The 85,071-nt window shown below is 34.8% G+C and carries 88 protein-coding genes, 3 pseudogenes, 1 riboswitch and 1 other annotated feature; of the genes and pseudogenes, 77 read left to right on the top strand and 14 right to left on the bottom strand.

The genetic code is table 11. The features are described from left to right. The first annotated feature begins 114 nt into the window (after nucleotides 1–114). On the top strand, nucleotides 115–1,224 hold the full coding sequence (locus FFM61_RS05645) for an SLC13 family permease (protein ID WP_074427658.1): 1,110 nt from the start codon (nucleotides 115–117) through the stop codon (nucleotides 1,222–1,224). A 52-nt stretch (nucleotides 1,225–1,276) separates the two neighbouring features. Here the strand turns inward: FFM61_RS05645 and FFM61_RS05640 are convergent. Next, nucleotides 1,277–1,933 (bottom strand): annotated as a pseudogene (locus tag FFM61_RS05640) (NAD(P)H-binding protein). 197 nt (nucleotides 1,934–2,130) lie between these two features. On the opposite strand from FFM61_RS05640, the gene FFM61_RS05635 reads away from it, so the two are divergent. The 9 genes from FFM61_RS05635 to FFM61_RS05595 all read left to right on the top strand — a co-directional run bounded on the left by FFM61_RS05635 (nucleotide 2,131) and on the right by FFM61_RS05595 (nucleotide 11,151). Beyond that, entirely contained in the window at nucleotides 2,131–2,946 is an 816-nt protein-coding gene (locus FFM61_RS05635; protein WP_074427657.1) for an AraC family transcriptional regulator, read from the top strand. A 143-nt stretch (nucleotides 2,947–3,089) separates the two neighbouring features. Further along, nucleotides 3,090–4,511, top strand: a complete 1,422-nt coding sequence (locus FFM61_RS05630) for a glycoside-pentoside-hexuronide (GPH):cation symporter (RefSeq protein ID WP_074427656.1) — start codon at nucleotides 3,090–3,092, stop codon at nucleotides 4,509–4,511. Between the two features lie 26 nt (nucleotides 4,512–4,537). Further along, a complete protein-coding gene (locus FFM61_RS05625) occupies nucleotides 4,538–5,704 on the top strand; it encodes a galactokinase (protein ID WP_074427655.1) in 1,167 nt (388 codons plus the stop codon). 15 nt (nucleotides 5,705–5,719) lie between these two features. Next, entirely contained in the window at nucleotides 5,720–7,225 is a 1,506-nt protein-coding gene (locus FFM61_RS05620) for a UDP-glucose--hexose-1-phosphate uridylyltransferase (RefSeq protein WP_074427654.1), read from the top strand. A gap of 137 nt (nucleotides 7,226–7,362) precedes the next feature. Beyond that, complete coding sequence (locus FFM61_RS05615; protein ID WP_074427653.1) at nucleotides 7,363–7,626, top strand: hypothetical protein; 264 nt, start codon at nucleotides 7,363–7,365, stop codon at nucleotides 7,624–7,626. 62 nt (nucleotides 7,627–7,688) lie between these two features. After that, complete coding sequence (locus FFM61_RS05610; protein WP_074427652.1) at nucleotides 7,689–8,261, top strand: TetR/AcrR family transcriptional regulator; 573 nt, start codon at nucleotides 7,689–7,691, stop codon at nucleotides 8,259–8,261. A gap of 129 nt (nucleotides 8,262–8,390) precedes the next feature. After that, nucleotides 8,391–9,722 (top strand): dihydrolipoyl dehydrogenase family protein, encoded by a 1,332-nt coding sequence (locus tag FFM61_RS05605; protein ID WP_074427651.1) that lies wholly within the window; start codon nucleotides 8,391–8,393, stop codon nucleotides 9,720–9,722. Between the two features lie 295 nt (nucleotides 9,723–10,017). After that, nucleotides 10,018–10,437 carry a hypothetical protein gene (locus tag FFM61_RS05600; RefSeq protein WP_074427650.1) on the top strand — a complete coding sequence of 140 codons (420 nt, stop codon included), beginning with the start codon at nucleotides 10,018–10,020 and terminating at the stop codon, nucleotides 10,435–10,437. 163 nt (nucleotides 10,438–10,600) lie between these two features. Continuing rightward, nucleotides 10,601–10,646, top strand: a riboswitch (PreQ1 riboswitch). Between the two features lie 4 nt (nucleotides 10,647–10,650). Beyond that, entirely contained in the window at nucleotides 10,651–11,151 is a 501-nt protein-coding gene (locus FFM61_RS05595) for a QueT transporter family protein (protein ID WP_074427649.1), read from the top strand. A gap of 86 nt (nucleotides 11,152–11,237) precedes the next feature. Here FFM61_RS05595 and lepA read toward each other — a convergent pair whose 3' ends face one another. After that, nucleotides 11,238–13,019, bottom strand: a complete 1,782-nt coding sequence (gene lepA / locus FFM61_RS05590; RefSeq protein WP_074427648.1) for a translation elongation factor 4 — start codon at nucleotides 13,017–13,019, stop codon at nucleotides 11,238–11,240. 255 nt (nucleotides 13,020–13,274) lie between these two features. Here lepA and FFM61_RS05585 point away from each other — a divergent pair, with 255 nt between their 5' ends. The 3 genes from FFM61_RS05585 to FFM61_RS05575 all read left to right on the top strand — a co-directional run bounded on the left by FFM61_RS05585 (nucleotide 13,275) and on the right by FFM61_RS05575 (nucleotide 16,991). Beyond that, nucleotides 13,275–13,544, top strand: a complete 270-nt coding sequence (locus FFM61_RS05585) for a hypothetical protein (RefSeq protein WP_074427647.1) — start codon at nucleotides 13,275–13,277, stop codon at nucleotides 13,542–13,544. Nucleotides 13,545–13,724: 180 nt separating this feature from the next. Further along, nucleotides 13,725–15,941, top strand: coding sequence for an alpha-galactosidase (locus FFM61_RS05580; RefSeq protein WP_074427646.1), 2,217 nt, complete (start codon nucleotides 13,725–13,727; stop codon nucleotides 15,939–15,941). A gap of 105 nt (nucleotides 15,942–16,046) precedes the next feature. Then, nucleotides 16,047–16,991, top strand: coding sequence for a Dyp-type peroxidase (locus FFM61_RS05575; protein WP_074427645.1), 945 nt, complete (start codon nucleotides 16,047–16,049; stop codon nucleotides 16,989–16,991). 76 nt (nucleotides 16,992–17,067) lie between these two features. On the opposite strand, the gene FFM61_RS05570 is transcribed toward FFM61_RS05575, so the two are convergent. Further along, nucleotides 17,068–17,718: a DUF3862 domain-containing protein gene (locus tag FFM61_RS05570; RefSeq protein WP_074427644.1), complete on the bottom strand. Its 651-nt coding sequence runs from the start codon at nucleotides 17,716–17,718 to the stop codon at nucleotides 17,068–17,070. A gap of 162 nt (nucleotides 17,719–17,880) precedes the next feature. Here FFM61_RS05570 and FFM61_RS05565 point away from each other — a divergent pair, with 162 nt between their 5' ends. The 7 genes from FFM61_RS05565 (at nucleotide 17,881) to FFM61_RS05535 (ending at nucleotide 26,603) form a co-directional block, all read left to right on the top strand. Next, entirely contained in the window at nucleotides 17,881–18,960 is a 1,080-nt protein-coding gene (locus FFM61_RS05565; RefSeq protein ID WP_074427643.1) for a YdcF family protein, read from the top strand. Nucleotides 18,961–19,098: 138 nt separating this feature from the next. Further along, a complete protein-coding gene (locus tag FFM61_RS05560; RefSeq protein ID WP_074427642.1) occupies nucleotides 19,099–20,064 on the top strand; it encodes a D-2-hydroxyacid dehydrogenase in 966 nt (321 codons plus the stop codon). Nucleotides 20,065–20,236: 172 nt separating this feature from the next. Then, nucleotides 20,237–21,919: a D-lactate dehydrogenase gene (dld, locus tag FFM61_RS05555; RefSeq protein ID WP_074427641.1), complete on the top strand. Its 1,683-nt coding sequence runs from the start codon at nucleotides 20,237–20,239 to the stop codon at nucleotides 21,917–21,919. 191 nt (nucleotides 21,920–22,110) lie between these two features. Further along, nucleotides 22,111–22,485: an MORN repeat-containing protein gene (locus tag FFM61_RS05550; protein ID WP_074427640.1), complete on the top strand. Its 375-nt coding sequence runs from the start codon at nucleotides 22,111–22,113 to the stop codon at nucleotides 22,483–22,485. After that, the gene (locus FFM61_RS05545; protein WP_074427639.1) at nucleotides 22,475–24,325 is read left to right on the top strand and encodes an acyltransferase family protein; all 1,851 of its coding nucleotides are present in this window, start codon (nucleotides 22,475–22,477) and stop codon (nucleotides 24,323–24,325) included. The genes FFM61_RS05550 and FFM61_RS05545 overlap by 11 nt, the downstream gene beginning before the upstream one ends. A gap of 16 nt (nucleotides 24,326–24,341) precedes the next feature. Next, nucleotides 24,342–25,187 (top strand): metallophosphoesterase family protein, encoded by an 846-nt coding sequence (locus FFM61_RS05540; RefSeq protein ID WP_074427638.1) that lies wholly within the window; start codon nucleotides 24,342–24,344, stop codon nucleotides 25,185–25,187. Nucleotides 25,188–25,268: 81 nt separating this feature from the next. Further along, nucleotides 25,269–26,603, top strand: a complete 1,335-nt coding sequence (locus FFM61_RS05535) for a threonine/serine exporter family protein (protein WP_074427637.1) — start codon at nucleotides 25,269–25,271, stop codon at nucleotides 26,601–26,603. 117 nt (nucleotides 26,604–26,720) lie between these two features. Here the strand turns inward: FFM61_RS05535 and FFM61_RS05530 are convergent, their stop codons facing one another. Both FFM61_RS05530 and FFM61_RS05525 read right to left on the bottom strand, forming a co-directional pair. Continuing rightward, nucleotides 26,721–27,497 (bottom strand): 2-keto-4-pentenoate hydratase, encoded by a 777-nt coding sequence (locus FFM61_RS05530; RefSeq protein ID WP_074427636.1) that lies wholly within the window; start codon nucleotides 27,495–27,497, stop codon nucleotides 26,721–26,723. Between the two features lie 212 nt (nucleotides 27,498–27,709). Further along, on the bottom strand, nucleotides 27,710–29,656 hold the full coding sequence (locus FFM61_RS05525; RefSeq protein WP_083194504.1) for an alpha/beta hydrolase: 1,947 nt from the start codon (nucleotides 29,654–29,656) through the stop codon (nucleotides 27,710–27,712). A gap of 231 nt (nucleotides 29,657–29,887) precedes the next feature. On the opposite strand from FFM61_RS05525, the gene FFM61_RS05520 reads away from it, so the two are divergent. From FFM61_RS05520 to FFM61_RS05505, 3 genes are all read left to right on the top strand, one after another. Beyond that, nucleotides 29,888–30,559 (top strand): 2,3-bisphosphoglycerate-dependent phosphoglycerate mutase, encoded by a 672-nt coding sequence (locus FFM61_RS05520; RefSeq protein ID WP_074427635.1) that lies wholly within the window; start codon nucleotides 29,888–29,890, stop codon nucleotides 30,557–30,559. 97 nt (nucleotides 30,560–30,656) lie between these two features. Beyond that, nucleotides 30,657–30,909, top strand: a binding site (T-box leader). Between the two features lie 80 nt (nucleotides 30,910–30,989). Then, complete coding sequence (locus tag FFM61_RS05510) at nucleotides 30,990–31,817, top strand: MetQ/NlpA family ABC transporter substrate-binding protein (protein WP_074427633.1); 828 nt, start codon at nucleotides 30,990–30,992, stop codon at nucleotides 31,815–31,817. 161 nt (nucleotides 31,818–31,978) lie between these two features. Further along, nucleotides 31,979–33,709 carry an ABC transporter permease/substrate binding protein gene (locus tag FFM61_RS05505; protein ID WP_074427632.1) on the top strand — a complete coding sequence of 577 codons (1,731 nt, stop codon included), beginning with the start codon at nucleotides 31,979–31,981 and terminating at the stop codon, nucleotides 33,707–33,709. A gap of 65 nt (nucleotides 33,710–33,774) precedes the next feature. Here the strand turns inward: FFM61_RS05505 and FFM61_RS05500 are convergent, their stop codons facing one another. Together FFM61_RS05500 and FFM61_RS05495 are read right to left on the bottom strand one after the other, a co-directional pair. After that, a complete protein-coding gene (locus FFM61_RS05500) occupies nucleotides 33,775–33,981 on the bottom strand; it encodes an Hsp20 family protein (protein WP_074427631.1) in 207 nt (68 codons plus the stop codon). A gap of 288 nt (nucleotides 33,982–34,269) precedes the next feature. Then, a complete protein-coding gene (locus tag FFM61_RS05495; RefSeq protein ID WP_074427630.1) occupies nucleotides 34,270–35,151 on the bottom strand; it encodes a DUF975 family protein in 882 nt (293 codons plus the stop codon). Nucleotides 35,152–35,449: 298 nt separating this feature from the next. Between FFM61_RS05495 and FFM61_RS05490 the strand changes: the two genes are divergently transcribed. Further along, the gene (locus FFM61_RS05490) at nucleotides 35,450–36,181 is read left to right on the top strand and encodes a hypothetical protein (RefSeq protein WP_083194503.1); all 732 of its coding nucleotides are present in this window, start codon (nucleotides 35,450–35,452) and stop codon (nucleotides 36,179–36,181) included. A 196-nt stretch (nucleotides 36,182–36,377) separates the two neighbouring features. Here the strand turns inward: FFM61_RS05490 and yaaA are convergent, their stop codons facing one another. Continuing rightward, nucleotides 36,378–37,118 (bottom strand): peroxide stress protein YaaA, encoded by a 741-nt coding sequence (yaaA, locus tag FFM61_RS05485; protein ID WP_074427629.1) that lies wholly within the window; start codon nucleotides 37,116–37,118, stop codon nucleotides 36,378–36,380. A 233-nt stretch (nucleotides 37,119–37,351) separates the two neighbouring features. Between yaaA and FFM61_RS05480 the strand changes: the two genes are divergently transcribed. Beyond that, nucleotides 37,352–38,440: a glycerol dehydrogenase gene (locus tag FFM61_RS05480; RefSeq protein WP_074427659.1), complete on the top strand. Its 1,089-nt coding sequence runs from the start codon at nucleotides 37,352–37,354 to the stop codon at nucleotides 38,438–38,440. A 24-nt stretch (nucleotides 38,441–38,464) separates the two neighbouring features. Further along, nucleotides 38,465–38,629 (top strand): hypothetical protein, encoded by a 165-nt coding sequence (locus tag FFM61_RS08965; protein WP_170214166.1) that lies wholly within the window; start codon nucleotides 38,465–38,467, stop codon nucleotides 38,627–38,629. A 70-nt stretch (nucleotides 38,630–38,699) separates the two neighbouring features. Here FFM61_RS08965 and FFM61_RS05475 read toward each other — a convergent pair whose 3' ends face one another. Further along, nucleotides 38,700–39,251 carry a DNA-3-methyladenine glycosylase I gene (locus tag FFM61_RS05475; protein WP_074427628.1) on the bottom strand — a complete coding sequence of 184 codons (552 nt, stop codon included), beginning with the start codon at nucleotides 39,249–39,251 and terminating at the stop codon, nucleotides 38,700–38,702. 189 nt (nucleotides 39,252–39,440) lie between these two features. On the opposite strand from FFM61_RS05475, the gene FFM61_RS05470 reads away from it, so the two are divergent. The 20 genes and pseudogenes from FFM61_RS05470 to FFM61_RS05375 all read left to right on the top strand — a co-directional run bounded on the left by FFM61_RS05470 (nucleotide 39,441) and on the right by FFM61_RS05375 (nucleotide 57,628). Further along, on the top strand, nucleotides 39,441–40,769 hold the full coding sequence (locus FFM61_RS05470) for a Y-family DNA polymerase (protein WP_074427627.1): 1,329 nt from the start codon (nucleotides 39,441–39,443) through the stop codon (nucleotides 40,767–40,769). Continuing rightward, the gene (locus FFM61_RS05465) at nucleotides 40,750–41,076 is read left to right on the top strand and encodes a hypothetical protein (protein ID WP_137604613.1); all 327 of its coding nucleotides are present in this window, start codon (nucleotides 40,750–40,752) and stop codon (nucleotides 41,074–41,076) included. The genes FFM61_RS05470 and FFM61_RS05465 overlap by 20 nt, the downstream gene beginning before the upstream one ends. Before the next feature lie 160 nt (nucleotides 41,077–41,236). After that, nucleotides 41,237–41,608, top strand: coding sequence for a DUF3021 family protein (locus tag FFM61_RS05460; RefSeq protein ID WP_074427625.1), 372 nt, complete (start codon nucleotides 41,237–41,239; stop codon nucleotides 41,606–41,608). Nucleotides 41,609–41,981: 373 nt separating this feature from the next. Further along, nucleotides 41,982–42,473, top strand: coding sequence for a 5-(carboxyamino)imidazole ribonucleotide mutase (gene purE / locus FFM61_RS05455; RefSeq protein ID WP_074427624.1), 492 nt, complete (start codon nucleotides 41,982–41,984; stop codon nucleotides 42,471–42,473). Beyond that, nucleotides 42,466–43,587 carry a 5-(carboxyamino)imidazole ribonucleotide synthase gene (purK, locus tag FFM61_RS05450; protein ID WP_083194501.1) on the top strand — a complete coding sequence of 374 codons (1,122 nt, stop codon included), beginning with the start codon at nucleotides 42,466–42,468 and terminating at the stop codon, nucleotides 43,585–43,587. The genes purE and purK overlap by 8 nt, the downstream gene beginning before the upstream one ends. Nucleotides 43,588–43,589: 2 nt before the next feature. Then, nucleotides 43,590–44,327: a phosphoribosylaminoimidazolesuccinocarboxamide synthase gene (gene purC, locus FFM61_RS05445; RefSeq protein ID WP_074427622.1), complete on the top strand. Its 738-nt coding sequence runs from the start codon at nucleotides 43,590–43,592 to the stop codon at nucleotides 44,325–44,327. Between the two features lie 5 nt (nucleotides 44,328–44,332). After that, nucleotides 44,333–44,596 (top strand): phosphoribosylformylglycinamidine synthase subunit PurS, encoded by a 264-nt coding sequence (gene purS, locus FFM61_RS05440; protein ID WP_074427621.1) that lies wholly within the window; start codon nucleotides 44,333–44,335, stop codon nucleotides 44,594–44,596. Next, nucleotides 44,593–45,279, top strand: coding sequence for a phosphoribosylformylglycinamidine synthase subunit PurQ (gene purQ / locus FFM61_RS05435; protein ID WP_074427620.1), 687 nt, complete (start codon nucleotides 44,593–44,595; stop codon nucleotides 45,277–45,279). The genes purS and purQ overlap by 4 nt, the downstream gene beginning before the upstream one ends. Continuing rightward, the gene (purL, locus tag FFM61_RS05430; protein WP_074427619.1) at nucleotides 45,272–47,506 is read left to right on the top strand and encodes a phosphoribosylformylglycinamidine synthase subunit PurL; all 2,235 of its coding nucleotides are present in this window, start codon (nucleotides 45,272–45,274) and stop codon (nucleotides 47,504–47,506) included. Before purQ ends, purL begins: the two co-directional genes overlap by 8 nt. After that, nucleotides 47,491–48,951, top strand: coding sequence for an amidophosphoribosyltransferase (gene purF, locus FFM61_RS05425; protein WP_074427618.1), 1,461 nt, complete (start codon nucleotides 47,491–47,493; stop codon nucleotides 48,949–48,951). Before purL ends, purF begins: the two co-directional genes overlap by 16 nt. A 27-nt stretch (nucleotides 48,952–48,978) precedes the next feature. Then, nucleotides 48,979–49,995, top strand: a complete 1,017-nt coding sequence (gene purM / locus FFM61_RS05420) for a phosphoribosylformylglycinamidine cyclo-ligase (protein ID WP_074427617.1) — start codon at nucleotides 48,979–48,981, stop codon at nucleotides 49,993–49,995. Continuing rightward, nucleotides 49,995–50,579 (top strand): annotated as a pseudogene (gene purN / locus FFM61_RS05415) (phosphoribosylglycinamide formyltransferase). The gene purM and the pseudogene purN overlap by 1 nt, the downstream one beginning before the upstream one ends. A 2-nt stretch (nucleotides 50,580–50,581) precedes the next feature. Continuing rightward, on the top strand, nucleotides 50,582–52,111 hold the full coding sequence (gene purH, locus FFM61_RS05410; RefSeq protein ID WP_074427616.1) for a bifunctional phosphoribosylaminoimidazolecarboxamide formyltransferase/IMP cyclohydrolase: 1,530 nt from the start codon (nucleotides 50,582–50,584) through the stop codon (nucleotides 52,109–52,111). A gap of 14 nt (nucleotides 52,112–52,125) precedes the next feature. Continuing rightward, a complete protein-coding gene (gene purD, locus FFM61_RS05405) occupies nucleotides 52,126–53,358 on the top strand; it encodes a phosphoribosylamine--glycine ligase (RefSeq protein ID WP_074427615.1) in 1,233 nt (410 codons plus the stop codon). A 240-nt stretch (nucleotides 53,359–53,598) separates the two neighbouring features. After that, entirely contained in the window at nucleotides 53,599–54,048 is a 450-nt protein-coding gene (locus tag FFM61_RS05400; protein WP_074427614.1) for an NUDIX domain-containing protein, read from the top strand. Between the two features lie 645 nt (nucleotides 54,049–54,693). Then, nucleotides 54,694–55,335 carry a FusB/FusC family EF-G-binding protein gene (locus tag FFM61_RS05395; protein WP_074427613.1) on the top strand — a complete coding sequence of 214 codons (642 nt, stop codon included), beginning with the start codon at nucleotides 54,694–54,696 and terminating at the stop codon, nucleotides 55,333–55,335. 193 nt (nucleotides 55,336–55,528) lie between these two features. Then, nucleotides 55,529–55,723: pseudogene (locus tag FFM61_RS05390) on the top strand (GNAT family N-acetyltransferase); the annotation flags it as partial. Between the two features lie 379 nt (nucleotides 55,724–56,102). Continuing rightward, nucleotides 56,103–56,666: a DUF2975 domain-containing protein gene (locus FFM61_RS05385; protein ID WP_074427612.1), complete on the top strand. Its 564-nt coding sequence runs from the start codon at nucleotides 56,103–56,105 to the stop codon at nucleotides 56,664–56,666. Between the two features lie 12 nt (nucleotides 56,667–56,678). Continuing rightward, nucleotides 56,679–56,885: a helix-turn-helix domain-containing protein gene (locus tag FFM61_RS05380; RefSeq protein WP_003106704.1), complete on the top strand. Its 207-nt coding sequence runs from the start codon at nucleotides 56,679–56,681 to the stop codon at nucleotides 56,883–56,885. Nucleotides 56,886–57,073: 188 nt separating this feature from the next. Continuing rightward, nucleotides 57,074–57,628 (top strand): DUF975 family protein, encoded by a 555-nt coding sequence (locus FFM61_RS05375; protein WP_083194498.1) that lies wholly within the window; start codon nucleotides 57,074–57,076, stop codon nucleotides 57,626–57,628. A 292-nt stretch (nucleotides 57,629–57,920) separates the two neighbouring features. Here the strand turns inward: FFM61_RS05375 and FFM61_RS05370 are convergent, their stop codons facing one another. Next, nucleotides 57,921–58,373, bottom strand: coding sequence for a MarR family winged helix-turn-helix transcriptional regulator (locus FFM61_RS05370; RefSeq protein WP_074427611.1), 453 nt, complete (start codon nucleotides 58,371–58,373; stop codon nucleotides 57,921–57,923). Between the two features lie 108 nt (nucleotides 58,374–58,481). On the opposite strand from FFM61_RS05370, the gene FFM61_RS05365 reads away from it, so the two are divergent. The 5 genes from FFM61_RS05365 to FFM61_RS05350 all read left to right on the top strand — a co-directional run bounded on the left by FFM61_RS05365 (nucleotide 58,482) and on the right by FFM61_RS05350 (nucleotide 61,178). Beyond that, nucleotides 58,482–58,745, top strand: a complete 264-nt coding sequence (locus FFM61_RS05365; protein WP_083194495.1) for a hypothetical protein — start codon at nucleotides 58,482–58,484, stop codon at nucleotides 58,743–58,745. A 29-nt stretch (nucleotides 58,746–58,774) separates the two neighbouring features. Then, the gene (locus tag FFM61_RS05360; RefSeq protein WP_083194494.1) at nucleotides 58,775–59,437 is read left to right on the top strand and encodes a zinc-binding alcohol dehydrogenase family protein; all 663 of its coding nucleotides are present in this window, start codon (nucleotides 58,775–58,777) and stop codon (nucleotides 59,435–59,437) included. Between the two features lie 333 nt (nucleotides 59,438–59,770). Further along, nucleotides 59,771–59,863 carry a putative holin-like toxin gene (locus FFM61_RS09095; protein WP_255313608.1) on the top strand — a complete coding sequence of 31 codons (93 nt, stop codon included), beginning with the start codon at nucleotides 59,771–59,773 and terminating at the stop codon, nucleotides 59,861–59,863. A 266-nt stretch (nucleotides 59,864–60,129) separates the two neighbouring features. Then, the gene (locus FFM61_RS05355) at nucleotides 60,130–60,618 is read left to right on the top strand and encodes a zeta toxin family protein (RefSeq protein ID WP_074427610.1); all 489 of its coding nucleotides are present in this window, start codon (nucleotides 60,130–60,132) and stop codon (nucleotides 60,616–60,618) included. A gap of 95 nt (nucleotides 60,619–60,713) precedes the next feature. Next, complete coding sequence (locus FFM61_RS05350; RefSeq protein WP_074427609.1) at nucleotides 60,714–61,178, top strand: GNAT family N-acetyltransferase; 465 nt, start codon at nucleotides 60,714–60,716, stop codon at nucleotides 61,176–61,178. A gap of 61 nt (nucleotides 61,179–61,239) precedes the next feature. On the opposite strand, the gene FFM61_RS05345 is transcribed toward FFM61_RS05350, so the two are convergent. Beyond that, nucleotides 61,240–62,142 (bottom strand): helix-turn-helix domain-containing protein, encoded by a 903-nt coding sequence (locus FFM61_RS05345; protein ID WP_074427608.1) that lies wholly within the window; start codon nucleotides 62,140–62,142, stop codon nucleotides 61,240–61,242. 106 nt (nucleotides 62,143–62,248) lie between these two features. On the opposite strand from FFM61_RS05345, the gene FFM61_RS05340 reads away from it, so the two are divergent. The 26 genes from FFM61_RS05340 (at nucleotide 62,249) to FFM61_RS05230 (ending at nucleotide 82,981) form a co-directional block, all read left to right on the top strand. Further along, nucleotides 62,249–63,523 carry an MFS transporter gene (locus FFM61_RS05340; protein ID WP_074427607.1) on the top strand — a complete coding sequence of 425 codons (1,275 nt, stop codon included), beginning with the start codon at nucleotides 62,249–62,251 and terminating at the stop codon, nucleotides 63,521–63,523. A 205-nt stretch (nucleotides 63,524–63,728) separates the two neighbouring features. After that, the gene (locus FFM61_RS09090) at nucleotides 63,729–63,821 is read left to right on the top strand and encodes a putative holin-like toxin (protein WP_255313607.1); all 93 of its coding nucleotides are present in this window, start codon (nucleotides 63,729–63,731) and stop codon (nucleotides 63,819–63,821) included. Nucleotides 63,822–64,074: 253 nt separating this feature from the next. Further along, nucleotides 64,075–64,635 (top strand): TetR/AcrR family transcriptional regulator, encoded by a 561-nt coding sequence (locus FFM61_RS05335; protein WP_083194492.1) that lies wholly within the window; start codon nucleotides 64,075–64,077, stop codon nucleotides 64,633–64,635. A 58-nt stretch (nucleotides 64,636–64,693) separates the two neighbouring features. Then, nucleotides 64,694–65,557 (top strand): SDR family NAD(P)-dependent oxidoreductase, encoded by an 864-nt coding sequence (locus FFM61_RS05330; RefSeq protein ID WP_074427605.1) that lies wholly within the window; start codon nucleotides 64,694–64,696, stop codon nucleotides 65,555–65,557. Between the two features lie 50 nt (nucleotides 65,558–65,607). Continuing rightward, a complete protein-coding gene (locus tag FFM61_RS05325; RefSeq protein WP_074427604.1) occupies nucleotides 65,608–66,381 on the top strand; it encodes an SDR family NAD(P)-dependent oxidoreductase in 774 nt (257 codons plus the stop codon). Between the two features lie 313 nt (nucleotides 66,382–66,694). Beyond that, complete coding sequence (locus FFM61_RS05320) at nucleotides 66,695–67,273, top strand: DUF998 domain-containing protein (RefSeq protein WP_083194490.1); 579 nt, start codon at nucleotides 66,695–66,697, stop codon at nucleotides 67,271–67,273. 41 nt (nucleotides 67,274–67,314) lie between these two features. Further along, the gene (locus tag FFM61_RS05315; RefSeq protein ID WP_074427602.1) at nucleotides 67,315–68,196 is read left to right on the top strand and encodes an SDR family NAD(P)-dependent oxidoreductase; all 882 of its coding nucleotides are present in this window, start codon (nucleotides 67,315–67,317) and stop codon (nucleotides 68,194–68,196) included. Nucleotides 68,197–68,256: 60 nt separating this feature from the next. Continuing rightward, nucleotides 68,257–69,123, top strand: a complete 867-nt coding sequence (locus FFM61_RS05310; protein WP_074427601.1) for an SDR family NAD(P)-dependent oxidoreductase — start codon at nucleotides 68,257–68,259, stop codon at nucleotides 69,121–69,123. A 417-nt stretch (nucleotides 69,124–69,540) separates the two neighbouring features. After that, the gene (locus FFM61_RS05305; RefSeq protein ID WP_306452596.1) at nucleotides 69,541–69,798 is read left to right on the top strand and encodes a hypothetical protein; all 258 of its coding nucleotides are present in this window, start codon (nucleotides 69,541–69,543) and stop codon (nucleotides 69,796–69,798) included. Nucleotides 69,799–70,902: 1,104 nt separating this feature from the next. Then, entirely contained in the window at nucleotides 70,903–71,145 is a 243-nt protein-coding gene (locus FFM61_RS05300) for a helix-turn-helix domain-containing protein (protein ID WP_074427600.1), read from the top strand. Between the two features lie 847 nt (nucleotides 71,146–71,992). Then, nucleotides 71,993–72,274 (top strand): hypothetical protein, encoded by a 282-nt coding sequence (locus FFM61_RS05295; RefSeq protein ID WP_074427599.1) that lies wholly within the window; start codon nucleotides 71,993–71,995, stop codon nucleotides 72,272–72,274. Nucleotides 72,275–72,279: 5 nt separating this feature from the next. Then, entirely contained in the window at nucleotides 72,280–72,507 is a 228-nt protein-coding gene (locus FFM61_RS05290; RefSeq protein WP_074427598.1) for a hypothetical protein, read from the top strand. Between the two features lie 19 nt (nucleotides 72,508–72,526). Further along, nucleotides 72,527–72,853: a hypothetical protein gene (locus FFM61_RS05285; protein ID WP_074427597.1), complete on the top strand. Its 327-nt coding sequence runs from the start codon at nucleotides 72,527–72,529 to the stop codon at nucleotides 72,851–72,853. A 23-nt stretch (nucleotides 72,854–72,876) separates the two neighbouring features. Continuing rightward, the gene (locus FFM61_RS05280; protein ID WP_074427596.1) at nucleotides 72,877–73,281 is read left to right on the top strand and encodes a single-stranded DNA-binding protein; all 405 of its coding nucleotides are present in this window, start codon (nucleotides 72,877–72,879) and stop codon (nucleotides 73,279–73,281) included. A gap of 9 nt (nucleotides 73,282–73,290) precedes the next feature. Then, nucleotides 73,291–74,259 (top strand): coiled-coil domain-containing protein, encoded by a 969-nt coding sequence (locus tag FFM61_RS05275; RefSeq protein ID WP_074427595.1) that lies wholly within the window; start codon nucleotides 73,291–73,293, stop codon nucleotides 74,257–74,259. Nucleotides 74,260–74,619: 360 nt separating this feature from the next. Next, on the top strand, nucleotides 74,620–74,928 hold the full coding sequence (locus FFM61_RS05270) for a hypothetical protein (RefSeq protein ID WP_074427594.1): 309 nt from the start codon (nucleotides 74,620–74,622) through the stop codon (nucleotides 74,926–74,928). Nucleotides 74,929–74,944: 16 nt separating this feature from the next. Further along, on the top strand, nucleotides 74,945–75,730 hold the full coding sequence (locus FFM61_RS05265; protein WP_074427593.1) for a DNA/RNA non-specific endonuclease: 786 nt from the start codon (nucleotides 74,945–74,947) through the stop codon (nucleotides 75,728–75,730). 2 nt (nucleotides 75,731–75,732) lie between these two features. After that, nucleotides 75,733–76,413 (top strand): hypothetical protein, encoded by a 681-nt coding sequence (locus FFM61_RS05260; protein ID WP_074427592.1) that lies wholly within the window; start codon nucleotides 75,733–75,735, stop codon nucleotides 76,411–76,413. Further along, nucleotides 76,406–76,753 carry a hypothetical protein gene (locus tag FFM61_RS05255; protein WP_074427591.1) on the top strand — a complete coding sequence of 116 codons (348 nt, stop codon included), beginning with the start codon at nucleotides 76,406–76,408 and terminating at the stop codon, nucleotides 76,751–76,753. Before FFM61_RS05260 ends, FFM61_RS05255 begins: the two co-directional genes overlap by 8 nt. Further along, nucleotides 76,746–78,161 (top strand): MobP2 family relaxase, encoded by a 1,416-nt coding sequence (gene mobP2 / locus FFM61_RS08955; RefSeq protein WP_074427590.1) that lies wholly within the window; start codon nucleotides 76,746–76,748, stop codon nucleotides 78,159–78,161. The genes FFM61_RS05255 and mobP2 overlap by 8 nt, the downstream gene beginning before the upstream one ends. A gap of 84 nt (nucleotides 78,162–78,245) precedes the next feature. Beyond that, nucleotides 78,246–78,515 (top strand): hypothetical protein, encoded by a 270-nt coding sequence (locus tag FFM61_RS05245; RefSeq protein WP_074427589.1) that lies wholly within the window; start codon nucleotides 78,246–78,248, stop codon nucleotides 78,513–78,515. Between the two features lie 94 nt (nucleotides 78,516–78,609). After that, nucleotides 78,610–78,750: a hypothetical protein gene (locus tag FFM61_RS08950; RefSeq protein WP_168388712.1), complete on the top strand. Its 141-nt coding sequence runs from the start codon at nucleotides 78,610–78,612 to the stop codon at nucleotides 78,748–78,750. Between the two features lie 227 nt (nucleotides 78,751–78,977). Beyond that, nucleotides 78,978–79,070 carry a putative holin-like toxin gene (locus FFM61_RS09085; RefSeq protein ID WP_255313606.1) on the top strand — a complete coding sequence of 31 codons (93 nt, stop codon included), beginning with the start codon at nucleotides 78,978–78,980 and terminating at the stop codon, nucleotides 79,068–79,070. A gap of 745 nt (nucleotides 79,071–79,815) precedes the next feature. Further along, nucleotides 79,816–80,109 (top strand): hypothetical protein, encoded by a 294-nt coding sequence (locus tag FFM61_RS05240; RefSeq protein WP_074427588.1) that lies wholly within the window; start codon nucleotides 79,816–79,818, stop codon nucleotides 80,107–80,109. A 177-nt stretch (nucleotides 80,110–80,286) separates the two neighbouring features. Continuing rightward, nucleotides 80,287–81,708, top strand: coding sequence for a DNA cytosine methyltransferase (locus FFM61_RS05235; protein WP_083194488.1), 1,422 nt, complete (start codon nucleotides 80,287–80,289; stop codon nucleotides 81,706–81,708). Further along, the gene (locus FFM61_RS05230) at nucleotides 81,650–82,981 is read left to right on the top strand and encodes an Eco57I restriction-modification methylase domain-containing protein (RefSeq protein ID WP_083194487.1); all 1,332 of its coding nucleotides are present in this window, start codon (nucleotides 81,650–81,652) and stop codon (nucleotides 82,979–82,981) included. Before FFM61_RS05235 ends, FFM61_RS05230 begins: the two co-directional genes overlap by 59 nt. A gap of 50 nt (nucleotides 82,982–83,031) precedes the next feature. Here the strand turns inward: FFM61_RS05230 and FFM61_RS05225 are convergent, their stop codons facing one another. From FFM61_RS05225 to FFM61_RS09190, 3 genes are all read right to left on the bottom strand, one after another. Next, nucleotides 83,032–84,243 carry a hypothetical protein gene (locus tag FFM61_RS05225; protein WP_074427587.1) on the bottom strand — a complete coding sequence of 404 codons (1,212 nt, stop codon included), beginning with the start codon at nucleotides 84,241–84,243 and terminating at the stop codon, nucleotides 83,032–83,034. Between the two features lie 4 nt (nucleotides 84,244–84,247). After that, complete coding sequence (locus tag FFM61_RS05220; protein WP_074427586.1) at nucleotides 84,248–84,571, bottom strand: hypothetical protein; 324 nt, start codon at nucleotides 84,569–84,571, stop codon at nucleotides 84,248–84,250. A 110-nt stretch (nucleotides 84,572–84,681) separates the two neighbouring features. Continuing rightward, nucleotides 84,682–84,816: a hypothetical protein gene (locus tag FFM61_RS09190; protein WP_255313605.1), complete on the bottom strand. Its 135-nt coding sequence runs from the start codon at nucleotides 84,814–84,816 to the stop codon at nucleotides 84,682–84,684. Nucleotides 84,817–85,071: the final 255 nt, after the last annotated feature.

Below are 85,071 nucleotides of genomic sequence, written 5' to 3'. Positions count from 1 at the left end.
GAGGACTTGGTAATCCGAACCTCAAATTACATCAGTTGGTTTAATTCCGACAGAATTAGAACGAGTGTTTAGAAAAATATGTGCCATTTATTGACATAGGAGCAGAAATGTAAAATGCCAGTATTTATTTCTAAAATTATAAATGATCGTACTTTATGGATTACATCATTTTTATTGGTACTCATGTTAATTTTTGGGTCAGTTGAGATTCAAGATATAGATTTTCAAACAATTGGCGCATTATTGTCGTTGATGATTTTGATAGGCTTATTTGAAAAGGAAGGGCTATTAAAATATATTGCCGTAATCATCATAAAAAAATGTCAAACAACGAGACAAGTGCAATTAACGGTCTTTTTACTAGTTTTTTTCGGTGCAATGTTGTTAACGAATGATGTTGCTATTCTAACGTTTATTCCAATATTTATTGTCATTGCTCAAAAAATAAATATTAAACCAGTATTACCGATTATTTTGCTAACAATATTTGCAAATCTTGGTAGTTCGGTAACGCCTTTTGGTAATCCACAAAATATTTTTCTGGCAAATTATTATCATTTAGGGGCAGGCACATTTTTTAAAATGGCATTACCATTAGGGGCGCTTAGTTTAACTTTTCTATTACTGAGTGGTTATTTATTTAAATCAACGCCATTGGAAAATTTAACTTTAACGGTACCTGATATTCGTGTTAAGCAAACAATTTTATTGTTAATTGGTAGCGTCATTGTATTAGCTGGTTTACTACATTTGTTACCAATTTTCGTATCATTAATTACTAGTATTATATTAACGATTATTATTAATTATAAAAATTTTGTAACGGTTGATTATGGTATTATTATTTTATTTGTTGAATTATTTTTAATTGTTGGCGGGCTAAGTCGGGTGCCCATGATTGTATCTTTATTTAAAAAGTTAACAACGACTGAACTAGGTGCTTTTGCTTCAGGTGTTGGACTAAGTCAGGTAATTAGTAATGTGCCGGCGGCAGTATTGTTGAGTGCTTTTACTGGTCATATGTATGCCGTATATTTAGGTGTTTCTATTGGGGGATTAGGGACAATAATTGCCTCATTAGCAAATTTATTAGCTTGGCGACAATATCAACAACAGACAGATCACCAGTCATTAGCATTTCCACTTAAGTTAATGCTTGTTAATTTAATTTTCTTAGTAATTTTTGTTTTGATCGGTGTTGGATTATTAATGATTAGCCATTAACTAAAAATAACCTCCGTATATTATTTACGGAGGTTATTTTTTAAGTTAATTATTAACCGTTTGTCACAATGAAGCGTGATTGCTTGTGACTAGGTGTTACGATTTCATCCACAATTGCTTTTGCCATGGTGTCACTAATGGTCTGTGAGTTACCATCTTTGTCGAATAACATATCATCTTCACCATAAAGAATGTTATCAGCAAGTTCACCAGGAACAAATAGTTGGCCAGGTGACATACCAACCCAGTTGACGTTCTTAACATCTTTAAGGAAGTTAAATTCATACAATTGATTTTCTGGGATAGCTTGCCATGAAGCATTAGCAGGATCTGCTTTAATATCATCATAGGCATAGTGACGGTCATCACCGGTACCGGCAAACGTACTACCAGCTCCTAAGATAAAGATAATACGTGGTGCATCAGTTTCGCGTAATTCAGCAACTAGATGAGCTGCTAAATCAGTGTGAAGATATGCTTATTGTGGTGCTGTTGCAAAAGCGTTTACGACAACGTCGAACTGTTCTAAGTCAGCCTTTGTTAGATCAAACGCATCCTTTTCAATTACTGCAATATCTGATCCAAGTGTTTCCTTAGCTTTGTCTGTGCTACGGACAATGGCTGTAACATCCAAACCAGCAGCAATTGCAGCTTTGAAGGTTGCTGAACCAGCCATACCTGTTGCACCAATAATACCAACTTTAGTCATAAAAATACCTCCTGTGAGTGCTTCATTTATTTAATTACATTTTATAAGTAAATTGTTAAAAAAGCAATCTTCTAAAAAAATATTAGGCAAACCATATTTAAAGGAATAGAATAGTATATATGTAGCTAATAATTGTATTTTAAAGTTCCATAATGGCGAATAAATACGTTAAAAATTAAAGAAAAAGTGAGAAAAATATGCGTGCGTATTTCAATTTGGATGCCCAAGAGTTTCCAGTAACTGTTGAACATATTGGAGCAGAATGGCAACAAGATCAGATTATTAGATATCAAGGGTTTCCGCATTTTCATTGGTTACAAACGCAACACGGATCTGGTAACTTTTGGATAGGCAACAAACATTTAGTTTTGCCACCTAATGCAGGAGTTTTAGTTTCGCCGGGTATCCCACATCGATATGAACCAGTAAACCAAAATGAAGGTTGGGAAGTTATTTTTGTTACATTTCAGGGTAAATTTGCAGAAGATTTTAATCAACAAATAATGAATCGTGAATATGTCTATATTGCGCCTGAAAGAGGTGAAAAATTCACCCAACAAGTTGAGAAAATCATAGAAAGCTTAGACCAACAACCCGTAGATAATGAATGGGTATCGGCCTTATCGTATTATTTACTATTATCGTTAGGCCATGAAGAGATGTACCATGTCGATATTAATCACCCTGATTTCAAACGATATGTAAAACCTGCCATGGATTATATTTCAGAAAATTTTACAGATCATTTAACAATTACGGCCGTTGCTAAACATGTTAATGTAACACCGCAGTATTTAGATAGATTGTTTCAAAAAATTATTAATTTAAGCCCAAAAGAATATTTATTACAAATTAGAATTAACCAGGCTAAAAAACTACTTGTATCACAAAAACATTTGCGTGTTGTGGCAGTTGCCAATGAAAGTGGCTTTCGAGATGCCGCTTATTTTAGTCGTGTCTTCAAAAGAAAAACAGGGGTAACCCCGTTAAATTTTAGGAAATGGCAGACATAATATATGTAAATATTAGTTAATAGAATGAAATTAGTTTCGTTTTATCCTTTTTTTGGTTAAAATAGAACAAATTTAAACTTGAAAGCGCTTTATCATTACTAATGTAAGAAATGCACATATATGTGCTTTGGAGGAATTTTTTTATGAAACAGACAAAACAGTACTTGTCTTATGCGGCAGGAGCTTTTGGTCATGATGCGTTTTACGCAACATTAAGTACTTACTTTATGATGTTCGTAACAAGTCAATTATTTAATACGTCAGATACGGGCTTTAACGATAAGATGATTGGTTGGGTAACAGGATTGATTGTTACACTACGAATTGTGGAAATTATTTTTGATCCTGTTATTGGTGGAATCGTGGATAATACACGTACCCGTTGGGGGAAATTTAAGCCATGGTTGGTAGTTGCTGGTTTGATTAGTTCAATCTTGTTGGTTGTGATTTTTACAGACTTTGGTGGTTTAAACGTTAGTCATCCAGTATTGTATATTGTGCTATTTGGAATTGTTTTTATCACGTTGGATGCTTTTTATTCATTTAAAGACGTTGCTTTCTGGTCAATGCTACCAGCTTTGTCATTGGATAGTCGTAAGCGTGAGAAATTCGGAACAATCGCTCGTTTTGGTTCAACTTTGGGACAACAAGGTGTCCAAATTGTCGTCATTCCATTAGTAACATTTTTCTCATTAGCTTTTATAGGATCACATGCTGAAACAAAGACGGGTTGGTTCTGGTTTGCAGTTGTGATTGCTGTTATTGCTTATTTGGGTACTTTGTTAACTGTTTGGGGAACTAAAGAAGAAGACAACATTGTTCGCCGAAATACGGAAAAGGCTGGTATTAAAGAAATTTTTACAGCCGTTGCTAAAAATGATCAATTAATGTGGCAAGCTTTGTCATACTTCTTATTTGCATTAGCATACGTGTCAACGAATTCAATGTTATTGTACTATTTCAAGTATGTGATGGGGGCAGGCGATAAATTCTACTTAGTAGGTGTTTTTACAGCCATTGAAGGAATTATTGCAGTCGCAATTTTCCCAACCCTTTCAAAGTTTTTGTCACGTCGTACCATTTTCCTATCTGGAGCAATTATCATGTTAGTTGGGTACGCATTATTCTTGTTCTCAGCAAATAGTTTGCCATTGGTATTGCTAGCCATTACCTTGTTCTTCTCACCATATCCCATTTTGTTCTTGGTTGTCTTGATGACAATTACTGACTCTGTTGAGTATGGACAATGGAAATTAGGTATCCGTAACGAATCGGTTACGTTGTCACTACGTCCATTGATTGATAAGTTAGCCGGAGCTTTTGCAAATGGTATCGTTGGTATTGCTGCTGTTGCCGCTGGTATGACTGGTGCAGCTAAGCCTGAAGATATTACAGCTTCTGGTATGCAATCATTCAACTTATTTATGTTCTACATTCCAATCGTTTTGATTGTTATTTCAGTTATTATATACTGGTTTAAAGTAACTTTGACTGAAAAGAAGCATGCTCAAATTGTTATTGAGCTTGAACAGCGTTTACATGAAGAAGAGGCACATAAAAATTAATTAATAAATTTTAGGAGTTTAAGATTATGACACTTACAAAAGAATTAGGTGAATCATTCCAACGTCGTTTTGGACACCCAGCAGAAAATTTCTTCTTTTCACCAGGCCGTGTTAATTTGATTGGTGAGCACACTGACTATAATGGTGGTCATGTATTTCCAGCTGCCATTAGCGTTGGAACGTATGCCGCTGTTTCTTTACGTGATGATGATGAAATCCATGCATTCTCAGCTAACTTTAAAGATGCTGGGGTAGTAAATTTTGCAAAGGATGATTTAGAGTTACGTGCATACGATAGTTGGGTTAAGTATGTTCGTGGTGTTATTAGTGAATTAGGAAAGTTAGGACATGAAGTACCTCGTGGCTTTAATTTGGCAATTGTTGGTGATATGCCTACTGCTTCTGGTTTGTCTTCATCAGCATCATTAGAGTTACTAATTGGTGTGATGTTAAACGATTTGTTTGACTATGGTATGGATACATTGTCATTAGTAAAGCTTGGTCAAGCAGTTGAAAATGATTACTTAGGTCTTCAAACAGGGATTATGGATCAATTTGCCATTGCCTTTGGTCAAGAAAAGCAAGCTATTTTCTTAGATACAAATTCAATGGCATATGAAATGGTACCTGCTGATTTTGGTGATTATGACCTTGTGATTATGACGACTAACAAGAAGCGAGAGTTAGTCGATTCAAAGTACAATGAACGTCGTGCCGAGACGCAAACAGCTTTAGAAGAACTACAAAAAGTTGTCGATATTAATGCATTAGGTGAATTAACTTCTGAAGAATTTGAGAATAATGTTGCGCATATTAGTAGTCCAGTAAATCAACGTCGTGCACGCCATGCTGTTACTGAAAATGAACGAACGGTTCTGGCTAAGGCTGCTTTGTCAGATCACGATATGGTTCGCTTTGGTGAATTATTGACGGCATCACACAATTCATTGCGTGACGATTACGAAGTGACGGGTATTGAATTAGATACATTGGTTGATGCTGCTTTGGCACAACCTGGTGTATTAGGGGCTCGTATGACCGGTGCTGGTTTTGGTGGTAGCGCTTTGGCCTTGGTTGCAAAGTCAGAATCAGAAAACTTTGTTGCCTCAGTTGATAAAATCTATAATGAAAAAATTGGATACCAAGCATCATTCTTGGTTGCTGATATTGTAGATGGTACCCACGCCTTGTAGGAGGCAGAATAGCATATGAAGTCATTGAATGAAGAACAAAGCCAAGTAGTTGTAGATTTTGTTGCATGGGGCTTGGACATGCATGCTTATTCAAACCAGGAATTAGTGTATCGCACTAATTTAGTGTTAGCTCAGATTGGTGCAGATAGTTTAGTACAAGGTTTGGTTGGTAATACAGATACCAATTTAAGTGACCTTACTGATAAATTAGTTGCTATTCAAGATATTTCATTTGAAATGGATTGGCAAAAAAATATTAATCGGACGCAATTATTAAATATTGTGACACCAACACCAGATGTACTGGCTGAAGAATTTGAACGTTTGTACGCTGTTGATCCAGAACAAGCAGTTAAGTACTATTATTTTATTAGCGAGTCTGTTGAAAATGTTAAAGTTAAAGATATAGCCCGTAATATTGCATTTACCCACAATTCAAAATATGGGGATATCGAAATTACGATTAATTTATCGAAACCTGAAAAAACGACGGCGGAAATTAAAGCAGCTGCTAGTGCACCAAAGTCAAGCTATCCGCCGACAGCTTTGGATTATACGAATGAAGGCTATCTAGGAAGCGTAACGGCAGCACCAAGACTAACGCATCGGTTTATTCGTGATGATTTTAGTGGCGAAACATGGGGTTGGCATTATTCACCATATGCATATTTTGAAGAACATGCTATTTTCGTCAATTTTAAACGCCAAGCAATGGAAATGGGTCAGCGTACTTTTACACGCTTAATGCAAATCGTTACACGTTACCCAATGTATATGGTTGGTTCAAATGCTGATTTACCAATCGTTGGTGGTTCAATTTTGTCACAAGAGCATTATCAGGGGGGACGTCATGAATTCCCAATGATGAAGGCGGATGTTAAACAAACAGTGCAATTAACTGAGTATGAAGATGTGACTGTTTCTGTTTTGAATTGGCCAATGACGGCGTTTAAGATTTCTTCAGAGTATGCTGCAGAAGTCGTTGCTGCTGCAGAATTCTTGCGTCGTTCGTGGGAAAAGTATTCTGACGAATCATTGATGATTTATGCCATGAGTACTAATGGTGATCGCCAGCATACGGTAACACCGATTGCACAATTTAAAGATGGACAATATGAATTGTACTTAGTACTACGTGATAATGGTACTTCTTCAGAATACCCAATGGGCATTTTCCATCCCCATGCTGATGTGCAACATATTAAGCAAGAAAATATTGGCTTGATTGAGGTCATGGGACTAGCAATTTTGCCAGCACGTCTACTAAACGAATTAGAAAAAGTAGAAAATTTCCTAGTCGATCGTGCGCCACTTGAAGAAGTAGCTGAAAGTCATCGTGATTGGGCACAAGCAATTAAGGATACTCGTCAGGCAAGTCCAGCCAATGTTCATGAAATCGTTCATGAAGAAGTTGGCAAGGTGTTTGTTCGCGTTCTTGAGGACGCAGGTGTCTATAAGTCTGATGAAGCCGGTCAAGCAGGATTGAATCGTTTTATTGACTATCTAACTAGCGCTAAGTAATTTTACAAAATATAAATTTATGAATAACCAGCTCGTGAAGCTGACTAAAGAGTCAGATTTCCACGAGCTGTTTTATTTCACAATGACACTTTATAGCTGTAATATTTATTGCATAGAGTGGGGTTAAAGGGGGTAATATGTTTAAAAATGATGAAAAACAAAGGTTATTAAATTTTTTAGAAAAGCATCCAATGATGAACGAACAGGAAAAAGTAATTATCACTAATACAATCAATCAGATGAATAATCAAAATCAAGACATTGAAATATTCTCCTTGATCAAAACATTGCGTCAGTTATCAAGCAAGCACAGTTTATCAGATGATGGTCGTAGGTTACTCACAAAGTTACATCGTCGTCAATGGATTTGGGGTGTACTTGGTGTGTTGCCCTTTTTCTAATATGAAATATGAATTTGAGGGTTACTCTTATTTTTTTGAACAAAACAAGTTAAAATAAAGATATGAGACAACGAGATGAAAACAAAATAACAGCATTATCAAATGCTGCTTTAAATTTAGTCGCAGAACAAGGTATTGTTAATTTAAGTATTAATAAGATGGCAAAACGTGCCGGCGTTTCAGTTGCAACGGCTTATGTTTATTATGATAATAAAGCTGATTTATTGGGAAAGTTATTTCAACAAGTCCAGAATTTATTAATCAATGATATGATTATGCCAGATGAAGGCTTATCACTTGAAGAACAATTTGCACAAGTGTTACAGCAGTATGCAGACCGTTTTAGAAATAATGTTAGGGAGGTTGAATTTTTAGCAGCAATGCTAGCTAATCCGCAATTTTTGCCAGCAGAATTACAAAATAGTGGGTCATTATTAAATAGTGAATTATTATCAATAATTACACAGGCATATCGACAGAATAAATTAGTGACGGGTAGTATTGACTTGATTGTTGCGCAAACAATTCAACCGATGCAATGGTTGTTACAATCACGTATCCAAAACCAATTAACCGTTTCAGATGAAGAGGTAGCTGAATTTATTATGATGGCAAAACGTGCTATTTTTAAGTAGATAATAATAAATTTAAGTTAAAATATATGCATTGTTAGTATTTTTCTTATATACTAGATGTAGTTGTTGATACAAGAGATACCAACAAATTGAGAATTTTCGTACAATTCCACGGGAGGAAAACAAAAAATGACAGCATTTGATTATGATGTATTATATATCGGTAGTGGTCATGGTACTTTTGATGGTGCCATTCCATTAGCAGCTAAGGGAAAGAAAGTAGCTGTTGTTGAACAAGACTTAATTGGTGGTACTTGCCCTAATCGTGGGTGCAACGCTAAAATCGTTTTGGATTCACCAGTTGCTTTAAAGCGTCATTTAGAAGAAGTACATGGAATTGTTACTGGAGATGTTGCAATTAATTGGGCAGCTAACCAGGAACACAAGCATGAGGTTATTGCTGGTTTGCCTGATTTTATTCAAGGTTTGCTAGATTCATCTAATGTTGATATTTTATTCGGTCGTGGTACGTTAGTAGATAACCACACGATCAAGGTAAACGGTGAAGAGAAGACCGCTGAAAACATTGTGATTTCAACTGGTTTGCAATCAAATCGTCTAGATATTCCTGGTTCTGATTTGGCTCATGATTCAGAAGAATTTATGAATTTGAGCGAAATGCCAGCTCGTGTTACGGTTATTGGTGCTGGTTACATCGCTATGGAATTTGCTACGATGGCTAGTGCAGCTGGTTCTGAAGTAACTGTTATCACACATGGTGACCAAGCATTGCGTGCATACCACCAACCTTATGTTGAATTAATTATTAGTGAATTAGAATCAAAGGGTGTTAAATTTGTTCGTGGTGTTGAAGTAGAAGCAATTGTTGGTGGTGCAAACGGCTTAGTTGTTCGTGGGGCTGATTTGAGTGTGGATACTGACTGGGTACTTGACGCTACTGGTCGTAATCCTAATGTTGCTGACTTAGGTTTGGAAGAAGTTGGTGTTAAGTACAACGAAAAGGGTATTGAAGTTGATGATCATTTGCGTACATCAGTATCAAATATCTATGCTTCTGGTGATGTGATCGATAAGACACAACCAAAGTTGACACCAACTGCTATTTTTGAATCAACTTACTTGATGCATACTTTTGCTGGTGAAACAACTGATGCAATTGACTATCCAGTTATTCCATCAGTTGTCTTTACATCACCACGTGTTGCAAAGGCAGGAATCACAGTTTCTGAAGCTCAGGCTAATCCAGACAAGTATACAGTAGTTGAAAATGATTTGTCTGGTGATTGGTATCGTCAAGTTGATAAAGAAACTGTTGGTAAGAACACATTGATTTTTGATCAAGATCATAAATTGGTTGGTGCAACTGAAGTTTCAAATAAGGCTGAAGATGTTATTAATGCTTTGTTGCCAGCTATTGAATTTAAATTTGGTGCTACTGAACTTGAGCGTATGGTTTACTTGTTCCCATCAATCGCATCACAAGCTTGGGGTCAATTGTAAAATTAAACTGTATTGTTAATTAAATAACAGAAATCTGAAGCAACTAAATTCTTTGTGAATTTGGTTGCTTTTTTAGTTGAAAAAATTGTTTTTACATAAAAAAATATTAATATCCTAATTTTAATGTTTTTTCAAATTTAATTGATTTTATGAGATGGTGATGATAATTTTAATATTATAGTGATTTATAATCATTAAAGGAGTAGTTTAGCATAATTAAAAATGGGCGAATAACTGAGTAGAATAAGAAATATAGTGATTTTTATTTATTGCGAGTATGAGGGGAGATTTAATTATGGGCAAGAATAAGCGGCCTTTTTACCAAAAAATTTGGGTATGGGTAATATTAGTTATTGTAATAGGTGGTGTTGGCTATGGTAGTTATGCGGTCATGAATCATAATGCAAGTAATCGTGCAGTAACCAAGCAATCAAAAACACCAACAAAACAAAAATCTGGATCTACGGATAATAAGGCGTCATCGACAAAACCAAAAAAGATTTCAAAAAATAAAGAAACGGATAAAACTAAAAATCAACAAGATGTCGCATCATTAGCTACTGTTGATAAGGAAGCACTTGCTTTATTGGGGCTACCTGATAAGTTTGTTTCTGATTACGGTGATTTAAATGCAGATATAATCTTATCTGGTAAATCAGAAGCAACAAGCAATGCGATTTATAAAAATCCTGATGTTCGTTGTTATGCCAGCTAATGCTACTTTTGAAGGAATCACACCTAAGGCAGAAGATTCTATTCTTATGGGACAGAATAACATGGATGAATTAGTTTATATACGAGTTAAATAAAGTCGTTTACTAAATGGGTGAAAGTGGATTAAACAAGGTTGATTTTACGTATAGATAGTGATAATTTTAATACCAGTGGTTCGTAACCATCCCACTTACAAAAAACTAGGAGTAGAAATATGAAGTCTAAAAATTCTCAAGTTAGTTCAGCTAGAAATGTTGCAGTTACTGCCGTAATTGCTGCTCTATATGTTGTTGCAACGATTGCTTTGCCATTTGCATCATATGGGCCAATACAATTACGATTTTCCGAAGCATTTAATCATTTGGCAGTTTTCAATAAGCGCTATATATTGGCAATTACATTAGGTGTTTTTATTGCTAATATTTGGTCTCCATACGGCATTGTTGATATGATTGTTGGGACTTTACAAACCTTTTTGATGTTATCAATTTCTTATGTCCTAGCTAAACGTGTTAAAAGTATTATTGCACGGTTGGCTATTAGCACAGTAGTTGATTCGTTAATGATGTGGATTATTGCCGCCGAGTTATACTATATGGCTAAAGTGCCATTCTGGGCAACGTATGCTTGGACTGCTTTGGGTGAATTTGCGGCACTAATTATTGGAGCAATCATTGTTTACATTATTAGTCGCACGGTTAATTTAGAAAAATAAAGTAAAAAACTAAAGAAGTCTTTTGGATTAAATTAAAAACACGCTAGGAAAAATATTTATTTCTCCTAGCGTGTTTTTATGTATATTTAGTTACTATTCATTTCTAAAATAGCATCAAATACCGACTGAGGTAATTCAATGTCACTCTTTTTAAGTCCTTGACGACGCATTTGTTGTTGTTTTTTGGATACCTTGGTACCGGATGCTTGTGCCTTACGTAATGGTGGTACATCAGCACGAGCTACTGCACGACCTTCAATAATTGCTTGGACAGGCATTGCTTGTAACTTACGTGGAATAAAATTCTTTAGTTTATCAACTAATTCGATACCCATACGCGTTGCTTTTAAGCGATGCGTAACAAACGTTAGCGCATCAATTTTGGCATAATCAATGGCAATATCGATACGTACTAAATCAGAAAATTGATATTGATCAAAAGTAGTTGAAAGAGTTGCAAAACCATGTGAAACGGACTTTAATTCATTAAAGAAATCATAAGCAATTTCAGAAATTGGCATGCGATAGGTTACTAGTAACATGGCACCAATTGTTTCTAAGTCAACTAATTCACCACGACGACTTTCGGCTAAGCGCATGACATCATTCAACATTTCATTTGGCATAGTCATTTTAGCTAGCATGTAAGGCTCTTGAACTTCAATAATTTGTCCGTAATCGGGGAATTGTGTTGGATTTTCGACGTAAATGGGCTCATCTTGGTTTTTAACTGTCACACGATATGTAGAATTAGGCATAGTTGTTAAAACGTCTAAGCCAAATTCTTGTTGTAGACGTTCACGAATGATTTGTAGATGGAAAATACCTAAAAAGCCACCACGGAAGCCCATTCCCAATGCCTCAGATTGTTCAGGTTCATATTGAAAAGCTGCATCATTCAATGCTAATTTTTCAATCCCGACTTTTAAATCTTTAAATTCGCTACCACGAGGATACAAACCAGCATAGACCATTGGTTCAATATCTTGATAACCAGGTAGAGCTGCGGCTACTGGATGCTTAGCAAGGGTGATGGTATCACCAACTTTAACAGCCTCTGGATCTTTAATACCAGTAACAATAAAACCGACGTCACCAGCCTTAAGTTCTTTAACTGGGGTCATTAATGGGGCAAAAACACCCATTTCTTTAATACCAGATTTAACTTGGTTTGCCATGAATAAGATTTGGTCGTTACTTGTTAGTGTACCGTCAACTAATCGTGCTTGAACGATGACACCTTTATAAGGGTCAAATTTTGAATCAAATACTAATGCTTGTAAATTAGCTTGTTCGTCACCAGTTGGTGCTGGAATTTGATCACGAATTGCCGTTAGCACTTCTGAAACATTTAAACCGCTTTTAGCTGAGATTTTCAAAATACGATCAGGGGTAAATGATTCATCTAAATCACCTAATTGTGTGATGGTGTTTTCAACTTCAGCAGCTGCAGTATCAATTTTATTAATAATCGGAATAATCACCAAGTTGGCTTCTTTAGCTAACCGATAATTGGCAACAGTTTGTGCTTGGACACCTTTAGTTGCGTCAACTAAAAGTAGGACACCATCAGTCGCTGACAAACTACGTGAAACTTCATAATTAAAGTCAACGTGACCAGGGGTATCAATTAAATTGTATTGATATTCATCACCATGTTCATCAATATAATAATTACGAACAGTACGTGATTTTACCGTGACCCCATGTGCTTTTTCAACGCTCAAATCATCGAGTAATTGATCTTGAGCTTCGCGTTCAGAAATTGTATTAGTCATTTCCATAATACGGTCAGCTAAGGTTGATTTACCATGATCAATATGAGCGACAATCGCAAAATTGCGAATATATTTTTGACGTGTAGACATTTTAACTCCTTAAATATGTTGTGCTCATATTATACCATTTTCGATAAATAGTATTGATTTATAATTTTGTTTTGACTAATATACGAATAATCAATGTGTTTATGTACTTTATTTCATTGTGTTCCGTTAAAAAACGAATAAAAAAATATAATTAATAATAAAAGTTTGCTTTATTTTAACTTACAAAGATGTTAATATATGTTTATAGGAGTTGTTGTTGACATTTTTAGCCTACTGATGGGGAGGAAAAGAACAATGGATTTCGCAACTGGTGAAATGGGACCAAGTCGTTTACATTATAGTTTTGAAAAATCTAATGTTGCTAATGTTATTGTCGAGGGGACACGAACAAATAGACGACCACAAATTAATGATAAGTTGATTGCACACTTTCATGATTTATGTGAACGCCATCCAACATGGACGTTTGGCCAAATTGCTAGTGGTTTACACGTAGATGCTGCAACATTACGCCAAATTGAAGTTGTAACAAATAGTCGGTTACGTTCGGCTAAAGTACGTTAAACATTATTTTATAAATTGCACTTTTTGAAGGCTGCTAACTATCTAAACAATTAGTTTAGATAGTTAGTGGCCTTTTTATATGTTAATGAAAAGAATAAAAATCTTTTACACTATTTAAGTAAGCGGTTACAATGTAGTAGAGTGATAATAACATTAAAATGATATATTTTGGAGGAAAGCATGGCAAAAGCAGATATCATATTTGATCAAACGCAACAAATATTCCACCTTGCAAATGAAAAGATTTCATATATTATGGGTATTTCAGAAGGTGAAATATTGACTCATTTATATTTTGGACGACGAGTTTCAGGATATCATGGATCAAGAAAATACCCGCGTTATGAGCGTGGTTTATCACCAAATTTAGCAGGTATCCCCGGAAAAGTTGATCGGATGTATTCAAAGGATGTACTGCCACAAGAATTTGCAGGTAATCAAACAGGTGATTTTAGAAGTCCAGCCATTATTATCAAAGCTGCTAATGGTGCGATAGCAACAGATTTTCGCTATGATTCATATGAAATTTTGGCAGGTAAGCCAGAGTTAGAGGGGTTACCACAAACATATGTTAAAGACGAGGGTGAAGCTCAAACTTTAGCGATTACGTTAAAAGATAAGACGTTACAGGCACGCGTTATTTTATACTATACGATTTTTGCCGAAAGAGCTGTTATTACACGTTCAACACAGGTAATTAATGATAGTGAAGAAACTTTCAATATTGAAAAAGTGGCATCACTACAATTGGATATGCCAAAACAAGACATGGACGTCATTTCGTTTCCTGGATCACAATTTCATGAACGACAAGTTGAGCGACAAACACTGCGCCAAGGTATTACAGAATTTGGTAGTCGTCGTGGCGCTAGTTCACATCATATGAATCCGTTTGTCATCGCAACCGATACAAGTACAACTGAACAGAGTGGTGAAGCTTATGGTATTCAATTGGTTTATTCTGGTAATCATCAATTTACATTTGAAAAAGATTATATTGATCAAACCTGTTTGGTAACAGGAATTAATGAGGATGGGTTTAGTTGGCAATTGCAACCTAGCGATAAATTCCAATCACCTGAAGCAATTTTGGTTTATTCTGACGCTGGGTTAAATGGTATGTCACAAGCTTATCATCATTTATTGCGAGAACGTGTTGCTCGTGGACAATACCAATATCAAGATCGACCAATTGTTATCAATAATTGGGAAGCCACTTATTTTGATTTTAATGCTAAAAAAATTGAAGGTATTTTAGATGAGGCAGCACCGTTGGGCATTGAAATGTTTGTACTCGATGATGGTTGGTTTGGTCAGCGAGATGATGATAAACGTTCATTGGGTGATTGGTATGAATACACGAGTAAATTAGCAGATGGTGGTGGCCTACGTGGCCTAGCAGAAAAGGTGCATGCTAAGAACATGCAATTTGGACTTTGGTTTGAGCCGGAAATGATTTCGGAAAATTCAGATTTGTATCGTCAACATCCAGATTATGCTTTGCAAATTCCTAATCGCCCAATGTCGCTGTCTAGAGATCAATATGTTTTGGACTTTTCACGACCAGAAGTAGTTGAAAATGTTTATCAACAAATGACGAAAATTCTTGATCGTGTACCAATTGATTACATTAAATGGGATATGAATCGTCATATGACGGAAGTTTATTCAGCCGTTTTGCCTTCTGAACAGCAAGGTGAAGTGGCACACCGCTACATTTTAGGTGTTTATAGCTTGGTTGAGCGTTTGACGACACGTTATCCAGAAATTTTGATGGAAGGTTGCTCAAGTGGTGGTGGTCGTTTTGATGCTGGTATGTTGTACTATTTCCCACAAACATGGACATCTGATAGTACTGATGCCGCTGAAAGAATTAAAATTCAATATGGTACAACGTTTGGATACCCTGTATCAAATATGACAGCGCATGTTGCAGCGGTACCTAATCCACAGACACAACGTGATATGTCACTAAAAACACGTGGTGACGTTGCTAGTTCAGGTGTTTTTGGTTATGAATTAAATGTTCAAGAGCTTACAGAAGCAGAAAAAGATTTGGCAAAAGAACAGGTTGCTTTCTACAAGGAACATCGTCACTTGATTCAATTTGGTGATTTTTACCGTCTAAAGAGCCCATTTACGGGCAATGAGGCTGCATGGGAATTTGTTAGCCCTGATGGCAGTGATGTTTTGGTTTATCATTTTAGAATGTTGGCTTCAGGTCAACAGCCTTTCACCATTACAAAGTTGACACACTTGATTCCTGATGGTATCTATGTTGATCAAGAGACAGGTGAACGATTTACAGGGGATGAGCTAATGTATGTTGGACGTTACGACGATCCAACCCAGGCTGGTGACTATGTTTCACAGGTTCGTAGTTACTATTTAGCGTAAATAACAAAAATTTTTAAATGTTTAAAAAAATTTCAGGTTTTTCTTGTGTGGATGAAGTATACTTAAAGTGTATTGAATAGTATTTTGTGGGAGGAACAATTAAAAATGCTTAATGCAAAATTAGCACAAGATGTTTGGAAAGATCCTGGTAATAATGTGTCGTTTATTGTATTGCGCTTAAATCAGCAAGATTTGAATGATGAACAGGAACAGATTGCAACATTTGCTGATATGTCACAAGCGATTATTCGATCAATGCGAATTCGTAATCCACAGTCAGCCTTACAAGTAGCTATTGGGTTTAGTAATCACGCATGGCAATATCTATTTCCAAATGCAAATAAACCACATGAGTTAGAAACTTATCAAACCTTAACGGGGACTGAATACAGTATGCCGGCTAGTGAGGGTGATATTTTCTTGCATGTTCGGGCTAACGAAGAAGCCGTTGTTTATGAGATTGTTCGACAATTTATGAAACTGCTCGCACCTGTAACAACAGTAATTGACGAAACGAAAGGGTTCCGTTACTTGGAAGGACGCGCAATTATTGGTTTTATTGATGGAACCGAAGCACCAGCTTTGGAAGATGCAGCTGATTACGCAATTATTGGGGCTGAAGACCCAGATTTTGCGAATGGTTCTTATGCTTTCGCGCAAAAGTGGCAGCACGATATGGCTTTTTGGGAAAAATTAACTGTTGAAACACAAGAAAAAGCGGTTGGCCGTCATAAATATGATGATATGGAATTAGACGATGATGACAAGATGGTTAACGCCCATAATGTTGCTTCAAAACTTGAAATAGATGGTGAGGAGCAAAAGATTGTGCGGATGAATGTGCCATTTTCAGATCCAGCTATGAACTTTACGGGCACATACTTTATTGGTTATGCCCGGCAATGGGAAGTAACCAAAGCAATGTTGCAACAAATGTTGGATCAGTCAGACTTTTTGTTGACATTTTCAACTATTCTAAGTGGCCAATTATTTTTTATCCCATCACGAGATACCTTAGCTGATATTGCTGATGGTAAATTTTTTGAATAATTAAAGTAATCAAAAATCGGTTTTCACAAATGGTTGGTCAATCAACCTAATGTGCAAACCGATTTTTTAATGATTATTAACGTAACTTATCTTGTTTTTTGTCTACTGCAGTATTATATTCTGAAAAATCAATTGAAACACTACCGCTGGCACCACCGTTGGTATTATGCCAAACAGCATTTGTTTGTGGTTTACCACCAATCTTGGCTATGGTCAATACGGCTGGCTTACCATACTTTTTTGTTAGGTCAGCTAATGTGTCACCATCATGTTCATCAGTTTTAGAATTTTCCAAGTTCACGGCATTATAGGTGCTCATGGTCCATTTTTTAGCAAGATTAATCGTCTTTGCATCTAATAATGTTTTAGAGGTTAGACGAGCAGTCGCTGTACTTTTTTCTTGGCTCATGAAGGTAAGGGTTACACCGGTGTAATCACCTGCAACATTATTCCATGAGACGACAGTTAATATGTGATTACCCGATTTTGTTTTGTTCTTTTTGTTGGGACGACCATATTTCGCAATGATTTGTTCATATGTGGTCCCGCCTTTACCAGATTGGTCAAAGTCGCCAATTTTTAGGCCATCAAAGGTTTCTTTAGTCCATTTATTTGAACTAATATTATTTTGCGTTGTGGTTGCACTATTTTGAAAATGGGTTGATACAGTTACAATTAAAATAATTGCAATGATACCAAGAACCACTGTTATAATTTTCTTTTTCATAATATTTGATCTTTCTATGTTTTTAATAAGTTCAACTAAGTATATCATTAAAATAAACATGGTACTTTACTAGATTGCACTTTAATGATGTGGTTATTAGATAAAAGGTTATGTATAATTTGAGTAGGTTCTAATTCTTTTTAAGGAGAGGTGTTTAGAGGTATGTCTACTACAAATAATACAAATTATTGGCCACTTTATATTTTAGCTATTTTAACCATCGTTTGTATTGGGCTACTAGTTGTTAGTCTTAAACAAAATAAATTTCGTTTATTAAATGGCGTATTAGCTAATTTTTCAGTTATCTTCGGTGGGATGACTTTGTTAGTTGCAATCGAATTCCTTAATGTTTTTTGGCTATCAACGACGTTTTACATTATACTAATGATTATTTTAATACCAATCGCAATTATTTACTCATTGTTAGGTATCTTATTGCTTTGGAATGCATTTACAGTGTGGCGACGGGAAAGTCATACGCTAGGGAATATGTTGACGTTGGTCATTGGTTTATTAATTGTTGTTGTTTTGCCAATTATGCAAACGATTGATAATCGTTTTTTAAGTCATCAAACGGTTGGTTTATATATTACATTGGTTAATCCAATTATTTTCTATTTGGGTTTTTGGTTTTTAGCGTTTATCACGTCATTTATTATGACACGGTTATTCAGACCAAAATATAATAAAGATTATGTCATCGTTTTGGGAGCAGGATTGTTAAATGGTAAGGACGTGTCACCGTTGTTAGCTTCGCGTATTCAAGTCGCCTTGGATTTTGCACAAAAGCAAGCTGATAAAACACAAAAATATCCTCGATTAATTTTTTCTGGTGGTCAAGGTGGGGATGAATTACTTCCTGAAGGTGAAGCAATGGCCGCATATGCTAAAGCACATGGTGCTAGACCCGATCGCATTTTAATTGAGAATCAATCAAAAACGACATATGAAAATATGATGTTTTCTAAGAAAATATTGACAGATCAAGACGTTGATTTGACTAAAGGGTTATTTGCAACAAGTGATTACCACACATTTCGTGCTGCTGGCTATGCACGGCTAGTTGGTTTAAATATTGATGGATTAGGCGCAAAGACCAGTCGCTTCTTTATTCCTAATGCTTTTATTAGAGAATATATTGCATTACTAGCTAATCATAAAATGTTCCATGCAATTTGTTTAACACTAATTTTGTTAGTGTCAATAATTAGCTTTTTGGTTGGAAATGGTATCTTTTTATAAAATAAATGTTAAACAACAGTTCATTTTTAATAATGAACTGTTGTTTTTTATATTAATAGTAAGCATCACATAATAAGTTAAGCGCATACATGTTATAATTGACAGGAATTATTAATAGAGAATTATGGGGGATTAATTATGAAAATTGTTGTTTTAGATGGATTAGCATTAAATCCAGGTGATATTGATTGGCATGTATTAGATCATTTAGGTGAAGTAGTTGTTTATGATAAAACACCATATGATGATCAAGAAGAAATTATTAACCGTTTAGCTGGCGCAGAGGTTACTTTAGTTAATAAAGTACCGATGACTAAAGAAATTATGGATGCATTACCTGATTTGAAGGTGATTGCTGAGAGCGCAACAGGTTATGACAATGTGGATGTGGACGCTGCCAAAGAGAAGGGCATTGCAGTTATGAATGTGCCAACTTATGGAACTGATGCCGTTGCACAATTTACATTTGCTTTGATTCTAGCAGTTACGAGTCGTGTTAAGCAACATGATGACTTGGTTCATGAAGGCGCATGGCAAAAAGCAGGTCGTTTTTCATTCTGGGATTCACCATTAATTGAATTAAAGGATAAGACGCTGGGCTTGGTTGGTTTTGGTAAAATTGCCCAAGCAGTTGCGAAAATGGCTTTAGCGTTTAATATGAAAGTTATTTTTTATAACCATCGACCAAAAGATGTTTTTGATGAGGCGATTAAACAAGTAGACTTAGAGACACTTTATGCGCAATCAGATTTTATTAGCTTGCATATTCCTTATACAGTAGAAATGTCTGAATTTATTAATACGGATGTTTTGCATAAGATGAAAAATACAGCTGTTTTGATTAATACAGCTCGTGGTAAGTTAATTAACGAAGCAGAACTAACAGCAGCTTTAAATGATGGTCAAATTGCTTATGCTGCTTTGGATGTTGCATCTCAAGAACCAATTAATAATGACAATCCATTGCTGACAGCAAAAAACTGTTATCTTACACCGCATATTGCATGGGCACCACAAGAAACACGTGAGCGCTTGTTAAATATTGTTGTTGATAATATCGAAAGTTATTTAGCTGGAAAGCCAGTTAATGTTGTAAATGGGTAATAATGATAACATTCACAACCATTATATGCGGTTATTGTTAACAATATAGTTTTAACTTGACGATCTATTGTGAAAAATAGTACAATTGAAAATTGGTGAAAAAACATGAACATTTTATGAAAAAACGTGGTATATTAGAATGGTAATGTACATTAGGAGGTAGGTTAAATTTATGTCGACAATTAAAGATTTAACAGCAATTGTTGGTAGCCATCACATCGTGACGTCTGCTGCCAAATCATTGCGTTATCGTAAGGGATATCGTTCAGGACAAGGAGAAGCCCTAGCAGTAGTTATGCCAGGGACTCTTTTGGAAATGTGGCAAGTATTGAAGGTATTGCACCGTGATAATATTATCATTCTTATGCAAGCTTCAAATACTAGTTTGACAGAAGGTTCAACACCATCAGAAGGTTATGATCGTGATGTCGTCGTTGTTAAGGGAAGTCGCATTAAAGATCTACAATTGATCAATCAAGGTAAGCAAATTCTTGCATTCCCAGGAACAACCTTGGCTAATCTAGAAAAGACTTTGAAGCCATTGAGCCGTGAGCCACACTCAGTTATTGGATCATCAACTCTTGGTGCTTCAGTTATTGGTGGAATTAATAACAATTCAGGTGGTGCTTTGATTCAACGTGGACCAGCATATACCGAATTGGCTTTGTACGCTCGTATTGATGAAAATAATGAGTTGCACTTGGTTAACCATTTAGGAATTGATCTTGGTAATACACCAGAAGAAATTTTGGATAATCTTGCAAACCACCGTTTTGACTTAAACAATGTTCCTAATTCAGAAGAACGTGTTGGTCATAACCGTGATTATGAAGAACGTGTTCGTGCTGTCGATTCAGACATGCCAACACGTTACAATGCTGATCCAAAGGGATTGTACGAAGCTTCAGGTGCTGCTGGTAAGGTTGCAACTTTTGCTGTTCGTTTGGATACTTATCCATCAGAAGGTGAATCACAAGTGTTCTACATTGGAACAAATTCACCAGCTGTTTTGGAAAAGATGCGTCGTCACATTCTAGCCAACTTCAAGAACCTACCTGTTTCAGGTGAGTACATGCATAAAGATGCCTATGACTTAGCTAAGATTTACGGTAAGGATTCTTTGATGGTTATTGACAAGGTTGGTACTGATATTTTGCCAACAATGTTTGGTTTAAAGGCTTCAGCAGAACGTTTGCTAGGTCATGTACCAACGTTTAAGCCATACTTCCCAGACCGTTTCTTGCAGCGTGCAGGACACTTGTTCCCTAACCAATTACCAAAGCGTATGGAAGACTATGCTAACCGCTTCCAACACTATCTACAATTAAAGATGTCTGGTGAAGGTATTGCCGAAGCTCGCACATACTTGAATGAATTCTTTAAAGAAGAAGAAGGGGAATTCTTTGAGGCTAATGCTGATGAGGCTAACAAGGCTTCATTGCACCGTTATGTAACAGCATCAGTGCCAATTCGTTACCAAGAATTGCACCAGGATGAGATTGATATCTTGCCAATTGATGTGGCGCTACGTCGTAATGATGATGATTGGTTTGAAACACTACCAAAGGAAATTGACGATAAGATTGAATACAAGTTATATTATGGTCACTTCTTAGATCACGTTATGCACCAAGACTATATCCTAAAGCCAGGTGTTGATGCACATGAGTTAAAGCAAGAAATGCTAAAGTTGTTCGATAAGCGTGGTGCAATTTATCCCGCTGAGCACAACGTTGGTCACTTGTATGATGCAGCACCAGCTTTGATTGAACATTACAAAAAGAACGACCCTACTAACAGTTTCAATCCTGGAATTGGAAAGACTACTAAGCGTAAGTGGTGGGAAGAGTACTAATTAATTAGTATAAATAAATTGAAATATTAAAATAAAATAGTATTTAAAGGCCGCTGAATTTTTAATGAATTCGGCGGCTTTTAGTATATTGTTTAAGTAATATTAAGACCATGTTGAGAATAAGTACAAGGATGCGTTGATATGGTAACATTAGATTAATTCATTCTATTATTGATTTGAGGAGTTAGAGTATGAAAATTAGAAATATACTCCAGAGCTTAGTTGTAATCATTTTAATCATCGCAGCGATTTATAGCTTATTACCAGAACGACAGCAACCACGAGCACAACTTACATTAGATAGTGGCAAGATTGTATACCATGGGGATGTTTTTAAGGAAAAATTTAATGGTTTGGGCACGATTAAATTCAAAAATAAGGATCAATATCGCGGACATTTTGTTGATGGCAAGTTTGAGGGGCAAGGAAAATTTATTTCTCATGAAAGTTGGCAATATCAAGGCACATTTAAAAATAATTTGCCAGATAGCAAGGGCGTACTAACAATCGATAAACATAAATATCGGGTTACCTTTAAGAAGGGAGAATTAATCGATGCGAATTAAATGGTTTAGTTTTATCAGAATTGCTGGTTTGTTGTCGGTGCTGACTTACCATTTTTTTCAAAATAGTTATCCAGGGGGCTTTATTGGTGTTGATATTTTCTTTACTTTTTCGGGGTTTCTAATTACTGCTTTAATGATTGATGAATTTGCAAAAACACATCAATTTAAGTTAGTTAAATTTTACCAACGTCGATTTAATCGGATTGTACCACCATTACTATTAGCAATTGTGGTTGTATTACCATTTACATATTTAGTGAGTCCGGACTATGTTACGGGGATTGGTAAGCAGATTGCGGCAGCAATGGGGTTTACCACGAATTATTTTGAAATTGCAAACGGTGGTAGTTACGAAAGCAAATTTATCCCACATTTATTTGTGCATACTTGGTCATTGGCAGTTGAAGTTCACTTTTACATCCTATGGGGGTTAGTTATTGCTGGATTTGTGCAATGGATGCATAATTCTAGTAGTAATAAAAAAGAAATGATTGTTTCTTTTCGGTCAACAATCGCTTTAACCTCATTAGTATTTGCTACTATGAGCGTGATATTGATGGGATTACGTAGTTTTAATCTGACTGACTATTCGGCTGTTTATTTCTCTAGTTTGACACACTGTTTTCCATTCTTCATTGGTGCATTAGCGGCTTCGTTAACGGGAATTGCAACGGTACCTAAACGTTTTCAACAAACATTAAATCAGGTTAGATTGATGCCAACTCTCGTTAGTTTAGTTTTGGCTGTTGTATTCTTAGCCATGTTGGGATTTGTTATGCATTTTGATAGTCAAAAAACATACTTAGGTGGTATTTTAGTGGCTAGTCTAGTGACAGCTTTTGCAATTGTGAAAGCAAGAACGCTGCATCACTTAACACCAGATATTGATGAACCTAAATGGGCAACCTTTATTGCCGACATTAGTTATAGTATGTATTTGTATCATTGGCCATTATTTGTTATATTTTCACAACGCATGAATGTAATCAGTGCAGTGGTCATGACAATTATGATTGGTGTCCCTTTTTCAGCCTTATCATACTATATTATTGAGCCACTTTTGGCTGGTAAACAACCACGGGATATTAAAAATACAGCATTATTAAAACCGATTAAGGTAGGGTTAGCTGCAGGTGGTTTATCACTATTAGTTGTTGCGATTGCTGTTATAAAGACTGCGCCTGGTTTAACGCAGTTAGATCAAAAGCTATGGATTAGTAGTTTATATCAAGCCAGGGATAATATGACAACTAGCAAAACAGTTGTTCTGGCCGATATTAAGCAACAGCAAGTAGCAAAAGATAAACATAAGCAGGCGGCAACAATTCCGAAGGGTGTTTCAATTATTGGTGATAGCGTGACGGCTGGTACACGAGATTACTTACAGAAAAATGTTGCTGATAGTACGGTTGACGCAGCTGGTGAACGTACCATGCAGTTAGGCTATGATGTGATGATGCGTGCACAAGCGAACCATTTGTTGCGTGAAAATGTTGTATTAAGCATTGGTACAAATGCATTGGCGGGTACTAATGAGCAATTAGAAAAACTAATTCATGATTTAAAGCCAGGACATCGCCTTATTTTGGTGACACCATATGATGGTCGTGCTGACGAAACTTGGAATTCATCTAAATTAGCAAAATTTGAACGTACGTTACCACAAAAATATAATTTTATCACGATTGCAGATTGGCAAAAGATGGCTCAGAAGCATCCAGAGGTCTTTGCCGGTACGGACGGCGTTCATTTTGCTGGCCGTCATGAAGGTGATGTTATTTATGCACAAACGGTTAATGATGGTTTGAAACAGGCAGCAAAAACACCTTTAAAAAAGTAAGGAGGATAGATCCATAATGAAAAAAAGGATTGCCATTTTGTCAGATATTCATGGTAATTTAACAGCTTTAAACGCTGTTGCTGATGATATGAAAAATCAAGAAATTAGTGACTGTTGGTTTTTGGGTGATTTGGTAATGCCGGGGCCGGCAACGAACGTGTTGTTTGATAAACTTAAGCAATTAAACACATCGGTATATATTCGTGGTAATTGGGATGATTGTTTTTTAAATGTTAAAGACCATACGGTTGGTAATCATCTAGATGATCCATCAGATGTGTATATTGGGATGTTAGGTCAATACGTGGCAAAATATATGAGTCAAAAAAATGAGCAATTTTTGCAGTCATTTCCAATTCATATGATTAGAAATGTTAATGGTTTATCAATTAATTTATCGCATAACTTAAATGATTTAAACTCTGGACCGGCTTTATTAGCAGAAGCTGATACAGATCATTTTGATGCATTGTTTTTAGATAAACACATTGACATTGCCATTTATGGACATGTACATCATCAAATGTTGCGCTATAGCAATCAGGACCAACTCATTATTAATCCTGGTTCGATAGGACAACCTTTTTTTAAACACGCAATTTTAAATCAGGACCGACGTGCACAATATGCTATTTTAGAAATTGATGATCAAGGCTTAGCGAACGTGACCTTTAGAAAAATTGCGTATGATCTAAATGAAGAGTTAACACAAGCAAAAGAGGCTGGTGTACCATATACCAATTTGTATCAAGAAATTTTATTTGATGGTGTTGCGCATACCCATGATGATGAGTTATTAGCAAGCATCAATCAAAAATTTGATTATGTAAATCAATTACAGCAGTTAATGATACAATTATAAGAATTTCTGTAAAACAATAGGGATTAATATATATATGATAAATAAATCATATAATACAGAATAATTGAAGAAGGTTTTAAAATGGCAGAATATAATGATAGTTTGTTGACAAATCATATGCAAATTCCATGGGGAGAGTTGGCAGATACAGAATCCCATTTATTAGCAATTAATGCTTCTTTGCGTGAAAAAACAATGATTGTTGGGCGGACTGGGTTAATTATGCTTTCATGCGGGACAGGTGCTTGGCGTGTTCGAGCTACAATGAATGCCATTTCGCGAGTCTTAAATATTTATTGTTCAGCAGATAGTGGATTAACAACCATTTCATACACTTGTTTGGACGCTGAAAATAGCTATACAGAATCATTATCTTTAAAATCAACGGGTGTCAATACTGATAAGTTAACAGATATGGAACACTTTGTTCAGATGTTTGAAGATGAAGGAGCGTTATTAGAAGTTAAGACAATTCATCAACAGTTAGATGAAATTAATGGTAAGCAAGGTAATTATACGCCGATTTTATTAGGATTTGCCGCTGCATTAGCATGTTGCTCCTTCGTCTTTCTGTTAGGCGGTGGGCCAATTGAAATGTTTTGTACTTTCTTTGGTGCTGGGCTTGGTAATTACACTCGGGCTAAAATGAATGGTAAACAATTGACATTATTTGCAGGGTTGGCAACAGGTGTTGCAGTTGCTTGTTTAACTTATCTTGTGGTGTCTCGTAGTTTGGAAGTTTTATTTAATATTAATGTTGCTCACGAAGCTGGTTATATTGGGGCTATGCTTTTTGCCATCCCCGGTTTTCCATTTATTACAAGTGGTTTGGATATAGCAAAATCTGACATGCGTTCAGGTATTGAACGATTGATTCATGCATTATCAATCATTATTATTGCAACGTTAGTCGGCTGGTTGGTGGCATTAGTTGGTGACTTAACACCTGACGGTTTTTTGCCAGTTAATTTGTCACTGCTATTAATAGGTTTGTTACGTATTCCTGCTAGTTTTTGTGGCGTTTTTGGCTTTTCTATTATGTTTAATAGTCCTGTTAAAATGGCAACAACGGCAGGATTCATTGGCGCAATTGCCAATACATTGCGATTAGAGCTAGTTGATTTAACTTCATTACCAGCACCAGCAGCAGCGTTTATTGGTGCTTTGACAGCTGGTATTTTAGCATCATTGTTTCATAGACGAATGGGTTATCCACGCATTTCGTTAACAGTACCGGCAATTGTAATCATGGTCCCAGGGTTGTATATGTATAGGGCTATGTATTATCTTGGTATTGGTGAGATTGCAACAGGCGGTCAATGGTTTATTTTAGCAATGATGATTGTTTTATTCTTACCATTAGGTTTAATTGTCGCACGGATACTTATGGATTCTGATTGGCGACATGCCAGGTAATCAAAGAAGCTAACGAAGGCAAATCATTTGCCTTCGTTTTTTATTAGGAAAATTCATTCTATATAAAAAATCATCAGTCTGACCATGTTTAGTTGGTAGATTGATGATTTTTATGTATTATTTTACGTTCACAACAACGTCACTTAAATGATGACTAAAAGATGCTTGCCAACTTCCCGTAGTTAAATGTTCTGGTAGGAGAAAAGTACCACTTGAAATATGTTGACCAGCGGTTAATTGCTGGTTTTGACTGGCTAGTTTTGCTACTAACCACTGCAAAGACAATAACGGATTACCTAACACTTCGGTTGCATTACCCGTTTTAATTTCTTTACCATTGTGATATAAAACGGTAGCAACTGATGCTAATTCATCAGGCGTTTTAAAATAATCGATTGTTTCCACCTGTTGACCATAGACGATGTACCCACCAACTGCTGCATCAGCAATAACCAGATATTTGGAAAGGCTAGGGAACCAATTCAAAAAACGTGAATCAGGTACTTCAATAGCTGGTGCGATTAATGTTTTTTTCATTAATTTGCTTAGGGAATCTTCGGGAAGTAGGTCTTCTTTGGCAGTAAACATTAATTCAACTTCAGCTAAGGGATCAAGGACTTGATTGGCAGATAACGTTATTGGACCTTGTTTGAAATGACTAACAACTTGCGCACCATAAAGTGGCATATCGGAATCAAACATAGCTTGTGTTTCTTTACTAGTTAAAGAAACTTTATAACCACCGATTTTTTCTGATTTTAAAGCCATTAAAGTACGTTGAACATCATATGCAGCTGACTCGTTGTCTAATTGAGTAGCGTATTCGCTTTGTGATAAGGCTTGTCGTTTGGTATCAGCATCATATAGTATTTGCGCAAATTCTTGATTATTCATAATTGGCACCTCTTTTTAATAAATTTCAGTAATTTAGTTAGAATAAAATGAAATAAAAACTCATTTATTTTTAATTATTATAACACTATTAAATGAGTTACCTATGATTTATTTTAGCCAAATTTGTAGCATGACATTGAGGATTCAGACTTTTGAAATGCGTTTATGCTATTAAAATTTCAAGCTTATCATTAATACATTTTTAGTAGCCATTAATGATGCCATAAATAATGGTTTAATTCATGACTAACAGTTGGATTATCCGTGTGTAAACGACTATGCTGACCGGTATTACCATTAACAACAAACTCATGATATGATTTGGCATTATTTGCAACTAAGTATCGTAAAGATTTGACAGATTGTATAGTGACCAGGCCATCAGATTGGCTACCATCTTTTAAATTACCGTAGATATTTAAGACACGTGTATTAGTCGGAAAATCATGCCTGTATTTCAATAATGCTTGATACTCGTCGTGAATAATTTTAGGACGTCCATCTTCTTGGAGTTGATTCTGATGTGACTTATCAGTCCAAAGTTTAGCTAATTTTCCACTCGTTGGTTGGTTACGATGTCCTTTATTTAAAATACCATTATAAGGACCGGCCAGAAGTGCCATTTTATTAATTTGTGGTAGCTGTGGGTTAGCGCCCCAATGCATCCCATAATAAACCCAAGCATAAGCGCCCATTGAATGACCTACTGCGTTGAATTCAGTAATACCATACTTTTGTTGTAAGTATTTTACAATGCGATATAGTCCTTGTGCATAGCGAACCTCACCAACCTGATTATCGTCAAACTGAACTAAAATGATAGGATTATTCTTTTGACCAGTTAAGCGCCCTTGTATTTGGAGTTGATTTTGATGATCAACATGAATAATCATTGCTTCAGTTGCGATTTGTTGTTCGGTTGCTGTTTTAACTAATCCCTGTTCAGAACGAATACTACTTGCCCAGCCATGCATATAGATAGTCGGGGTGCTTGACATTGTGTAATGCTTAACAATTTGATTTGTTTGGTGATAAAGATATACAACACTTGCCAAACCAATCAACATTAAACTAGCCAATATTGGCATTCCTATCTTTAGATATTGTTGTTGATGCGTACTTACGTATTGTTGCCACTTTAGATAATTTGTAGTGCTTTTAATTTTCTGAAGTATGATGGCTAATAAAATGGGGGCTGCTAGGCCAATAATAATTCTAAAATACCAATTATTTGTAAAAACCATTAAAGTTGTTATATCAAAAGCGGCACGATGATAAAACATAATGGTATCAGTATGTTTACCAATAAAAATTAAGGGGGGCATTTCTCCCAGATGTTCAAGCGCTTCACAGATAATAAAAACAAGTAAACATAAGATGGGTGGAATAACGAGCGCTTGGAGACCACTTTGAATATTAGAAGATTTCAACCAGAGCACAAAATTAAGTTTATCTTGTGAGTATAGATAGATAAGGCCAATAAAAAATAGCGTTGCAACAATGGCATAGGTAAATTTATAAGACGGCTTTATTTTTGGAAAAACTTTGAATAGATAATGACCTAATAACATCCAAAAGACAGCTAATAATGATATTTGCGCATTCCATGGAAAATCAGTGTGTCCAAAGAATGTTATATCTTGAAAAGCGATACCTAACATAAATAAACCACCCGCAATTAAAAATTGCCACCAAATAGATTTAATTGCTGACAATAAGATGGTTGTCATAAAAATAGCTAACATATAAGTCGTCATGTACCAAAAAACACTCAAATAATTGTTTAAAGTACTACCGCCGTAGATTAGACGTCCAAAATAAGCGAGTGTGTAATCCCAAGATTGTTGTCTAAAAAAGTGACTAAGAATGATTAAAATTGAACCATTTAGTAGATAAGCGATTAATAAGGGCTTGATCTTATGACCTAATAAATAACGCCAACCTTCAAGGTTAAAATTTATTTTCTTGAGAAAAAAGCCACCAATCATAAAAAATAGTGGCATATGCCACCAATAAATGGCATTATAGGCAATATCAAGTCCTTGGCCGGCAACATCGTTGATAGCATGACCTGCAACAACGGCAATAATCCCGAAACATTTAGCGTAGTCAGCCCAAAGAATTCTAGTTTGTTTTGTTTGTTTAACTGTTGATATCATAAAAGGTTTTAGATACTCCTTTAATTTTTAATGACTTGAAAAGTAAATCATTTAACTAAAATAACGCATTTTTCAAAAAAATCCTTAAATTAACGAGGATATTGAAAGAATTTTATAAAAAATAATATATTTTATGTGAAGATACCGAATATTACAGGTTTAGGTCACGAATGTTTGTTATTGTATGCTATATAAATATGGGGATGATTCCAGATAGATGAAGGAGTGACAATGGTTAAATTAATTTTAATGCGTCATGGAGAAAGTACTGCAAATATGAAAAATACTTTTACAGGTTGGACAGATGCTTCTTTAACAAATAAGGGACAGAGACAGGCCTATGAGGCAGGACTAACATTAAAACAAACGGGTATTCAAATTGATGATGTTCATACATCAATGTTAAAGCGCACGATTATGACAGCTCTGATTGTTTGTGATGTCTTAAATATTAATTGGATGCCAATTTTTAAGACATGGCGTTTAAACGAACGTCATTATGGTGCATTGGCTGGTTTAGATAAAGATACAGCTCGGCAACTATATGGTCATAAACAGGTTGAACGTTGGCGGCGAGGATTTATAGATGTTCCACCAACATTAACCAAACAAGAGCACCAACAGGCTTATGATCGGATTGGTGTGGCAATTCCATTAGCAGAGAGTCTTGTAATGACGCAAGAACGACTATTGCCTTATTGGAACATTAACTTTGCACCTAGGCTTCAACTTGGCCGTAATGAGTTTGTTGTTGCACATGGTAGTAGTCTTCGGGTATTGATTAAATATTTAGAACATGTACCTGATGATCAATTGGATCAAATTAAGATTCCAAATGGTAAGCCAATTATTTATACACTGGATGAACGGTTACGCATAGTAGATAAGCAAATACCATCATAAATTATAGAAGATTATTTTATGGCTGTTAGCTGGTTGTGTTTAAATGAGTTTTATCTAATTAAACTTATTGACTTTTTATTTAACGACAAATATAATATAAACAACGAAGACGAGGTAAGTAATCAATCTTTAATTGTTCAGAGAGTTGCGGTTTGGTGGAATGCAATCAATGAGGATGGTGAAAATGGCCTTAGAGTGAGTGAAATGACGAGTTGATGAGAATAAGTTATTTCCGGGTGCGCCCGTTATTGCGCTAGAGTATTACCGCATTTTTGCGCGTACTTAATTGAGTGTTCAGATAATTAATGAACAGAACTCGGGTGGTAACACGATAATTAATCGTCCCGTTGTATGACATGTATAGTGTCATACAACGGGATTTTTTTTAGTAATTTAATAATAGTGAACAATAATTATAGGAGATATCATTATGAAAAATGGAATTAAATTTGGGGTAGTGTCAGCGACAGCACTACTAATTGCTTCAGCAGGTTTACCAATTGTAACAGCTAATGCCGCTAAAACTAAAACAGTCACGATTGGGGTTGTTGGTGATACGTCACGTGAATTATGGGAGCGCATTGGTAAACGGACGCAAAAAGAGCATGGTATTAAAATTAAGTTAAAGGAATTCAATGACTATGTTAAACCAAATCAGGCGTTGGCAGACGGTAGTTTAGATTTGAATGCATTTCAGACAAAAATATTTTTTGATGATCAAAATAAAAAATTAGGCAATAAATTAAAGTCAATTGGTAAAACAGTTATTGTGCCAATGCGGATGTATTCACTGAAAGTTGATAAAGTCGGTGATATTAAACAAGGTGCTAGCATTGTTGTACCAAATGATGCGACTAATGAGGCACGTGCTTTAGATGTTTTAGTACAAGCTAAGTTAATTAAATATAACAAGAAGGTCACGGATCCAACAGTTAAGGATATTACTTCAAATCCGAAAAAGTTAGACATTAAAGAGGTTGATGCTGGTCAAGCAGTTTCAGCGTTGCAGACGGCAGATGCTGGTGTTATTAATGGGAATTTTGCTCATGATGCTAATTTAAAGGATAAAGACATTCTAGTTGAACAAAACCTTAAGAAGAATAGTGCCCCATACGTTAACCTAATTGCAGCACCAAAAGATAAGGCTAATAAAAAGGTATATAAGCAAATTGTAAAAGCCTACCAAACAAAAGAAACAAAAGCAGATATCAAAGAATTATTTGATAATTCACAATATGCTGCTTGGAATCTAAAATAGTGTTTTAAGTCTTGTGTTTAAGGGCACAAGGCTTTTTTATATGGTAGGCTAGATTATTAACATTTGACTTAACTGACAACTTTGTGTTTATAATAAGGTTGTCAGTTTAAAAATTATAAATACTATAGTGATAATCATATAAGCTAAGGAGGAGATATAAAATGTTTGTTTTAGCAAATTTATTCACTAAAATCCCCCTAGACTCATGGGTTGATAGTGGTGTTAATTGGTTAACTAATCATTTGAGCGGTTTTTTTGATGGTGTTCAAAAGGGTGGAAATACCGTAATGAATACCATGACAGATATATTAACAGCAGTTCCAATTTGGTTATTTATTATTGGGATGACATTGATCGTGGGTGTCTTGTCGCATAAAAAATGGGGGTTTCCATTATTTACATTAGTTGGACTACTAATTATTGCGAACCAAGGTTTGTGGTCTGATTTGATGAATACCTTTACGTTGGTTATCATGGCCAGTCTATTATCGGTGATTATTGGAGTCCCATTGGGAATTTGGATGTCTAAAAATGAGATGGTTAATAAAATTGTCCAACCCATTTTGGACTTTATGCAGACAATGCCGGCCTTTGTATATTTGATCCCGGCAGTAGCGTTCTTTGGCATTGGTGTTGTACCTGGTGTATTTGCTTCAGTTATCTTTGCATTACCACCAACAGTTCGTATGTCATGTTTAGGAATTAAGCAAGTGCCAACAGATTTAGTAGAAGCGGCTGAATCATTTGGGTCAACGGGTTGGCAAAAATTGTTCAAACTAGAATTACCTTTAGCTAAGGGAACTATTTTTTCTGGTATTAATCAAACATTGATGCTCGCGTTATCAATGGTTGTGGTAGCTTCCATGATTGGAGCACCGGGTCTTGGACGTGGTATTCTATCGGCCGTACAAGGTGCAGATGTTGGTAAGGGATTTGTTAATGGTATTTCATTAGTGGTCTTAGCTATCATCATGGATCGATTAACACAAAAAATTAATCAAACGTCTAAACAAAGTTCGACAACCCCTAAACGTCATTGGAAACTTTGGACCATACTGGTAACACTTATGGTTATGGTCGGAACTGGTATTGTTACAACGATTACTTCAGCTAGTTCTCAAAAGGAAACTATTAAAATTGCTTACGTGCAATGGGATTCTGAAGTTGCCTCAAGTAACGTCTTAGCACAAGCGTTACGTCAACATGGCTATGATGTAGAGATGACATCATTAGATAATGCGATTGTTTGGCAATCAGTTGCAAATGGTGAAGCAGATGTTTCTGTTTCATCTTGGTTACCAACTACTCATGCGGCGCAATATAAGAAGTATAAAGACCAATTGGATATGTTAGGAACTAATTTGAAGGGTGCGACAAATGGTCTGACTGTACCTAAGTATATGACTGATGTTAATAGTATTGAAGATCTGCAAAACCAAGCTGGTAAGAAAATTACAGGTATCGAACCAGGTGCTGGTATTTCAAGCCTAGCTAAGGATACTATTAAAGCATATGGACTAGATAAAAAAGGTTGGAAGCTTTCCGAATCATCAACTGGTGCGATGACAGTTGCTTTGGGTAAGGCAATCAAAGCTAAACAAGAAATTATTGTGACTGGTTGGCAGCCACACTGGATATTCCAAAAGTATGATTTGAAATATTTGGAAGATCCTAAGAAGGCGATGGGTAGTGAGGAATCAATTAAAACAATTGCTCGTCAAGGATTGAAGGAAGATAAACCAGATGCCTATAAGGCACTAGATAAATTCCATTGGACTAAGGAAGATATGTCTAGTGTTATGCTTGATATGGACGATGGTATGTCACCAAAAAAAGCTGCTAATAAGTGGATTAAGAACCATCAATCACAAGTGGATAGTTGGTTTAAATAATTAGCATTTTCTTAAGGTAAAAAGGCTTGGTAGTTACTGATTTAACAGTATCTGCCAGGCCTTTTTTAGCTGTTTAAATTAATCAATTGAAATAGAATGTGTCCTACAGAATGTTCTTGAGTTAATATGTTACCTTGATCATCTTTATCAGTTTTAGAAGCATGTTTTGTAGCAGAAATCGTTAACGTATTCCCCTGATAGCTTAGATTAATATCGTCCTTATTAATACCAGGTACATCAACTGATACTTCATAATGATTGTCTGAATCCACAACATCACTCTTTAATTGTTGAGTAAATGGTGTTAGATGATTAAAATCATTGAAAAAGTGATTCCAGTCTTAAAACATGTCATTGAATCGATTTGATAACTCATTTGCATAATAATAACCTTCATCTTCATTGTAGTAGCTAAATTTTAATAAGGCATTAGTGGACCTAATCAATATGAGATAACATATAATGGTAGTGTCATTTATGAGTGCTTAAAAAATAAAATAGCGTAAAATGAAAAGGGCGTCAATCTACCAAATTTGGTTAGATTAACGCCCTTTAACTATCTAATACGTTGAATTTGGTTGTAGGACAATTGCTTTAATAGGACCCTGTTTATCCGTTACTTCTGTTGCTTTATTTCTTTGAGTGTTGTTTATAACATCGTAATAACCAGCTAATGTTAAGTATATGTAAGGCATAACATAGAAACTAGCTAATCCTAAAGTAACACCAATTAACAAAATCCACCAAAAGAAACTAAGATGCATGACGAAAAGCTCCCAACGATGACCTTTCATCAACTCACGTGATTTAGCGACTAATTTAAATCCTTTTGTTGAAGGACTATCTAAACCAACAAAGGGGATGAAAATATACTTATACTGTTTCATCAGGTAAATAATACCAAAGACGACAAATACTATAAAGCTGATGATAAAGGCTACTACAAGGAATGTCGGTATGCTTATGTTGTTTAGAGCATATAGAGTCATTGTAATACTTGATAATCCGATACCTGTCCGACCAAAACTGATTAGTAAGGCCCAACCAACTAAGAAAAGAAATGTCATCCAGATGCTTAACCAGATAGTTTTTTGCCATTTTTTAGTGAAATACGTTTTAAACCATGACTCTACAGGTTTGGCAGTAGTAGTTTCATCACGCATTTGTTTTAATGACTGATATTCAGCAACATAAATAGTGTATGCGGTGATAATTGCAAAGACAAAACTAAATAGTACCTCAAACACTGCCTGACCAGTCGGTGTCTCATTTTGCCCTGTAGTAATACTTGTTGTAACATAAGAATAGATGAATATTATATAAATAACAATCATCCAAGGAGCAATTAAGCCGACGTTTCCCCATAAATCTCTGTGTAGAACATCCTTAGCTTGACGTTTAATTTTTTTACGTATTGTTTTACGATTATATGTCTGATCCATATTGATTACCTCCTCATAATACACCACTTAATTATATTAACAGGGTAACATAGGTAAAGTATGATTGCATTTGAGACAGGTTGTATATTTAAAGGTAAACTGGATAAAAGTTGTTTTGGAGGAGAAATGTAAATTGTATTGAGACTTCAGATTTTTAAAACGTGTTTATGCTACAATTAAAAAGTTAATAAAAGTTAAATAACATTGTTGATGTCAAGCTGCTATATGAATTATTTATTTGAAAACTTATAGAATAGAAGATTAATTTAGTGCTTCTCTAAAATGAAAAGGAGATTATATGAAAATTCAGGCTGAAATGACAGTTACACCAGATTTCGTTGAATTGGTATTTAACAATGAACAGAGTAGACTATATATTCACCACAATTTCAAATATGGTCAACCATTGTCAGGCGTTTATTTAAATTTTAAAAATAGAAATCTGCAATCAGCTAGTTTACAACCAGCTGATGTGGGAACGGTTATTCAACTAATATCACCTAAAGATATCGATGAAACAGCGTTATTAGAAAGCATTAAAAAAACAGTAAGTAATAAAAAGCTTAGTGTAGTTACTGATAATCAAAACCTCATTGATTATATAGAAGGAATAGTTTTGCTGCTTGATCAATTTATGTATGCGATAATTCCTAAAACAAAAGTTTCTGCCAAAACCCAGCATCGTTGGAAAAAATCGATTGCTGATGTTACTTTTATGGTAGATGCATTTGGTAGCAAAGCAACTGTCTTTTGGCAAAAACGTCAGGAGTTGCGTATTGCTAAAGGGGCTATTTTAAGAAAAAATTATTCGTTAAATAAAGATGGTTCTGTTGGTTTAGATGCTCGTATGGGGACGCAGTTACGTCAAGAACAAGCAAATAAAATAGAAAAATCTATCACGACAGAAGATATTATTTTAAAAAGTGTTAATGAAGTTGGTCTTTTTCTTTACTTTGGTGGGACTAATAGCTGGTTAGTACTCAAAGACTCAGATAATAAATCAATTGATGAATATGCTATTGTTAAATAATAAAGCACAAGTAATCGTGTATTTGTTGGGGATGTTCAAAGAAGACATATTATCAAGGCATTGTTCGTTTGAGTAAACATAACTGGCAAAACGAATCAATTAAGGTTAAAAAACAGAAGAGCTACTGCTTAAGTGATAGCTCTTATGTTTTTTGTGTAGGTGAAAGGATAAGATTTAAATTGTAGTAGCGATGAATTTACTGATAGATAAAAACTAATTTATGATCAGTTGATTGTGATGCATCAAAAGAATATACAGCTGTTTTAAATTGTTTCAGTTCATCAATAGTTTTTAGTTTATTTTCAACAATAAAGCGCACCATTTCACCACGAGCTATCTTAGCATCGGTAGCTTTAATTTTTAGTTTTCCTGATACAATGTGTGCAAATATAACATCAATAAATTCGTCCTCAGGTTGTAAAAAAGGACATATTGATTGTGCATATTCTTTAGATGCTAAATTAATAATAGGTCCCTGGTTACGGACCGTTTGGTATAATGTATCTCCCCAAAATTCATAAAGATTACGACTATCGTTAACTTTTAACCGAGATTTCATCTCCAAACGATAAGGCACAATACCATCAAATGGACGTAATATACCGTAAAAAGCAGATAAAATCCATAAATGCTTCTGAAGATAAGTTAATGACTGTTCACTCAAAACGTTTGGCGCCATATACTGATACTGAATGCCAATATAACTGAATATAGCGGGTGTTAATACGTTATTTGAATTTGTGTGATGAAGTTGGTTGTAGTTTTCAGTTGTTAATTTATCACTAGTTTGCCACAATTTTTTTAGTTCATCATAAGAAAGTGATAATAGTTTGCGTTTAATTAGTAAGGATTTTTCTAAGTAGTGTGGCGTATTAGTTGGTGTGAAATCGTCTTGATCAACTGTCATTTTTTTGGCAGGTGAAATAATAATTTGCATGTTAATTGTTCTCCGTGAATTGTGAATTAAATATTTTTGGTGTTAGTGCTATTATGATCTTTGTTGTAATATAGCTATTATCCAATAATATTTGAATATATACAATTTTAAGTGGCATGCGAGAGTTGTGATTTTGAACGTTAGTAAGCATATAAGTAGTCATCTAACGCAGATATTGTTAGACTGTATATAGTGAAATAAATCACAATATACTTTTATGGGAGAAAATTATGATTAAAGCATTTTCAAGTCCAGCACATTATGTACAAGGTAATGGTGTATTAGATCAGCCAAAAGAATATCTTGAGAATTTGGGGAAGCAACCGATATTGCTTTGTGATGACATTGTTTGGGAGATTGTTGGTAAAAAATTAAATCAAACCTTATCAAGTGATTTTACGGTAACTCGTGTGACCTTTGGTGGCGAAGCTTCTGAAGAAGAAATTATGCGCGTCGTTGGAATAGGTAAGCAAGAAAATAATGATTTTATTATTGGCTTAGGTGGCGGTAAAACACTTGATACAGCTAAAAATATTGCTGATAAACTAGCAGTACCAGTAGCTATTTTACCAACGGTAGCCTCAACTGATGCGCCATGTTCAGCTTTGTCAGTGTTGTATACGCCAGAAGGACAATTTACGAATTATGCTTTCTATGATAAAAATCCAGATATTGTGTTGGTAGATACGAAAGTTGTTGCTAATGCGCCAGTTAGAAGTTTAATCGCTGGTATTGGGGATGCGATGGCAACTAATATTGAAGCACAAGATGTTGCTAAGGGACACAATAAGTCCATGCTTGGTCAAGCCCCAACATTAGCCTCATTAGCGATTGCACAAACTTGTGAAGATAATTTATTTGCGCATGCTCATGAAGCTGTGGCAGCGGCTGAAGCACACGTTGTAACAGCAGCATTGGAAACAATTGTTGAAGCCAACACATTATTAAGTGGTATTGGTTTTGAAAGCTCTGGATTAGCAGCTGCGCATGCGATTTACAATGGTTTCACTGTATTATCTGGCGAAAGCGAAACCATGATGCACGGTGAGAAAGTTGCTTATGGCTATTTATGTGAATTAATGTTGGACAACGTGCCAGCGAAAGTATTAGATAAGTATATTGATTTTAATCAATCGCTTGGATTACCAACTACCTTGGCAGACCTACACTTAGAAGATGCTACTTATGAAGATTTTTTGAATGTTGGTAAGCAAGCAACTATTCCTTCTGAGACGATTCACCAAATGCCATTTGAAGTGACAGCTGAAGATGTTGCAAATGTTATTGTAGCAGTTGATTGTTATGTGAAATCTCGTAAATAAGAATAAGTTATTGTAAAAGGGGGCATGATGGCAGCTTTAAATAGAAAACATGCAGAATTTTCGGATAACGAAGCTTTAGCTGAACAAGAAAAGTTAAATAGAGAATTTAAAAGAGCCACTAGATCGCTACCTAGACAGGAAGTAACACAAGCTGATTTGGCAGCGATGATTAAGCATAATGAATGGTAGGGTTTATACCTAGGGGACATAAAAGACGTTCAACATTAAAATTGTTGGACGTCTTTTATTATTTATTAGGTTATTTTTTAAAACAGTTTACCTGATGATCATTTATAATACCTGACGCTTGGAGAAATGAGTAAGTCGTAACTGGACCGGTAAATGAAAAGCCGGCATTTTTTAGACTTTTACTGACAATTAGCGCTAGTTGATCATATTTTGGTATTGCTTCAGATGAGGCATAGTGATGGCAAATTGTATGATTCCCCGTGAATGACCAAATATATTCACTAAATTGATTATTAGGAAACTTTGTTTGGATAATTTTGGCATTATTAATGGTGGCTACTATTTTACGCTTATTACGAATAATACCGTTATTATGCATCAAGTCACTGATTTTATCATCATCATAACGGGCGATTTTTTCAAATTCGAAGTCATCAAATGCTTGTTTAAAATTTTCTCGTTTATTTAAAATAAGTTGCCAACTTAGTCCACTTTGGAAAGCTTCAAGAGTTAACAACTCGAAAAGTCGTTTACTTTCCGTTGTTGGGGTACCCCATTCATAATCGTGATAGTCTTTTAATAATTGATTACCAGGTTGTGCCCAATCGCAGCGCTGCTTCATAATTATTTGCTCCTTATCATATGTTGACATCAAAGAGAAATTGTTAGTGTTCATTAATTGTACCGCGAACAACGATCAGTATACAGGGAAAAATTTTATCACTGGTAAACGGAGATTGATTAATTAATGCGTTAGGTTTAAACTAACGTTATACAGTTAAACTTATAATTTAAGATTGGAGGGAAGATTATGAATTTTTCAGATGTGACTGGTCATGAGCTAAGAAGGAAAGTTATGGTGATTGATTCAAAAAGCTTTTATGCTAGTGTGGAATGTGCCGATCGTGGGTTAAATCCATTAACTTCATTATTGGTTGTTATGAGTCAACAGGAAAACACTAATGGCGGACTCGTATTAGCCGCTTCACCTCGTGCAAAAAAAGAATTGGGTATTAAGAATGTCATGCGCCAACGTGACGTGCTAAAAGATTTGCGACTATTAATTGTTCAGCCACGAATGAATCGATATATTGCTGTAAATAAAAAAGTTAATGATATTTTTCGTCAATTTGTTGCTGAAGAGGATCTTCATTTATATTCCATTGATGAAAGTATTCTTGATATAACGGATTCCTGGAAATATTTAAAATTTATCTATGGTAAAGATTTAACCTTAAAAAAATTAGCACGAATTATTCAATTAAAAGTAAAAAAAGAATTAGGATTATATGTAACAGTTGGGATTGGTGACACAATTGCAATGGCTAAAGTAGCTTTAGATATTCAAGCAAAGCACGATTTTGATTTAATTGGAGAATGGCATTTTGAAACCTTACCGGAACATTTGTGGCCCATTACAAAATTGAATGAGGTGTGGAGTATTGGTCTAAAAACAGCAAAAAAATTAAATCGGTTAGGCATTTTTTCAATGTATGACTTAGCTATGACAAACCCGTATTATCTTAAACAAAAATTAGGTGTTCGTGGTGAAGAATTATTTGCGCTAGCTTGGGGAGTTGATCGTAGCATTGTTAGTCATAAACATAAGGTTAAAGCGAGAAATATTTCTAATAGCCAAGTTTTACCACGCGACTATAATGATGCGCTTGAAATTAAAGTTGTTATTCGTGAAATTGGCGAACAAGTTGCTGCACGTTTACGTGCCAAGCAATTAGCAGCTGGTACGGTATCATTATTTGTTGGTTATGCTTACGCAACAGGTGAGCAAAAACAGACACATGGTTTTAATGTTCAAATGAAAATTGAACCATCAAATTTGTCACATATCATTAGCACTGCCTTAATTGATTTATTTGAGGAACACTATACAGATGGTAGTGTACGTAATTTGGGTGTATCGGTTGGTAAATTACAACCAGCAGGTTACGAGCAATTGGATTTATTAACACCGGTTGTAGAGCAAATTAATGCGTCTAGAATTGATCAAGTAGTTGATGATATTAGAGAAAAATTTGGTATCACTAGTTTAGTAAAATTATCATCGCTAAGTATAGGTGGGACAATGATGCAGCGTGCGGGGTTAGTTGGTGGTCATAACGGTGGTAACGCTTATGGATAATCAGGATGAATTACACTATAAGTTAATAAATGCAGCTCGTTTTTTTCAAAATGATTACCAAGATAGAGGTATGGTTAAATGGCAAGGTTATTTCCTTAGTGATCATACTGAGGATGTTGGTAAATATTCTAAAAATCGTATGGATAACAGGATGCGTGAAGACCATGAAGAGATGTCTGAAGAGTCGATTAGTCAACATTTGATGCAAGCCTTTGATCAGCAGTTTTCAGTAACTATTCAATTAAGAAATCATAATGCTGAAGGAATTGTTAGCCCTTTATATCATGGGAAAGTACTAGGCTTTTAGGATAATAATGTCGTACTTGCAAATAATATAAAAGTATTCTCGCTGTCAGATATTTTATATGTTGAATAATTAATGTAAATGCTGTTACAACAGTGTTTTCGTCCTATATAGTATAATTTTAGTGTAATAGGAGTGTACATTAACAGGAGGTTGATTACTAATGGGCGTTCAGTTACTTCTTAAAGGGACAATTTTTGGTGGGATTCCTTTTATTATTATGAGTATCATAGCGTATGTTCTTTATTTGCAAAATGACTTTTCCAATGCGAAGAGTGTTTTATGTGTGGCACTAATGGCGTTATTTATTGGTTTTGCTACAATTATTTATGATATTGATCAGTGGACCTTGATTAAGAAGACAATTATTCATTTTTTGTGTATGTTGGTAACAATTTATCCAATACTATTATTTAGTGGATGGTTTCCGTTGACAGGGTTAAAAGACGCTTTAATTATTTTGGGATACTTTACAATGACAGGTGTGATTTTGTGGCTAATTTTACTTTATCTTGCTAAGAAATTTAACTGGTAATGGTTTTAAAAGAATGATATTAACAGTGTTTGTACCAATTAGTGCTTATGAATTAGTAAGAGATAGCTGTTTATGACCGTCTTGTATGAATAAAAGGTTATAGTACTATCAAAAGCATCACTAATTAAAATTAATTAATAAAAAAGAGGCAAAGCGAAAGGAATAATTTTCGTTTTGCCTCTTTTTTTAGATCAAGTATCTAAAAGCGGTGGTGCTCTTACTTTAAAAAACGAACTAAATTAAATATTTAATCTATAAATAAACCGTTTATCCGAATAAATACGAACGAAAAACATTGACTTACTATTTAAAGTTAAGTATTATGAAGGTGAAAATAGACATTGTGATAAAGCATTTAAAAGGTGAGGAATAAATGGTTGCAAATGAAGTTGCAGTATTAATGGGTTCAATTTCAGATTGGTCAACAATGAAATTGACATGTGAACAGCTTGAAAAGTTAGGGATATCTTTTGAAAAAAAGATCATATCAGCTCATCGTATGCCGAATGAATTACAAGAATTTGGTGAAAATGCGCGTAATAAGGGTATAAAAGTCATTATTGCAGGTGCGGGTGGTGCAGCACATTTACCTGGAATGATTGCAGCTAATACAACATTACCGGTAATTGGCGTTCCGATTAAAACGCGAACATTAAATGGTATGGACTCATTACTATCAATTGTACAAATGCCAGCAGGAGCACCGGTTGCAACACTTAGCATTGGGGATGCTGGTGCTAAAAATGCAGCTATTTTAGCAGCACAAATGTTGGGGATTACACAAACAAGTGTTCAAGAAAAGTTAATTGCATTAAAAGAAACACAACGCCAAGCGGCTATTGAAAGTGAGGCACGTTTTGATTAAAACCATTTTGCCACCAGCAACCATTGGCATTGTGGGTGGGGGACAATTAGGACAAATGTTGGCGTTAAGTGCTAAAAGTATGGGATATAAAGTTGGTATTTTAGATCCAACTCTAGATGCACCAGCAGCTCAAGTTGCTGATTTTCAAATAACAGCTGACTATGACGATGAAGCAGCATTATTAGAACTTGCGCAGCGGAGTGCGGTGTTAACTTACGAATTTGAAAATGTAGCGGAAAAAACGTTGCAAAAGGTAACTGCGTATACGTCCTTACCGCAAGGAATCAACTTATTACACGTTAGTGGTCAACGTTTAAGAGAAAAAAGCTTTTTGAAAAATATACAAGTCCCAGTAACGAATTTTGCCTCAGTTACGGACGAATCATCATTACAAGTAGCTATTGAGAAAATAGGTTATCCTGCACTTTTGAAAACAGTTAGTGGTGGTTATGACGGGCATGGCCAGTTAGACATTAATAACCCAAGTGATATTAGTAAAGCGTCACAATTGTATGAACAAGTACCATGTATTTTAGAAGCGCGACAGGCTTTTCAAGCAGAAGCTTCAATGATGGTAACGCGGGATCTTAACAAACAAATTTATACTTTTCCTTTGGTAACCAATCAACATAAAAATCATATTTTACATACAACAATTGCGGCTAATCAATTTTCTGATACATTGCGGCATAAAGCGCAAACTTATGCTGAAAAGATTGCGAATGAGCTAGACCTTTATGGTGTCTTAGGCATTGAATTTTTTGTCATTAATGATCATGAATTAGTCGTTAATGAATTGGCACCACGACCACATAATTCTGGTCATTATACAATTGAAGCTTGCAATATTTCACAATTTGAAGCGCATATTCGTAGTATTTGCGGTTTACCAATACCATATATAAAGCAAGAACAGCCAGCAGTGATGCGTAATTTATTGGGAAATGATTTAACTTTAGCCCGTGAATTATTCAATAAGCATCCCGAATGGCATTTTCATGATTATGGTAAAAGTGGGATTAGACCGCAAAGAAAATTAGGTCATATTACGGTTGTAGGTAAGGATGTTGATGAGTTATTAGCAACAACAGCTATGTTAAAGGGAGAAGATTAACGATGACTGAATTGGCAGAAGTTGAAAAACAAGAATTGTTATATCGCGGCAAAGCAAAGGAAATGTATACCACTAATTATCCTGATATTTTGTGGGTGCACTACCTTGATCAGGTAACAGCGTTGAATGGTAAACGTAAGGTTCAAATGGCAGATAAGGGTAAAACAAATTGCGCTATTTCAACACAATTATTTACGGATTTACGCAATCAAGGTATTGAGAATCACTTTATTAAACAGATTGGGCCAACAGATCAATTGGTACAACGTGTAAAAATTATTCCGTTGGAAACCGTTATTCGTAATAGTGCATCAGGTAGCTTTGTAAAACGCTATCAGACAGAATATTTACAAGAATTTGCACAACCAGTCATTGAATTCTTTTATAAAAATGATGCATTAGACGATCCTTTTTTAAATGATGATGATGCTTTAGCGCTAGAACTTGCCACAAGAGAGCAAATTTCAAAAATTCGTCAGATTGCCTTGCAGGTTAATCAACATCTAATAAAAATTTTTGAAAAAATAAACGTTCAACTGGTCGACTTCAAACTTGAATTCGGGATAACAAATACAGGCGATGTTATTTTAGCAGATGAGTTATCACCTGATAATTGTCGTTTAGTTGACATGCAAACAAAACAGTCACTAGATAAGGATATTTTCCGACAAGGGCTGGGTGACATGGTCCCCGTTTATGAAGAAATTTTGCAACGTTTACTACATTCAGAGGAGGCTTAATAGCTATGACAGTCGTTAAAGTTTTTGTGAATTATAAAGAATCAATTCTAAACCCAGAAGCTCAAGCTATTCAACAGGCCCTTGGGCGCCTTGGCTATGATAATATTACGCAATTAAAAGTTGGTAAGTCATTTGAATTAACTTTTGCAGATGGCATGACGCGTGAAGCAATTGAGAAAGAAGTTAATGAAATCAGTGATCGTATGTTGGCAAACTACAACATGGAGAATTATACCTATGAAATTAGTGAGTCGGAGGATTTGTCATGAACTTTGCGATTTTAGCATTTCCAGCATCTAATTGTGAGTTAGATGCTTATTATGCGATTACTGATGTTTTTGGTGAAGAGGCAGCCTTAGTTTCATATGATTCAGAATCATTAATTGATTTTGATGCTGTCATTGTACCGGGTGGTTTCTCTTATGGTGATTATTTACGTAGTGGCGCTATTGCACGTTTTGCACCAATCATTCCTGCTCTACGTGAATTTGCTGATAGTGGTAAGCCAGTTATTGGTATTTGTAATGGTTTTCAAATTCTAACTGAAGCAGGCTTGTTACCGGGGACGCTACAAAAGAATACAGTCGCACAATTTGTATGTCGTGATCAAAAGTTGATTGTTACAAATAATCAAACCCCATTTTCTGATTTGTATGATGATCAAGAGGTGATTACGTTACCAATTGCGCACGGTGATGGCAATTACTATTGTGATGATAAAACACTTAAAAGTTTAAAAGAAAATAATCAAATTGTTTTTAAGTATCAAAATAACCCTAACGGTAGTTTATCGGATATCGCAGGTATTACAAACCAACAAGGAAATGTATTGGGCATGATGCCACACCCAGAAAGAGCAGTTGAAAAAATTTTAGGATCTGATGATGGTGTGAAAATATTTACAGCAATGATTAACTTTGTTAAGGAACGTGAGGTAGCTTTTAATGAGTAATGTCGGTGTCCAAACTACAGAAATTTCACCAGCCACCATTGAAAGTCAAAAACTTTACCAGTCACTAGGTCTTTCAGATGATGAATACCAATTAATTAAAAATGAAGTACTTGGTCGTTTACCCAATTATACTGAGGTTGGTCTGTTTTCAGGTATGTGGAGTGAACATTGTTCATACAAAAATTCAAAACCGGTTTTGAAAAAATTCTTTTCAAAGGGTAAACGTGTCGTGAAAGGTCCTGGTGAAGGTGCCGGGATTATTGATATTGGCAACGGTCAGGGAGTTGTTTTCAAAGCGGAGAGTCATAATCATCCGTCAGCTGTAGAACCCTTTCAAGGTGCAACAACTGGTGTTGGTGGTATTTTACGAGATATTTTTTCAATGGGTGCACGGCCAATTGCTAGTTTAGATAGTTTACGATTTGGCACACCGCGTACAGCAGCTGATCGGTATTTAATTTCCCAAGTTGTTGCTGGAATTGCTGCATACGGTAATTGTATTGGAGTACCAACTGTAGGTGGTGATATCGCCTTTGACGATGCTTATTCACAAAACCCGTTAGTAAACGTCATGTGCGTTGGACTGATGGATTTGGATAAAATTCAAGTTGGTGCTGCAGCTGGTGTTGGTAACAGTATTATTTATGTTGGAGCTAAGACGGGGCGTGATGGGATTAATGGTGCATCGTTCGCATCAGCTCAATTTGATTCTGAACATGAAAGCCAACGTTCTGCAGTGCAAGTTGGTGACCCTTTTACTGAGAAGTTAGTTATGGAAGCGTGTTTAGAAATTAGTACTAATCATGCAGACGCTTTGATTGGTATGCAAGATATGGGAGCAGCAGGTTTAGTTTCTTCTTCAGCAGAAATGGGATCAAAAGCTGGTGGCAATGGTATGATTTTGGATTTGGACTTAGTGCCCCAGCGAGAAGCCGACATGACACCATTTGAAATGATGCTATCTGAATCACAGGAACGGATGTTGTTGTGTGTCAAAAATGGTTATGAAGAAGAAGTACTAGCAGTCTTTGCTGAATATGGTGTAGAGGCTGTTAATATTGGTCATGTGACTGATAATGATCATTATCAATTAATTCATCATGGTGAAATTGTTGCTGATGTGCCAGTTGATGCATTAGCCTCACAAGCACCTGTTTATCATCGTGAAAGTAAAATACCCGCTCGGATTGAACAAGCAAGTGCAACGCAATTTGTTCCCGATATTTCTTCAGCTACTGAGGTTTTGCAGCAAATGTTGGCACAATTAACAATTGCTTCTAAAGAAAGTCTATACGAAACCTACGATTCACAAGTTCAAACAAATACGCTAGTGAAGCCTGGTTCGGATGCAGCAGTTATACGAGTTCGTCATCATGACAAAGCACTAGCCATGACAACAGATGTTAATGGTCGTTATTTGTACTTGAATCCGCGAGTTGGTGGACAAATGGCTGTTGCTGAGGCGGCTAGAAATATTGTGGCTTCAGGAGCTTTACCACTTGGTATCACAGATTGTTTGAATTTTGGAAATCCAGAAAAGCCAGAACAATTTTATGAATTAGACCAAGCTGTACAAGGTATGAGTGAAGCATGTGAAATGTTTGAGACAGCTGTTATATCAGGAAATGTTTCTTTGCATAATGAATTTAATGATGTACCAATTTATCCCACACCAATGGTTGGAATGGTTGGGCTAATTCAAGGCTTAAAGCATATAACAACACAAGATTTCAAACAAGCTGGTGACTTCGTTTATGTTATCGGGCAAACATATAATGATTTTAATGGTTCAGAAATCCAAAAAATGCAAACAGGTAAAGTATCAGGGCAATTATTTGATTTTGACTTAGATAACGAACTTAAAATGCAAAATTTGGTCACACAAGCCATTCAAAACGATTTATTAAATAGTGCGCACGATGTATCAGAAGGTGGATTGATTGTTGCAATTGCCGAAGCAACCTTTAAAAACCAGTTAGGGGTTAATTTAACCAGTGAATTAACAGTACGTCAATTTTTCGCTGAAACACAATCCCGTTTTGTTGTGTCAGTAAGTCCGGAAAATAAGGTTGCCTTTGAACAATTAGTGGGTGACGATGCAACTCGTTTAGGACAAGTAACTGACGATGATCATTTGCATGTAACCGCACAAGACGGGGCCTTTGACCTAGCAGTTTCACAAGCATTGAATATTTGGAAAGGGGCTTTACCATGCAGTCTGAAGTAAGTCATTTAAATGAAGAATGTGGTGTTTTTGGTGTTTGGGGTACCTCTGACGCAGCATTCTTAACCTATACTGGTTTGTTTTCCCTACAGCATCGTGGTCAAGAAGGTGCAGGAATTACAATTAATAATAATGGTCAGCTGAGAACGAAGCGTGATTTAGGATTACTAAATGATGTGTTTGATACAGTAGAGCTTGAAAAATTACAGGGCCAAGCAGCTATTGGGCATGTGCGTTATTCAACAGCAGGAAGTAATTTATTAGAAAATATTCAACCACTACCTTTTAATTTTAGCGATACACAATTTGCTCTTGCACATAATGGTAACTTGACGAATGCACAAACAATTCGTCAAACGTTGGAAGACAGAGGTGCTATCTATCAATCAAGTTCAGATTCGGAAAACCTCATGCATCTTATTCGTCTAAGTAAAGAGCCAACGTTAGATGAACAAGTAAAAGATGCTTTACGCCAAATTAAAGGTGGCTTTGCCTATTTGCTTTTAACAAAAGATTGTCTTTATGCAGCACTTGATCCAAATGGTTTTCGACCACTTGTTGTTGGTAAACTACCAAATGGCGGTTTTGTCGTTTGTAGTGAAACTTGTGCATTAAATGCGGTTGGGGCTACTTTTTTGTGTGATGTACAACCTGGTCAATTATTAAAAATTGATCATAATGGATTATCAGTCTCAACTTATGCAGCAGATACACAACTAGCAATTTGTTCTATGGAATTTATTTATTTTGCACGCCCAGATTCAGATATTTATGGGGTTAATGTTCATTCTGCCCGTAAGCGAATGGGTGCTCTATTAGCTAAGGAACAAGCTGTCGATGCAGATATCGTAATCGGTATACCGAATTCTTCACTATCAGCCGCTATGGGTTACGCACAAGAATCAGGACTCCCATATGAGATGGGGTTGGTTAAAAATCAGTATTCTGGTCGGACATTTATTCAACCAACTAAAAAATTACGTGAACAAGGCGTCAATATGAAGCTTTCGGCAGTAAAGGGTGTTGTGGCAGGAAAACGAGTTGTTTTGGTTGATGACTCCATTGTAAGAGGCACCACTAGTCGCAGAATTGTCAAGTTGTTAAAGGATGCAGGCGCAACTGAGGTACATCTACGAATTGCATCCCCAGAACTAAAATACCCCTGTTTTTATGGTATTGATATCCAACATGCCAGTGAATTAATTGCAGCCAATCAAACGCTGTCAGAAATGTGCCAAACATTTGGTGCTGATTCATTAGGATTTTTGAGTGTCCCAAGTCTGATAAAGGCAGTGGGCTTAGAAACAGGCGCACCAAATGGTAGTTTATGTGTCGCTTACTTTGATGGTAAGTATCCAACGCCGTTATATGACTATCAAAAACAATATGATGCAGAGCAAGAAGCATTACATCATCGTGATGTAAAAACAATCGCTACAGTATTATAAATAAAGCCAACAGGGAAGGATCATAAAATGGATGCCTACAAAAAGGCGGGTGTTGATATAAATGCAGGATATCAACTTGTCAACCAAATTAAGGAATTAACACAAAACGAGTCACTAGGTTCATTTGGCGGGTTGTTTCCGTTAGATATTGGATCGTATCAAACCCCAGTGTTGGTTGCAGGTACCGATGGTGTTGGGACCAAGTTGTTGGTTGCTATTCAGGCGCAACAAAACACACAAGTTGGTATTGATTTGGTGGCTATGTGTGTCAATGATGTTTTAGCACAGGGTGCGAAACCATTATTTTTTCTAGACTATATTGGTACGGGTCATTTAGATGCGACACAAGCCAAAGATATTTTGACTGGTGTGGTTGCAGGTGTTAGACAAGCTGGCGCTGTTCTACTGGGTGGTGAAACAGCTGAAATGCCAGATATGTATCATGATCAGCATTATGACTTAGCGGGATTTGCAGTTGGTATTGCTGATAAAGCGCAGTTATTAACAGCTGATAATACCAAAGCTGGAGATGTATTGATTGGCTTAGCTTCAAATGGCTTACATTCAAATGGCTTTAGTTTGGTGCGTGATATTTTATTTAAACAGCATCATTATGCATTAACGGATATTTTACCCGGGCACAAACAAGATTTGCAGACAGAATTATTGAAGCCAACACGCATTTATGTGGATGCAGTTTATCCGTTGATACAACAAAATCAAGTACATGCTATTGCTCATATTACCGGTGGTGGCTTAATTGAAAATGTTGGTCGCATTTTAACTGATGAATTAGATGCTGAAATTAACGTTGATGCGTGGCCACTTCCCAAAATCATGCATTCACTCCAAGAACTTGGACAACTCACGTTTTCAGATATGACGAAAACTTTTAACTTAGGTATTGGTATGGTGTTAGCAGTTGATCCCAAAAATGTTAAGGCTGTTATGGACGCTTTACAGCAGACAGGGGAACAAGCCTATCAAATTGGTCATATTATACCGGGAACACGGCAAGTTAATTTGAAAGGTGAGTTGCAGTAATGTCAACGATCAAAAAAATAGCGATTTTTGCTTCGGGTGAGGGCACAAATTTTACAGCGCTGTGTCAGGCCTTTGACTATGAAAAAATGCCAGTTAAAGTTACTTTGCTAGTATGTGATCATCAAAATGTTAATGTCTTACAACGGGCAAAGCAAGAACAAGTACCTAGTTTGGTTGTTAACTTTAAAGACTATGCCGATAAGGCCGCAGCATAGGCAGCTATTATCAAAAAATTAGCGGCTGAACAAATTGATTTTATTTTGTTGGCTGGTTATATGCGTATTGTGGGGCCAACTTTATTAGCGGCATATGCTGGCAAAATTATTAATATTCATCCAGCGTTATTACCTCATTTTCCTGGTCGTCATGGAATTGAAGATGCCTATCAAGCAGGTGTTTCAGAAACTGGGGTTACGATTCATTGGGTTGATGAAGGCATTGATTCTGGTCAAATTATTGCACAACATAAAGTACCAATCTATAAAACGGATAAATTAGCGGATCTTGAACAAAGAATTCATCAAACAGAACATACATTTTATCCATCAATTGTTAAAGAGCTATTAGAAAAAGGGGAATTCTAAAAATGACTAGAAAAGCGTTGTTAAGTGTGTCAGATAAAACTGGGTTACTTGAATTTGCACGTCAGTTAATTGACTTAGATTTTGAAATTATTTCAACCGGGGGTACAAAAAAGGCACTTGAAAAAGGTGGACTAGCGGTAACAGGTGTTGAAGACATTACAGGATTCCCTGAAATGTTAGATGGTCGTGTCAAAACTTTACATCCCAAAATTCATGGTGGTTTATTAGCAAAACGTGATAACCCAGCCCATATGGCACAATTACGTGAAGTAGACATTGCACCAATTGATTTAGTGGTCGTTAACTTGTATCCTTTCAAGGAAACAATTGAAAAGCCTGATACAACTGAAGTAGAAGCCATTGAACAAATTGATATTGGTGGTCCGTCGATGTTACGTGCAGCTGCCAAAAATTTTGCGGATGTTTTGACGGTTGTGGATCCAGCCGATTATGAACCAGTCGTATCATTTTTAGAAGCTGGCCATAATGATTTAGCATTTAAAAAAGAACTGGCAACTAAGGTATTCCAGCATACTGCTGCATATGACACCCTAATTGCGAATTACTTAACAACTGAAGCATTCCCTGAAAAGTTAACGTTAACGTATGAAAAGCAACAAAGTTTACGCTATGGTGAAAATAGTCACCAAAAAGCAGCGTTTTATCGTAATCCTATTCCTACAAAGTTGTCAATTATCACAAAACAATTGCATGGTAAGGAACTATCATTTAACAATTTGAAAGACGCTAACGCAGCTTTGAACATGGTTAGTGAATTTTCAGAACCTTGTGTGGTGGCAATGAAACACATGAATCCATGTGGCGTTGGTATTGCTGATAATATTGAACAAGCTTGGGATGAGGCATACGAATCAGATCCGATGTCTATTTTTGGTGGTATTGTCGCAGTTAATCGTGAAATTGATGCCGCAACTGCACAAAAGATGCATGAAATTTTCTTAGAAATTGTAATTGCACCGTCATTTAGTGCCGAAGCTTTAGAAATTTTAGGTAAGAAAAAGAATATTCGCTTATTACAAGCTGATTTGAGCCATGCTGATGAAGCGGAACGTTTTGAGACTATTGCAGTTAGTGGTGGTTTGCTTGTACAAGAAACGGACCGACAAGTTGAAGCAGCACCAAGTTTTACAGTCGTGACAAAGAAACAGCCGACAGCTGAGCAATTAAAAGCATTACAATTTGGGCAACATGTTGTGAAGTTTGTAAAAAGTAATGCTGTTGTTGTTACGACGGCTACAAAGACATTAGGTGTCGGTATGGGACAACCTAACCGTATTGATGCAACCAAGATTGCCGTACAAAAAGCGATGGCAAAGGATGGTTATGAAGATGCTATTTTAGCGTCAGATGCCTTTTTCCCAATGGATGACTGTGTAAAGTATGCAGCACAACATAATATTAAGGCTATTGTACAACCAGGTGGTAGTATCCATGATAAGGATTCAATCGCCATGGCCGATAAGTATGGTATTGCAATGGTAACGACTGGCGTACGCCATTTTAGACATTAGGAGGGCTTACTTTAATGTTTAATGTTCTGGTCATTGGTTCTGGCGCACGTGAACACGCGATTGCGACAACTTTTTTGCATAGTCAACAGGTACAGACGGTTTTTTGCGCTCCGGGGAATCCTGGCATGCAAATAAGCGGTATTGAAACAGTAGCAATTTCAGAAAATGATTTTGAAAAATTAGCTATTTTTGCGGTGCAACAACAGATAGATTTGGTTTTTGTCGGACCAGAAGCGCCGTTAGCTAATGGTATTGTTGACTTTTTATCGGCGAAAGGCATTCAAGTTTTTGGCCCTAATCAGGCCGCTGCCAGATTAGAAAGTGATAAACAGTTTGCTAAAGAGTTTATGAAACGTAATCACGTGCCGACTGCAGATTTTAATGTATTTACTGATGTGGCGCAGGCTTTAGATTACAGCCAGCAGTTATCACTACCAGTAGTCATTAAAGAGAATGGTTTAGCAGGTGGTAAAGGTGTCCAAATTGTCAAAGACACTGATGAATTATCTTCAGCTTTACATGATGGCATCCAAAAATCTCATCAAGTTCTTGTAGAAGACTATTTAGTGGGTGAAGAGTTTTCATTAATGGTATTTGTTGGTGGACCTGAGCCAATTATTTTACCTATCTCGCAGGATCATAAAAGAATTTTTGAAGGCGACCAGGGACCTAATACAGGGGGGATGGGCGCTTATTCACCCGTTCCTCATATTACGGATGATATTATTGCGCAAGTTAAAAAAACAATTGTCGCACCAATTATGACTGGTTTACAAAATGAACATTTAATGTATGCAGGTACCTTATATATTGGATGTATGTTAACTAGTGGTGGTATTAAAGTCATTGAGTTTAATGTTCGTTTAGGTGATCCTGAGACACAAATTTTATTACCACAGTTAAAGAGTGATTTTTATACCGCAATAACTGATTTAATTGCTGGTAAGAGTCCACAAATGATTTGGCAAAATAAAGATTACTATCTAGGAACGGTTGTTGCTGCACCGGGCTATCCAAGTGATCCTCAACAGCATATTGCGTTACCCGATTTACCAGATAATGTCTTTTATGGTGGTGTTGTGGCAGAAAATCAAAAATTATATAGTTCGGGCGGACGTATTTTTACTTTGATTGCACATGCACCAACACTTAAAGATGCCCAATTAATTGTTAATACTAGCTTAGCTAATTTGAACTTAGCTAATTTTTATTACCGTAAAGATATTGGATTTCATGATTTAGATTAAACAAGACTATCATGTTTTGTTTGAATAAATGAGACTAAGCAGCTAATTTTTTATAGAATTAGCTGCTTTTGGCATACCATTAAACAAGAAAGTAAATTATTACATCTATATACTAAGAGTGGTTATAGATTGACGGGCCGCGCAGAAGTGCATATTAAAGAAGCGATGGATCTAGTATTTTTAATTAAATATATATAGTAGCCTTTACGGACGGTAACTTGTAAGAAAGGAATTTATTGTATGGATAGATATAAAACAACGGCAGCCGTTTTTGCATTAATTATGAATAAAACACATGATAGAATTTTATTACAAAAAAGAGTTCATACAGGTACAAAGGATGGCTTCTATGATTTAGGAACAGCGGGTCATGTTGAAGATGGTGAGTCTATGCGTGAAGCATTATCTCGTGAATTGAAAGAAGAGCTTGGGTTAGCGGTAAAACCAGAAAGTTTAGCATTTTCATCTATCATGCATAAACGTTATCAAGATACGAACACCCCTTATTTTAACGGCTATTTTATACTTGATAATTATCGAGGTGAACCAAAGATTTTAGAGCCTCATAAAAATGCAGCATTAATATGGGCTTCTTTAGATAATTTACCAGAAAATTTAATTGCGGATCGTAAAGTCGCCATTAAAAATTATTTGGAGCATATTTCGTATGTTGAAGACGGTTGGCATTAAAAATAAAAATTAAAGCATTTGAAGTAAACAAGATATTTGATTTAGTAAAAAAGCATGCCGTGATAGCATGCTTTTTATGTGATTAAATGTTTGTTAATTATTTCTTAACGCCCTAACAGTGTTACCAATGAGAACAGTGACAAAAAAGACGAGTAAATAAATTTTATTTGCTACTGTCAATGAAAATAAATTTGGAAATAATAAGGAAAATAAAAATCAAACCCATGGTCTCCATGGCTATTAGATAAAACTTTTTTCATATTATTTCTCTCCTTTGATAAATAAATTAAAATTTCGTTTATTAGATAAAAGTGCCATGTTTGCTATTAGCATAGAAAAATGCTACGTAATAGCGATGTTTTAATGATTAATTACTATACAACCGTAACAAATCTAATGACTTATGTAAAATTATGAAATCATTGGTTAGTTTAATGATTACCAAGCATTTTTATAATAATAATGCTTATATGCAAGGGGGATTTGTTTTTTTAAAACAGATTTGATAAACTAGGATAACTCTAGGAGGTGATCAAATGATACGTATAGTATCTGCTAGTGATAAGGTTAACGACTGTTAATCGAATCACTAGAAAAAACTTTCTTTCTAATGATTCAAATCGTAAGAAAAGAAAGGGAAAAATTATGACACTAACCATACAACCTTATCAGTATATGAAAGTTAATGACATTGTTGATAACTTGGTACATCAATATCAATCGGTCAATGATTTACGAACGGTAAGTGCATTACAGGAATTAGCCGCTGAAGAAATACGTGAAACTATTCCTGGGGATGAGCCTATCGTTGAACAGTTAATTTTAAATATCATGGATCGACGATTACGACACCGTGCGACTGAAAAGATGGTGCAAACGTTACAAGCGTTTATCGTACCCTTTGCGACACCAAACAAAAAGCAAATCCAGCAAACATTTAAAAAGGCAAAGAAGTTGACGTTACCAGATTTATCAGTAGTGGATTGGCGTGAGTATACTTTTTTTGCTTGGAATGATGTTGCAACACGCCGTAAATATATCTTGTACTATGAACAAGAAGAACTTTTAGGATTAGTTGGGGATGTTTCAAGCCCAATTGTACGAGGGTACTGTTCGATTTGTCAGCATGAAGAAAATGTGACGATGTTTTTGGCCCTAAATAAGCGTCATGGGGATGGTCGCTATACTAAAAAAGGTAATTATATTTGTGTTGATAGTTTACAATGTAATCGTAATCTACATGAACGTGTGCTTTTTGATAGATTTGTGACAACAATTAAAAATTGATAAAGTAAAATATAAATTTTATGAATTAAATCGGTTACTCTTAAGTAACCCTAAGCCTCGTGCTCAAAGCACGGGGCTTTTTTCAGGCCATCATATATTTTAAGTGGCAAGATGGCCATGTTATTGCGTATGCACGTGTTTTTAAAGAAAATAACATAGCGGTGTTTGATAGAGTTGGTGTAAAAAGGATTTTCAAGGAAATTGGTTAGCAAATGAATTAATGGAAAAGATTTTTGATGTACTGAATGAAAATTTCAAAAATGGTGAAGTTAGGATTATTGCCCAGATTGAAGTACAGCATTTTTATGAAAAGTGGGGCTTTACAGTAATTGGCGAACCCTATATCCATGAACAAACCCCACATATTGATATGCAATTAATTAAATAGAATTTTATATTTTAATTTATAGAAGAAGTAGGTAACCTGATAACTATAGGTTATTTACTTCTTTGTTTTTAATATCTATAACTTTAAGTAGTTGTTATGTTTAAAGTTTGTTGACCTTTTAATAATTTAAGGAGAACAAAACACTGATTGTATAAATCACTATATTTTCTTATTTTGATGTATAGCAATTTTTATTAGAGTGAATTATTGAAAAAAGAATGAATGTATCAAAAGTCTAAAACGATAGTGGGTTAACCTGAGAATTAATTCTTATTTACTTTTTGTATTCTGTACTGATATATATTTCTTTACAAACGCTAATTATTGTTTTACAATAATTTATATTCGAAAAAGAGTAATTTTGAATGCGGGAGAAAAAATGGCAAAATCTAAGATTAAAAATATGTCGTTAACAATTTTTAAAGGCCTAACATGGTTAGTGCAGTTAATATTAATGATTGCAGCCTTACAAAATGTTTATTGGCTAATTCGATCAATTAACTCAGCTAGCAATAGTATGTATAGTAAATTTTTTGTGTATTATTTCAAAATCATTACACCTAATACATTAGGACAACAATTTTTAAGTGGTATAACGATCATTATTCATCTAATAATCATTATCATGATTTTTATCATTATGATAATGATTAGAAAATTAATTACTAGTATTCAACAGGGAAACTATTTTACAACCGTTAACTTACGTTATATAAAAAAGTTATTTTTAGCAGCAATAACAGCCGTTGTAACACAATTCATGCAATTAGTATTACTTTATCCTTGTATTGCATCTAACGACCTCCATGTATCAGCCATTCGACGAAATGATAGTGTCGGATTGTGGCTAACAGAATTATTATTTGTTGTTATTTTGTATGTTGTTTATCAGGTATTTAATTCAGGTATGCAACTGAAGGTTGAAAATGATGAATTTGTTTAGTTGGAGAAGGATATGATCTTAACAAAGTTAGATTTTATGATGTTAAAGCGACATATATCAGGAAAAGAATTAGCTGAACAGATTGGCATTACGCCCGCTAATTTATCAATTTTAAAGACAGGAAAGGCAAAAGGTATTCGTTTTTCTACTTTAAATAAGTTATGCCAAGTGTTGGATTGTCAGCCAGGCGATTTATTTGATTATGAAGAAGATGAATAATCTGCGTATTGCCTAGATGGGGGGAATGTATCATGAATAATAGTTAATTAAAATTAAATGCAAAAAAACTACTGAAGCAGCATTTAAGTTTTTTTCTAATATTATTTATACCGTATTTTATCTATTTCTATTTACAATGTGTTTTGGATTTTTTAGCACTGGATTTAGAGGCAATTTATAGAGGGCTATTGCTAACGAATAACGCATCTTCGCAAGCCGAGTCCTTATTGATTACGAACAACAATTTCAGTAGTTCGTCATTATCAATGACTACGACGCTTGTATTTAGTATTATTACAAGTGGTCTATTATTTGTTGTACTTGATGCGATTAGAGATCGTGAAGATTACACACAACCTATTAGAAAATGGGGAACGATTTTTTCCAATGGTTCTTATTTCATTGGGGCGATAGTGATCTTGATTTTACAAACTATCTGGACTGTACTATGGACAGTACTTTTGATTGTTCCTGGTATTGTTAAATCATTAGCATATTCACAAGCAATATTGATATATCGTGATGCTGTGGATAGCGGTGAATCAATCGGTTATATTGAAGCGATTTCTAGAAGCCGTGAATTGATGGATGGTCATAAATGGCAGTACTTTAAATTATTGATTAGTTTTATTGGTTGGTGGATTTTAGTTGTTCTAACAGCAGGGTTATTAGTAATCTGGGTAGGACCTTATTATCAAATGGCAAAAGTTAACTTTTATAACAGCTTAGTTAACAATAACTAGTTAAAGTAAATCCGAGTATTTAGTGGTATAACTAGGATAATACGTTTCTATGTCAAGTGGTGTAAAAAAATATAAAATCGACTTAAAAAATTTATGGAATATAGCTTGTGAATCTGATGATTTTTGTCAGATTCGCAAGCTTTTTTACGTTGATTGTATGAGAGAAAGAAGTGAGTGAAAAACAAGAGTCTGAAGCCTCAATGTTTACAGGTTTATAATTAATATATTTTAACCAAAAAGGCGTTGGGACATCTTCTTTTGTCCCAACGCCACCAAAATATGATTAAAGAGATTAATCATTATTTTTACTAGTAGGTGCATTTTTTAAAATGGCTTTGTTTAGTAATTTTAAACTATCAATAATTGTCTCTTCTTGCTGTTCTGTGATGTCACTTAATACTTGTTCCATAGTTTTAAATCTTGCGATTTTGATATCACTGGATAAAGTTTCACCAGCCAGACTTAATGTAATGACCCGACTACGGTTGTCGTGATTATTTGTTTTGGTTTGAATGAGATTTTTAGTTTCTAAACGTTGAATTTGGCGACTAATGGTTGAATGTGGACGTCCCGAAAAGTTACTTAATTTCTGAACAGTGACAGGCTGCATATGAGAAATAGCTATAAATAAGGGGAATAACTTAAAATCAAGTTCAATGTTATTTGTTTCTAGTAAAAATTTATCATTTTCCGGTTTATTAAAAAAGGTGACTAGTTTGATGACTTCGGTATATATTTCTTGCATTTTTTTAGTTTCCATATTGCTATTATAAACTTAATACGTGCATTTTGCACGGATTGTGCTACACTTATTTATGTGCAAAATGCACGTAAATAAAAAGGGGATTTTTATATGAAAGCAGCAGTTGTTACAAATAAAGGAATTTTACTAGTAATTAAAGAAATACAAGAACCTACAGTGTTGTCTGATGATGCTTTAATGTTAAACGTTAAAGCAAGTGCATTAACTATCGTTAGTAAAGGTGTGTCTTTAGGAAATCATTATTCTAGTGATGATGCATTTTCTAAAGTTGCTGGTATGGAAGGAGTTGGTGAATCTGATAGTGGCGAACGTTATTATTTTTTAATGGGTCAAAAGGAATATATGGTGCATTAGCTGAAAAGACAGTTGTTGATAAACATCGAATGGTAAAGGTACCCGAAAGACTAGATACAATTACCGCCGCCGCAATTGCTAATCCAGGAATGAGTTCATATGCAGCATTGGTAAATCGAGCTAAAATTACTGAAAATGATGTTGTTTTAGTTAATGGTGCTACTGGTACAGCGGGGACACTAGCAATTAAAATGGCGTACGGTTTGGACGCCAAAAAAGTTATTGCATTAGGTCGCGATAAAGAAGCTTTACAAACTGCTGGTGCAGATTTTTATCTAGCATCAAACGATTATGAAGGCAAAAGTCAATCTCAATATATAGAAGATTTAGGTCAAATTATTGCTGATGTTACGATTGTCTTAGATTACTTATGGGGAGATACTGCTGAAAAAATTATGCAAGCACTTTATAAATTTAGTAATCGTCAATCAGAAATCCGTTATGTTCAAATAGGAACATTAGTAGCCTCAAATATTAATTTACCTGGGGCTTTATTAAGGTCAACTAAAATAACTTTATTGGGATCAGGAATGGGATCACTTCGTGGTAAAGAATTAGTTTCAGCAATTGAGAATGTACTTGAGTTAGCAATTATAAATAACTGGCAAGTTGCTACTAACATATTTAAATTAGAAAATATTAAAGAAGCTTGGAACGCACCTAGCCACCCAAGACCAATTATTATTATTTAACTTTAATTTGTTTTCATTTTGTAAATGATGATTGTTGGTTTAAAAAGTGTTTAATTGCTTTCTTTATATGGTCTGAAAGACATTTTATTTCGGCAAACGATCATTCTTAAGTAAATAAGCATTGAGAATTTGTGAAATGAATTTTTTAGTTCAAAATATGGTTAACATAAAAGAATGCCACAAACACTGATACTATCGTGCTCGTGGCATTCTTTTATGTTATAATATCCAAACGGGTTAAAGGCGGTGGCTGACTTTCTATTAGAAAGAGGGTGATGCCTATGAATGTTATTCATGGACACCAGAATCTAACGAAAGGAGGATCAGCCAGAAATGTCTGTTCACGATACAATATCTTTAATGATATTGTTCGGAAGCTTCTTGTTGGCGTTGTTGACGTATATCGACAACCACCACAAGAAGTAAAACAAACTAAAAACCGCCCTATACTTTGATGAGCAAGGCGGTTTTAATAATTAATTAAAATCAGTCACCGTTGAAGTAACCTGGGCCTCGTGTTGGTAGCACGGGGCTTTTTGTTTATGGATACATTATAACATAGTGCGTATAAAAAAGTAAAAAGCAGACCATAACTTAAGGTTTGGGCCCTTTTTTGTGTAGTATATAATAAAGATAAACAGAGTACATCACATAACTTTTGGATATAAATAAAACAAATTTGAGGTGATAAATTGAAGCCAATTTTTATTTTAATCAGAGGAAATTCTGGGAGTGGAAAAACAGTTTTAGCAAATAAATTACAACAATATTGGGGGTATGATAACTGTCTATTACTCCAGCAAGATGTTATCCGTCGGGATATATTGCATGCTGACGACCATTTTGGGACACCTGCTATTAGTTTAATTGAGTCTTTAGTAAACTGGGGACTTGATCACTATAAGTTTGTTATTTTAGAAGGAATTTTGCGAAAAGATGTTTATGGCATTATGTTAGAAAAATTAGTTGGTAGTTATGATAACCATGCTTTTGTTTATTACTTGGACGTTTCTTTTGCTACAACGGTTCGGTATAATCAAAATAAAAAACTACCTTTTTGTACAAGTGATTTAAAAAAGTGGTGGCGCAGTCATGATTATTTAAGTGAAAATGATCATTGTCTTAAAAATGGTGACATAAATATTTATTATAATAAAATAATCAATGATGTTGATAAATAGGTATATCTAGGGTAGATATTTTCTTGGAATGTTGGCTTTATTCAACTTTGATATTGGTATTGTTGATTGTCTCTAACAAATAAAAGAGGTGCTAGATGATTAAATACTCAGAATATTTAGGAAATAAGCGTAGTGAATATATGAGATTACTTTTAATCGGTGATGGAGACGAAAGTAAAGTATATAAGTACATCAATCAGGGACAACTTTTTTTGGCAGAACAAGATAATGTAACTCTGGCTGTAGCGATGATTGTACCAACAAGTAACAGCAATATTGGTGAACTTAAAAATATTGCTGTTGACTTCAATAACCAAGGTCAAGGAATAGGTTCTCAAATGATAGCTTATATTTTAGAACAAGTTAGAGCGCAATATAGTGTTGTATTAGTTGGAACTGGCGATGCTGATGTTCAAAACATCCTATTTTATTTAAAAAATGGTTTTCGATTTGAGGGAGTTAGAAAAAATTTCTTTGATAGTTATAATAAAAAAATTTTTTCTAATGGGGTAGAACTGCAGGATATGGTTTTATTAACAAAAAATATAACAAGCAACTAATTAAACACCTTTGAATTTCTTAAATTCAAAGGCGTTCAGTATAAAATTCATAATTATATAGTTATTTATTTTTTTGCCTAAATTGGTAAGACTTGGAATCTGCTACCCGAATTTTAAATATGGCATCAATATTTAGTGAAAAACTGGTTGGAAACATTGATTTAAAGTCAATTATTTTAATAAGTGTTGCTTTCCCGGATTCATAATCACCAAAGTATAGTTCCCATACAGCCAACCATAGTTGTTTAGAAATTTGGCCATTCCAATCTAAGAAAAGAACATCTGTATTAAATTTATTGCGTAAATCATATGCTGCCTGGTAATTTTTAGTATTTAAATAGTTCTGTAGGACAACCCCGTAGTAATTGATTAACTCATCAGAAACTTGAAAGGGATCAGCATATTTTGTTAAATAATGTTTGTAATTTTCTTCAATGCGAGCTGTGATGGTGTCAATAGCAACATTAAATTGTTCATGACCTGCAATGATAGGAATTAAAATTTTAACCATTTTAATTTCTTGGAGTGTCCAACTTTTTTCGTTCAATAAGTGAAGTATTAGCAGCTGAATATTTTTTGACAAGGGAAAATAGTGATGACTATACGCAGCTAATAACACTTCAGCATAACCACTAACAATTTGTATTGGAATATCGTGTGATTCTTTATATTGATTCAACCAATCTGATAACGTTTTAAAGGCATGTGTTTCATATAAGTAATTTACTTTAGTTAATAATTGTTCAGTTAAAGGTAGCTCATAATTATTATTAATGTATTGAAATTCAGATGGCGAAATACCTAAATTATCAAGAATCATTAAAAATTTTTCAGCTTGAATATCATTGGTACCACTCTCAAATCGGTTAGCAAATGATCGTGAAATAATACTTGTATATACTTGCTTTTGGGATAACCCTTTAATAATGCGTATTTTTTTAATAGTAGGACCTAGTTTATTCATATAATTCTCCTAATAATATGTTGCATATTTGCAACTCAATTAATGATATTATCTCTTAATTTATTGATAAAGTTAAATTATTAAATTTTATTAGGGAGATAGAGTGATGACAATTAATACACGAGCATCAAATAAGCAAATCTTTAAAGACGTTTTGACTAATTTAATTAGCTCATTAAGTAGTAATATGTTTACATATGGTCTTGGGCTAATGCTTTTAAATCAAACGCATTCAGCGTTAAGCTTTGGTGTTGAATTAGCGATTGGACCAATTATTAGTTTGCTGTTTATGGTACCGATAGGAAACTTAACTGATCGGTTACCGCATAAACAAATCATTCTTATGAGTATGTTAATTCGTGTATTACTATTAATAATTTTAGTGTTTACGATTGATTATTTTACAGGTGTTTTTAAATTTATTCCAATCAGCATATTTGTTGCTGTGAATACCATTGCAACTGTTTTTGCAAGTACGGCTTATGCTGCATCAGTGCATGAACTAGTGAATAATCAAAAAATACATCAGTTAAGTTCATTAACCAGTGGCGCCAATTCTTTAGCAAATATCTTTGCGCCTATGTTAGGTGTTGGCTTGTATGCAGCTTTTGGGTTTCGTATTTTTGTTTGGATAGCTGTGAGTGCATTACTATTATCAGTATTGATTGTGATGACAATGCATTTTTATTATACCGAAGATTCTAATGTTGATACTGTAGTTGAAGAAAAATCTTCGTTAAAAAATTTTCAAGCAGGATTAATTTATGTATCTAAACGACCACTAATTAAAGTATTAATTTTTGCTGCAGTGTTTTTAAATTTTATTTTTGCGGCAATCAATATCGGGCTACCATATACAATCAATACGCAATTAAGACTGGGTAACGCACTAATTGGTATTTTGGATACTTTTAATGCAATAGGTGGATTAGTTGCAGCTTTGTTGTTAAATTTTTGGCCGAACAATAGGGGTGAAAAATTTAAAATTATTACGCCTTTATTTATTTGTAGTTTCTACTTTATATTATTAGGAACATTGTTATTGACAACTAAAAATATGCATTTGATTAGTATAATTGGTGGTACTATTATGTTTTTGGGTGGCTTTGGTGTGGCTATGCTAAATATAACAACGCAAGTCAATATTCAAAAAACAACACCAACGAAAATATTAGGACGTGTAACTACCATTATGACAACAGCTTGCACAATTATTATGCCAATTGGAACGATAGTATTTACATTTATTTTTCAACAAACCACGAATGGTTCGGTAGTTTATCTGATTGCTGGGATTTCTTGGTTGGTTATTATGATAGTTGGTATGCCTTATTTACTAAGAATTATTAAATTAGATTTCAAGTTACGTGAAGAAAATTGATAATTAAACAAAGGGTGAAAATTTTAACGATTAGATGACATAAAGAGCCAGTCATAAGTTTGATAATATAGGCGTTAGTAACTGGCTTTATGTTAAAATATATTTATGGGTTAAAAGGCGGTGGCTAATCTTTCCGAAAGGGGTTGGTGCCTATGAACGAGTGTTCGTAGACTTCAAAATCTAATGAAAGGAGGATTAGCTAAACATGTCTGTTTTCGAGACAGTATCCTTGATGATACTGTTTGGAAGCTTCTTGTTGGCGTTGTTGACGTATATCGACAACCGCCACAAGAAGTAGGACAAACTAAAAACCGCCCTCAACTTTGACGAGTAAGGCGGTTTACATTTTATGTTAAATCAGCCACCGTTGAAGCAGCCCGGCTCCGTGTGTCCAGCACGGAGCTTTTTGTTTACAAGTAAATTATAGCATGACTTAATTAATTAACCAAATGAGCAGAGTGATGAACATAATCATTTATTCTGTAATACGAACTTATAACGCTAAAGACAAAACACTTTACTTTAACTAACTAATCAGTCATAATTAACGCATGAGGAAAACAGATGTTAATAAAATTCATGCTATTAAGGAATCCGTACTTACTTTAAGTCAAAGTGAAGGTCTTTCTAACATGACTACCGCTAAAATTGCTAAGAATGCCGGTGTTAGTCCGGCCACAATTTATTTGCACTATCAAGATAAAACAGATCTATTAAGTCGTTTGTATGAGGAGGTTAAAATCAATTTACATGTTGGGCTAGCTGAGGCTATTGATCATGATCAAAATATCGATAGCCAAATTAAACAAGCTATTGCCTATACTGTGACACAATATCGTAAATATCCGGATCAAGCATACTTCATGGGTACTCTTTGGAGTAACCAAGAAATGTTAGATGAACATGCGATTGAATTTGGTAATACTATGGAAGGTCCATTAGCTGATCTTTTTGAAAGAATACAAGTTTCTGATGAATATGTAGATATTTCAAGGGACGTCCTTGAAACTTTCTTTACGGTGCCAACTTTAATTTTAAAAAGAGAACCGGATATTACGCAAGAAGAATTGGGAAAAATAAGCAACATGATTATCAAAGCTATTAGAAGATAGCTTGTTTGTTTTATTGTTTTATAACTAACTATTTAGTTATATTTGAAGGGAGATTTTAATGAATAATAAAATAGTTTTAATAACTGGCGCCACAGATGGCATTGGAAAAATCACTGCTACTGAACTTGCAAAACAAGGTTATCATGTGATTGTCCACGGACGTAACGAAGAAAAAGCACAAGCAACAGTTCATGAAATTAAAAATAAATCAGGTAATACGCAAGTAGACTATGTACTAGCAAATCTTTTCTCGTTACCCGCAGTTAAGAAGATGGTTGATGAATTCAAGGAAAAATATCATCATCTAGACATCTTGATTAATAATGCGGGTGCTGTGCTAGATGACACCCGTAGAGAAATTGATGGCATTGAAAATACGATGGCATTGAACGTATTAGCACCGTTTTTATTAAATCAATTGTTATTACCAAGTTTAAAGCAAAGTTCAGATGGACGCATCATCAATATGTCCTCAGCGACACATCGACAAGCGAAACCGGATATGGATGACCTAAATTTGGAAAATGTTTCATCAGGTCAAGCCAGATATGGCATTTCGAAGTTATTTGTCATTTGGAATTCACAACATTTGGCTACTGAGTTACAAAAACAAGGAATTAATAACATTACTGTTAATTGTTCGCATCCTGGTGCTGTTGCAACTAATTTTGGACAGGACAGTGATAACGGCTTTATCAATAATTTGATTTACAAAATTGCCTTACGCTTCATGCCCGCACCAGAAAAAGGAGCAGTTACTAATATATATCTTGCATCATCAGGTGATGTAAAAGGGGTGACTGGAAAGTTTTTCAATAATAAAAAACAATTAGAAAAGCCACAGGATAAGGAATATACGCCGGAAAAAGAACAACAATTGTGGGATTATTGCATGGAAATTGTGGCACCGTATCTTAAATAGGTATGCATGCTTCAAAAACATGCCAGATAGCCAAAGAAAGGAAAATTGTTATGTTTACATCTATTGCAGGAAATGTTGCGATTGTAACTGGTGCTGCTTCAGGAGCTGGGTTAGGTATAGCAAAGACTTATGCAAAAGCAGGCGTTCACGTTGTTATAACTGGTCGAACTGAATCAAGATTATTAAATACGCAAAGAGAAATTCAAGCAGAAGCACCTAATGCTAAAATTTTAGTTATTGTTGCAGATAACACCGATCATGGTGCGGCAAAAAAGATTGTTTCACAAACAATTGACCATTTTGGGAAATTAAATATTTTGGTTAATTGTGCGCAAACATTTCGTGCCAATATTAAAGTCGAAGATGTTACATCGGATGATATTACTGCCGTTTATGAATCTGGTGTGTTTGGAGCATGGCGCTTAATGCAGGAAGCTTTACCTTATTTAAAAGAAAGTCAAGGTACTATTATTAATTTTGCTTCTGGTGCAGACACAATTAATACACCCCATTATGCAGTTTATGCTTCAAATAAAGCTGCTTTACGTTCAATCACTCGAATTGCCGCAAAGGAGTGGGGACCATATAATATTAATTTAAATAATGTTAATCCACTCAATCCTTCTCAGGAAAGTGAAAATATTAATGATGATTCCGAGGCTAAAGCTTCTACGGAAGCCATTGTAAATGCAATTCCTATGCGTCGTTGGGGAGATACACAAAAAGATGTTGGGAGTGTTTGCCTCTTTCTTGCTTTACCAGAAGGCCATTATTTAACTGGTATGACATTTGATGTGGATGGTGGGGCAACTATTAGGAGTTAAAAATTGAGAGGAATGGTTATTATGAAAAGAATTATTTTTATCGTCAGCTCATTATGCAACGTAATCTTACTTTATAAATTAAGTGAAAAAAACAAGGATATCTATAACCTATCAGAGCGTGCTAACTTTTATAAAAATAAATTTGAAGCAGTTGATGATGATAAATAAATTTTCAAAGGTTTCTTTCACTTGTTGCTAATTAATTATTTAATTTTGTTATGACTAGACAAAAAGATTGGATTAAGTATGAAGATAATGAGGATCAATATATATAATGAATAAAAAAATTAAATTTTGAACAACTTTATTAGTTATTGCACCGCTGATTTATTTACTAGGTGAACTCATTAGTTCACTTGCATGGACGCAACCAGATTATCACTATTTATCAAATTTTATTAGTGATCTGGGTGTTCCAATTATCACACGTGCTATTGATTCGCCTTTATATTATGTCATGAATACTGGTTTTGTGTTATATGGTATTCTATTTATTCTGGCAATCTATTTACTTAAAGGACTGTTTACCAAACATAATAATTTTATTTTTAGTCTTGCATCTATAGAGGGATTAGGGATTATATTAGTTGGATTTTTCCCGGGTTATCAATGGTGGGGAGCTGTGTTTCATGGTATAGGTGCGACGATGGCAATTGTTGGCGGAAATGTGTTTTTGATTTTAATTGGAAAATTCATTGCACAACAAGCGAGGTCAAAAAAATTTACTTATTTTAGTTACTTATTAGGTGCAATAGGATTATTAAGTTTTATCATTTGTTTATTGATAACCTCAATGACGGAATATGCTGCTACTTTTGAAAGACTTTCAGTGTACACTATAATGTTATGGGATTTTGTTTTAGCAGGCTATTTAATCAGAAAAATATCATAATTTTGTCTCTCATGTAATTTAGATTACAGAAAGGAAGGATAATGGTTAATAAAATTGTTTTAGTAACTGGAGCTAATAGTGGAATTGGTTATCAAACCGCTTTAGCCTTGGCCCGGCAAGGTTATCATGTAATAATTCATGGCAGAAATGAACAGAAGGTTCAAATTGCTTTGGCTAAAATTAAAGAACAGTCAGGTAACGAAGAACTTGATACGGTGGTCGCAGACTTGTCCTTAATGTCCGAAGTTAAACGATTAGCGAATGAAATTAAGGGGAAATATGACCATTTGGATGCCTTAATCAATAATGCTGGTTCTCAAATGGGCAAAGATCAATTGGTAACTTCTGAAGGTAATGAAAAAACTATGGCAATCAATGTTTTTGCTCCATTATTATTGAGTGAGTCTTTACTTAGCCTGTTAGAAAAAAGTTCAGATGGCAGAATTGTTACGGTTTCTTCTGCTTCTTATAACCAAGGGACTAGTGATAAATATTTAGACGATATTGAACTTGAAAACAACTATGAATTTAGCCGTGCCTATGGTCTTTCAAAATTATATGTTTTATGGATTATGTGGCATTTAAACGATAAGTTACAAAAAAAAGGCATTAATAACGTGACTGTTAACTGTATGGAACCAGGAAGTGCTTTAACTAACTTAGGAAGTGAAGCCGCTGCGAAAAGACCTGCCATTTGGAAATTTATTTATATTTTGTGGCGTCCTATGATGTTGGATCCAGCTGTCCCAGGAGAAACCAATGCGAAGCTGGCGACCACAAAAGAATTTTATGGCTTAACTGGTAAGTTTTTTGATAAAAAAGGGCGTATTGAAAAAGAAAATCGTCAATACTATTCTAAAGAAAATGAGCAAAAAGTATGGGATTATTGTATGGACATAGTCAGACCATACTTAAAAAACTAATCGTTAAAAATTAAAAAGAACAAAATTTCTGTAAAATGAATCTCGAAAGGATATTTAAGTATGAGTAAAAAAATTGTTTTAATCACAGGTGCTTCTAATGGAATTGGTCGAGAAACAGCGTTAACTTTAGCTAAAGAGAATTACCAATTAATTATTCATGGTAGAAATTCGGAAAGAACCAAAGCAGTGTACGATGAGATTGTTGCGCTCGGTAATACAGATGTAAGCATGATAACAGGTGATTTTTCTTTATTATCAGAAGTTGCTGAATTCGCAGACAAAGTAAAAGGACAGGTTGATCATTTAGTCGTTCTCTATAATAATGCAGGGGGGCAGTTTGGTGAAGAACGAGAAGTGACTTCTGAAGGACATGAAAAAACTTTTGCTATTAATACGTTTGCACCGTTCTTGCTGACAAAATTATTATTACCATTACTTGAAAAAAGTTCATCAGCTAGAATTGTGACACAGTCTTCAGAAAGTTATCGACAAACTGATCCAATTCTAGACGATATTGAACTGAAGGAACATTATACTTTTGGTGATGCTTATGGCTTATCAAAGCTCTATGTTTGGTGGCTAATGCGTGAATTTGACAGAGATTTACAAGACAGAAACATTAAAAATGTGACCGTTAATTCTGTAGAACCTGGTACGGCATTGGATACCGGGTTACAACGTATTTCTGGTGAAATTCCAGAAATGAAAGAAGTGATGGCACAATATCGACAATATTCATGGTCAATTACAGACGCGGCAGCAGCAGGACTATATTTGATTACGTCTCCTGATGTTGAAGGCGTGTCTGGTAAGTTTTATGGTAGTGATAAGAAAGAAAAAAATGTTGATCCAAAGTGGATTTCTGCGAGCGGACAGAAACAAATTTGGGATTATACTGTGAAAGCTTCTCAACAATTTTTGAAGTAAAAAAATATGTTATTAATCAAGACTGGCATTCTAAAATAATGCATGGGCTTATTTTAGAACATAGATTTTAAGTAAAATGGACCTCGTGTTGGTAGCACGAGGTCTTTTAATTTACGGGTAAACTATAACATAGCTATTCAAAAAAATTAAAAGACGGTTGTAATTCAAAAGAGATAACCTATTTATTTATAGTAAAACAAGCCTCAATATCTCAATATAGTCAAAGATTCAGATGCGGAAGAAGTTAGTGTATACTGGAGAAAAATGATGAAAATGTTTTTGATGATAACCAAGTATATCCCTTAGAAAAATTTAATTAAAAACGGTTGTATTAATTAGTATCTTATAATTTAACGCTATAAATCAAGGAGAATACATAAATCAAGGAGAATACATAAATCAAGGAGAATACACTAAATGAAACGTACAGAAGTTTTTAACTACGTAAAAGAAAAATATCAAACAGAACCTGAATATCTTTGGATAAAATTTCCTAGCTATGCAGTTCTACGTCATGGGGACAATCATAAATGGTATGCGATTATCATGGACGTTGAAAAAAACAAATTAGGTGAGGCTGATATTGGTAAGGAAGACATAATGGATGTTAAATTAAGTCCCGAAAAAGTAGCAAGTTTAAGTGAATTTTCGGAATTTTACCTGCGTACCATATGAATAAAACTCACTGGCTGTCTGTTCGCTTAGAGCAAATTTCCGAAAACGAATTAGATAAACTTATTACGACAAGTTTTAACCTAACGAGGTAAAATTGTACAATTCAAAATGTGTACCTGTTTTTTACTATTTTAGTACAATGAATATGCTGAGAAACGTATTCTACGGTCATTTTTATTACATAAGGTGACCAACTTACTATAAAAGATCCAATAAATAAATGATCTATTAAATAAATACAAACGAGCTTTAGCAAAGAAAAACCATCGTCATTATCAGTCATTTTGCCCGGTTGTAACCTAGAATAAAAAGATCTATATAATTTTGAACAACGATGAAGTGTTAATGGCCAAATGGAAGGTGGTAAAAAATCAGTAACATTAGGGCTCAGTAGCATAATTTATATGTGAAAAAAATCACATTAAACAATGGAGTTTATCTTGTTATTAGGTGGGCTTGGTTTGTACATTTCCCATATGAACGTGTTCTCGATGAAACGGCTAATCGCAATGCGCACAAGATAAAGGCACAGGCATCTTTAACGTCATGATATAGCACATAACAGCAAACCGTTGACAAAATCGTTAAAAGGCCCAAGATTACCAAATTATATGTTTAAACGGGCTACAAGGTATTTAAGCCTGAAAATATTAGCAGATATCATTAATTAAACGAGCTGATGAGTTATGCGTAAAAAATAGCCGGATGAGCTTAATTTTTGTACAGTTAAAATAATAAGCACTAAAATACGTAAAAGGTATAATTTATAGAAAAAATATAAAAATAGCGTTTTAAATTGAAAAAATACTAAATATTTACAAATTAAGCCTAATAAGTAACAAAAACACTTCAAAATAATGCTAATTATATAAGCATTACATTTATATTAAAGGCAACAAGAGGTGCTGAGTCCTTGATTTAATAGGATTTATTCTCTTGCTGCCAGTAAAAAAAATAGGTTCAATCTTGAACCTGTAATAACTGACAGTGAAGGCCTTCTTGTTCAACAAGGAGGCTTTTTAGTTTCTAAATACCGACAAGTTCGGTTAATTTTTTAACAGGAACTTCCATTATCGATATTAAAGAGCGAGGAGGTGAGAATTGATGAATTATAAAGACGAGGAAACCTTGGGACAAGCAGTTAAAGCTTGGCGGAAATTTCATCATTACCGGATGGGTGATGCAGCTAGGGCAGCAAATGTTCCATATGCAAGTTTTCAACGTATTGAGTATGATCAGGGAAACCCGCGTATTAAAAATTTAGCATTAATTGCACGAGCCCTTGATATGTCGACGGATGAAGTCATTGCACGTTGGTTTAGTGATGACGAACAAAAAGATCAATAACTGAAGATAACATCTCATCTAGCAAATGACCGATGTTATCAACTGTTATTGATCTTCCAAAACTTAATAAATTACCCTCTGTTGCGATTAGTACGGCAATACTTTTTAAAACAGAAAGTACAAGTATCATTTTTAAAAAATGAAGAAAATGAGCTGGTTTTAGTGCGACATTTTTTAGCACCAAACCTAATGTATACATTAGTATAACATATTATGACATATCATGTGAAGTTATGAATGAAATGAGTGCATATTAGAGGTCATAACCTGGTGTTAAAAGACGTTACTAAGATCCACTGAGGGGGTATAGTAGCGATTTTTGACTATACCAAGATGGCTTTAAGCAGTTACAAAATGCGACGTCGTAACTTGTATAAGCAAATAAGGGGTTCGCATCGCCTACACGTCGTCAGAAAGGTGCCAGAGAACGTCGTAGCGAACGTTTAAAGTAATGTGGTGTAATTGATAGCCACTGGTGGTGACAACCAAACAAATGCGTTAAAAGGTCAGGGTGGACGTACTGAAAATGGCGTCACACGGCAGTCACAATTTGGTTCATGGTGCTTAGTTCATAATTCGACCTTTTAACTCGAAATGATGTTGTGATTGTAGCTGGGCAGTGCTGGCTTTAAACGTGTGCCAATTCTTGTAATTGGACGACAAAACAGTGATTTTGATCACTCTGATCGCAATTAGTGTTTTGTTGGAATAGCTCGTTCAAGGGCGAACTCTCCTAACTAACGCTACGCGTTGTTGTTGAGTTGTTAAGCACTGGTCTATTGATTAATAACTACATGAAATAAGGTCGTTTTGTTATCCATTGTTTGGATAGAACGGGAGAAAAATGATGTTAGCAATTGATCAATTAAAAACAATAAATCGTGTGCCGCACGATACAATAAATTATATATATGTAGCGTTTGATGGGACTTTTTCAACCATTAAAGCATTTGCTGAAACACAGTCAGATTTACATAAGCAGATATTAGCAATGCAAGCACAAAAAGCAGGAATTTTTTGGTTAGGTCGATTATCTAAAAAGGCTTGGTCTGAAATTATAGTGGGGTTACGAGCAGGGAATAGATTACAGGATTTAATTGTAATTGAGACAGTTAGAGGGCGGAGGTAAAGGAGATGGATTTTCAGTACATTGCAGTGGATTGGCAGCGACAACATATTTTATTAAGTGCTGATTCAATGGCCGGGTTAAATCGTTTGATTTTGTCCGAGAAAGGGCAATTAGTTATCCAACAACAAGCGATTTGGATTTATCGGATTGAAGAACAAGTTTTGGTACAAGTCCAACAAGAAATTAATCGGACTGGGGTGCCTTTTAATCAATTAGTACAACCGGATAACTAAACAGTTGTGGGGGTAGATTATGTGGGAACAATTAGATTTATTTACGCAGCAGATAGTGGTTTCAAAGCAACAAAATATTTATTTGGCAAAGCAATTAACAGAACATGGTTTGAGTGATGTGGGACATTTTGTCAGCTTGCTTGATGAAAGTGAGATACTAATTGGACAGGTAGTGGTAGCAGAAAATACACAATTATTTGTCGTTGAAAAACAAGTTGCAAATGGTCGTATTATCCAACAAAATGACTTGTTTCGTGTGCAAAAAACACAACAAAATTTGGAACAGTATTTAGCTGCAAAATTGAAAGATGACTACCCTATCATTCGGACACTTTTTGATGAATAACTGGTTAAGAGGAGGAATTAACAATGCAAACAAATATTCATGTGGGACGACTTTTAAAAGAATTTGAGCTACAAACAGTTGGTGAGCACAAAGATATAAAAATGGTACGTTTGGGGTTAGCAGTTAAACGTTATTTAAGTCAAAAATCGCAAACAGATTTTATTTATTATGTGGCCTTTGGCAAAACGGCAGAGATACTATCTCAATATGCGAATCAGAAGGGTATGCCGATTGAATTGCACTTTAATATACAAAGTAGCCACTATCAAACGACAAATGTGATTACCTCATTCATGCCTTGGGCGACTGGTAACCATGATAAATCTGTTGTAACTGACGATGAAACGGTGATTGCAAATGATGAATCAGACGAATATGTTTTACAAGGTTTAGCCGGTTTAGTTGCTGATGATTTAGAGATCAGATAGGAGGTTAAAATGCAGCATGTTAAGGTGAAATACAGTGAAAAACCACATTTAAAAGAAGGTGCTACCTGGTTTAGTCGATGGTGGTATCACAGACAGATTAAGCATGATAATCGACGCTATAATCATTATGATCAACAACGAAAAACTGTGACCTTACGATTGCTAAGTTTACTTGGTATTGCCGCTGCTATTTTGATTTATTCAATGGTAATGCCACGACCATCGAGTACCGTTTCAACTAAGTTAAATCAGACAATGGCGTTTGGTAATCAGGGCACTAATGTCCAGCTAACAAAGAAGGTCTTTAATGATGAAACGGGTTTGTTAGAGTTACATTTTAAGTTTACTGGGAACACTGATGATACGCTGACAACTGGTATTAATATGAAACGATTTAAGTTGTCATTTGCAGGTGATCGTTATATTCAAAATGGACAATCTGAATATCATATTATTGCCACTTCGACGAATACAATGGTCGTGCAATTTGAAAAATTAAAAACTAATTTTCAAGATGTGCGGGTTGGATTTGCGGATAAAAGTATTGATACCGAAAATATTAAGACGGCTGTTGATGAGTCGTCAGATTCAGCAAAAAAGCCAGCAAAAACAAGTGATCAGGTAGCAACCATTGTAATTAATAACGATGACAAGTTACCGGTTAATAAGCAACGAAAAGTACTCACCAAAAAGCAATTAGTTGTGGCACAAACAAACACGAATATCCAAGAACAAAAGCAAACGATTAAAGAAAATCGAACAGCCATTAAAGAGTGGCAAGCAGCCATCAGAGAACAAACCGAAAATGTTCGAGCAACACGGCAACAGATGCCAGATATGGCCGATAAAGAACAAGCACAAGCTAATGAAACGATTGAATCTTATCAATCAAAGATGACGGATCTTAAGAAAAATATTTCAGATACCAAAGCAACAATTGATAGTAAAAAGGAGAAAATCAAGCAGTTAGAAAAGTAAAAAACAAAGCAACAAAATGGACAACTTAACGTACCTAAACTAGGACAATAACCGATGCGGAATTGCTGCCTAATAACCAGTAATTCCGCAATTTTTTTACCTTAATGAAGGGGTTACCAAAGGTGTAGCCAGAGGGTTATCACTAGGGTATCTAAGGGGTTACCAAAGGTGTAGCTAGAGGGTTACCAAAGGGTTAGTTTTCATAAGCGATACCAAGGACAATAAATCCTCCCACAGCGGGACTCCAGGACGCCGTCCTGGGATTTCCCCTTAACCTGTTATTTATTATTGATTGATTTTGATTTTTATTTAGCCACGACAAAAAGTTTGAAATTGAACTTAACAATGGAGGAATTAATTTTGACAAATATTATCCAAGTAGAAGGATTAAAGGAGCATACAATCAAAGTATTGAATGATGAAGCAGAACGCAATCATGTTTCTCGTAATGCTTTGTTACAAATCATTATTGAGAACTTTGCTACCAATTTAGAACAAGCAAACGCCACGGAAATTTTATTGGAACCTTTGCAAGATGTGACGAAACAATTGAATACTTTAACGCATGTCACAACCGAATCACAACATGCTATTTCACATGATTTAACGGCATTGAAAAATAGTATTGAACAGTTAATTAAATATATGTATGACGACACCATTGGTTAATAAGGAGTGAGGTAGGATGTACAGTTACAATCGACGATGGTTACGTCGCTTCATTATCATTTTTATGAGTGTTATGGCAGTTCTGATTTTTGTAAAGCGCGATGTTATTTTGAATCGAATATTTAATCAATTTAGCCAGTCGACAGCTGCACCAAAATTACCACAACATGAAGACCAGCAAAAAAAATTAGTGGCACAAGATTTCACAACACAGCAAGTTATTCCGGTTACCAACAATCAACCTAATTTTACAACAAGCGAATTGAAAATTGATCAAGGTGCTTGGCAAAAACTGGCACATCGAGATTGGATAGGACGACCACAACAAGCTGATGCCTTATTGAATCAAGAACAGATGCCAACCCTGAAAAGAAAAAAATTGACCGTTAAAACACCTGGCTATCACGTGTATCGCTTTAACCAAAATGATCAACAAGATTATCTTTATAACCGGTCACATTTAATTGGTTATCAACTAACAGGATTAAATAATGATGCTCGTAATTTAGTGACAGGGACACGCGCAATGAATGCAATACATGAATACGACAATCAAGGTTCGATGGAAACATTTGAAAATCAAATAGCCAGTTATTTGAAGCAGTCACCAAAGCACTTTGTCCGTTACCGGGTGACGCCGTTATATCGTAATGTTGAACGAGTACCCCGTGGTATAGAAATGGCTGGACAATCAGTTGGCGATGATCAAATTAAGTTTCATGTTTATATATTTAATAGCCAACCTGGCTGGCAAATTAATTACTACACTGGGACGGCTTTACAACAAGATAAGGAGAATTAACCATGCAAACATTAAGAGAATTTCGACAAAAACTAAAGAGTAAAAATCAAAATCGCCTGAAGTATTTACAAACTAAGTTTAAGAACTATTCTGACGAAAACTTAGATGATCACGTTGCTGATGAATTACGTGGGTTGATGAACGTGACGGAAGTTTTGGACTATGAACCAACTGATGAAAATTTATTTAAACGACAAATTGCTATTAAAACTAGTCGTCAAGAAGTATGGTATCGTGAGACACTGAAAACTTGGCTTGCGCAACATCCAGAAACAGGTGTTAGTGGTGATAATAATGCCGGTATGTATCGTTTTGCTTTAAACTTTTTTGTGAATCAAGTAATCTTAAATCCTAAAAATAATACGTTGTCTTATGGTGATTTATTGAAAGGTATGGATGAAATAAATGACGCCGATCCAATGTTAAACCAAATTAATAAACAGATGGCAGATTTAAAGGAAATGACGTCATTTATTGCTGCTATGGATTACTTAGAAAATATGCAAGATTTCGGACCGGCGCGACAAATTGATGAAATCATTCAAACAAATATTCGGTCGGAAATTGATGAAAGTAGTCAGTATGCAAAAGATTACAATGCTTATCAAAAACGACGTAAAAATGATCTAGCTAACAAACGTCACCGACGTCGTGGTGAAGGAATGGAGTTTAAACATGACTAATAATCAATTTGATTTAGAATCTGCTTTGGCTAAATTACATGAAGAAGATTGGTTACATCCTGACCAAGCAGCATTACAAGACATGCCGATGGAACAGGAAACGGAAATCGATAAGAAGTACCAACAAAAAAGTTATTGGATCGCACAATTTTCTCATTTATTAATGGATCAGTACCAACAAAGCAGTCATGCTTGTGCAAGAATTTTGAAATCAACAAATCATAAATATGTCGCACGTGCAGTTACTCGTTTTCCATCTAAAGATTTTCAAACGTTGGTAGAAGTACATGATGAATTGACAGGCTATGCTAAAACACAGGGGGTAAATGTACATGGCTAAAACGGGAGGTTTTGCGAACTTTGCAACAGGTGAAAAGAAAACCGGGGCTGTTTTATTACCCACGCATTTTACAACGGCTGCCCAGGCAACGAAAGAAGGTAAACAGTTTGGTAATTTAGTCCGTACCTATGCTGCTAAAAGTTCCAAAGTGATGGATGAAAATAATCAAGCGTTAGTAGATATAACGGACGCTGAACAGGCCCAGAAGACAAGTAATAGTTTTGGTTACAGTTCTCGCTTTTCTGCTATGGGTGATGAACACCCTCTGTTTGATAGTGACACTTTAAATATGACCGATGGACAGATGGATAACCTGGAAAATAAACTAAACTTGGCACAAGAAAATGGCAATATTTTGCATGAGATGGCCTTCTCAATACGAGGTGATTGGTTGGTTGAGAATAATCTGTATGATCCAGAAACAAAGCAATTAGATCAAGATAAATTAAAGCGGGCTGAACAACATATTGTGCACGATTTATTTGAAAAAGGTGGGTCACAACCTTTAGGACAAGGTCCTGATGATGTGGTTTGGTTTGGTGCCGTGCACCAAGATACCGACCATCTTAACATGCACATTTGGTTCGCCAAGATTTCACCAGAAACGCGACCTAGTATGTTACTTAAAAATGGTGAACCAAAAGGTGTTATTGATTTTAAAGCAAAGCACCAAGCTGAAAGTAAATTTCGTTATGAAATAGAATCAGACGCTACGAAAATTAAACGGGCAAATGTTTATGAAGCGGTAGGAAATTATCGCACACAAATTAAACAAGATTCTTTTACAAGGCTGGATCGGACACACAAGTACACGGCGGACCTGCAGAAAATTTATGATGTCTTACCACAAGATTTACGGGGGCGTTGGAAAGTTGGTAACACTGATACGTTGGTGACGGATGATACAAGCCGAATGGCTCCAGCTAATCGACAAATGAATGGTCTGATTGATAAGTTATTGACTCATGAATTAAAAGATGATTACCAAGCCTTTCAATCGACTGCGCAAAAAATGGATGGCATGATGGCAGAAACGCATGGAAATCAACACAAAGGCCAAGAGAAATGGTCAGAAGCACAAGATAAACGACTACGTAAAGAGTTAGCTAATGGGATTTATCGGCAATTTAATGAACAGTTTAAAGCTGATCAGAAGATTAACGATGGTAAGTTTCACAAACAGGCAAAAGGAAATTTTGAAAAGGTTAAACAACGTAATGATCAACCTGAAAATCCTAAAATGGTGACACCACACAAACCTGCACCTGTCGGTAAATTAAATAAAATTGCAAAACGGATGACGAAACAAAGTCGCCAAGAACTACAACAGATGCATCGGATGTTACAAGATACTACGACTGAACAATCACAAAATGTTAGCGATGAATCACTATCACGGCATTTATAGATTTTACAGAGTTAATATACAAATCGTTATATGCAAAGGTGTAGAATTAAGGTATTGATATAAAACATAAAGAAAGGGCGAAACATGAGAAAAAAAGATTTATCAAGACAATTCGTTTTAGCCATTAATGATGTAGGAAAAAACAGTGAATTAGGGATTTTTTTAACTACTTATCAGACAAAATTAGCCAAAAATCAGCTAAAAGGCCTTGAAATACCACGTTTTACTGAGGGAATCTCAAAAGTAGTCCGTAAATCACATCAAGGTGTTCCAACATCTGTTACAAAGCTTATTTCTATGATAAATCAACGTGGTATTTTGGATGGTTTTGGCCTAGGCTTACGAATGTTCTAAAATGAATTATTAGTCAAGAAGTGACGAATCACTTTCACATAATTCAATGGGCTGTCCCAAATGTCTAAGGGTTTGTTTTGAGGATGGAGAGTTTATGAGTAACAAAGAGTCAAGAAAACAAAGAACAATACGAAAAGCCAAAGAGCGTAGACAAGTAGAGGATGCTGTAAAAGATATTCAATTCTATTCTCAATTTGTTCCAAATGAAGCGTTAAATATATCGGAACAAATTTAAGATTGGTTAAACGATGATGCAAATTGGTGATTTTTAAAATTAAAATTCAATTATTGACCAATACGAAAAGTATATCAAACACGATAGTATCAGTGTTTGATACACCTTTTATGTTATAGTAGTGATACAGGTCAAAGGCGGTGGCTGACTTTCCAGTAGGAAGAAAGTGATGCCTTTGAATGATATTCATGGACACCAGAATCTAACGAAAGGAAGATCAGCCAGAAATGTCTGTTCACGATGCAATGTCTTTAGCGATATTGTTCGCGACCTTCTTGTTGGCGTTGTTGACATACATTGACAACCACCATAAGAAGTGAGACAAACTAAAAACCGCCCTATGCTTTGACTGGCAAGGCGGTCTAAACATATATTTAAGTCAGTCACCGTTAAAGTAACCTGGGCCTCGTGTTGGTAGCACGGGGCTTTTTTACAGATAAATTATAACACGACGGGTTAGAATGGCCAAATTTTAGCTTATTCTTAAAGTATAAACTTATAAGCATAAGGAGTGAAACAGAAGTTGAAATACTTCTGTAACATTCCTTGTGCTTATTCTTTTTGTCAAATACGCATGTTTCTTAAGAAAGTATTAACATTAAAAATCAGCACGAAAAAAACACAACTAGATTTACTAGCTGTGTTTCAGTACATTGAAAACCAAATATGCTCTTGACTGATAAAATAATGCCTTCGACAACGTTATTAATGAGAATCAAAATTCAAAGTTATTTTCAATAACCTAATTTTATATGATTATCAACGATCAATCCAAGCGCAGGTACAGAGAGAAAAGTCTGGTACTGTGTTGAAGAAAATCATAAGACCGATGAGATGAGCACTTATAGTGGCATATAAGTTGCGCCTAAGGCTTATGTCGCAAATTAGCATATGTGTGAAATCTTGCTTTATTAAAAAATAGAGAAACAAGTTAAAAATATGCATTTTAGCGTGCTACATTTAAAAAATGAGTGCTTAAACTATATTCTATTTTTGAATTTTCTGTATTAATTTAGTGATACAATAGTTTTGGTTAATGAAAATAGATATATGGAGATACCGCTTATGAGTAAACTTGACTATGGAGTAAAGAAACAGGTGCATTTTGATTCAGAGGCTGACAAGCAAAGGGCGTTTGATTATTTACTTGATCCTAATAATACCAATATAGCTTTTACGCATGAAAATAATCAAAATCAAAACGCTTGGGGACCAGAAGATCGAATACATTTTTTTAGTTTTACTGGAGTTCCTAATTGTTTACTAGATAATATGACAGCAGGGGTGGGTAATATCGCTGGTCGTATTAATTGTAAAGAACTAATAGATGATTTAAAGATTCATGGCTTACTAATCTAGTTGTTAGATGAATAAGTCTACAATATTTTAATTTTAAATGTCATCATGATGTATGCTGTGCTTTTAATTTGATGCACGGTTTTTTATTTTGAAAACATTTATAAGACCAAAGATATGGTATAATTAATTCTGCATTTATAGAAATTTTATTCTGTATTTTGAGAAAGGAGACTGTTGATGGTATTTTGTTATGATAAATTATGGAATCTTGCTTATAGTCGTCATCTAAACAAAACAGCATTAAGAGACGAAGCTGGCTTAACAAACTCTACTCTTGCCAGATTATCAAAAAACGAAACCGTCTCAATGGATGCTCTAGCTAGAATATGTGATAGTTTGGATTGCAGTTTAGAAGAAATTGTAGAATATAAAAAGAGGGTGAATAACTTGAATTATGTTAGTTTATTTAGCTCCGCAGGAGTAGGGTGTTTTGGTTTTAAACAAGAGGGATTTCTTGGAGTAGCGACTTCTGAATTAATAGAACGTCGGTTAAATGTTCAAAAAGCAAATGATAAAGTTAAATATGATAACGGCTATGTTTTAGGTGACATTACACAAGATGAAACAAAAGACCAGCTTTACAACGCAATTGATTATTTTAAAAAGGAAGAATCTGTTAATGAAATTGACGCTGTGATTTTTACTGCTCCATGTCAAGGTATGTCTGTAGCTAACCATAAAAAAAATGATGGAACAATTGTAAAAAATTCACTTGTGGTTGAAGCTCTTGAGATTGTAAAAAAAATACAGCCCAAATTTTTTATTGCAGAAAATGTTAGAGCATTTATGACTACAAAATGTATGGATCATGATGTAGAAAAAAAGATTAAAGATGCGTTTGTAGATTGGCTTTCTGAAGATTATGTTTATGAATCAAAAATTTTTAATTTTAAAAACTTTGGCGCAAATAGTAGTCGAACTCGTACCGTGGTGATTGGCGTTAGAAAAGATTTGTCTCAATCAATAAATATTGAATCACTTTATCCAAGTCAAGAGCCAGAAAAGAACCTTTTTAATGTTATTGGTGATTTAAAGTCGTTGAAGACAATGGGGGAAGTTGATCCTAAAGATATATATCACAATTTTAAAAAATATCGTCCTGATATGCGCAACTGGATTAAAGATCTTAAACCAGGAGAAACAGCTTTTGATAACATAGATCCATTAAAGAGACCTCATACTGTGTCAAAAACAGGAGAATTAATTCCAAATGTAAATAAAAATGGCGATAAGTATACACGTCAGCGTTGGAGCGCTGTTGCTCCATGCGTTCATACAAGAAATGATATTTTGGCTAGTCAGAATACTGTGCACCCCACAGATGATAGAGTTTTTAGTATACGCGAATTAATGCGAATGATGAACATTCCTTCTTCGTTTAAGTGGACAATGGAGAGTGAAGAAACTTTAAATGCGATGTCTTTACGAGAAAAAGAAATTTTTTTGAAAAAAAATGAAATTAATATTCGTCAAAGCATTGGTGAAGCTGTACCAACTATAATAATGCAGAAAATTGCCAAAAATATCAAGGATACTTTATATGATATCGAAAAATCACAATCTAAAAAAAATAATAACCGCTTACAAGTTACAGGATAGAACAGAGGTCCTTAATTTTATTAAAGGCAATCCGAAAAATTTAAACCTTGAGGAATTGTCACGAATTGCTGAATTGGTTAACAACAATAGATCAGATACAGCTGCCTATTATACAGATCCAGAGACACTAGAATTAATTAGTCAGCATTTGCCTAATATCGATAAAGAAATTATTCATATTTTGGAGCCATCGGTTGGTGTAGGCAACTTTATTCAAATTTTAATTGATCACTATGTAAACGCAAAAAAACTAATTATCGATGTTAATGATATAGATCCTGAAAGTATTGAATTAACTAAAGCTCTGAATAAATATAGAAATATTCCAGCTAATGTAGTAATCAACTACACTGTTCATGACTTTTTATCAAATGAGTACACACAGCACTATGATCTTGTTATTGGTAATCCACCTTTTATGAAATTAACAAGTACTTCAGGATTAGATAAATTTAGTAAGAAATACAACGATACTATCACCACAAATATATCTGGATTTTTCATTCAACAATCAACTCTTATCGGATCAAATATTGTAATGATAATGCCTAAATATTTTTTAAGCAATGCTGATTTCAAAGAAACAAGAAAGCGGATAAGTAAGCTTGCTATCAACAAAATATTGGATTTTGGCGAAAAAGGATTCAAAGGCGTATTGATTGAAACCATAGCATTATTTATTAGTACCGAAGAGAAAAAAAACTTAAGCTACACATATTCAGTAACAAAAAAATTACAGAATATTGTAAAACAAGACATATTGACTAGCGAAGAATATCCTTCGTGGCTTCTTTATCGAGATAGATTTTTTGAAGATATAGCTAGTCATATGGAGTTTGGAGTCTTTAAAGTTTTTCGAGACAGGCAGTTAACCAAGTCAGTTATGAAAGATTGTGGTGAAATAAGAGTGCTAAAAAGTCGGAATATCAACCGCGATGGCTCAGGTTTTACTGAGATACCAGGTTATGACAGTTATATCAATGAATCGGAATTATCTACATTTACCGTTTCAAAGTATCTAACTCGTGATGATGTGTATTTAAGTCCCAACATGACTTATTACCCAAGAGTAGTTACAAAGCCCAAAAACACAATAGTTAATGGATCAGTAGCTATACTCGAAAAAGTGACTAATTCAGAAATCAGTGATAAACAGTTAAAATTTTTAAGCAGTAAAAAGTTTGAACTGTTTTATAGAATTGCAAGAAATTATAGCACTCGGAGTCTAAATATTGATAAAAGCTCTGTTTACTTTTTTGGATTATATAAATAAGCTAAAAGGCAAAATCTAATTCTAGACTTTGCCTTTTTCAATTTACTGCTTTAAATATAATAATGATTAATTATGTTAATTAATATTTCATAGTCATCATCTTCAATATTTAAATCCACATCAAAACCTGTGGCAACGACATTTACGAATTGCTGAAAGTCGTATATTTTAGGGCGTGTTTTCCCAGATAAATTGTCTTTTATGTTAGCCAATTTACTTAACAAAAGCGATTTCTGATAAGATCTATCAATACGCTGAGTATTATTATTGGGATGAGCTTTTGTTAAATGTTGCGTTGGAGTAAGTGCAATTAAGTTCTCAATTACATCACTAATTTCTGGATAATCCGCAACTGGAAATATATGATGCATTTGTGTGGCTGATCCCACGCTCCAATTATCTAGTATTTCAGATTGATTATTTCGATATTCCTTATTGTAGTTATGAAGAAATTTTTTAACTTTTCCAATTTGATAGGTTGTTCGTAAAATATTGACTGATTGATTTAACTGAGTAGCCCAATCGCTCCGAGACGTATCCTTTGGTTTTTTAGTATGCAAATCTCTGAAGTTAGGTTGATTATATTGTAAATCAGATAATGAAATTATTGATTTACTGATATGGCCACCTTTTGTTCCATATTTTCGTCTGGAAACTGCGAGGGGATTAATGACTTTAGTAAATATTCTATTTGGTTCCAGCTCACCATTAATAGGGGTGTATTCACGAAGAAAATTTCCAAAGCTTTCTTTTAATTTATTGTAAGAGTCCTTGTCTTGATTTACAAAAAAGTTTTCAAATTCTGGCCAAAGATCACTGTCACGCATTACCTTTTCAATATACATCGTTGTAAAAGTGAATGAGTTATATTCCCTGGCAGCAATGAACTCTAACATATCTCGATTATTTAATTTATAAAAATTTCTTTTACCCTTTTTTGTTAATGTTAATACTTTCGAAGAAGCAAGGAAAAGAAGTGGCTGACTGAAAAATTTATCGTACTCATTTTTCATTTTTTGTTCATTAACATCTGGTTTATTAAAAATTGCCAAGATGTTGTTAGCCGTGTACTCGCTATGCCAGATATCAGAAGAAGTGAACTCACTGTTTTCGTTACTATCAATGTAATTTAAAACACAATCCGCGATAATAGAAGACACATCATATGTAACTTTTTGATCTAACCAACGAGCATTGCCACTTTTCCTTATATCATAATTATTGCTATTTAAAAAGACATTAATATCATTAGTTGAAATCATTATATTATATCCGTTCGATATTTACTAGTAAGTCAATTGACTTTAGATCACTAGTTTTAATTTTCAAAGCAGGTGTTACTGTTCTATGATAATTATCACCACTAGAAATGCGATAATGCTTCGTTATGTAAGCAGTTTCTAACCATCCTAATGGATACCACTCCGATATATTTTCACGACAAAAAGCACCAAATATAATGATATCATATTTCTTTAATAATGGTACTTGATCCTCATTAATCCAACGACAGCCGTAGTATTGATCAGCGCTAATTTGCTTTGGAACTACTTTTTGGAAATATTTTTCTGGAATTGTTTCAGTTTTCACATCAAATATACCTTTACTGCAATGACTATCACCATGGTCAATAGTTAAATAATTATCCCTTATGTTCGCTTTCCAATCTATTCCTAAAAGTTTACAACAAGAAAATTCACCTAAAAACCTGTTTCATCTCTTTCTGCGTCTGAAAAATGAGTAACTTCAAAATGATGTTTAATATGCGTATGTCTTTTTTGAGATTCAGCTGTTGCGTAAGTTCTCATTTCTTCATCAATATTTATAGATTTCATGAAATCTTCTTTCTAATTTTTTGTTCATATTATACCATGAAACTGTGTTATCATATGAATTAATATCAAACAGTTGGAGAGAATATAATGGATCAAATATCTGCAATTAATGGTTTTCATATTTCTTGTGGGCAATTCAAAAAAATTGAAATGCTCCTATGTCAATAAATGGCACATCTTTTTCTAAACACTCGTTCTAATTCTGTCGGAATTAAACCAACTGATGTAATTTGAGGTTCGGATTACCAAGTCCTC

It is taken from the genome of Weissella hellenica (assembly GCF_005405545.1).
Lineage (GTDB): Bacteria > Bacillota > Bacilli > Lactobacillales > Lactobacillaceae > Weissella > Weissella hellenica.
The sequence above is the reverse complement of the archived record's forward strand: the minus strand, read 5'-3'. Positions and strand labels throughout refer to the sequence as shown.

Excerpts from the sequence above, each read along its gene's own strand:
- FFM61_RS05645 (WP_074427658.1), top strand. The coding sequence starts at position 115 with ATGCCAGTATTTATTTCTAAAATTATAAATGATCGTACTTTATGGATT.
- FFM61_RS05635 (WP_074427657.1), top strand. The coding sequence starts at position 2,131 with ATGCGTGCGTATTTCAATTTGGATGCCCAAGAGTTTCCAGTAACTGTT.
- FFM61_RS05630 (WP_074427656.1), top strand. The coding sequence starts at position 3,090 with ATGAAACAGACAAAACAGTACTTGTCTTATGCGGCAGGAGCTTTTGGT.
- FFM61_RS05625 (WP_074427655.1), top strand. The coding sequence starts at position 4,538 with ATGACACTTACAAAAGAATTAGGTGAATCATTCCAACGTCGTTTTGGA.
- FFM61_RS05620 (WP_074427654.1), top strand. The coding sequence starts at position 5,720 with ATGAAGTCATTGAATGAAGAACAAAGCCAAGTAGTTGTAGATTTTGTT.
- FFM61_RS05615 (WP_074427653.1), top strand. The coding sequence starts at position 7,363 with ATGTTTAAAAATGATGAAAAACAAAGGTTATTAAATTTTTTAGAAAAG.
- FFM61_RS05610 (WP_074427652.1), top strand. The coding sequence starts at position 7,689 with ATGAGACAACGAGATGAAAACAAAATAACAGCATTATCAAATGCTGCT.
- FFM61_RS05605 (WP_074427651.1), top strand. The coding sequence starts at position 8,391 with ATGACAGCATTTGATTATGATGTATTATATATCGGTAGTGGTCATGGT.
- FFM61_RS05600 (WP_074427650.1), top strand. The coding sequence starts at position 10,018 with ATGGGCAAGAATAAGCGGCCTTTTTACCAAAAAATTTGGGTATGGGTA.
- FFM61_RS05595 (WP_074427649.1), top strand. The coding sequence starts at position 10,651 with ATGAAGTCTAAAAATTCTCAAGTTAGTTCAGCTAGAAATGTTGCAGTT.
- lepA (WP_074427648.1), bottom strand. The coding sequence starts at position 13,019 with ATGTCTACACGTCAAAAATATATTCGCAATTTTGCGATTGTCGCTCAT.
- FFM61_RS05585 (WP_074427647.1), top strand. The coding sequence starts at position 13,275 with ATGGATTTCGCAACTGGTGAAATGGGACCAAGTCGTTTACATTATAGT.
- FFM61_RS05580 (WP_074427646.1), top strand. The coding sequence starts at position 13,725 with ATGGCAAAAGCAGATATCATATTTGATCAAACGCAACAAATATTCCAC.
- FFM61_RS05575 (WP_074427645.1), top strand. The coding sequence starts at position 16,047 with ATGCTTAATGCAAAATTAGCACAAGATGTTTGGAAAGATCCTGGTAAT.
- FFM61_RS05570 (WP_074427644.1), bottom strand. The coding sequence starts at position 17,718 with ATGAAAAAGAAAATTATAACAGTGGTTCTTGGTATCATTGCAATTATT.
- FFM61_RS05565 (WP_074427643.1), top strand. The coding sequence starts at position 17,881 with ATGTCTACTACAAATAATACAAATTATTGGCCACTTTATATTTTAGCT.
- FFM61_RS05560 (WP_074427642.1), top strand. The coding sequence starts at position 19,099 with ATGAAAATTGTTGTTTTAGATGGATTAGCATTAAATCCAGGTGATATT.
- dld (WP_074427641.1), top strand. The coding sequence starts at position 20,237 with ATGTCGACAATTAAAGATTTAACAGCAATTGTTGGTAGCCATCACATC.
- FFM61_RS05550 (WP_074427640.1), top strand. The coding sequence starts at position 22,111 with ATGAAAATTAGAAATATACTCCAGAGCTTAGTTGTAATCATTTTAATC.
- FFM61_RS05545 (WP_074427639.1), top strand. The coding sequence starts at position 22,475 with ATGCGAATTAAATGGTTTAGTTTTATCAGAATTGCTGGTTTGTTGTCG.
- FFM61_RS05540 (WP_074427638.1), top strand. The coding sequence starts at position 24,342 with ATGAAAAAAAGGATTGCCATTTTGTCAGATATTCATGGTAATTTAACA.
- FFM61_RS05535 (WP_074427637.1), top strand. The coding sequence starts at position 25,269 with ATGGCAGAATATAATGATAGTTTGTTGACAAATCATATGCAAATTCCA.
- FFM61_RS05530 (WP_074427636.1), bottom strand. The coding sequence starts at position 27,497 with ATGAATAATCAAGAATTTGCGCAAATACTATATGATGCTGATACCAAA.
- FFM61_RS05525 (WP_083194504.1), bottom strand. The coding sequence starts at position 29,656 with ATGATATCAACAGTTAAACAAACAAAACAAACTAGAATTCTTTGGGCT.
- FFM61_RS05520 (WP_074427635.1), top strand. The coding sequence starts at position 29,888 with ATGGTTAAATTAATTTTAATGCGTCATGGAGAAAGTACTGCAAATATG.
- FFM61_RS05510 (WP_074427633.1), top strand. The coding sequence starts at position 30,990 with ATGAAAAATGGAATTAAATTTGGGGTAGTGTCAGCGACAGCACTACTA.
- FFM61_RS05505 (WP_074427632.1), top strand. The coding sequence starts at position 31,979 with ATGTTTGTTTTAGCAAATTTATTCACTAAAATCCCCCTAGACTCATGG.
- FFM61_RS05495 (WP_074427630.1), bottom strand. The coding sequence starts at position 35,151 with ATGGATCAGACATATAATCGTAAAACAATACGTAAAAAAATTAAACGT.
- FFM61_RS05490 (WP_083194503.1), top strand. The coding sequence starts at position 35,450 with ATGAAAATTCAGGCTGAAATGACAGTTACACCAGATTTCGTTGAATTG.
- yaaA (WP_074427629.1), bottom strand. The coding sequence starts at position 37,118 with ATGCAAATTATTATTTCACCTGCCAAAAAAATGACAGTTGATCAAGAC.
- FFM61_RS08965 (WP_170214166.1), top strand. The coding sequence starts at position 38,465 with ATGATGGCAGCTTTAAATAGAAAACATGCAGAATTTTCGGATAACGAA.
- FFM61_RS05475 (WP_074427628.1), bottom strand. The coding sequence starts at position 39,251 with ATGAAGCAGCGCTGCGATTGGGCACAACCTGGTAATCAATTATTAAAA.
- FFM61_RS05470 (WP_074427627.1), top strand. The coding sequence starts at position 39,441 with ATGAATTTTTCAGATGTGACTGGTCATGAGCTAAGAAGGAAAGTTATG.
- FFM61_RS05460 (WP_074427625.1), top strand. The coding sequence starts at position 41,237 with ATGGGCGTTCAGTTACTTCTTAAAGGGACAATTTTTGGTGGGATTCCT.
- purE (WP_074427624.1), top strand. The coding sequence starts at position 41,982 with ATGGTTGCAAATGAAGTTGCAGTATTAATGGGTTCAATTTCAGATTGG.
- purC (WP_074427622.1), top strand. The coding sequence starts at position 43,590 with ATGACTGAATTGGCAGAAGTTGAAAAACAAGAATTGTTATATCGCGGC.
- purS (WP_074427621.1), top strand. The coding sequence starts at position 44,333 with ATGACAGTCGTTAAAGTTTTTGTGAATTATAAAGAATCAATTCTAAAC.
- purQ (WP_074427620.1), top strand. The coding sequence starts at position 44,593 with ATGAACTTTGCGATTTTAGCATTTCCAGCATCTAATTGTGAGTTAGAT.
- purL (WP_074427619.1), top strand. The coding sequence starts at position 45,272 with ATGAGTAATGTCGGTGTCCAAACTACAGAAATTTCACCAGCCACCATT.
- purF (WP_074427618.1), top strand. The coding sequence starts at position 47,491 with ATGCAGTCTGAAGTAAGTCATTTAAATGAAGAATGTGGTGTTTTTGGT.
- purM (WP_074427617.1), top strand. The coding sequence starts at position 48,979 with ATGGATGCCTACAAAAAGGCGGGTGTTGATATAAATGCAGGATATCAA.
- purH (WP_074427616.1), top strand. The coding sequence starts at position 50,582 with ATGACTAGAAAAGCGTTGTTAAGTGTGTCAGATAAAACTGGGTTACTT.
- purD (WP_074427615.1), top strand. The coding sequence starts at position 52,126 with ATGTTTAATGTTCTGGTCATTGGTTCTGGCGCACGTGAACACGCGATT.
- FFM61_RS05400 (WP_074427614.1), top strand. The coding sequence starts at position 53,599 with ATGGATAGATATAAAACAACGGCAGCCGTTTTTGCATTAATTATGAAT.
- FFM61_RS05395 (WP_074427613.1), top strand. The coding sequence starts at position 54,694 with ATGACACTAACCATACAACCTTATCAGTATATGAAAGTTAATGACATT.
- FFM61_RS05385 (WP_074427612.1), top strand. The coding sequence starts at position 56,103 with ATGGCAAAATCTAAGATTAAAAATATGTCGTTAACAATTTTTAAAGGC.
- FFM61_RS05380 (WP_003106704.1), top strand. The coding sequence starts at position 56,679 with ATGATCTTAACAAAGTTAGATTTTATGATGTTAAAGCGACATATATCA.
- FFM61_RS05370 (WP_074427611.1), bottom strand. The coding sequence starts at position 58,373 with ATGCAAGAAATATATACCGAAGTCATCAAACTAGTCACCTTTTTTAAT.
- FFM61_RS05365 (WP_083194495.1), top strand. The coding sequence starts at position 58,482 with ATGAAAGCAGCAGTTGTTACAAATAAAGGAATTTTACTAGTAATTAAA.
- FFM61_RS05360 (WP_083194494.1), top strand. The coding sequence starts at position 58,775 with ATGGTAAAGGTACCCGAAAGACTAGATACAATTACCGCCGCCGCAATT.
- FFM61_RS09095 (WP_255313608.1), top strand. The coding sequence starts at position 59,771 with ATGTCTGTTCACGATACAATATCTTTAATGATATTGTTCGGAAGCTTC.
- FFM61_RS05350 (WP_074427609.1), top strand. The coding sequence starts at position 60,714 with ATGATTAAATACTCAGAATATTTAGGAAATAAGCGTAGTGAATATATG.
- FFM61_RS05345 (WP_074427608.1), bottom strand. The coding sequence starts at position 62,142 with ATGAATAAACTAGGTCCTACTATTAAAAAAATACGCATTATTAAAGGG.
- FFM61_RS05340 (WP_074427607.1), top strand. The coding sequence starts at position 62,249 with ATGACAATTAATACACGAGCATCAAATAAGCAAATCTTTAAAGACGTT.
- FFM61_RS09090 (WP_255313607.1), top strand. The coding sequence starts at position 63,729 with ATGTCTGTTTTCGAGACAGTATCCTTGATGATACTGTTTGGAAGCTTC.
- FFM61_RS05335 (WP_083194492.1), top strand. The coding sequence starts at position 64,075 with ATGAGGAAAACAGATGTTAATAAAATTCATGCTATTAAGGAATCCGTA.
- FFM61_RS05330 (WP_074427605.1), top strand. The coding sequence starts at position 64,694 with ATGAATAATAAAATAGTTTTAATAACTGGCGCCACAGATGGCATTGGA.
- FFM61_RS05325 (WP_074427604.1), top strand. The coding sequence starts at position 65,608 with ATGTTTACATCTATTGCAGGAAATGTTGCGATTGTAACTGGTGCTGCT.
- FFM61_RS05315 (WP_074427602.1), top strand. The coding sequence starts at position 67,315 with ATGGTTAATAAAATTGTTTTAGTAACTGGAGCTAATAGTGGAATTGGT.
- FFM61_RS05310 (WP_074427601.1), top strand. The coding sequence starts at position 68,257 with ATGAGTAAAAAAATTGTTTTAATCACAGGTGCTTCTAATGGAATTGGT.
- FFM61_RS05305 (WP_306452596.1), top strand. The coding sequence starts at position 69,541 with ATGAAACGTACAGAAGTTTTTAACTACGTAAAAGAAAAATATCAAACA.
- FFM61_RS05300 (WP_074427600.1), top strand. The coding sequence starts at position 70,903 with ATGAATTATAAAGACGAGGAAACCTTGGGACAAGCAGTTAAAGCTTGG.
- FFM61_RS05295 (WP_074427599.1), top strand. The coding sequence starts at position 71,993 with ATGTTAGCAATTGATCAATTAAAAACAATAAATCGTGTGCCGCACGAT.
- FFM61_RS05290 (WP_074427598.1), top strand. The coding sequence starts at position 72,280 with ATGGATTTTCAGTACATTGCAGTGGATTGGCAGCGACAACATATTTTA.
- FFM61_RS05285 (WP_074427597.1), top strand. The coding sequence starts at position 72,527 with ATGTGGGAACAATTAGATTTATTTACGCAGCAGATAGTGGTTTCAAAG.
- FFM61_RS05280 (WP_074427596.1), top strand. The coding sequence starts at position 72,877 with ATGCAAACAAATATTCATGTGGGACGACTTTTAAAAGAATTTGAGCTA.
- FFM61_RS05275 (WP_074427595.1), top strand. The coding sequence starts at position 73,291 with ATGCAGCATGTTAAGGTGAAATACAGTGAAAAACCACATTTAAAAGAA.
- FFM61_RS05265 (WP_074427593.1), top strand. The coding sequence starts at position 74,945 with ATGTACAGTTACAATCGACGATGGTTACGTCGCTTCATTATCATTTTT.
- FFM61_RS05260 (WP_074427592.1), top strand. The coding sequence starts at position 75,733 with ATGCAAACATTAAGAGAATTTCGACAAAAACTAAAGAGTAAAAATCAA.
- FFM61_RS05255 (WP_074427591.1), top strand. The coding sequence starts at position 76,406 with ATGACTAATAATCAATTTGATTTAGAATCTGCTTTGGCTAAATTACAT.
- mobP2 (WP_074427590.1), top strand. The coding sequence starts at position 76,746 with ATGGCTAAAACGGGAGGTTTTGCGAACTTTGCAACAGGTGAAAAGAAA.
- FFM61_RS05245 (WP_074427589.1), top strand. The coding sequence starts at position 78,246 with ATGAGAAAAAAAGATTTATCAAGACAATTCGTTTTAGCCATTAATGAT.
- FFM61_RS08950 (WP_168388712.1), top strand. The coding sequence starts at position 78,610 with ATGAGTAACAAAGAGTCAAGAAAACAAAGAACAATACGAAAAGCCAAA.
- FFM61_RS09085 (WP_255313606.1), top strand. The coding sequence starts at position 78,978 with ATGTCTGTTCACGATGCAATGTCTTTAGCGATATTGTTCGCGACCTTC.
- FFM61_RS05240 (WP_074427588.1), top strand. The coding sequence starts at position 79,816 with ATGAGTAAACTTGACTATGGAGTAAAGAAACAGGTGCATTTTGATTCA.
- FFM61_RS05235 (WP_083194488.1), top strand. The coding sequence starts at position 80,287 with ATGGTATTTTGTTATGATAAATTATGGAATCTTGCTTATAGTCGTCAT.
- FFM61_RS05230 (WP_083194487.1), top strand. The coding sequence starts at position 81,650 with ATGATATCGAAAAATCACAATCTAAAAAAAATAATAACCGCTTACAAG.
- FFM61_RS05225 (WP_074427587.1), bottom strand. The coding sequence starts at position 84,243 with ATGATTTCAACTAATGATATTAATGTCTTTTTAAATAGCAATAATTAT.
- FFM61_RS09190 (WP_255313605.1), bottom strand. The coding sequence starts at position 84,816 with ATGAAATCTATAAATATTGATGAAGAAATGAGAACTTACGCAACAGCT.